Origin of the sequence: Chitinophaga oryziterrae, assembly GCF_009758125.1 — a bacterium.
Lineage (GTDB): Bacteria > Bacteroidota > Bacteroidia > Chitinophagales > Chitinophagaceae > Chitinophaga > Chitinophaga oryziterrae.
On sequence record NZ_WRXO01000005.1, the window covers coordinates 1 to 115343 of the forward strand.

A 115343-nucleotide genomic window follows, 5' to 3' on the forward strand; every position below is an offset into this window, starting at 1 on the left:
GTTTTACGGTTGTGCAATTTGGCCCAATGACCTCCGAAATAGATCGTTTAATTTTGGCCCAATGATTCCCGAAACGGGTGGCCCAGTATCACCGAAATCGATGGCCCAATGGCCTCCGTTCTAGACACAATATCCGACGGGCCATTTCCGGCGCGGTCTCTTCAATCTTTTGGAGACAATGCAGAACCATCATCGGCTTAATCATAGGTAGCGGGAAAAATCCTAAATCCGGGAAAGCATATTTTTCCAATCGGTGCAGGACTGTTTGCGCATAGCCCTCATCCCATGCCGGAGCATTTTTCCCATGCCACTCCCTAGCTACGGCTTCGAGTGTCTGAACGGCTTGGATAGATGCCAGCAAGACACGCTCTTGCTTTGCAAGAACTGGGTCAATTCCCGCTTTGATTTCTTCTTTTAGGCGGGAGCGTTCAATTCTGGCGGCTTGCAGAGTAACGGCGGGATATACCCCAATTGCAAAACGTTTCTCGGTGCCATCCCGGCGGTATTTGAGCCGCCAGTACCGCGCCCCTGTAGGCATGATTTCTAAGTAAAGACCTTCACCGTCAAAGAGCTTGTATTTTTTTGCTTTGGGTTTTGATGTTCGGCATTGCATATCGGACAGAGCCATTTCACACCTTCTCGCATATTGGAGGGGCGCAAACACAAAAGGTGGGGGAACCAAAATCGGGAACGTGGTTTTGTTCCCCCATTTGTTCCCCCACTTTTCGTTTATGTGGGTTTGCGTCGGATAAGGTAGAAATACCAGAAACGGAACTAGCTACATGAAAAAACTGGATTTTTTCATGACAAATAAAGTTTGCTAATGTTCGGTAATGATAAGATTGGCTCCTCGGGCAGAACGCCATTTTTCCCTCTTTGTATCTGAAATCGTGCGATTATTTTGTTTTGGAGGGTAATCGGTTCCCCCATTTAGTCCCCCACACCCATTAAATGCAGGATAATGACAGTATAACAAACCAGAGAGCTTTGCTCAATAGCCGAGCGAATCAAAAGAGGCAATTTCGGTTGCCTCTTTTTTTGTGTCCGTAACTCCGGGAGTACTGATAACGGAATTTTCCGACGGACTCAGTGACGACGATCCAAGCGGTCAACAAGATCGAACAAACGAAACGATGAAACGATTTTACCGATTCTTACGCAACGCATCTCGCTTACAATCCAATTCTTGCAAATGATCTTTCAACGCTAAAAATATCATCGCTGAAAATATGCACGATCAATAAAATCACGCGGTAGGCACAACTTACCATGTCAATATTAATTGTTATTAACCACACACTTTTATGTTGCATAATGATTATGTTTTGCCGTACAACGCGCCTCCCACAAGAGAGGCCGCAATCTCTCCTTACTAATTTCCTCAATCTTATTTCTAAGGAGTGCGCATGGCGCAATGAAAAGATGATGACCCATTACTTACCCGCAAAGAAGCAGCAAAATATCTAAGGAAATCGCCCGGCACATTAGCCGTGTGAGATTGTACGAAACGCTACGACCTGAAACCCCTGAAAATGGGGAAGCGCATCGTTTTGTATCGTAAATCAGCCTTAGATAACGTTTTCGAAGAAAACCTGAAATAAAAAAGGGGAAAGAGAAGTTTTACAGAACCTCTCTTTCCCTGCTGCTCAATATCGTCCCCATTACAATTTCCTATTAGGAGTTCGCAATGAATATCGAACAGGCGAAGCGTGTTCCGCTATCTGTTATCCTGAATATCTTAGGTCTGAAACAAAAACACCCGAAAAACGCCATAAAAGGCGAAAGTATTCCCTACGTCCGTAAATATCTCGCAGAGCGTGGCGAAGGCTCGGCGGAAGCAGACGCCGTGCGTTGGATCACCATCATGACCGCGCTTGCGCCAAAGATCACGCCCGTCATCGAATCGATCCGTGCCACGTCGGAAGAAAAGGCTCAATTTGTTGATGGGATCAAGCCGATCTGCAATCCCGTCCTGATTGGTCATCTAGAAAACCAGGGCATTCCGCTTAGCGTCGCTCAATCCTACATGAAGGAGATTCGTGTTTGCCAGAAGGGAACGAAACAAATCTTTTATGCTTTGGGGTTTCGCAACGAGGTCGGGGGATGGTCTTACAGCAATCCGTTCCGCAAAGGATTTATCGGCAAGTGTTACATCACCTTTATTCGCGGCACGCAAGTCAAGCCCGACGGGATTCACATCTTCAAAGACGATGCGGATTTCATGGCGGCGCTGATACGGTTGGAGAACGGGCGAATGTTCAAGGACGATGCTATCGTTCTAAACAGCATGGCCAATCTACCCAGAGCTACGCCGTATATAAAAGGCTACGGTTATAGGGTCGTCCATACCTGGATGGATAACTGCGAAACAGGTAAAGCCGCAACGCAATCCCTCGATAATTTTTTCAAAACGGAAGACCGGCTCCTACATATGCCGATGAACCGCGTGTACGCACCGTATCTCGGCGTTAGTCCGTGGCACATGAAAGAACTTGGCTTGTTTGACCCGCGTTAAGTCGCATTCGACGGCTTTGATCGGGCGGAATTCCTTTCTCTATAGGTCTTGATGGTTTTGGCACCAAGGAGAATGCCGAAAGGCGCTCCCTTGCTTCCAACAAGAATTTTCGCCGTCTCCTGCGGAGACTCCCCGCCCGCCCAAAATTCTTGCCGGACGGTCACGACCCTTCGGCGGTTTTTCTCCCTGTAACCATTAACACCTACAGAAAGAGAACCAAACATGACCGACTATTACACCGAAAACTTAGGAAAATTCGGCTTTCGAGAAATCCGTATGCTGAAAGACATTCTAACGGCTTGGGTTGAAAACGGCCTACCGGAAGAATTCAGCTTCGATAACGTGCGACCTGCCATGAACATGAATAGCGGCTATGTGTTTCTCGTAAATGATGACTACGAAGTCGCCATGATGAACGGTGAAAAATTAGAGATATTCCACACTTTGCCTTATGGCGGCGAAGAAGGGTTCTTGTCAGACCTAATTGAAGAAAACACTCCCGACGATCTGCATGACGAAGACGTGGAATACATTTTAAATGCCGCCGATATTAGCGGGTTTGATCTTCAACCGCCCTGGCTTGATCGTAAGATTGACAATATTACCGATATGGAGCCAAACTAACGTGCTATCCGCAAAACAGCGCCCGTCCTGGGCGCTGTTTTTTTATGCTTTGTATCCTTGATTTTCCCTTTCATCCGGTCATTGACGGTTCGGCACGGGAAGAATGCCGAAAGCGCTCCCTTGCTTCCAACAAGAATTTTCCCCACCCCTACGGGGATTCCTCGCGCAGCAAAATTCTTGCCGGACGGTCGCTTCCCTTTCGGCGGTTTTTCTTCCCGTAACCGCCAACACCTAACGAAAGGAAATACCGATGAAACACCTTTTCACCAACACTCAATACCAACAGCTATTGCAAAACGGCTCGAATAAAATCAAGCGCTGGGATTTACATCCGGTTGCAAAGCTCACGATGCCTGGACACGCATTTAGTTGGCTTCTAACAGACATTGATCCGCAAGACCCTAATGTCGGCTATGGTTTGTACATAGAGTTTGACGGATTTATTGCATACGGATCAGTTGACTTGAAGGAACTTCTGACCATCAAAGATGAAATGGGCTTTGGCATTGAAAACGATCCGAGTTTCAACGCTAAGTTTTCTCTTGAAGTTTATAAGTCCGCCCACTGGTGGCATGGTCACCTTGTCGAAGATGAAGAAATGCTCCAACGTTTCGTTATTGAACCGATGAGATACTCTCAACTAAGTCTATTTTAAAAACTTAATCAAATGAAAACGCCCCGTGATCCGGGGCGTTTTTTTTATTTATGCATTGGCCGTAATGTGAATTTCATTCACGATGGGCTTTCCCTTTTCGGCGTTGGCGTTGTAGCGCGGATCGGTGCAAACGATCTGTCGGGGAAGGTGCAGCATCAATTCATCGAACAGGATATGCAGGGAAAAACCTTTGAGTGTGACCGTATGTGTCGTCCAGGTGAGGGCGATAGTGTTTTCATCAGGAGTAAAATCGCAGGAAACCAGATACGCATAATTCAAGAATAGCTTTCTTCCTTCCGGCCATGCAAAACACACATTCCGCACATTACTGTAACCGGAATAGCTCTCGTCGGGTGAGTCCGATCCTTCACCGGAAACGGGATTGCCCGTTTCTCGGTTCGTCGGATTGCCCTCGCGCATCTGATCGAATTTCAATTTAAAGCCCTGGCTCATAATCGCGGTCTATGGTGTAGTTGATTGAAATTGTTTCCTTCGGTTTTTTGGTGACGGCGGTTTTTACGTCACGTTGGCGCTGGTGTTGCAGAACGTGTTCAAGGTGCTTATCATGACCGCCGACAAGCTCTAACGCCGATTGTCTATCTCCGAGGCGGGAGGCGTGATCGAGTAGGGCTTCTTTGTCGTCCGTGTAGATATGCGCGGCATCCCGGCCACGAGAGACGGAAACATAGAATTGTTTGGCATCCGTCGCGGGGAAGGTCGCCGCTGGCTGCGAAATGAATATTTCTTGTACGGTCTTGCCTTGTGAATAATGCGACGTCACGACATGGGCGTGCGCCAGATGGCCGAACTCCTTATCTAATAGATAGGTGGATTTACCGACGGGATTACGCAGGACAATACCGCCGTTTTTGCTCACGGATACCACATCCAGCAACAGGCCGTTGTCCATGCGCCGATTCTGTTCATCAAACTTTAGATGTGTCACACGCACTTTATCCCCTTTGGATAGACCGATCTCGGTTTTATTGAAAAGATCGAATGCTTTTGCTTTGTCGTGCGGCATGGTGAGGGATTGCCCTTGCGAGTTTCTCACCGTCACTTTGTTTTCTTCTGCTGAAACAACCGCCCAGGTGCTACCGCGCTTCGCGCCTTTCACATGCTGGTTGAACTGGACGAGCTGACCTTCCCGGAAATTCCGCCAATCGGATTTTTCCGCTTCCGTCAGATTTAGATTGACGAGCCGCGCGGCTTTGATTTCTTTTTTACCGATCATCCCCGCCTTACGTAGTTTTTCCCGTATGGCTTCCGTCACTTCGTCGCCCTGTTTATGCGTAGGCGATACGACCAGGGCGGTTTTACCTTTTTTCAAGGCGGCGACGTAATCATCTGTCAATCTTGCGTGCGGATTCATAGGATCGACGGTTTTAATAAACTCAATCCCGTCCAGTTTTTCAAAGGCGGTTTTAACGTCGCCTTTGGATAAATCCTCCACAGCAGCGCGGTAATGGATATTTCGTTGCCTGTATATTTTGCTTATTTCTGCCGTTTTGATGCTGCCGACCGTATTCAGGATACGCAACGCGTCGCCGCGCTCGGTGCTATTGTGCTGGCGAGTGTCACCTACATAAATAACGCGACAATCGTGTTTTTCCGCGAGTGCCAGCAGCGCCGTTGCTTTTTTCGTTCCCAATAAACCCGCTTCGTCGCAGATAAGGACTTGCCCCTTAAGCTGCGCTTGCATGTCAGGAGAGAGAAGCAGCTTATCCACCGTCTCCGCGTTCAAGAAACCTTCTTTCCTTAAATTATCGCGGGAGGCCGAAGCACTCGGCGCCACCATCGTAACATGTTTCCCTGCTTTTTCCATCAGGGCGACGGCTTCTTTCAGCATCGTGGTCTTACCCGCACCTGCAGCACCGCGCACCAGCGTGAGGCGATCCGTCGTCGTCAGCATATGCGTAATGGCGGCGGCTTGTTGCCCTTCGCTCGTAAGTTCCGGCACATCCCGATAAAGCGGAAGGAGCTTGCCTTGTCCTTTACGGGCAAGATCGACCATATGTTTTTCTTCGGCCAATACCTCGCAGGTGGTGGCAACATTGCGGCCTCTATCCTGAATGCGGATGATCCGCCCGTCAGCGTTGAAGTTCTCCGTGACAGCATCCAGCGTTACCGAAACATCACCTAACGATTGACGGTAGGCCGTTTCCAATATCCGCCGTTCGGCCATCACCGACGCACGCTCGAAGGCATGATCGACGGCGAAGTTCACGCAGCGATCCGGCGAGGTCTTTAGCGCCGTCCGGTCAGGGGCATAACGGATCGGCTGTTCACCTTCGGTTTCATCTTTGCCAAGTTCCGCGATCTGGCTGCGCCATGCTTCTTTAAGCTCGGCCATCGACAGACCTTTTTGCTTTTTGGCGCGGGTGCGCGCGCCGAGTTCCGAAAGTTTTTCGGGATCGGTGATACCTTTTTCTTTGGCGATACGCCCTATGTGGTCTGTCCGCTTCGAAAACAGGTCGATGACCTTTTGGGGGCAACCTTCAATCTCGAATGCCTTTTCCGTGCGACGGATGCCGTATCCCAAATCAATCAATTTATCCGACAGGCGTTTATGGAAGCGGCTTTGATAATAGGGCATGTCTGTTTTGATCTGGCCGAACTGTCCTGCTTTGAATTGTTTCTCCACATCGTCCCACGTGGCGTTGAACACGAAGCAATGAGCGTGCAAATGCGGATCGGGCGGGCCGTCTACAGGCCGCGCCGTAAGATGGGTGAACGACGCCCAGGCGAGTTCGCCCGTTTGACGATCTTGGTATATGCCATCTTTACGAACGCGCCCCTGAACATCAGCCTCAATGTCGTGCATCGTCTCCGCGACGCTGGCTTCAAACGCTTCCAGGATATGATCGTCTTTGGAAAGCGCATGGATCACCGAGAGTGATTTCGGGCAGTGAAAATTGATGTCGTATCCGACGCGTCGGTTTTCCTTCGTGTAAGGCGTGAGATTTTTTCCCGTGATCGGGTTTTTGTTTTCGCACATCGCAAAGAAAGCCTCTTTCGAGACTTTTTCGTTTAACCCGATTCTTGCTGCCAATTTGCCGGCGAAGCGTCCCGCCAGTTCCTGGTCGTTGATAAAATAGTCGGCTTGGGAAAGGCTATCGGCAAAGTAGGCTTTCGCTTGATCGGGAGCAGTGCTTTGTACCATCCGTATCATGAGGAAAAGTTATAAACTGCCTTATCGGTGCAGAAGGCATTAATCTGAAAAACGGCATGAAGAATAAACATGAGAGCAGTGCGGAGAATTTCCCCGAAGCTGTGCAAGGAGAGCGTGTAATGACCGTTAAACGAAAACCATCAGACGTCTCCCCTTTGCACAAGCAAAGGCATCAAATCACCTCCGCAATCCCATCAGGGAGCGCTCGAAAAATCCTTCTGCCACCTTGCGTCGTAATTCCTCATGGGTCGGTTTGCGAGCATAGAAACGTACCCCTCTTGATTGGGAGGAATCGGAACCGCCGATAAAGGCGTTCTCCATTTCCTCGTTTACGATCTGTTCGTCGATAGTGTCCATGACGAAGTGATCTCCCTTTTGATAGGCTGCCGAATAGCTCAGAGCGTAGATGATCCCACACAACATCAAGAGGCCACCGACATTTTGGCCGATTGTATAGAGGAACAATCCCAACAGAAAAGCGGCCATCGGTTCATACACGGTTTCAATGGCCCGGGTATTCGGGGTGACACCAAACAAGCGCAGATCGTAAAAGCCTGGATAAATATCGCCGGGCGTTAAGCTAAAGCGACCAAAGTCGAATACGGACGGATTGCGCTTTACCTCTTTCCAACGCTGGAAGCTGAAATACACGAAGGCAGCCAGGAACAGATACCAGGTCGTATAATGCGCCCAGAAATGGGATGCCTGCTTACCGTAGCCGCCCATAATTCCACGAAGGGCGCGAGGTAGCATGGCGGTGAACAGATCCCCCATCACCGGATAGAGTGCCAGGATCACCGTAATCATGACAGCAGCGGCGGTGGAGAAATAACGTTCGCCCATGTTCTTACGCAGGAATACTTCCAGCACCAGCCGTGGATAAGAGGACAGGGAAAGGAATAAGGTGAGAATGAACTCTTTCACCTTGTTTTGACGCTTGTAGAGCGTGCGGAAATACAGATTGCGTTGCATATGTGTTGATTTTGGTTGTTTAATCTTGTGGGAAGAAGGCTTCGATAAAGTTGAATCCGTTGTGGAACTTGTTGCCCTGGCGGTGGATAAAGCAGGAGACACGCTTGCCGTTCTGCGGCCCTCCTGTACATAAGCCTACGAATTCTTCCGGCCTGACCAGCTTTTCGAGCTTGATGGATGTACCTTGAGAGCTTTGATACTGTCCGGCCATGCCGACCGTGCGGGATTTATCTTCAACGTAACCCTGACCGATCAGGTCGGACGCATATGAATTTGTTTCTATATCAGCGTTGGCGTGGAAGATTTTCGTCGATAACGTCCCCAGAAACCCTTTGACGCGGTATTCGGATTTTGCTCCCCCTCCCATATTGGCGTGATAGTTTGGCAAATTCTGCGATAAGTACACGGTCGCAATGCCCGCACTGCGTGCTGTCGCGGAGAATTCTTGGTCGTGCTCATGAAGAAAGTGTTGGGCTTCGTCCGCCCACAGGAAAACATAATGATCATCCTCCCGTAAGCTGCGACTTTCCCATGCCCTCTGGAATATAAATTTCATCATGACCTGGATGTCGCGTCCTACCTTGTAGTACTGCTTTACAGGGAAATTCAGGAGAACGATTTTTCCTTTGCGGCAATCATCCGGGCTTAACGTAGATGGTCGCCGGCAGAACAAGGAATGCACAGGCTCTTTCAACAGGCGAAACAGAAAGCCAGAGAAAGAGAACTCAATGATCGAACGGGTTTTTTCGCTAAGGTTGCGGTAGCTCTCGACGAAGAACTGATCCACGAATTGCAGCGTGCGGGCATCGGGGATTTTTTCAAGGATCGTCGCTTCGAACAAGGCGGCGTCACGATGCAAGCGGCTTTGTTCTTCCGGTGTAAGCGTTTTCAAAAATTGTTCGACCTGGGCATCCACGCGATCCCGTGCGGCAGCGAAAGCCACCTTAAACGCGGTGGGTTTGCCTTTATCTTCCGGGCGCGGTTCTTTCTTCGGAGCCGTTACAACGATGTCGTACAGGTCTTGCACTGATACTTTCCCATAGGCCAGTAAGGACAAGTCGATGGAATTGAAGATCAGCATATTGAGTGCATCTTCCCAAAACGGATCATCGCTTTTGCCGTTGCTTTTTTCTACCCCGGCAGCGATCACGGTTTTGAGGACTTGCACGATGTTTTCCGTGAGCGATATACCCCCGTGCCGTTGGGCAGATTCATATTCAAGAAAATTAAATGCGTGCTGCCCGCCCGGTTCGACGATGATAAGATCATCCAGGCGTCCGGCCTCTTGGCAATACCGCACCCACATATCTTTTTCATCCGGCTTTGCCGTCAGGACAAGGCCGCCAAAATTTTTTTCCAAGAGTTTGCGTGCGATGGTGCAACCCGAGCCGGACGTTTTGCCCGAGCCTATGCCCCCAAATATTGCCGTGCCTTCGACGGCGTTGCGGATCGTCCAGGGCGACATGCCTTTCCCATCCGCCACCTGGAACAGGGGCGTATCAAGATCGTGTATCATAAAAAAAGGAATTAAAGTAAGAGAGAAGGAAAAGGGTGGGCCGCACCGCGCGATACGGCCCTATTACTTATTACCCTTTTTTGATCCGGTTAATCGCGTTGGGCGCGTCAGTGTATTTGATGGTATCCACCAATACGTGACCGCCGCTTGCGGAAATCTTGATCGGTTTGTTTGCCTCCTCGGCAGCTTTGATGACCTTTTCGCGGTCTGGTTTGTTGAGTGACATAGCCTTAAGCATTAGAAGTGAATAATGAAGTTTGAAGCAATTTTCTAATGCAAATATGGTTTGATATGGTTCAATTTGGAGCCAAGAGAAATTTCGATTTTGGAGCAGAAATGAGCAGAAATTTCGGAAATGACCGTAAGGTTATATTTTGCCTGAGCAGTTATTTCTCAACATTGCAAATCAAGTGGATGTCATCAATGTACCAACCGTCATCTAATAAAACACAGTGAGCATTACCAGAGAAAACAACTTTGTAAGCAATTCCATCTTCTTTAATCTCTTCCCATATATTCTCGTAATATTGATGTGGTGAAGCCATTAAGAAGGATTTTTGAAGATCATGATTGCTGAGGTCTTTGAAGTCCATGTCCAAAAAGTTCACTTGCTTCAAATCATTAACTTCGTTCAAGTTTTGTTCTAAGTTTTCTTGGTCCTTTGTTAGCGCAATTAATTCAGTGAGGGTATGCATTATCTTGTTTTTCCAAGTTGCATCTAATCGAGGGAAATTTCTTGATGGTTCTTTGTCCAGAACACTGATATTTTTCCGTAGATATTCCGAAACCAATTCATCAAAATTGAATATCCAACTTAGATATGGGGAAACTTCTGAGCTGCCATTGCCTAAATCCGCTTTTTCAATAATTTTTCTGAAATCGAGTAGCTTACCTTTTTCACGGAAGTTAAATTCAAATTTAATAGTATCCGTTTCATACGTAAAGTTTGAAATAAATAGTATATCAATACTGGCGACATTGAAAAATCCATTTTTAAATCTTTCAAAATCTCCATCCCAAAAGCTTTCCTTTTGAAAACCAGGAGAGAGCAATTTCCACGCCTCATAATATCTTTCATCGGATATTGCCGAGTAAAAATCCACCATCATTTTTTTTATTTTTCCAGTGGGAAATCTTTCTTCCTCGAATTCCGAAAATGTGAAAGGGCCATCTATCAAATAGTCACTATCTAGATCGTCCAATTCACCATGTTGTAGCATGGGTTTTTTAGCAAACTCTTGTAGCAGCGCATCGGCATGATCTTCCCATTGTTCCCGCTTACCTTGATATTGCTTTTCTTCGGGAATATTTTCGAGATATTCATAGGCACGGACAAAGGCGAAGGTTACGAATGGAACATCGTCCTCGGGGTTGTTTACCGCAACTCTGTACTTCTCATAGAAATAAAGTGGCTTTACTGAAAAATGTGCTGTTATAAAAGGGACTTCGGTAGAACGCCCTTTTTCATCTATGAGTGGTTGTTTCCAAATTTTTCCTAGCGATTCATTTTGATTTGCAAGCGGGGAAAGTTCCCGTTCATAGAGCTTGTCTCTAAAAAGCTCAAAAAACTTCTTATAAACCTTAGCCGGAATGTCCATGTTGATATATTGGATAGCCAATATATCAATTTTTCACTGCATATTTAAGGTTTGAGGTCAGATTTTTTATTAGGGAACGCTTTAGAAATCAATTTTTTAGCAGCATCAATCAATGAGAAATTTCTAAAAATTATTTTATAAGCGTCATGTTCATTATGTCCCTGAAGATGCCACTTATTAAGTTTTTCTGTTACGTCTTCAAGAGCATCAAGATAGCCTTGTGCTCTTTCTGTCCCATGTGTTTTAAGATACTTCTCAAAAGCATCTTCCTGTTGCACCGTTTCAGATGATTTCAGATTTTCATCAAAGAATTGTTTTAGTGACATGACCGTCTCCTACAGATAGGAAGGGGTGATTAACATATTCTATATCACAGGATCAACAAGAAAGTGGTTAATAGCTAATTTTACGGCTTTAAGCTGAAATATCGCCCCATTGAACGGTATCTTTCGCCGAGACGCTGGCGATCCGTGCTTCTCTCTCGGCTTTCGCCGCGAACACCTTGCGCACTTCCAGTTCTTTCAGGTGATCGAAGGTTTTCGGAGCGTAGCTGTTGGAGGGGGCGTATTTGCGGTGAATGCTCCGTATGTGTTCCTGCGCCTGGGCGGCGAATTCCGGCAAGTTCTCGGAGCGGTTCATGAAAGCGTCAATTTCAGGAGTGGCGTAGATGAGTATCATGCCAGCCCTCCGGTGACGTGGTTTAGGTCTTTCCACAATTCCGTGTAGTAATATTCCTTGTATTCCTGCGCTTCCTTTTCGCCTTTCAAATACATCTGATAGACTTCTTCGTGGAATTTTTCGTCCAGTACATCATAAAGCATATCAAGGAATTTTTGTGGAAGTTCTGGGTGCTGCATGTCGCTCCAATTCGGTAAATTTATTGAGTTAGTCTATCGAATTCACATGAAAAAATCAATAATATATGAGCATTGAAATGCCGCCGGAATTATTGGAGGCAATGCAAGACCTCGACGGCAAACATTGGGACGACATCATCGAATTGTGGCGTAAGCGTGAGGCGGACAACAAGCAGTATGAAGAACTCTATCTGAAACAAATCGACGGCCAGAATTTAGGCAATCGCACCTTTCAGGAAAGGAAGCGCTTATTAACTCCGGCGGAAAAACGGGAAGAAGCCCTCCAGGGAATTTTGCAGACGGTTCAAATAAGAAAAGAGGCCGATTTTGAAAAGCAACTGCCGCAGGAGTTGACGACGGAAGAACGGCAAGAAAAATTCGCGGAATTGAAAAGCTCCCTGTTCAAATATACAAAGCGGGAACAACGAAGTGATCCGCCGCATGGAAAAGAGGATGTTGAGCCGGATAAAGGTGGCGACCTGGATAAAGACGAATAGTTATTCCTTATCGAGATCGTTTTTATCTTTTCCCCGTTCCTGATCCTCTTTATCCAAAGAAGAAAGGCGGTCACTTTTCAACCAGGAAGGAAGTTGTTTTTCCCGTTCCAGGATATATTGATTTTTCCCGGCCTGAAATCCCTGGCCGCGTTCCGAATTCCCCATAGAGGCGGGCAGCTTGTCCGAAAGCTCGGGCATGTGCTTTATCAGTATATAACCTTCATTGAAACCTTTTATATAGTCGGGGTGTGGTTCGAATTCTTCGTTCATCTTCGTACTATTTGGGGATAACTTGATTATTATTAAGGTATTCTTTGCATTGATGCTGTTAACGCATCTATCATAGCAATACATTCATCCCTTGTAAAAACGTCATCATTAGCACCTTCTTGAACCATTTGAGAAATATCGCTGGTAGGCAATTCGTGACTTGAGGGAAGATCAAATTTTCCGCTTTCAACATCAATTACCGTTTTCCGAATACTTGAACCGTCTTCCCATGTTGACTCACCTCCCTTATTCTCGTTTGCAATATCAATAAATGCTCTCTTTTCTTTACCGCTACCAGCAGTGTAGTCATATAGAGGTATCCTTCTTGTTGATACGATCATTCTTATATGTTTTGAAGATTAAATTATTTGCGGAAACTTATCGGTTGGAAAAACGGTAAGTACCCATAACCTCTCTAAACTTCGGTTTTTTATTTCATTTCACAATAGTTTTCAGAGGAAATATCAGTCTTACACGGGGAAGGCGCTGCCGCCGCGCCATTCCCCGAACCCCATCCCGGCGGGGTTTCAAACAATGGAAAACTATAGCTATTGAATTTTTTTTGTTCGTTTCCGAACCAAGGTTCGGGAACATACGAAAAGGCGGTGTCTTGCAGGGATAAATGGTTACGAAAACCGTTGTAAATCAATCCACCTACGGAAGCGAAACAGATCGATTTTTTACGTCTTCCGTACAAAGTTAGTTCTTGGTTCGACGACATACGGAAAAGGCTGCTAACTACCTATGACACTAGCAATTGCGTATTACCGCGTTTCCACGGGAAAGCAGGGTAAAAGCGGCTTGGGCATTGAGGCGCAGCAAGAGCGCGTACGTCACTATGCCGAACGTAACGGCATGATAATCATTAAAGAACTGATCGAGATTGAAAGCGGATGGGACAAAACTCGTCCCGTCGTGAATGAAGGCATTGCCTTGTGCAAATCTTTGGGAGCGACATTGCTCATCGCAACATTAGACCGTTTGGCAAGGAACGTCGTATTTATCGCCACGTTGATGGAAAACAAAGTCCCTTTCATAACGGTGGACAGCCCCAACGATTCCGAACTGGTTATCTATATCAAAGCTGCGATTGCTCAGGACGAACGAACGAAGATCAGCGAGCGGACGAAAGCGGCACTGGCAGCGGCGAAACGGCGCGGGGTGGTCTTGGGTACGAGCTGCCATGAGCTTAACCGAAAGAACAGATTAGCCGTCGAAACGTTCGTCGTTGAAATGATGCCTATCATCACGGAACTGAAGCGACAGAAATTCGGTTCCGTTCGGGCCATCATGCATGAACTGAACCGAAGAAACGTTCTGCCATTCAGGGGAGAGCGCCGCCGCTGGCACATCACCACGGTTCATAACCTTCTTCTTCGGATCGAGGCTTTACAGCCGATAACGGCAACCCCTTGATTAATGCAGCTAAACGAACCTCAAATGAAAGCACTTGATCCCAATTATACGATCATCAAACTAACCAAAGATGACAAGAGACTGACCCCTCTGTTCGTCGTCTTGATTATTGCCGAAATTTTGCAAGCCGTGGGCATCGTCGTATTGATTTTAACGGTTCTGCTAAGACATTAAATCACCAAAACAAATAATATGAAGATTAGAATTGTACCCCATACATGGAGACGAAAGATTGTCAAACTTAGCGCTGGTCTATCTATCGTCCTTATAAGCCATTACGCACACGCCCAAACCAATTTCGGTATAAACATCATCCGCTACAACAGCGGCAACATGAGCAAGAACATCCCGTTTATCGCCCGAAATTCCAACCGCGATTATGATTTCAAGGTCGATCAATCGTCAGGCGTTGAAATGGGATTTTTCGCGGAGATCAAGAAAGGCAAACGCTTTGCGTTGCAGCCCGAACTGGCCGTAGCGGTGCAAACGATCATCCTCAACAGCAATGACGACATGGCAGGGCTTGAGTGGACGAACATATCCGTTGCCGTTCCTCTCCTGTTCAAATACCGTTACGTCGGCTTAGGCGTTCTCGTCGGCCCTGAGATCGCCTTCCTGCCGTTATCCGATAAGAAAGGCACGGGCGCGTTTCAAGACCTCGTGTTCCCAAAGAACAATACGGAGGATTTTCAAACGCTGTCTTTCGCAGGGATTATCGGCGCGGAGTACACGCTTGGTCGCCCAGGTATCGGGCTGCATATCCGCTACAAAATGGGCTTTACGTCGGTATGGAACGAGAACGAACACCCGCTCGGTGCGGCACCCTATGACTACGATAAATCCAAACAAAACAGCCTTCAGATCGGCTTACACTGGCGCTTCGGCAGAGACAAAACGCGGATCAAACGTACCGTTTAAAACAGGTCGATACCATGCGAAGTTTGTCGTTGAAATTCGGGAATGTGCACGTCGTTATTCGCGTCGAGCAAGGCGGTCGGCTTCGCGTAACAGTGAATGGAAAACATTATATGTTGGCGCGAAAAGACGAGGTGATGCAATTCACGGAACCGCCCGATGATCTTAGCGAAGAACTGCAAGGCCGCATTATGTGGGCGGTAGGACATTATTTTCCCAACAGGAAATGATAATACAATTGAAAACCTACAGCTATAAAAACGACCAACCAAACCAACCCGACTGAGGCTTGCAATGAGGACAGGGTTGCAGGGCTGCATCGATGATGCAGCCCTTTTTGTTTTATGATGTCGTAAGAAAATTTAAACCGGGAAGGCGCTGCCGCCGCGCCATTCCCCTTCCCATCCCGGCGGGGTTTCAAACAATGGTTTATTCCGGTTCCGGTTGTTCTCTCGGTTTAGTTTTCTTGTTGATAACCGCATCCAGTGCATCGTCTGCCGCCTGATGGATGAAGTTTTGTTGATATCCGATGGTTGTTTCAACCTTGCTATGCCTGTAGAGCTTTTGCAGCATTTGTATTGGGATCGTATCTCCGGCCATTCCGGCGAACGTGTGCCGGGAAATATGCATCGTCAGTTTTGAGGTTATCTCTGCGGCGGGTGCGACATGGTTACGGAGGATTTTATCAAGAGCGCTCGTCTTAAAGGCAATCGTCCGTTGCGTGTTAAACTCGTCGGCAAGATCAATGCCCCTTAATTCCGGGAAGATAAGATCGTCGCCATTTCCTTTGAACTGCTCGTAATGTTTCAGGATGGCGACGGCCTTATCCGGGATTTTCAACGAGCCGCCCTTGTCATTCTTTCCCATGGAATAATGCAGACGGTAATTTTGAAAGTCCGACCAGCGTAAGCGTAGCACATCCGACACCCGCATTCCGGCAAAATAGAAAGAGAACAACCATAATTTGCGGGCATGATCGTGTGTAGGATTGGGCAACTCGGTGTTTTCGATACATTCCACATCTTCCGGGGAAACCCCAACTTTCTTCGTATCGGGAAACTTAATCTTGATCCCGTCTTCGCCAAAAGGGGATTGATCCTTGGTGATGACATGGTTTTTGCGGGCATGGGCGAACACCGACCGGATCACGACCAGGTGGTTCATGATCGTGCGTTCACCCATCGGTTTTTTAGGCTTGGCAATGCTGGGACGCTTGCGCTGATCCGTAGAGGTTTTGGTTTTACGGGGCAGGGTGTGGCAGGACTTCAGATAGACCTTAAACTTTTCCAGCAAGCCGACCGTAATATCCGAGAAGGCAATATCCTCACCTTTCAAGAAATCCCGGAAATGTCCAATTCGTGGTTTGTCGGCGGTGTACTGATTGTATTTACCACCCTGTTTCAGACCATTCAAAAAATCGTCGGCCTGAGGGAAGAAGGTTGCGCCCGTACTCGGTTTGATCTTGTTACGGACGGCCTTCGCGCTGACATGGGTTTTCTTGGATTCAATTTCCAATGCACCATCCGTCGCCTCGGCCAATTTTTTCAGAAGTAAGTTATTCAGACGCGCGGAATTGGCGTGTGATTTTTTGACACGCTGTTTTCCTTCGTCCCAATCCTCTATTTTTACGGCGTAGCCAAGATGGATGAAACTTGTTTTACGATCTTTGGTAATGCGCAAGCAGAGCGGCAATGTGCCGTCCTTACTGAGCTTCTTGCGAAGAACAATTTTGACTGTGGCCATGTTGTACCTGAATGTTTTGGGTACAACATAGGTACAACAAATCCCGCATTAACCCGGTTTTTTCTGAATGAATGCAACACGATTAATAATTGATAATCAATCATATACGATCATATCGCACCATATGAAACCAGATTGGTTAGGACTGAAAATCCTTGTGTCGGCGGTTCGATCCCGCCTCACACCACAAGCCTGTAAGTCAGTTACTTACAGGCTTATTTTTTTTATCCAAAGTCCATCTTTTACAAAAATTCCGCACTAGTATATCCTATCTTAATCATTAGCCTCCGGGTAAGAACAGTTTCTCATTGTCTGTATGTAAAGTGCGAGGCATTCTGTCAAAATAGATTCCTTGGTTTATGATGAAACATTTGACCTTACTTCTTGTCCAATTCCTACTCCGCAAGAATTAGAAGAAAGCAGAAATAATTCATTTCACCCGAGTATTCTTCTCAGAAAAAGGGAAGTTTCTGAACAACTTGCAAAGCTTATACCGGACATGTTACTCCTTAGAATCTGACATACTGTGGCGGAGCCAATTGTTTGGTTAGTCTAATAATACCTCTTATCAAAACACCTGTTGTAAAAATCCAGTTCCTTGCAAATTTGCTAGAAATCCCTCAAAAAATTCGATAATTCTCCACCTTGTTTACTAAAAATCGCTGTAAATCATAGATTAACATTGATTTTATTGTGCGATTAGCTGTGTTATATTGAATATTACAAGATCATTATCACCTTCCTTTTGTCAGGTTTATACTACTGAAAACTTGACAGAATACTCTTTATTTAGTATATTTGAATATCATGAAAACAGTTATGGTATCTCAAAGTGTGAAAAAAGTCATTGATAAAATCCCTCCCGGAAAAATCTTTGATTATTCTTTTTTCTCTTTAAGTCCGGATAAGGAACAGGCACTTACCAAAACGTTAAGCAGGATGTATAAGAACGGCGAATTAGCCAGGGTGAGTAAAGGGAAATATTATAAACCGACAGAGACCCGATTTGGTCAATTGAGACCAAAGGAAGAAGAGTTGATTAATGCTTTAACTTCCAATAAAAAGACACAAACTGGCTATCTTACAGGGACAGCCCTTTATAACCAAATGGGATTGACATCTCAGATATCAAACGATTTACTAATTGCTCAAAATGTTGTACAGCCCAACAAAAAATTGGTTGGCTATAACATCAGATATACAAAACGTACGGTAAAAATAAAAAAGGAATATGTTCCCTTACTACAGTTGTTGGATGCGTTCAGAGATATTAAATCCATTCCTGATGCACCCATTGATCAGTCAGTAAAGATACTGGGCTCAAAGATAGCTGAGCTATCAGATAAGGATATCAAAACAATGATTAACCTAAGTCGGGACTATAACCCAGCTACCAGGGCCTTACTAGGAGCAGTGCTTAACTATTATCGTCCAATCATCAAAACTGATACTTTACTCTCCTCATTGAATCCACTCACTAAATTTAAGATTGGCATTTCTGATAAGGTGCTTGGCACTAAACAAAAGTGGAATATCGTATGATCTTGCATAAGTCACCTGATGCTTTTAGGGATGCTGTTGAAGCTACTGCTCAGTCCTTAAATCTTCGTCCTGTTTTTGTGGAAAAGGACTATTGGATTGTTTATGTGTTAAAGCAACTTGCGGCATCCGAATTTGCAGATAAAGTAATCTTCAAAGGAGGCACCTCATTATCTAAAGCATATCAATGCATTCAAAGGTTTTCGGAGGATATAGATCTGGCTATTCTTTCTCCTGGTGATTATAGTGGAAATCAACTTAGCAAACTTATTAAGTCTGTAGAAAGTTCTATTACGAAGGGAATGACTTATCAACCTGGTCATGTGCAGGAGAAAAAGTTTGGAAGGAACAGGTCTACGGTTTATGGTTATGTGCGTTTTCTTGAAGAGAACGATTTTGGAGTTGTAAAAGATTACATCCTGGTTGAAATTAATTGCCTGACGAATCCCGTACCTCATGAAATAAGATCAATCCAAACTTACATAGGGCAATATCTAAATGCGGAAGGTTACCAGGATACGACTCTCGAATACGAACTGAATCCATTTAATTTGAAGGTATTATCATTGCGTAGAACACTTTTTGAAAAGATATTATCCTTAAACCGACTTTCATATGATGGAATTACAAAACTGGTAGAGAAGGCACGGCACTTTTATGATATTCACAAGCTTTGTCAACATCCAGATCTTAAAGATGATTTGATGAATAAAAGCGATTTTGAGATTTTGACGAAAGCATTAGAGGACGACAATGTTAATGAAACTATGACAGGGGACTGGAAAGGAAAACCTTTATCTTCTTCACCTTTATTCGCTGATCTGGAATCTACATGGGCAGAAGTAGCACCTGGCTATAGGGCTAATCTCCAAGGATTAATCTGGGATGGGAATCTACCAGCACAAGATCAAATATTAACCACGCTGAAAAGGGTCCGGACATTTATTGCTAGTTATGATGAAAATCGGAAGTCAGGCCTCTAATCCTTTACTATCAAGTAATACATAATATTGTAGCTCTTTTAATATTTAAACAAATAACTAATCGGGTTGACAAACAATTGTTCCAGTAATGAAATAAACTTATTTACTTCTCTATTTAAGGGCAGAAGCGATGTATTTGCTATTCGTTGGGAAAAGGAACCTAAGAGTGGCTATATGCCTGCATATTTTTACGATCCATTCCGTTACAGAATGCATAAAATGAAGGGCGGTGCTTTTGAGAACTATTCTGAAAAGAGCTATCTGCCCTTAACAAATGAACAAATAACAAAGCACATAAATGGAACACAATTAATTGGCCTTTATCCGCTATTACAGGATAATACTTCTTGGCTTATTGCTGCGGATTTTGACGAACAGAATTGGGTAGAGGATAGCAGAAAGTTTATAGGACTCTGTATGAAAAAGGGAATTCCTGCCTATCTTGAGCGATCCCGTTCCGGTAAAGGTGGACATGTATGGATTTTCTTTCAGCAACCTTATCCTGCATTTAAAAGCAGGAAAATTGTATTGGCACTACTAACAGAAGCAGGTGTTATTTCAACATTTGACAAAAATTCCAGCTTTGACCGGCTTTTTCCCAATCAGGATAAACTTTCAGGTAAAGGATTAGGCAATCTTATAGCTTTGCCTTTGCATAAAACCTCATGGGAGCAAGGAAACAGCTGCTTTATTAACCACGACACGTTAGAAGCATTCTCAGATCAGTGGGCTTATCTTGAAGCCATTCAAAAAGTAAGTTTACAAAAATTAGACGAATGTTATCAATCTATTATATCAACTCTATCTGTCAATAGCGTATCTTCTGATAGTAAAGGGCTAACTATTTCATTAGGCAATACCATTCGGCTCAACCGTGATGCAATCCCTATTTCATTGATTAATTTTCTAAAAGATGAACTGAATTTTGCTAATACTGAATTCATCATCAGGAAGAAAGTTGGCAGAAACACATTTGGTACAGAACGGTTTTTCAAATTCATAGAAGAAACAGAGGATCATGTTATTTTGCCCAGAGGATTTACAGGTAAACTTTTACGCTTTTGTAAAGATGCCACTATCCCTTTTGAGTTTAATGATCAAAGAGCCCGAAAGGAGAATGTTCCATTTCTGTTTCAGACAGTATTGAGAGAATATCAGGATATAGCAATAACTGCATCATCCAAAAAAGATATGGGAGTGATTACTGCTCCTCCTGGTTCCGGAAAAACAATCATAGGGTTAAAGATAATTGCTGACAAACAACAGCCGGCTCTTATAGTCGTCCACAGAAAACAATTGATGGATCAGTGGATCGAACGGATAGAAACCTTCCTGGGAATACCTAAACAGGAAATTGGGAAAATAGGACAAGGGAAATCCAAAATAGGTAGACAAATTACGGTCGCCACAATACAGAGTTTAGCTAAAGAGGTAGATAATCCCGAAAGTGCAGTGCTTAAAAATGCTTTCGGAACAATTCTAATAGATGAGTGTCATCATGTTACCGCCGAAAGCTATCATAGAACTATACAACAGCTTAACAGCTATTATATATATGGTTTAACAGCTACTCCTTTCCGGAAATACAATGATGGGAAATTGATTTTCATTCATCTCGGTGAGATCATAGCAGAACTAACATCTCAACAAACAGGTAAGATCAGGCAGGCTACCATGGTATTGCGATGATAAATGGAAGGAAGTAATTTTATCATTCAAAAATGGCAGTACGCACAACTCATGATTGATCACAAGAATGCTGTAAATAATATGCTGGTGCCAGGAGAAAGACAGCACACATTTCGTATTCAAGCTAATACCATAGTGGATTTTAATAAATGGTTGATTACAGGCGCTGGGGCTGACAGGGACAGTTTAGGAATATTGGTTACAGAGCTTTTATATGAACTTTTAGAACAATGGTCTGGCAATAACCAAACTTTACATCAGTGGACACATGCTGAATGGAAGGATTTCGGGAATATTATTTTTATTCACGCATATAATGAGCCTGTAGAAGTTATGCTTCATATTGGCATGAACGGGGAGGGAATTTACTTACAAATGAACACCAGATTTCAAGAGGCGTTTGTAAATGGTTTGCCTGATAGTTTAAAAAAGCATCTTTTACAATTATCATCCCTTGGTAAATTTGAGTCATGTGAAGAGAATGATTATTTTCTAATATTGTGGCCATATGAAAACTATTCTATTATTGATATTTTTTCTAATGGCAGTATTGCATTTTCATTGATGTATCATTTATGCCTGGAACTAAACCAGCCTGACAATTTGTTATATGGCCAGAAGATTTAATGCTAACAAAAGAAGGATTGAACAGCTATTTAACAACCGTTTTGACGATATCTCCAGACGGCTTGAAAAACGCTTGTATTTTACAAATCCTACCTGGAGGCAACCTTGAAATTTCCGGTTCGCATTACTGGAATTGAAGATTTTGACTGGGAAGAGTTTTACATTTTAGGTCTGGGAGAGAAACGGGAGTATGAAATGCTAAAGAAAACCCGGCCTTCACATACCGATATATTCAATATGATCAGGATCGATCCTTATTATGATGAGGATTATGGCTTGTTTGCAAAAGTAACAAGGCTCTCCGATAAAAAGCGTTTTCAACTCCCGCTGGCAGATATGAAAGCCATAGATAAGAAATCACCGGAATATCAGTTGCTTGAAGACTATTCCGTTTGGTTTATTAATTATCAGTAGAAGTCATCTGATTTCTGGAATCTCAAAAGTGGGTCTATAGGCTAGCCTAAGCGAAGCTCCTAATCAAACGTTCAAAATCCTCCAAAAAATTCGACATCTCCCCGCTCCTCTCCACCTGATAGTAAAGGCTTTGAGAGGAAACTCTTCAAAGCCTTTTTCTTTTACTACAACATTTCAGTTGCTAATGTTCGTCGTTCAATATTAAAATCCTATTGAACTCTACTTGTGAACGTTGAATTAATTGAAAAGGTTATTTCTTTCTACTCTGCTAAGTACTACAGTATCGAGGACCTTTAGAACCTTTTCTGATTTCCAGAACTCGTTGTTCTGGAAGGCTCATTAATTCACACGCTGCTAAAAACTGATCATGGGCTTTGATAGCACTGATATTGTTGTGTTTTGAAGACCTGCACTTATAATAATTTTACCAATACCTCGGTATCTGAAATGCCGGGAACAGGTAATGTTGTAAATTCTAAATTTTCAATACCTCCGGGTTCATTTAAAACAATTGCCTTCATCATTTTCATGGATTTCATAGCTTGATGACAATCTTCCCTACATGTTTTCCTTCTTCTAATCTTCGATAAGCATCCTGCACTTGCTCCAATGGGAATACCCTGTCAATAACAGGATGTATGTCGTTAATTTCGATAGCACGGTTTAATGCTGCAAAGCTTTCCGCACTGCCTACAGCAAGTCCCTGTATTCGCAAAAAGGACATATTGATCTTATGTTCGTGAATATTCAAAGGAAGGTCTGCTCCGGAGATAAACCCGGCTGTTCCCACAAATCCGTTTTCTTTGACAGAGAGCAATGACTTTGCAATGGTATCCGCCCCTGCTACATCCAGAGTGATATCCACGCCTTGACCATCGGTCAATGATAATACGTTCTTCTGCCAATCTGGGTAATCATTATAATTGATCACCGCATCAGCCCCTAAAGCTTTCAACCTTTCCGCTTTCTCATCGGTACTGGTTGTGGCGATTACCCTCGCTCCGGCAGCCTTTGCAATTTGAAGTGCGAAAAGGGATACGCCACCCGTTCCCTGAACAAGAACAGTCTGTCCTAATCGCAGGTTAGCCTGATTGATCAAAGCATGCCATGCGGTTAGTGCGGCAATAGGGAGCGTGGCGGCTTCTTCAAAACTGAGATTTTCCGGAGCTTTGACCAGCCCATGTTCGGGGATGCAAACATATTCTGATAGCACGCCAGGCGTCTGCCATGCTACCCGTACCCGATTACTTTCCCTGTCAATATTTCCTTTCGTCCAATTTTGCACGTACTGAATGGCCACACGATCGCCAATTTCCCATTGAGTAACCTCATCTCCAATGGATGCTATAACCCCACAACCATCGGAAGCAGGAGTGTAAGGAAAAGCAAGATCTTTGTAGAAACTTCCATTTGCCAGTATCACATCCAGGTAATTTAAGGATACTGCTTTGATGTTGACCAACACCTCATATGCTTTGGGTATTGGTTTTTCCATTTCGCTGATGCGAAAGTTTTCGATTCCAAAATCGGTTAACTGAACTGCTTTCATGTCTTTGAATTTTAGACTACAAAGTTGGGAACGCAAGTATTTTAAAAGCAGTAACGTAGTCTGAAATAACAGTAATATTATTGGATTGCTTATTTTGTGATTGTAAAAATTATACTTTTGCAATATGGATTACCTGCACAATACTTTTGCCATTGAAATTGCCAGTTTCGATGAATGGCAAGGGCGTAGCCGTAAAAACAACTTTTTCGAGCTTGTTTACATTCTTGATGGAAAAGGAAGCCAAAGTGTAAATTATGTTGAGTATCCATATCAAAAAAACGGTATTTTTCTTCTACCAACAGCAAAGTGCCATCAGTATATTATTAAAGAGCCGACAAAGTTTCTGTTTGTCCGTTTCACGGGCAGTTATTTTGTTCCTGGTGCAAACGATCAGGTTGATTACAGCTCCTGGTTCAGCAGGCTGAATTACATTATAGGAAATCACAGTCATCATCCCGGCGAATTGATTGATGACCCAAACGACAGGTTGCAGGTAAAGAGATTGCTTGATGTTATCCTTTTTGAATATGAACTCAAAGAAACCTGCTTTACTTTCATCATACAAAACACGCTGGTATCAATTCTTGGCGTGATCTGCCGTAACATCCAGCGTAAGATTTTAATAGGCCGCACCTTCACTGATAGTAAATTTGCTGATCTGTTAAACTTCATAAGCTTCAATATTTTGGATGCTGATAAATTATCCGTTTCCTATTTATCTGAAAAATTCCATATCGCTGAGACCTATTTTAGTGAATATTTTAGAAGGAACGCCTCAGAACGGTTCCAGGACTATGTTATAAAATCAAGGCTCCGTATTGCCGAATCAAGAGCCCGGTATACCGAATTACCCTTACAGGATATTGCGTCTGAATTAGGCTTTACGGATAGCAGTCATCTCAACAAAATGATGAAAAAGCATTTTGGCAAAGGAATGAGAGAGATAAGAAAAGAGGAGGCTAATACTGCGATATAATCGCTTTTGTGTCTGTTATTGCCGATACACATTCTATAATTATATTGTATCGAAACATTGTCGCCTTTATACTGTATGCTTCTTTTCCCCTTTTGTTTCCTTTGATATTCAGTACTTTAGTTGGGATTTTTCTTCAAATTAATTGACGGAAATCATTTGCGCATTTCCAATTTGCAAATTTTTAGTATCTTACTCTAGAATTTAATTTTATCTCCACAAAACATTTTCCGGTGTATTTTTTTCTTTTACAGACACATTCTTATATCAGTTAATTTCCAGGAAAGCTCCTTTCCGGATTGATATAACTATTACCCAATGGACATTGTGGTATGTAACACTGTGACTAAATTCAATTACTTAGCATGCTAAATTATTAACTAGCTGGTTAATATCTATTTGGCTACCCCTCAAATAAATTTATGCAATCTAAATTATCACATTTAAGCAAAGACGAAATCGACCTGCTTATTAAGCAGTATTATAATGGAGAAAAAATAAGGCTTCTTATTGATGAATTTAAAATAGATACTAAAACAACATCTCTTCATAAATTATTTCCTCCAACTATATGTGAAACGCTTTACTGTCCTTATTGCGACAATGTAAATCTTGTTTCCTCGTATAAGTCAAGAAATGATTTTAATAGAAAATCAACTCCTTTTTGCCCAGATTGTGAACACATTCACAACTCAGATTGTGAATGTGTTAATTGCAGGAAGTATATATCTTATCTGGCAAAACTCAAAACTGATAAACAAAAAAAGCTGATAACAGAGAAATGCTCTTCCATGTTTATCGCTCCTTGCGCAGTTCGGGATTTATCATTTGAAACGGCTGTTTATTTAATGTCATTAACAAGACACTTAATAAGTGAGGATTTAAAATTTGCCTTCCCCTTTGTTAAGATTCATACAAAACTTGCACCTTCATTTGAGTTTCTCAAACAAATGCATGAGAGTCTTAGAAAACAGGGAATAATTAGCTTGAGTCCACAAAGCAAAACGGAATCATTTACTTATAATGAGGATATAACTGCTATCACTTCATATTCTGCCTTAAGAGCTCAATGGGAGCTGCTATCCTCTTTTTCTAAACAAGAAAAAAAGGCCTATATCAAAGAGTTAGAAGAAGTGATAGCCTCTGATAATTGGCCGGAGCATTGGCACATTGAATCTAATAAGCTGTGGCATTCTATTGCGCTGCACGAATGTTTGGAGTACTTAACTTATCTCTTAGAACGCCGGCAATTTCCGATAGAAGATTTTGGAGAGAAAACTATAACAACTTTTGAAACGTTGTTAAAGAGGTTTTCTATTGCTCAAATTTTCAATTTATCCTGGCAATCCATACGGGATACTGGAGATTTTTTAAGACAGAAGATGATTCCTCATAGCCAGGCTCAATCTGTATTTACTGGAATTCTGCTAAGAAAGGTGGATCGTGCATTGGCTCAAAAGTGGATAGTAAGAGACGGTGGAAGAGATTTTAACTGTGCCCAATCCGTTGTTAGTAAAACATTGTTTAATTTGTTTTTAAAATTGGGAGATGCTGTTTTAACAATGAGAGTGCCTGAATTAAATGAACGTAATACGGAAAGGCCCTCTTAAATTTATGTTTTCAGGTGAAAACGCCGCTTAAAGGCTTTGAGACGAAACTCTCAAAGCCTTTTTCTTTTGGCACAACATTGTGCAACCCATACTGATGAATGCGTGTAAACCTATATCAGGACGAGACATTCGGGGAGAGTCTATATCTTGAACATACGTTGAACATAGGTCGAACATACTTTGGTCGTTTCTGAAGCATCATCAAAGTATGTTCGACCTATGTTCAACGTATGTTCAAAGTATGTTCTACTCTCAGAGACTCCCCGAACACTCCCTTATCTCTATATCACATTTTACTTATTATATTTTCATTAAACAGTTATGTTTGGTATCATTTTAGCTGTTATAACGCAGTTTTAAACCAATACCCCCTTTAAGATGAAAAAAACCATTTTAGCGTCCGCCATTATTTTTGCTATTACCCTGGCTGCCTGTAAAGGAAAGAAAAGCACAGAAACCTCTGAACAGGCCAGTACTGAACAGTCCGATAACAAAAATGCCGCTGCTAACAATAGCCCCGCCAATGAACCTAAAAGCTACGCTGTAACATTTTCTCCTGATACTGCTTACCTGGGGAAAAATAAGGAAGCATTTATCCGATTGAAAGATGGAAAAGCTGTTCAGCTATCTGATGCAGATGGAAAAATAACAGGTACAGAACTTACCTACGAGATTGAAGTAACAAATAAGCGGAAGTTAGGAGAAAACAGCGTTTACATTAATCCTAATGATTTTCGTTTACAGTTAGATAATGGTAATAACATCACACACGATACTTACAATACAGTATCGGCAGATGCTGAAGCTACCAATTCATCTACCGGTAATAAATTCAGATTGCCAGCAGGTACAAAACCTAAATCATTAAATCTGTTTTTTGATGAAACAAGAGTTACTGTTGGTGTAGAATTGAAATAATATTTACAGCTATATTAAAAGCAAAAGGATCTCCGATAGAGATCCTTTTGCTTTTAATATACAAACGGTATCAGCAGATGAAACAGATACCCAGGTATAACATAGTTTGATTTTAAATGGCTTTTATTTCTCCATTCTCGTACGCAATGATCACTGTCGGTTGTAAGTTCAGGAACAATCCTGTTTCTACAATACCTGTGATCATTTTTAATTGCTGATGCAGTTGTACCGGATCTTTTATTACTCCGAAAGAACAATCGATAATGTAGTTACCATTATCAGTAATGTAAGGCTGATCATCTTTTGTACGAAGTGTAGGAACTCCCTGTAAAGTCTGTAACGTTTTAAATACAAGCTCCCATCCAAATGGTACTATTTCCAGTGGTAGAGGGAATTTACCCAGGGTCTTAACATATTTACGCTCATCAGCTACGATGATCCTTTTCCTGCTGGCAAGCGCGACTATCTTTTCCCGCAGCAGTGATCCACCACCGCCTTTGATTATCTGCAGGTCTTCACTGACTTCATCTGCACCATCTATATCTATATCCAGTTGTTGTATTTCACTAAAAGATGTAATAGGGATACCCAGTTCCCTGGCCTGCTTTTCTGATGCCAGGGACGTAGCTACTGCCTGGATATTCAATCCTTCCTTTACCATCTCTCCTATTTTCTTAATTGCCCAGTATGCAGTAGAGCCTGTACCAAGTCCTACCAACATTCCGGGATGAACGAGTGAAGCCGCCTTCTCTCCTGCTGCTTTCTTAGCTGTAGTAATTGCATCCATGATTATCTCTTTTATAACAGGCAATATAAGAATTAACAGATTTGCATGCGTAAGACTATGTGTCGATTTTCTTATTTTTGATCGCTACCCACAACTATGAACAAAATAAACGATACCGCCTGGCGGATAAAAGCCATTTTTACCGGCTCCATAGGTAACCTGGTAGAGTGGTACGACTGGTATGTATATGCTGCCTTCGCTCTCTATTTTGCCCCTGTCTTTTTCCCAAAAGGTAATCCTACTGCGCAATTACTGGATACCGCTGCCATTTTTGCCGTAGGCTTCCTGATGCGCCCTGTAGGTGGATGGCTCTTCGGCCGTATCGCAGACCGCTCCGGAAGGAAAACTTCCATGACCCTGTCTGTACTCCTTATGTCTATAGGTAGTATGATGATTGCGCTGGCACCTTCTTTCAAGGTTGCAGGGATAGTCTCGCCTATTATCCTATTGTCTGCCCGATTGCTGCAAGGTCTTAGTGTTGGTGGTGAATATGGGACCTCTGCCACTTATCTCAGTGAGATATCCACACCTGGCAGACGGGGATTCTATTCCAGCTTTCAGTACGTAACCCTTATCGGAGGACAACTCATCGCATTGGGCATTCAAATGCTGCTGCAAAAAGTTTTCCTGACACCGGAACAACTGGATGCATGGGGCTGGCGTATTCCTTTTGCAATAGGAGCCTGCCTCTCATTATTTGCTCTCATCATACGGCGGCATATGAAAGAGACCATACAGGTAGAAAAAGATAATACCAAACGCGGTTCTCTGGTGACACTTTTAAAAGAACATCCGCGTGCCGTGCTAACTGTTATTGGCCTCACTATGGGCGGTACACTTGCCTTTTATACCTACACCACATACATGCAGAAGTTCCTGGTAAATACCGTACACCTTAGTAAAGAACGTTCAACAGTATTGACTTTCTGGCTGATGCTGATTTATGCATGTATGCAACCGCTGTTTGGTATGCTTAGTGATAAGATTGGCCGTAAGCCTTTATTGTTAAGCTTTGGAATATCAGGTACACTGCTTACTGTTCCTATCCTTACTGCAATCAGCCATACTACAACAGAATGGTCTGCTTTCTTACTTATCTTATCTGCCCTTATTATCATCAGCGGATATACTTCTATCAATGCGGTAGTGAAAGCAGAGATGTTTCCGGCCGGGATAAGAGCTCTTGGTGTAGGCCTTCCCTATGCTCTTACTGTTGCTATCTTTGGCGGTACGGCAGAATACATTGCGCTCTATTTTAAAAAGATCGATCACGAATCGCTTTATTACTGGTATATAACTGTCTGCATTTTTATTTCACTCATTGTATATGCTGTAGTACGCGATACAAAGCATACTTCACATATTGATAAAGAACTCAAATAATGTTCCCTTACTCAAACATGCCCTACGGGTTTCCGCCATCTGTTTGTTACCCGCTAACGGAGTGCTGCATGTACCTTCTTTTTATCCTTTGCTTCTTACATGCATGGAAAAACAGTGCCGGTAGCGTTGCTTATTTATTAGGTGGTTTTGGCTTTGGCCTGCTACTGGAATATGTGAATGTTATGAGCAGTGCCGGCTATAAGTATGGTCAGTTTATGATAATGCTGGGACATGCACCTGATAATATCCCTGTATGGATTGGCGCTGGATGGGGTATTATTATTTACACATCAAGACTTATATCAGATAGCCGTGGATTAAATATCTGGGCTGCAGCCGCTTTCGATGCCCTACTGGCTCTTAGTATAGATCTGAGTATGGATGTAGTCGCTTATCGCCTGCATATGTGGCATTGGGATTGGCAGGGAATGCATAGTCCTGAATTAGCACTTACCGGGCAATGGTTCGGTATACCTTATGGTAACTTCTTCGGATGGTTATGTGTCGTGTTCCTTTATTCCCTGTTTGCACGCTTCCTCGAGAAAGTAAGTAAAACAAATATCTGGCGAGCTGTCACACCCCTATTTTCTATATTGATTTCACAGGTAGTATTATGGTTAATGCTCTTCCCTGTTTCTGATTGGCTAAAGCTTAAATTCAATATTGTCAGTAAAGAAAAACTGATCTTTTTATTAGTGCTTTTTCCAATAATGTCTATCACAGGCTTCAGAAAAAGAAGAGATGTACAATCCACAACCATTCCTTTTATTACCTGGCTGGTGCCTGCATGGTTTCATCTTTATTTTTTCTGTTGGCTATTTATAGGAGGGTTTTCAACAGAGAATAAATGGATGACATGCTGGTCTGTTGTAAATTTGTTGATTGGTATAGCTATACATTGGTGGTTACAGCTTCCTAAGCCAAAATTAATTTCCGAACTTTGAAAATATGAAACAGGAAAGCAAAAATATAAAGTACAGCCGGCTAGCTGCTAAAACAGCAATCAGAATATTTATTATTATGTTATTCTGCGGAATTGTCCCTTTTATTTCGGGTCAGCAGCCGTGGGATACCCGACTGGAAGATACTCATCTTGTTATTACCAATAAATGGACACTGATATTTCCGGTTATACTGTTTGTAGGGTTTATGACACTGCTTATTCTCTGCATGAAAAAGAAATACCAGGAACCAGATATTAACTGGCTACTGGTATTAAATACACTGATATTATTAGCCTACCTGGTAATGTTATACAGCAGGATCTTTAAAGCTATAATGGTATAATCATTTTGCCTTTAACCATTCTCCATCCAGATAAATAATATCACGGTCCAGGCATTGTTCAATGACTACCGTGATATCATTTTTTATGTCTTCTGTAACACGGTTCAGCCCTAATGTCTTTGCCACCATAGGTATTGCTGCTGCTGTTGTAATTGCCACTGCATCTGTTATCACTTTTTCCACAGCCACTATTATTTCTTCCGGCGCTATATAAGAAAGTTTACGGGATGCTGCCGGTAAATTAGCACGACTACGTAATGATGGTACTTCCATCTGCGCATCCCACAAGAAATCTTCTTTTACAATAATACTACCGGTACTTTCTGCACTTGCAATTGCCTGTTTCAATATATCCCTGATACGACTACCAACCCGGGAAACACCCGCGGCTTCTATCATTCGCCGGATCACCTCTTCTGTATGTACAGGGCTTTCCACCACAACGATTCCTTCCAGCCAGCTTTGCATTTTATCTGACGGATGTAAATGAAATTCTTTTGTACTGATTTCCACAGGTAATACTGCCAACTCGTATAAAGGCGCTGTTTCTTCTTCCGTTTCTCTGATGATCGTATAATCTTCCGCTATATTATCTTCTTCAATATCCTCTGTCCTTCGTGCATCTTCAATTGCATCCAGTAATCTTTTCAACTCTCGCGCAGGATGACGGAACCAATCTGTACTCCACACCCTGTATATTTCCCAGCCCATGTCTTCCAGTACCTGCTGGCGTAAACGGTCTCTGTCGCGGGCAGAACGTGCAGTATGATAAGATGCTCCATCACATTCTATTCCCAGCAAGTACTTCCCGGGATTTTCCGGGTCCATCACAGCAAGGTCTATATAAAATCCTTTACTTCCAATCTGTTTATGTACCATGTAACCTGCTGCTGTAATCTGTGCTGCAACCATCTCTTCAAATGGCGCCTGCGGGGACGTGCCGTCTGAAAAAGCAGACGGTAATTTTCCATGTTGTGCAAAGTAGAGGAAGTTTTTTAACGCATGTACGCCTTCACTTTCCGTTTTGCTAAGATCAATATCATCGGAAGTAAGATTAGTAAATACTTCACAACGTTGTTTCGCTCTTGTTATCAACACATTCAATCTGCGTTCTCCACCTTCATTATTCAAAGGACCGAAAGAAAGATTTACATTTCCCTCCGGCGTACGTCCATAACCAATACTAATAAAAATTACATCTCTTTCATCTCCCTGTACATTCTCCAGGTTCTTTACAAAAAATGGCTCATGCGGATGTGCTTTGAAAAACGCTTCTACGTCGGGTGTAGTCTTGCGTGCTGTTTCCAGCGACTGCTGTATCGCCTGCATCTGTGCCGTACTGAAAGCTACAACTCCTAAACTCATTTCGGGATGTTTGCGTACATGTGCTATCACAGCAGCTGTTATGGCATCCGCTTCTTTTTGATTGGTACGTGTCTTACCACGATCATAGGTTGCATCCTTCAACAAATGATATACTAATCCCATTCGCTGATCTGCACCCGGACTAGGAAATATCACCAGTTTATTTTCGTAGAATTCATGATTCGAAAACGTGATCAATGATTCATGACGACTACGATAATGCCAACGCAACATTCTTTGGGGAGCGCCTTGTGCATCGCACATCCCTAATATGCTTGGCATATCCGCTGTTACATTTTCTTCATCATCTACTTCTTTCAAAAGAGAATCAAAAAAACTGCTGGGGGGTAACTGTTTACTATCTCCTACTACCACTAATTGTTTTCCCCGCAACAAAGCACCCAATGCATCCACTGGTCTTACCTGACTGGCTTCATCAAATATTACCAGATCAAACTGTAATGAACCAGGTGGTAAAAAATTAGCGATAGATAAAGGGCTCATCATAAATACCGGTTTGATGGCCTGTATGGCCAATCCCGCTGCCTGCATCAATTTGCGGATAGGCATGTGCCTTGCCTTTTTATTAAACTCTGTGCGTAATACGTTTACCTGTCCGCCTGCTTCTAAAGGAGGTACACCATCCCAATGTTTTAACGCTGCCCGCGCCCTGTTATATTGCAGATTGAGTGTATCCAGTTTCACAAATTGTTTCACTGCCGACTCATGACTGGAACGTTCGAATTTACGCAGAGACGCATGTTCTGTTAATGCCTGCTCCCACAGATATTCATACCATGTTCTTTGTAATGCTGCTTTTAATCCTTTATATCCTTCCTTCCAACGGGTCACTATATCTATCAATGGCTGAAAGCCTTCAGCGGTAGCGGTTGCAGCCAGATTGTTCCATGAAATTATCTGATGTATTTCAGGTAATCCCTTCATCCATGATTGCAATAAAACAATCTGCTCTTCGTATGCCCGTTGTAGTAAGGGGGTTACATTTCTGAAACGCAATAGTTCATTAAGGGCAAGTGCAGTTACTATATTTTCTATTGCAGCACCATGTTGCTGCATTGTTCTCAACAATGTATCATAATAGCCTTTTGCTTTTTCAGCGGGTTCATTTTTCTCCAGGTAATCAAGTATCACCGTTGTACATGATCCTATACTAATCTGCTTGTGTACTTCTGTCAAATAATTAGTGACAGCTTCCAATGCATCCCAATTAGTCTGCCCTTTTTGCCAGCGTATTCCAAACAGTTCTTTTGCCAATATTTCCTGTTCCTGGATCAGTTTATCCAGGCGGCGTGCTTCGAGAATAGCATCTACACAAGACAATTTACCGGCTACATCTTTTGGTAACCCTGCTTTACACAAAGCAGCCAACTGACGTTTACTCCGGTTATAATCCCCGATCACAAATTTGTACCACTTATCCCCATAGGCCAGCAGGTTCTGACGGATCTCAAGTACCTGTTGTTCCCATGCTTCAGGAATCAATATCTCATCGTATGCTTTATGGATTTGCGACAAACGTCTTCCTGTTTGCAACAACTCTTTGATATCTTCTTTTTGCTGCAGCCATGCCGGATGTTTTATCCGGATATTACTGATGTCAGGAGATACTGATGCCAGCTGCGTAACAAAGGATAAGTCCATACTATGTTTGCGGCTCAGCGGCATAGGCAGTCCTATATGCCCGGCAATAATAGCACTCTCGTGTTGCAACGCTGTTGTTGTTGTTTCTCCCAATTGTAATATGGGTAACAATTTTTCTTCTGCTGCTGGTGTTAGTACTGTTAACTGACTACCCCAGAATAATAGTGAAGAAGGTACTCCTGTCTCTGCCAGACGGGCCTCTATACGTCCGGCTATTGCTTCGGCCCGTTGCATAAGACCTGCATCCCAGGCAGACAAAGATTGTATAGGGATACGGGGCAGGTCCATATTTCCGAACTGCTCTCTTAACTGTAAGAGATAGCCCATTATTTTTTGCGGTGTAAGTCCGCTTCGCCCCACTGGTGTATTCACAGAGATGCAATAATCATTCAGCTCACTCCTGTAATCATTCAATAAGGTTACTTCCTGTTGCAGTTGTTGTATAGCAGGCTTACCCAGTTCCAGTGTTCTTCTCAGTTCCTGATGAAGTTCTTTTTTGTTTGCTTTATGACTATGCAATTCAAGACAGGCATCTCCCAGCTGAATACTGTCCAGCCTGCGTTTCACCACTTCGAGTGCTGCCATTTTTTCCGCTACGAACAACACTTTTTTACCTTCCCCGATGGCATTGGCAATAAGGTTGGTAATAGTCTGTGATTTACCGGTACCCGGCGGGCCCTGTATTACAAGGTTACGTCCTTCCTGCACTGCCAGCATGGCCAGGAGTTGTGAACCGTCTGCATCTACTACCTGATGCATTTCATGTGCGGCCGTTTCTGTATCAATAAAGGCATCTTCCGAAACTCCCGGTTTTCCTTCATTAAACCCTTCTCCAAAAAGACTTTGCAAGATGGGATGGTTACCTGGCTTTTCATCTTCGGGCCATAAGTCACTATCCAGATCATGATACAACATCAGCTTCCCGAAAGAGAAAAATCCCAATTCTACTGCATCCGGCACTACCAGCCAGCCGGGCATGCCGTTGATAACTTCTGCTAATTCCTGAATATATTCTGCCACAGCTATCTCATCTGCTTCAGGCATATCAGGTAACAGGATGCCATACTCTGTTTTTATTTTTGCCTGCAGACTCAGGTTCATTTCTACTTCACCACCGGTATAGCGTAAACGAAAACGCTCCCTTGCACTGGATCTTTCCAGTGACACAGGAATTAGTACCAGCGGGGCTTGCCGCATTTCTTTGCTATTATCTTTATCATACCATTGAAGCATTCCCAATGTGATAAACAGGATATTCACACCCTGTTCTTCCAGACTGGTACGTGCGGCATAATAAGTATTGAGTAATCTGTTCTGGAGACTGCTTACTGTTTCCAGTGTTTGCAGACGGGTATCATACACTACTTCTTCCTGTTCCAATAAAACAGGTGCTTCCGTTTCTATAATTTCCTTGTTACCGGACTTAGGCAAAAAGGTCATCGCTTTCCCCTGCTTTACCAATACTTCGTAAATATTAACCGCCTTCTCTTCTTCAATATGCACTCCTCGGCTGGCTGGTAAATGATAATTGAGTAAGGGGTTACGCAGTCCCAGGTCCAGGAGTTCCCTGCGGGATGCTTCAAGTTTTGTTAGGATTGATTCCTGCATGTACAGCTCATTGTAACAACAAAAAAAATGATAATTTATCTTAAGAACGATTTATGGGGATAATTTATTCTCGTTAATTTTTTAAGTTCACAACATTAACATGAAATTCAACAAGATAAATTACAAAACAAAGAAAGTACCTTTATCCACATAACCATATAAGCAACATTGTGTATCAGATATTTTACTTGCTCTGGGGAACAGACTGGCACATTGCATTAAAAATTTCCGGCTATGTATTACTTACGCTTTCCTTTATAGGGGTGGTAAGTACAATATTGCTGGAAAACAGGAATCCGGTAAAAGCACTCGCTTATATCATGTTACTGATATTTGTTCCGGTACTGGGATTGATTGTTTATTACTATCTGGGCCGGGACTTACGCAAGCGCCGCCGCTTTACTTTAAAAGGTAGTAAGGATGCTACCCTGATGTTACGTTATTTTGAATCTCAGCGCAAAGAAATAGAACATTTACAGTTAAAATTACGCCACGAAGTAGCAAGTAAGCAGGAGATTTCTGCTATGTTATTGAATACCAGGCACTCTGTACTTTCTCAGAATAACCGCATAAAGATTCTATTGAACGGAGAAGAAAAGTTTCCAGCAGTAATGGAAGCACTTCGTGCGGCTAAACACCATATTCACATAGAGTATTACATTTTTGCAGCAGACGACGTGGGAAATGCGGTTGCAGAAATTCTGGTTGAGAAATTAAAAGAAGGTATTGAGGTCCGTTTTATCTATGATGATCTTGGTTCAGATAAAATAGGTGGTATTCCTGATCTGCTGGAAGATAACGGAGCAGAGGTTTATTCATTTTCTCCCGTCCTGATTAATTTCTACCTGAATGCAAATTATCGTAATCACCGTAAAATTATCGTGATTGACGGAGAGGTAGGTTTTACCGGTGGTATTAATATGGACGACCGGTACCTGAATAATGGGAAGCATGAGGTTTTCTGGAGAGACACTCATTTACAACTGGAAGGCGATGTAGTAAATCTGTTGCAATTACAGTTTCAAATGAGTTATCGCTATTGCAGTAAAAAGACTTTCAATTTTGGCCCTCCCTATTTTCATCGTTCAGACATACAGGATAATTGTTTTGCAGACGTTGTAGCCAGCGGACCTGATTCGGATTTTCCGATGACTATGCAAACTATCCTGATGGCATTGAATGTTGGCCGCCGGAGTATCCGGATCAGCAATCCATATTTTATTCCAAACGATCAGATTCTGACAGCTTTGCAAATGGCAGCACAAGCTGGTAAAAATGTAGAGTTATTACTTCCTTCCCAGGGAGATTCCTATTTTGTGCAACATGCTGCACAATCTTATATTAAGCCAATGCTGGATGCAGGGGTGAAAGTATATTTTTATCAGAAGGGATTTATACATGCCAAGACAATTGTAATCGATGATAACCTGGCAATTGTTGGTACAGTAAATTTAGATAACCGTAGTTTTTACCTGAACAGTGAAATAGCTGTTGTGATATACGACAGGCCTACTATTCAAAAATTGCAAAACTCTTTCAAACAGGATTTACAGGATGCGGTGTTGATTGAACGCCGCTCCTGGAAAAACCGTTCGATCTGGCAACGTTTTATTGACGCTGTTTGCAGATTGTTGACTCCTTTATTATGAGGTACTATCAATCTTCGTTATCATTTGCCTCTTCCAGATCTTCATGCCTGTCTCCACCCAGACTGTAGAAATTATTTTCCTCATCTTCTTCTCCCAATGCTTCTTCGTCATCATCCAGTTCTGCTCCGGGGATATCGAGGCTTTCATCAAAGTCTGCCGGGTCTACTCCTCTCTCTCTTGCAATTTCATTATTAAGTCTGGAAGAACCAGTCACTTTTTCTACATCCAGATCTTCCTGTTCTTCCTGGTTCATGATATCTTCACTTGCCGGATAAATAGGGTAACCAGGAAAATCTTCTTCTTTACTTTCTTCTTTCCCTTTTGCTTTGGAAAGATCCTTGTCTGTTTTAACGTCTTTGTTTTTCATGCTAATCTTTGTGTTGATAGTGAAAAGTTATATCTGTAGAATTTCCACAATTACCGTACCCTAATTACTTCCGATCATTTTAAGACATACCGGTGCGGGTACTTTAATTTCCTGCTTAGTTAATTTTAACAGGCCGGTAATTTTATCTCTTTTAAAAACTACTACATTATCCGTTTGCTGATTTGCTGCCAGCAGAAAATTGCCTGAAGGATCTATCATAAAATTCCTTGGCGTTTTACCTCCGGAAGATTGTTGTCCTTTTTTTATAAGATGCCCATTTTTCTGATCTATACTATATATGACTATATTATTTAAACTTCCACGATTAGATGCGTACAAAAATTTACCATCCGGGGAAGTGTGAATATCTGCTCCTGAGATTTGTCCCTTAAATTGTTCTGGTATTGTGGATATCTCCTGGAAACCGACAAGTGCTCCTTTTTTATAATTGAAAGCGGTAATCTTTCCATCCAACTCATGGATCACGTAAACCCACTTTCCATTTGGATGGAACACGAGATGTCTTGGTCCGGCCCCCGGAGCTAATGGAGCAAAGCCTGGCGTTGCCGGGACAAGGGGTTGAACATCCCCCTGCTGATAATTATAAATGGCTACCTGGTCAATTCCCAAATCTGAGACATACAGAAATTGGTGATCAGGACTAAATACTACACAATGCACATGTGGTTTTTCCTGGCGTTCCTTATTTGCTCCCGAACCGGTATGTTCAATTGTTTGAACAGGTCCTTCCAATCTTCCATCTTCTTTTACCGGAAGAACAGAAAAACTTCCTCCTCCGTAATTTCCCACTATTACATATTTACCGTCCTGGTCGGTATTGACATAACAGGGTGTTTCTCCCCCGGAAGGTTGTTTGTTTAAAAAATTCAGTTGTCCCGTAGTGGTATCCCATTCAAAAGCACTCACCCCTCCTTCTTTATTTTCATTCACGGCATACACATGTTTCTTGTCCGGAGCTATCACCAGATAAGATGGGTTATCCACATCTTTGGCAATACTAACAAAACGTAGCGTACCGGTTACATTATTGAAAGAATAAACATTGATTCCCTGGTCAGCATTTTTAGTGTAGGTACCGATCAGTAAAAAACTTTCATTGCCCGTTGTATCAGTTTTTGGTTGCGGGATGGAAGCGAGTAGTAAGCTGGTGTAGGCAAGTAATGTATTAAGCATGTTGGAAAGCTTATTTAGGTAAGAGTAATTTACGAAATAAGGAATAAATCCGGAAAACGTATTTTAAGGCACCAATTTTCAAATTACCCCCTTTTTGATCCAATTATATTACTCCTATCACGATCGTTTAAATTTAAGGAGATAATGAGGTCGTTATTATAATTCTTATACCATTGATTATCAACTAATTATATCTTTTTTAATAAAAAACCCAGCCCGAAGAAACGGACCGGGTGTTTTTATACTTCTAATTTAACCTTCACTTTAATTGATATCTTTTTACAACATTATAAGCTGCAAATAGAAATATATTGATACCCATTGTTTATGGGAAAATTTCTTACGCCAGGTATTACTTGTTTTATTGATTTACAAAATTACCTGAGACAGATAATTAGGTGATGAGTTTTTCAAAGCAGAAGTTTTTCTATCAAAATTTAGAAGTAGCTATATATTGATATACTTTTCCCAGGTTATTTATTTTGGTTAGTGTCTATAAAGCTGCTCATTTTTGGAATCAGTTGTAAACTCAGTTGTTTTCATAGTGCCATTTTTTATAAATCTTGAGGGACAATTTCGATATAAGACGAATATAAACAAAAAAAATACATGCTTGTAGAAAAGCATGTATTTTTATTTTGGACAAATAAGTGTCTTTTTATCTTCCCATATACACCATCAAAATCTGAACATCACTTGGATTTACACCACTAATCCTACTAGCCTGACCAAGAGTACGAGGGCGAATTCTATTAAATTTTTGTCTTGCTTCTGTACTTAATGAAACCAGTTTAGCATAATCAAAGCTATCTGGAATTACTAAGTCTTCCAACTGACTCATTTTTTTCACCAGTTCATTTTCTTTTTCTATATATACTTCATACTTCACCTGAATTTCTGCCTGCTCTAATGTTTCATTACTGAACCCTGCGAGAGCACTTTTCATTTTTGCTACATGCTCTTTCATGATGAAAATATCCATAGAAGGACGGAGTAATATCTGATAAGCACGAATTCTCTGGGTTAAGGGAGCAGTATTTTTTTCTATTAACAGTTGATTGATATCTTCAGGATCTATCGGTAACTCTTTCAGTATTGCTTTTATCTTCTCTACTCCTTCCTGTTTTTCTTTCACTTTATCCATTCTTTCCTGACTAGCCAATCCCATACGGTAACTTTTTTCTGTAAGACGGAGGTCTGCATTGTCCTGTCTTAACAGTGTACGGAATTCTGCACGTGAAGTAAACATGCGATAAGGTTCATCAGTTCCCTTATTAATAAGATCGTCTATCAACACCCCAATATATGCTTCACTCCTTTTCAACACAAATGCAGGTTGACCGGTTGCTTTCAGGTGAGCATTTATTCCGGCCATCAATCCCTGACAAGCTGCCTCTTCATATCCTGTTGTTCCATTTATTTGCCCTGCGAAGAACAGATTTTGTACCTGTTTTGTTTCCAGGGAGAACTGTAATTGTGTTGGTGGAAAGTAGTCGTACTCTATCGCATACCCTGGGCGGAACATCTTTACATTCTCAAAACCGGGTATTAATTGTAATGCTTTGTATTGAACATCCTCAGGAAGGGAGGTAGAAAATCCATTCACATAAATTTCTACGGTGTTCCAACCTTCAGGTTCTACAAATAACTGGTGTCTTTCTCTCTCAGCAAACCTATTGATTTTATCTTCGATACTTGGGCAATACCGTGGACCAATACCTTGAATTCTTCCCTGAAACATTGGGGAGCGATCAAACCCGGTACGTAACATTTCATGTACTGCTTCACTTGTATAAGTGATATAGCAACTTTTCTGTTGTTCCGGTTTTATCTTTTCAACATCCAGATAAGAGAATCCTGTAATTACCTCATCCCCTTTTTGTTCTTCCATCTTGGAATAATCAAGACTTCTGGAGTCTACTCTTGGAGGAGTTCCTGTTTTCAGACGGTCGCTTTCGAACCCAAGTTCTACCAGTTGTTCGGTAATTCCGGTAGCTGCTCTTTCTGCCACGCGACCTCCACCGAACTGTTTATCTCCAATATGCATTACTCCATTCAGGAAAGTTCCATTGGTAAGTACTACAGATTTTGCTTTTATCTCGTGCCCCAACCCCGTTACTACTCCATAACACTGACCATCTTTTACTAATAAACCCTTTACCATATCCTGGTAAAAGTCCACATTAGGTGTTTGCTCTAAAGCTTCTCTCCACTTTGTAGCAAACAACATTCTATCGTTCTGTGTTCTTGGGCTCCACATAGCAGGTCCCTTCGAACGGTTCAACATACGAAATTGGATCATGGACTGATCGGTAACAATACCAGAGTATCCACCCAGTGCATCAATCTCTCTTACTATTTGTCCTTTAGCTATACCACCCATTGCTGGGTTGCAACTCATTTGGGCAATAGTCTGCATGTTCATTGTAATCAATAAAACCTTGGACCCCATATTTGCTGCTGCAGCTGCTGCTTCACAACCGGCGTGTCCTGCGCCTACCACTATAACATCGTAAGATGGAAACATAAGTTAGTTTGAATAGGAGGCAAAATTACATAGAAGGAAGGACATTATAAGATGTTCCACGTGGAACATCTTAATTAGTTTTGAGTACCCTTCCCCCAGATATGAATCATTATGTTCCACGTGGAACATACACAAATTACTTATCACCAAAGTAAAGGGAGAGGTATTCATTTTCCTTATTTCTCATGGTAGCTGCATGAACCTTTCCTTTGTCTTTATATCCACATAAATGTAAAGCTCCATGGAAAATTACCCGATGCAACTCCTGTTCCTCACTTACCTGGAACTTAAAAGCATTCTCTTTTACCCTGTCTACACTAATATAAATCTCCCCTTCTGTTACCTTTGGATCTGTTCCCAACTCAAAGGTTACTATATCAGTAAGGGTATCATGCTGTAAAAACTGCTGATTTATCTCTAAAAGATACTCATCTGAACAGAAAACATACTGTAAACTCTTCAATCCTTGTCCTTCCCTTGCAAAACTCTCCTTTAAAAAGGCCTTTAGTTTTGTCTTATTCTTAAGATTTAACTTCACCTCATGAGGTGTAAAGTTGATAGCCATATGTCATTATTAATTACGAATGTAAAAGTATAGTGAAATTTCTAATTAGCAGTATATCAGTCTTTGCTGAATTGGTTCCTACCCCCTACCTTTACATCATCATAACAAACACAGGGTATCCAAACATAGTATCACAGCAAAAGGAATTATATACTAAGTAGGGAAGCATCTGAATCAAAAGATCAAATAATTAAGATGAAAAAAGGCGCCATTAAATTGTCTTCTCTTGCTTTAGGAAAAAGTGCAGTGATTACATCCTTTGAGAAAGATGATCTCTACATTAAGCTGATGGAGATGGGTTGTGTTCCCGGAGAAACAGTAAAGATTGAAAAGATTGCTCCTCTGGGAGATCCTATCTCTATCATGGTTGCAGGATATAATCTTTCTCTCCGTAAAACTGAAGCTGACTTTATCTGGGTAGAAGAGCTCATTTAGTTCTTCCCCTCCTCTTCAAATGATCAATTATAGCAGTTATGATTGATCATTTTTAATTTAACAGCGTATGAAAACATCTGCACATACCATACCCACTTACCAATTAGACCCTTCCCATAAGGAACATCACCGGGATACCAGTATCAATATTTCCTTCGGATATCATCAACTTCCATCACATCTACATATCCCTGGTTTTGAAATATACTCCACAGAGGGAATGAAAAGTAGTTATGGTCCTGCTAAATCTAACTTCTACAGAGTAGGTATTATGTTGCAGGGATCATTGGACATGCAGATTGGTTTAGAACAATTTCATGTAAAACCAGGAAGTCTTAACTTTTCCATACCCGGGCAGGTACATTCAAAATGGAATATTAGTCCTGATACCTTTGGGTACTATATACTTTTTGATGACTCCTTCTTAGAAACATTAATTCCTCCCGGGCAAATAAGTCAGGAGTTTCCATTTTATAGTTATACAGGTACACAACTTTTATGCTGCAACACTGCAGAAATAGAAGAATTGACCGCTATCTTCCTACAAATAAATAAGGAAGTACAACAGGAAAAGTCTGGAAGAATTACTGCAGTGAGAATGTATTTATATCTTCTCTTACTAACAGCCAAACGTAGTTATGAAAAACAAGGATTAGAAAAGGCAGGCGTTGACGCCGGCACAAACCTGGTAACCTCCTTTCATAAGCTAGTCAGCCAGCACTTTTTAGAACTCAGGCAAGTAGCTGATTATGCCAGTCTCCTTCACGTAACACCTAATCATCTAAACAGAATTATAAAAAACAAAACAGGAAAAACTGCTTCGGAGGCTATTGATGAAATGTTAGTGCAGGAAGCAAAAGTTTTATTGAGGAACACTACCCTCTCCGCAGCAGAAATTGCATATCAACTTGACTTTAGTGAACCCGCTGCCTTTAGTCATTTCTTTAAAAAACTTACAGATCAAACACCTCTATCTTACCGGAACCAATAGTTTCTGCATAATGCAATCAATACATTGCATAGCTCAAACAATTTATAGCCCACCAATCTTTGCAACTTTGATCTGTTAAAAAACAGATCATGAATTTGCAAAATCAGAAAGTAGTTATTGCCGGTGGTTCATCCGGAATAGGACTGGCAACTGCCCAATTGCTCTCTTCACAAAATGCCCTGGTTACAATTACCGGTCGGGATACCAGCAAACTTGAAAAAGTAAAGACCGAATTCCCAAACATCAACACCGTTTTACTTGATAGTGGAAATAGCCAGGCACTTCAGGAATTCTTCTCAACAAATGGTAAGTTTCATCATCTCGTAATTACAGTTAGTGGTGCAAAAGGTGGTGGTATGTTTTCCTCTCTCTCATTAGCTGATTTAAGAGAAGGATTTGAAGCTAAGTTCTGGCCACATGTTCAGACCATGCAGGCAGCTCTACCCTATCTTGAAAAAGGAGGAAGTATCACCATCATCACAGCTGCTTCAACTGATGCACGTTTACCAGGTACTTCCGGACTTGCAGCAATTAACGGCGCATTGGAAATGATGATCCCTATTCTTGCAAAGGAATTACAACCACTTCGTGTAAATGCAGTTTCTCCCGGAGTAATAGATACGAGCTGGTGGAACTTTTTAAATGAGCAGGATAAGAAAGCAACCTTTGAACAATTCTCTAAACAAGTTTGTGTAGGCAGGGTTGGTCAGCCGGAAGAAGTCGCTTCTGCCATTTTGAGTGTCATTTCAAATGGGTATATCAATGGATCAATTCTCTCCTGTAATGGCGGACTTGGATAAGGTCATTTGTGCACTCTATGTGGATAACTGTCTAATAACCTCAAATCAGGGAAGGCGCTGAGAATTAGTTATTCCGTAGTATTCCCCGGATATTTTATTTTATCTCATCTATAAAGCCTTCTTTTTTGAAGGCTCCGAGAATCAAATTACCGGTAGATTGGTAAGGATACCTATCATTTATTTCATCTATAAAGCCTTCCTGAGCATAAAAAAACACCCTGTTATACAAATAACAGGGTGTTTATGTTATATTAAATAAAATAATAACTATATACTATTATAAATCAATTAATTAACTACAATCCGTAGCGAGCACTTATCTCCAGCATTCTTTCAATAGGCTTCTTAGCAGCTATGCGCAGTGTTTCGTTCATTGTGATCTCAGGTTCCTCATATTCCATGCACAGATACAGCTTTTCCAATGTGTTCAGTTTCATATGCGGACAGTCGTTACATGCACAGGCATTGTTCGGTGGCGCTGGTATGAAAGTCTTACCAGGGTTCTCTTTTTGCATCTGATGCAGGATACCTGTTTCGGTTACCACGATGTATTCCTGTGCATCATCCTTCAGGGTATATTTGAGCAGGCCCGTAGTGGAGCCAATGTAATCAGCAATGGCAAGTACAGCTGCTTCACATTCCGGATGCGCTATCACCTTGGCTTTCGGATGTCTGATCTTCAGTTTTGTGATCTTTTCCAGGGAGAAAATCTCATGCACCATGCAGGCTCCATTCCAGAGTAACATGTCTCTTCCCGTTTTACGGGCCAAATAAGCCCCTAAATTCCTGTCGGGGGCAAAAATGATCGGTTGGTCCTTGGGGACGCTTTCGATGATCTTTTCGGCATTAGAAGACGTGCAAATGATATCGCTGAGAGCTTTGACACCTGCAGAACAGTTTATGTAGGAAATCACGAGATGATCAGGATGTTTCTCTTTGAAGCGTCTGAATAACTCAGGAGGAGCGCTGTCAGCAAGGGAACAACCCGCTTTCAGGTCTGGTAAAAGTACCTTTTTCTGTGGACTCAGGATCTTTGCTGTTTCCGCCATGAAGTGCACTCCGGCGAAAACGATAATATCAGCATCGGTCTTGGCAGCCTGTTGACTCAGGCCCAGGCTGTCACCGATGTAATCTGCCACGTCCTGGATATCCGGTTCCTGGTAGTAGTGTGCAAGGACAATTGCGTTTTTCTCTTTTTTCAATCTTTCTATTTCCGCAAAAAGATCCAGGCGCACATCAATGGGCAAATCCAGGAAACCTTTTCGTTGCAATTCATTTTTTGCAATGTTCAGCTCCTTCATCATAATTATATATCTAGTTTATTATTTAAATAAAGAAAGAACCCACTACTATTAGGGGTGTGAATATGTGAAAAGTTAATTTTTGCTTCTGATACAAATGTAGTTGTTATTCTTTTCGTATCAGCTATCCACACGAAATTAACAATGCAGATGAGCCATAGTATTGAATTTACCTACTTTCATCCACACCCGTGGATATCCTTGTTCGTGTATATTTTTATAGTGCCAGGTGTATTAAGAAAGTGTTAACAGAGACTAATAACAATTCACAAAAAGGCACTTTTATACCTCAAACTACCCCGCCTGGAAATAACAAAATTAGTTTTACGGTCCTGAACTCATGGTTTTTCCCACTATGTTGGACCTTTTTCCCTGAGTTTTTAACAACCCATGTGGATAAAGAGAATTAAAAATTTTAAAGATGGTGATTTTGCTTTTTTAGTTTTACATTCACTTTTATACACATTTTTATGTGGATGAAGATACCGGCATCTGAAAAATGTGAATAATGAAACCTATACTTTTCCGATATGTCAAATCATCAAATTAATGCCTGTGGCTGTCTTAATTATGTTCCATGTTATGCACAACCTGGGAGAAAAATCGTAACAAATGTGGATAACCTGTGAATGAACCCTTAATTACACTTCTTGTATTTTACTTGAAACCCTTTACTGTATTGGGTTTGAGCTAAAAAAAACTGTTTTGTAGTTACAGTAATTTTATTCTATTTTTGCTTTCCTTAAAAATTAGACTATATAATATATGTCAGTTATTCAGAAGATCCGGGATAAGTATGCTGTGGTAATCGTCGTAGTGATTTGCCTGGCTATTGTTAGTTTCCTGTTGCAGGATGCCTTTTTTGGCAAGAGTTCTATGATGCGCCGTTCTACCAGTGTTGGTAAAGTAAACGGAGAAGAACTGGATATCAGTGAGTATCAACAACGCATCGAAGAAGCTGTAAACAGGTATCGCCAGCAGGCTCCTAACGGAAACGTTAATGAACAGACCCGTCAGTATGCACGTGAGCAGGTATGGAATGATTTCTTAAATGAGCAGATTATGAATGCTCAGTATGACAAACTGGGAATTCAGGTAACTGAAGCTGAGGTTGTTGACCAGTTTAATGGTAAAAATCCAAACCCGGTTGTTGTTCAGCAATTCACTGATCCTAAGACCGGTCAGTTCGATCGCGCACAAATGCAGCAGGCTTTACAGAGCATCGGTCAGGACCAGACAGGAAGAATGCGTACTGCATTACAGCAACTGGAACAATATATTCTGAAATCAAGACTGCAGGAAAAATATACTTCCCTTATCAAGCAGGCTGTTTATTATCCAAAATGGCTGGCTGAACAGCAGACCAAGGATAATGCACAATTTGCTTCCTTATCATATGTATCTGTTCCTTATGCTTCTATAGCTGACTCCACTATTAAAGTGGGCGACGATGAATTGCAGAAATATATTGATAATCATAAGGCGCTTTTCAAAACTCAGGAAGCCCGTAAAGTAGAATACATTTCTTTCGACGCATTACCTTCTTCCGCAGATACTGCAGTTGCACTGAAATCACTTTTCGAAGCTAAAGCTGAACTGGATACTACCAGCGCTGCCGATATTGAAAACTTTATCAAGCGTAATTCAGACATCGCTTACTTTGACGGTTACGTTTCAAAGAAAGCACTGATGGTGCCGCAGAAAGATACTATTGCAAATTTACCGGTAGGAACCGTGTTCGGTCCTTATTATGATAACAACCTGATCGTATTTGCGAAAATGATTGATCGCAAAACAATGCCGGACAGTGTGAAAGTGCGTCATATATTAATAGCCACTAAAAATCAGCAAGGCGCCGGCTTACCGGATTCAATTGCCAAGAACCGTATAGACAGTATCGAAAGAGCTGTAAAAGGCGGTGCTGATTTCAAAGCACTGGTTGAACAATATTCTGATGATCCAGGTAGTAAAGCTACCGGTGGAGAATATGACATCACTCCTGCTACTCCATTTGTAAAAGAATTCAAAGATTTCGCAATGGAAAGCCCTAAAGGTAAAATCGGTGTTGTTAAAACACAGTTCGGTTATCACCTGATTGAAATTCTGGATCAGAAAAATATCGGTCCTGCTATTAAAGTGGCTTACCTCGGTAAACCGGTTGACGCCAGCAAGGAAACAGACAGCAGAGCTTATGCGGCTGCCAACGAATTCGCTTCTCAGAATCACGATCAGAAAGCATTCGAAAAAACTATCCAGGAAAAAGGCCTTAACAAACGTATCGCAGATAACCTGCGTCCGATGGATTTCGTAATTCCTGGTGTTGGTCAGGCTCGTGAACTGGTACGTTGGGCATATGATGCTAAACAAGGGGATGTTAGTAACGTATTTACTTTTGAAGATAAATATGTAGTAGCCGTACTGAATGGTATCCGCAAAGAAGGTACTGCTTCAATTGATGAAGTAAGACCTCAGGTAGAAGCTGAAGTAAGAAAAGCTAAAAAAGCAGACCAGATTATAGAAAAACTGAAATCACCTGCTTCCCTGGAAGCTGCCGCGAAAGCAGTTAGCCAGCCGGAAATGAAAGCAGATGGTATCAACTTTGGTACTCCTTTCATCGCATCTATGGGTTTTGAACCTCGTGTAGTAGGTGCTGCTTTCAACAAAGCATGGGGCCCTGCTAAAGTATCTGCTCCTATCGAAGGTAATGGTGGTGTATATATTATAAGAGTAGATGCTTACCAGCCAAATACACAGCCTCAGGATCCGGCAGGTACTGCCAGGGCGTATGAGCAAGGTATCAAATCTATGCTTGATGGTCAGAGCGGTCAGTTGTTTGAAGTGCTGAAGAAACTGAATAAAGTAGAAGACAACAGGGCTAAGTTCTTTTAAGGAAATTATATAACTGATTATATGCAAAAGCCTCCCGACAGGGAGGCTTTTTGTATTTGTACACTACCCATACATTTTTAGTAATTTTGTATAAACGTGGATTATGGAAGAGATTGTTAATAAAGTAGCGCAGAGCGGTCTTATTACATTGGACCTGGAAGATTACTATCCGCAGGAAGAGATTGTTGAGTTTGATATGAAGGAACATCTGTTCATGGAGATGATATTGAAAGAGAAAGACTTCCGTGCAAAATTACAGTCGTGGGACTGGGAACAATACCGTAATAAAATTGTAGCCATCACCTGTTCAGCAGATGCAGTAATACCCTTCTGGGGATATATGTTAGTAATGACTTACCTGGAACCAGTAGCCACTTTTGCCGGTTTTGGAACCAAAGCAGCGTTACACCATACGCAGTTTATGAAAAAACTGGGTGAGATTGATGTAAATGAATATGCTGATCAACGGATCGTGATTAAAGGTTGTGGGGATAAAGGTGCAGGAGAAGCAGCCTATGTAGAGATTACCCGCCTGCTTCGCCCGGTGGCAAAAAGCATTATGTACGGGGAACCTTGTTCAACAGTACCTATCTACAAGAAAAAGTAAAAGGCTAGAACCAGCCACGCTTACGGAAAAAGATGATCATTCCTATCAGCATTACCAGCATAGCTGCCAACACAAAGAAATAGCCATTCTGTGTGTGTATCTCTGGCATATTGTCGAAGTTCATACCATAAATACCCACTACAAATGTAAGAGGGGCCATTAGTGTGGTAACAACCGCCAGTACTTTCATAATCTCATTCATCTTGATATTGATCTGGGTATGATATTGTTCCTGGAGCGTAAGGATCATTTCCCGGTAGTTCTCCGTCAGCTCATTCGCCTGGATAATATGGTCGTAAACGTCTTTGAAATATTTAATAGTACGCTCGTCCAGCAAATCACTTTCACTTTTGAGGAAACCATTGATCAGTTCCCGTACCGGCGCAATGGCTCGTCTTAACAGCAATAGTTCCCGGCGCAGGAAATTTATCCGGGCAAGTGTACGGGTATTGGGCTGATGCTGGATCCACTCTTCCATCTGCTCTATACGTTCTCCCAATTTCTCTATCACTGTGAAGTAGCTGTCTACAATAATATCCAGCAGGGAATAACAAAGATAATCCGTCCCGGCACTGCGTATGCGGGAATGCCTGATGCGCAGTTTGCCTCGTACATTATCAAATACATCGCGGGCAGCATCTTCCTGAAAAGAGATCAGGAAATGTTTTCCCAGTACAATGCTTACCTGCTCTTGTTCTATCGTAGAAGTTTCCTCGTTGAAATACACCATGGGTAATAAACAAAACAGGTAGTCCCCTATTTCATCCATTTTGGCCCGCTGGCCAATACTCATAATATCTTCTTCCAGTAGTGTGTGGATATTATAACGGGTGGAGATCCTATGCACCATCTCCTTATTGATACCATCTATATTGATCCAGGTAACTTTTGAATTATCAAGATATTGGAATACAGCGGAGTCATCCTGAGTAGTGATCTCTTCACAAGTATCTGCGTCATAATCAAATACGCTGATTTTTTCGCAGTAAGCGGGTCTGCGGGTAGAAGGACCCGTCACCGGATTATAATTCATGATCCGCTGTTTCTTTTTTTCCTTAAAAGGATTTAAGGTTCCCAGCACTCCCTGTATCGGTAAAATAATATTCTGTTTCTGCATCCTGAGTAGTAATTCCGCTAAGATAAAAATAACTTAAAATTGCCGTAACAGGGAGTTAACATGTAAAGGTTATTTTAGTAGAACCTGCAACTGTTACCGACATCTCACCATGATGAGGATACAGAGCCTTGATATTTACTGACTTATAAAAAGTATACTATGCGACTGTCCGTTATCGTTGTGAGCCTGCTCTTATTGATAATTTGTGCCTACAGTATTTTTGAATTGAAAAGCAACGATACACTTGCTGTAAACAGCACCCGGCAGTGGTATCATCAGTCTGTGGATAACCTTGATAAAAAAGTGGACCTGCTTTGTAAGGCGCTGTCGGAACACCAGTCTGCAGAAGCTGTGCAGCATGCTTTTAAAGAAACGAGACTCGCATATAAAAAGATAGAACTGGTAATAGAATTCTACCATCCTTATACAGCACAGTTTATGAATGGTGCGGGCAAAGAGACACAGAATTTCCAGGCATTGGAAACAACGATATTTCCTGTACTGCAACCAGACAGGGCTTATACAGAAGTCCGTAAACTGAAATCGGTTATGGGAAGATTGGAAAAAGAGAGTGAAGTGATCCAACCCACTGATGCACAATTATTTGATGCGATGAGACTGGAGTTAGTACGCATTATGTCACTTGGATTAAGCGGATTTGATTCACCACAGGCCGGGAATAGTTTACCAGAGGCCATTGCTTCACTGGATGGGATTAATGAGATCTGGAAATTTTATGTACCTAAGGTAAGTATCTATAATCCTGCTCTTGTAAAATATATGGATGAGCTAATGCTGGCTTCAAAGGCCCGCTTACAGACAGAAAAGGATTTTAACAGGGACCAGTTTGTTACAGAATATGTGAATAACCTGGCTATAAATCTGAAGATGGCAAGAGAGGCCTTACGTATCCCCTATGATAATCAACAATATATATTAGACCCTGCTGCTTCTAATATTTTTGCCCGCAATGCTATCCTCCCTTTATATTCTTCACCTGATACTACTACAGTAACGAATGATCCTGTGTATAATGTTAATGGTCAACGTTATACAGCCAGGTATCTGCATTCCCTTTTACGCCAGAACAGCGCCTTGAACAGTTATGTTCGTGGAAAATAAAGAAAATAAAACTGCCGATGAAGAGTATCACCGGCAGCGGACTTGGTTATGTAAGATAGGATATGGAAACATATTAATTACCGGACGTTCAATTACATTCCTCATTAGGCATAGCCGTTATACGAAACGGGTATATACTCGTAAATAAATTATACGGAAAAAGAACTGGTAAAAAGGGACTTATAGAGATAGGATAATAGCAACGAGGTCAGTTAGTATTCACATGATAACATTTATCCTGCTTCTTCAAACACGCACATACCAGACAATGCGGAGTATGTGCATTTTTCATGGAATATGGTAACTGATTTCGGCGCAAATAACAATACTGTCAGAGAATTTCCAAAAAAAATAGAATAATTACTACAAAAATGTGAGATAAATGAGTAATAAGGGAAGCAACGGGTAAAGGCCCGTACAGTCGCATTTCCCTTGTATTGCTTTGTGGTAGGGGATTTAAGGCTTTTTACCAATGGTAATCGTTTTTCTTGTCAGATACCTATAAAAACGAGGCTATTTCTTCTTTTTATAAGTGACCTCTACCACAGCAACTCCCGTACTTAACATACCAATCTTTTTAGCTGCTTTTTTAGATAAGTCTATTACTCTGCCTTCGGCAGAAGGACCTCTGTCAGTAATTCTCACTTTTACGGAACGACCATTGGCTATATTCGTGACCTTAACTTTTGTACCGAAAGGTAAAGTACGATGTGCCGCAGTCAGACTATTCTGATGAAATATTGACCCACTGGCCGTACGATGTCCTTCAAACTTATCAGCATAATAAGATGCCTTTCCATTTTCCGTAATCTTCCTGCTACAGGAAGTCAGAAACATGAGAGTGCATAATAGTACAATCAGACTGCGCGAATATTGTATAGTTCTCATAGGCATAAATTATAGCGGGGGATATGCCCCCAAGATAAAATAGTTTTTTAAAACGGATATCCTATCGCTATGTTCAATATTAGATTTTCCTTACGCCAGTCGGGATCGCCAAATTTTACATCTTTAATTACCCATCGCTCATCCTGTGGTAACCAGGGCTTACGAAGAGGGAATGCAATATCCAGTCGTACTACGATAATAGAAGCATCTACACGTAAACCGGCACCGGCATCCACCGCTATCTGTGAACCAAAGGAGCCTGCGTTAAATTGACTTCCGGGTTTTTCTGGTACGATGCCTTTGAGCCAGATATTACCGGCATCCAGAAATAAAGCGGCATTAAATATGCCAGTCAGATGCGCACGTAATTCAGAGTTATATTCCAGTTTGATATCACCTGCTTCATTGGCCAGGTACTGGCTGGAAGTATCTCTGTAAGATCCGGGACCCAGTGTTCTGGCCCTGAAACCACGCAAACTACTACTACCTCCTATAAAGTATTGTTTTACAAAGGGTAATGTACTGGAATTGCCATAGGGCAGACCATAACCCGCATAAATACGGTTTACCCATGTAAGCTTCCTGTTTAATTTCCAGTAATGTCTTGCGTCTACAGTCAAACGAACAAACTGCGCAAAAGGAATGCCCAGAATATTTTTCGTACTGTCTCCTTTGGGAACAATCAAACCGGCAATGTTACCGGAATAGTCCAGATCCCCATTGATATAAAAACTATGGATGCGGTTGGCAGATTGATTGTTGAAAGTAACATTGTAATTACCTCCCAGGATAAATTGCTTTTCAATTGCAGTACGTTGACTGGGATCGTATTTCAGGATGCTGTCATATCCGGGTGTTGTTTTAGTAGGTAATACATAAGTGATAGAGAATGGCGACCACTTATGTTCCAGGAATTCTGTCTTACGCCAGATGTACTGGAAATTGAAAGAATAGGCGTTCAGATTATATAACTGGCTGCGGCTATACAATTCATAACTCAGGCTGATACGGGTGCGGGGTACATAGGGTGTGCGCACGTTCAATCCTTTGAATATCGGTTGCCAGAAACGGGGAATGGTTACCGCTGCTTCCGTCTTGAAGTTATAGGAATTACCTCCCGTTTGTACGGAAGAGGCCTTCCCTCCTACCTGCCATTCCAATCCACCGGAGACAGAGAGTTCCAGCAGATTGGCGCCATGCAGCCAGTTACGGTTACGGGCTGTGACTTTTACTTCTGATCCTACAAAGTTGTTGGATTTTGAAGTGCCTCTCAACTCAGCCTGCAGGCTGCGCCTGGGATAAGGCGTGAGAAAGAAACTGGCATTTAAAAGAGAGCTATCCCCTCTTACCGGCCGGAATGTTCCTTTTACAAATTTGAATGTTCCAAGGTCTGTTAAACGATGCAGTGTAATATTATGAGAACTCAGGCGGTAAAGACTATCCGGTTTCAGGAATATAGAACGGTCAAACACGCCGGGCCTGAATTTATTAGTAGTATCTATGATACGCAGGCGGTTATAAATAATCGGAGTACCAGATCTGGAAAGGGAATCATTATCCAGGGAATAATTAGGGTACACCGTAATGTTTTTCATGTGGTATTTCTTCTTTGCCGGAGCAGGTGTTTCGGGTTTGACAGTTACAAACAGATCAACCATTCCGTTATTGGTACTGTCTACTTCTACCAGCAGATAGTCCGGTGTGAAATAATAGTACCCCTGTTCCTTCAGGATATTATGAATGCGGTTACGTTCTGCTTTGATACTATCCAGTCTGTACGGACGGTTCAGTTTCAGGGAAGATCCTGTTTGGGCAGCAGCGATAGCCTTACCAAGTATACTACTATCAGTTACGTACGTCACACTTTTTATGCGGTAACGAAGATTAGGAGTAGCGGTGTAAAGGATGGAAGCTTTTTTCCTGCCCCTGTTTTTTATTTCTGAAGTAACCTGGGCCTGGAAGAACCCATTGTCTACCAGGTATTGTTCCAGGACGTTGGCCGTATAATCTGGTTTGGCCTGACTTAATAAAACAGGTGCCTGTCCCCATTTATGTCTTAACAGGTAGTTAAGTCCTTTCCCTTTAGGTTCTTTTCCAAGATTATAAAACCACAGGCGGAAAGGCAATCCCGCAAACTTCTTATTGGGTTTGGGTCTGGCGCTATTCTCCATTTGTTCACTAAGGGTACTGTAATCCCGGGGCTTTTTACCCTCCCATTTAATATTGGTACCGGTAAAAAGACGATCACCCTCGGGGACAGTCTTAGTAGTACTACAGGCACTGATGCAGACAATTGCAAGCAGGGGTAGCAACCGGGGTATAATATGCCAGTTTCCTCTAACCATTTTATTTCTTACTGTCGGGTTTTTTAGTTCGCAGCTTAGTCTGTGTTTTTTCTTTTTTCGCGCGTTGGAATATCTCACGGAAATTCTCATAATCCATGATCAGGGCAAATGCAACACCTGTTTCAACTACCTGACCTTCAATCACGGTGCTGTTATCATTACGCTGATATACTCTTACACGGTACCTGCCATCTCTGGTCAGTTTGTATTCTACAGAAATATCTCCTACCAGTGTACTTGGGTTTGCCTGATTTTCTCCCTGCAGCATCACATTGGAACCAACAGAAACAGAAAGGCGATCATTGAACAGTTTTTTTGAAGCACCTACTTTCAGGTTGGTCGTTTCCTGCTGAGAACCGGTAGAGTAATCATCTTTGGATTCTACATCGAAGTTGAGATCGATACCCTTTATCAGGTTGCCGGCCAGGTTATTCATCTGCTGGGAGAGAATTTTACTTACACTCTGTCTTGCCATGTTGCTTACACCAAAGTCTCCGCTGCCCTCTCCCGCCAGGGGATCTTCCGGAATGAAACTACCCATTATCAGTAATCCCATTACCTGTTTATTCAGTTCGGAAGGGATCTGGTTGATTTGTTTCAGGCGATTATACACGCTTCCGCTAAAGGCGTTCTGATCCGCTTCCGGCATATCCAGTTCAAAGGAGATTTCCGGTTTCAGCAGAGAACCTTTGATTTTCAGGTATACATAGAAAGGCAGGCGCTGTTTATATTTATTACGTTCTGTTTCAGGGAGTGAGGATAACTGGTCCTGTACCAGATCGGCTGCCGGAGCATTCACGGTATATTTGGCTGTGATGTCAAGATCGGCGCTGGTAGCATCTCCGCTGAAAATAATAGCACTTCCTTTTTCTATAGAGAAACTGCGTTTGATCAGCTGGTTCAGCGACATTACATATTTACCTTCTGCTATTTCATAACGGCCGGTAAGGCTCAATTTACTGCTGGGGTCCAGCGTAGCATTGAGGGTAGCCGTTCCTTTCGCTTCAACATAGTCGCCATTGATAGGATCAATGATAATCCTGATAGTAGATTCCGGGGTGATTTCCGCGGTACCAGAGAGGTTGAATCCTTTTAAACGGGGATTCTGGAATTTGGTGCTGTCTACTGCTTTAAGGAGAGAAGAGTCGATAGGATTCGATTTATCCACAAAAACGATCACTCCTTCCCTGTTGGCAACGCCAGGTTCTTCACTTGGCAGCGTTACAGTGATACTGGATTTATCTTTGAGTTTTACATAAGCATCTACACGGGGCAGATCAAGATTGCCACGTATTTTGATACGGGTGTCAACAAAAGCAGGTCCGTAATATAATTGATCGGGATTTTGTTGTTCTCCCAGCACCATGAAGTTATCGGAATTGATATCCAGGTTGAAGTTAAAATTGGTGTAGTCTTTTGTATTAATGCGTCCATCGAGTATCAGCTCATTTTCCAGGCTGTCTGCAATTACGAACTTATTGAATTGCAGGCCTTTCTCGTCCAGCACAATGTTCTCATCCGGGAAAGTAAGCGGGGTCCCTATTTGTGTGATGGTACCGCCGGCATCATCAAAATGGAGATTACCCAGCACTTTTGGTTTGTCGGTAGTACCGGTGATGGTGAACTTACCATCTGCCGTACCATGCATACGGTTGACGCTACCAAACGTAAATGCTTCCATGGAAGACATATTAATACGGTTGATATCCACATTGGCATTGATAGTCGTATCGTAAGTACCGGCTACTTTCAGGTCATTGTCTTCTCCCGTAAGAGAGGCGGTTAATTTATACTGATTCGCAACGGGCGTTTCCACTTCAGCATTCAGGGTACCTAATTTAGAACCTCTGAAAACCAGACTGTCTACTTTTATAGTACTTCTGATGAGAGGCGATTTATCAAGGTTGCTTACCAGCGCCTGTGCATTCATGTTACCATTTGCCAGTAAAGTGTCTGCTGCCAGTAAAGCCGTGATAGTAGACAGTTTAAAGTCTTTGATATTTGTCTGTATGGCAGGCAGTGTACTATTACTACTATCTGGCCGGGTCTGTAATTCTATAGATTGTTCCTGGTAAGATATTTTAAGAGTGGCACTATCCGGAGAACCATTGTGGATATGTATGTGATTATCCTCTGCTACTTTCCATTGTTGCCTGTTCAGCATCAGATCTGGTTTCAGGGAAAGAGAAATGGCGTTGTCCGGCAGGAACTGCACGTAACCTCCCACCCTATATTTGGGTTTCCGTTTGATATCATCCAGGAAAAGGTCCCAGTCTACTTTGCCGCCGGAAGCCAGGGCATTCAACTGTGTATGGTACAGGGGAACTACTTTATGATGCAACTGTGCTAAAGAGAGGGTCGCTTTCAGGGCCGTATCCACGACACTGGCATTCATGGTAAGACTATCCAGTTGCAGGGAGTCGTATGTTAATTTGGGTAAGGCGGCATTCAGTACCAGCAAACTGCTGTCTGTGTTAATGCGGCCGTCCATAATAAGCGGTTTTTCCATCCGCAGACCGGGCATCATGCCTTTAAGGCTGCGAGGCCAGATTAATTCAGCGTTCCATTGGAGTATTTGTCCTGATGGAAGTCGTACCAGTTTCGCACTATCATAAGGTTGCAGCGGTCTGTTGATCAACTGGGCGAAGGCAGCACCGACTTTCGTATAATCTATTGAACCATTTGCATTTATAAAACCAAAAGGACCGGTCAATGAGAGGTATTGTTTATCCTGATAATGTGCTGTCAGGGCAACAGTATCTATCGTGTAAACCTGGTCCAATGTGGCTATCTGCCAGCCATCGAGGAAAGCATTCCCTTCTAAGCGGCGGGGCTCCAGGCTGCTGAAGTCCGCATCCAGGTTACCTTTCAGTTGCAAAGGCTGGGAGTACATATGTATGGCGAACAGGTCTGCTTTATCCAGTTGCAGCTTAGCCTGTAAAGATTGCAGGGAGGTATCGTTGAGTGTTCCATCTACATTAAATACCATTGTAATACTGGTATCCTTACTTTCTCCTTCTGCGTGTAGTTGTTGTTTATCGATATTTGCTTTTGCAGCTATATCGTGATAGGTATATCCTTTGTAAGTAGCATCACTTAAATGTACAGAGGCATTAGCGATCATACCAGGGAAAGAATACCCCTGCCCGCTGGCAGACATGTTTCCACTTACCCATCCAAAGGTGGTATCATACAATAATATGCCGGGGTGTATGTGGAAGGAAGACAGATTTATATCATAACGGCTGCGGATACTGTCTGTAATATTTACAAGATGAGCGGTGAGGTTTGCATTGGCAGAACTGCTTTTCAGCTGTAGAGCTGTTGTCATATCCTGCATGCCCCCCAGGAAACTACCGGTAATCAGTAATGATTCCGGCAAGCGGGGTGTATCCGGTAAAGTATTGGCAGGTAACCAGGAACGCAGTGCTTTGTTGCCTGATAAAATATAGATATCGGACAGGTTGGCGTAGAGATGATCTGCATCTGTTACGTGTTGTACTTCTCCATGTGCCTGAATGCGGTTTCCTTTGTTATCAGCAATACGCAGTGTTTCGATGATCAGTTTGCCAAGAGAGCCTTTCAGTACAGCAGTTAACTGGATTTCTTTGTCCCAGAGAGGCTTCATGAATTTGTTCTGACGGGCATCCGGCACAAAGGGTAGCCATTCTGCCAGGGTAATGTAGGAAGAGTCCATGTTGGCACGGAGCTGCAACAGTTCCATGTTGTAGGACAAAGTAGACCATGAAGGAACATTCACTGCAATCTGTTTCCTGAGCAGGCTTTTGTTTGTTTGCAGCAAAAGGTTTTGTAAGGAAAGGTATTGAGGTGTGAATATTACATTAAAATGGGCCTGTTTGATAGCAAATCCGGAACGGTCTGTCATTGACAGTTTATGCAGGATAGCGCTGATCGTATCGGGTTTGTAAAGAATATTGCTGATATGTGTATTGAAGTCGCTGAGTAAAAGGTGGTTATAATCAGGATCACTGCCAGCGCCCCGTTTGGCAGGAGCGGTATTATTATCGAATTTAACGTTTACATGTTCCAGTTCCGCTTTGGTCGCCAGTACCTGCCAGGTATCAGGTGTACTATCTGTTGGAACCGGTTTGGAGGTATCGCGGGCTGTGGATAGAGAGAATATCCCGGTGGTGTTGCTGATCTGTAACCCTCCTATCAGTACACGGGTAGAATCCTGATCTATGCTGGAATTAAGGAGTTCCAGTTTTCCTATTCTCCAGGCGGTGGAGATGCCGTTTCCTTCATCGGCATACAGGAAAGAGCTATTCCGGATATCTAATTTCTTAAGGAGAAGATGAAATGCAGTGCTGCCGGTATCTATTGGTGGTGGCGCAGCGCTGGTCAATTGTTTAGGTCTGTATTCCTGTTTGAAGAAGCCTTTTAGTCCGTCTAATTTTATACCGCGGAAAGCATAGAGCCCATCATCGAGTAATAATTCATCCGGATCTACGTGGAGTTCCTGCCAGGTGATTACGGCGTTCATTCCATCCCGGGCATCTATATATCTTACACGTACCTGTTTAAGTGTAACGTCTTTAATATCAAACTGAATGGTAGTGCCGGTTTTGGTAGAAACAGTATCCGGAATACTGTCTTTACTTACAAATGCATCGATTATAAACTGGTAATTGAAAACTGAATCCTGGGGATGGCGATATACATTTACAAGTAAGGTATCCCATTGCAGGTGGTTGATCTGTAGCTCATTGTTGAGAATTGCCAACAAGTTGTACCGTACTTTCAGGGACCCGGAATATAAAAGAGCCTGAGAACTGGTATCTGCGACGAATACATTCCGTAATTCCAGGTATTGCCAGCCTCTTATGCGCAGATAGCCGATCTTCACACGGGTGTGTAGTTTCTTTTGCAGGTAAGACTCCCCTTGTCTGCGTATATAATCCTGAACAGATTCCAGCTGTAAAAGCAATACAGCCATAACTGGTAATAATAACAGGACCAAAACTGTCCATAAAACCCATCGCCACCAGGGGCGTCGGTGATGCTGTTGCTCTTGAGTTGATGGTACCGTCACTATGAAATAGTTACTTACAGTAATTTACTGGATTAAAACATATCAGGGTGTTCGTTGTTCGAACTCTGTAAGTAAACAAAATTTGTACCCGCAAACGGGAATCAGTAAAAAAGAGGGTGTAAATGCGCAATTATATTACCAGACAGGGTTATTTCTTTGGTTGAATTTCTCGATGTAATAAATCAACTTTTCCTTGTTCTTCGGGTCTTCGTTAAATTCTCTTAACAGGGCAGTATCCTGGGGAAGGATGTACCTGCGGAGATTGAAAAACGTGAGATCGTAGACATCTCCCGTAACTATATTCAATACCTTCCTGCTAATGGTGGCCGGAGGGGTATTATTAAAGATGATCCCTTCTGTGGCACGGTTTGCCGGGGCAGAAGTAATAGCGTGTACCTGGTACAGGCAGTAATATCCTATTTCATCGAATTTATTAAGACCATTATCCCGGATATATGCAGCAGTTCCATCACTATATCCCCAGAAATTTTTCACTTTATGTTCATGACCGGCGGAATCCAGTAGCATTAACTGGTTGCGGGAAGCCAGCAGGTAGATCTGGGCAGCCGGGGTTTTATCCTTTACTACCAGTTTACCATTTTCTGATGGCTGATTGGAGCGGAATTCCCTGAAGCTTTTGTAGATACCCTTTTTTAATTGATGAGTATCATATATAGAAGTATCCTGTGCAAAAGATGACAGGAAAAGTCCGGAGAACAGCGCTGTAGAAAGTAAAAACCGCATCATAAGGATGCAAAAGTAAGATATGTTTATTTAGCGGGAATGATAAAAGCAAAAGGCCGGGTAAAGACCCGGCCCGGCTGAAGGTTACAACAAAATCTAAACCTGCTTATGAGAAATTTTAATCAAAGCATTCAAATTAATTTATACAGCGAGCGCCTGTAAAGAATGATCTTTACTTTCCAGCTGTGAGCTACCCATCAGGAACTCATCAACTTTTCTTGCACATTCTCTTCCCTCGCTGATTGCCCATACTACCAGGGATTGTCCCCGACGCATATCGCCGGCAGCAAACACCTTGGGTATAGAAGTCTGGAACGCTTTTTCTCCTGCCTTCACATTTCCTCTTTCATCTTTCTCTACACCCAACTCATCCAGCATGCCGGTGTGTTGAGGGTGTACAAAGCCCATCGCCAGGAAAGCAAGTTCACAGGGTAATTCCTGTTCCGTTCCGGGAACCTCTTTGAAACCGCCTGGACGACCATCTGGTCCCAGTGTCCATTCGAGATTCACTATTTTTAATCCTTTCAGATTACCATTTTCATCTCCTGTAAATTCCTTGGTACCAATAGCCCAATGACGAGCAGCGCCTTCTTCGTGGGAAGAAGATGTTTTCAACACCATAGGATAAGTTGGCCATGGCATATAAGGAGTACGTTCTCCCGGTGGTTTTGGCAACAATTCCAGTTGTGAAATACTTATTGCACCATGACGGTTGGAAGTACCTACACAGTCTGAACCCGTATCACCACCTCCAATTACTACCACATTCTTACCGGTGGCCAATATGTCTGATCCGGAAACAGGACGGCCGCTCACGCGTTTGTTCTGTTGTTTCAGGAAGTCCATCGCATAATGTACACCTTTGAAATGACGGCCGGGAATATCCAGATCGCGTGGGATGGTAGAACCACCAGCCAGCACGATGGCATTGTATTCACGCAGAAGGTCGTTCACACTTACATTCACGCCAACGTTCGCATTACACTGGAATACCACACCTTCATCTTCCATCAGTTTCACGCGACGGTCGATTACCCATTTTTCCAGTTTGAAATCCGGGATACCATAGCGAAGTAATCCGCCCGGAGCATCATCCCTTTCAAACACGGTTACCTGGTGTCCGGCATAATTCAGTTGTGCAGCGGCTGCCATTCCCGCAGGACCAGAGCCGATCACTGCTACTTTTTTACCGGAACGTACGCGTGGCGATTTAGGCTGTACCAGCCCTTTATCGAAAGCGATCTCAATAATATGACGTTCAATTTCTTCGATAGCAACAGGAGGCTGATTGATACCCAGTACACAGGCACTTTCACATGGAGCCGGACAGATACGACCGGTAAACTCCGGGAAGTTATTGGTACTGCTTAATATATTATACGCTTCCTGCCAGTCTTTATGATATACCGCGTCATTAAATTCCGGGATCACATTACCCAGCGGGCAACCGCTATGGCAAAATGGAACGCCACAATTCATACAGCGCGCAGACTGCTGATTCAGTTTAGTATCTGAATATTTTTCGATGAACTCATTATAATTCTGGACTCTTTCCTGAGGAGCCACTTTAGATGGCAGCTCTCTTGTAAATTCCAGGAATCCTGTTGGTTTGCCCATTTCTCTTTTCGTTAGAATGTTAGTACTACTTCCCTACTTTCTGAGCCTGTGTTTTTGACGCACCTAATACGGCTTTGTATTCTTTCGGGAACACTTTCACAAAATGACGCAGCTGATTTTCCCAGTCCTTTAATATGAACTTAGCCACTGTACTGTTTGTGTATGCATGGTGTTTGGTAATCAGGTCCTGCAGGATAGCAGCATCTTCCTGGTCCAGCGGGTCCAGATCGATCATATCCTTATTACAGCGACTTTCGAAAGTCCCTTTCACATCATATACATAAGCAATACCTCCACTCATACCAGCACCGAAGTTGCGGCCTGTTTCTCCCAGTATCACTGCTTTACCGCCGGTCATATATTCACAACCGTGATCGCCAACACCTTCTGTTACGATGGTAGCTCCCGAGTTACGTACGCAGAAACGTTCTCCTGCTTTACCGCGGATGTAGGCTTCTCCGGAAGTTGCTCCATAGAATGCCACGTTACCGGCAATGATATTTTCTTCTGCTTTGAAACCAGCTTCCGCATGTGGGAAGAGGATCAGTTTTGCGCCGGAAAGACCTTTACCAAAATAGTCGTTTGCTTCCCCTTCCAGTTCCAGGGTAACACCTTTGGTATTAAAGGCACCGAAACTCTGGCCGGCGGAACCTACAAACTTGTAGTGGATAGTATCTTCCGGTAAACCATCACCCTTGTAACGTTTGGATATTTCATTACTGAGGATAGTTCCTGTAGCACGATCTGTATTCTTTACTGTAAACTGCTGATATACACGTGATTTCTTTTCGAGCGCCGGCTGTGCTGCTTTCAGCAACTGCCAGTCGATCACTTCACTGATACCATGGTCCTGTTCTTCCTGTTTGTACAGGCCTACTTCAGGACCAGCAGGTTCTTTATACAATACCTGGGAAAGATCGAGGTGTTTGTATTTCCAGTGGGTGATGTTTTCACGTACCTGTAAGTTATCTACCTGGCCAACCATTTCAACAACGGTACGGAAACCAAGGTCCGCCATTATCTCACGGAATTCTTCTACCAGGAAGTTGAAGAGGTTCACTACGTTTTCAGCATCCCCGTTAAAGCGTTTGCGCAGTTCAGGGTCCTGAGTAGCTACACCCACAGGGCAGGTATTCAGATGGCATTTACGCATCATGATACAACCTTCTGCAACCAGTGCAGCAGTAGCCACACCCCATTCTTCAGCACCTAACAAAGTAGCGATAGCGATATCGCGGCCTGTTTTCAGCTGACCATCTGTCTGTACCACCACGCGGCTGCGCAGTTTGTTCTTTACCAGTGTCTGATGTGTTTCTGCCAGACCCAATTCCCATGGTAAGCCGGCATGTTTTACAGAACTGATTGGAGAAGCACCGGTACCACCATCATGACCAGCGATCAGTACCACATCTGCCTTGGCTTTTGCCACCCCGGCAGCGATCGTACCAACCCCGGCTTTGGATACCAGTTTAACACTGATACGTGCAGCACGGTTAGCATTCTTCAGGTCAAATATTAACTGTGCAAGATCTTCGATAGAGTAAATGTCGTGATGCGGTGGAGGGGAGATCAATCCTACTCCTGGTGTAGAGTGGCGCACTTTCGCGATCCATTCGTCTACCTTATGGCCGGGCAACTGGCCACCCTCTCCGGGTTTTGCACCCTGTGCCATTTTGATCTGGAGCTCGTCCGCATTGGTGAGGTAGTTGCTGGTAACACCGAAACGGGCACTGGCAACCTGTTTGATAGAAGAGCGCATGCTATCACCGTTAGGTAATTTCTCATAGCGCATTTCATCTTCCCCACCTTCTCCTGTATTGCTCTTGGCTCCGATACGGTTCATTGCAATGGCCAGGGTAGAGTGAGCCTCGTGAGAGATAGAACCGAAGCTCATCGCACCGGTAGCGAAACGCTTCAGGATGCTTTGTGCAGATTCTACTTCTTCAATAGGAACAGAAGGACGGGTACGTTTGAAAGCAAAGAGGCTGCGCAGGGTGGCTGCTTTCTCGCTCTGATCGTTTACCGACTTCGAATATTTCTTGAATATGCTGTAATCGCCCATACGGGTAGCATATTGCAAAAGGTGAATAGTAGTTGGATTAAAGAGATGGAATTCGCCTTTACGTTTCCACTGATATACACCACCTGTAGTGAGGCGTTGTACCGGTGTTTCTTTACGGCCATATCCCATCCAGTGTTTTGCCAGTGTTTCGCGGGCAATTTCATCCAGGCCCATACCCTGTAAGCGGGAAACGGCACCGGTGAAGTATTTATCTACTACCAGGCGGTTGATACCCAGTATTTCAAAGATCTGTGCACCCTGGTAAGATTGCAGGGTAGAAATTCCCATTTTAGAGAATACTTTCAGCAAACCTTCGCATACTGCCTTGATGTAATTCTTTTTCAGTTTGTCTACGTCCTGGTCTGTTTCCAGCTTTCCGTTGATCTTCATATCACGAATGGTGCTGAGAGCCAGGTAAGGGTTGATGGCGGTAACGCCAAAGCCCAGCAGACAAGCGTAGTGATGTACTTCCCATACGTCACCGGCTTCTACGATGAGGCCTACCTGGCCGCGGTATCCTTTGCGGATCAGGTGGTGATGTACTGCGGAAGCAGCCAGGATGGAAGGGATGGCAGCATGTTCGGAGTCGATCGCCCTGTCAGACAGGATGATTACTTCAAAACCATCTTCTACAGCATCCACTGCGTAACGGCAGAGGCGTTGTAATCCTTTCTCCATGGAACCGGGCTTTTCATCTGCACGGAAATAAGTGTGCAATGTTTTAGCCTGGAACAGGCCGGTATCTATACTACGTATTTTTTCCAGTTCGAAGTTGTTCAGGATGGGATGACGCAATGCCAGTCCGTGGCAGTGCAGCGGATCTTCATCCAGCAGGTTACCGTTGTTACCTACGAAAGTAGCGAGAGACATTACCAGTCTTTCACGGATCGGATCGATAGGCGGATTGGTTACCTGTGCGAACAACTGTTTGAAATAGCTGGTGAGGTGCTGTGGCTGATCGCTCAGTACGGCCAGGGGAACATCTGTTCCCATAGAACCGATCGGCTCTTTACCATCCAGCGCCATTGGAGCAATGATCGTATCCAGGTCTTCGGTAGAGTAACCGAAGGCTTGTTGGTATTTAAAGATCTGATCGTGTTCCAGGTGACTGAAAGTTACCCTTGGTTCGGACAGTTCTTCGAGACGGATCTTATATTTATTCAGCCATTCGCCGTAAGGTTGCTGGGAACAGATGGTCTGTTTCAGTTCCTCATCGCCGATGATGCGGCCCTGTTCCATGTCCACTACGAACATTCTTCCAGGTTGCAGGCGGCCTTTTTCTTTTACGTTCTTAGGATCGATAGGCAATACACCGGCTTCAGAAGCCATGATTACGCGATCGTCTTTAGTGATCACAAAACGGGCAGGTCTCAGACCGTTACGGTCCAGAGTACCACCGATGATCTTACCATCAGTAAAGGAGATACAGGCAGGACCATCCCATGGTTCCATCATGGAAGCGTGGTACTCGTAGAAGGATTTCTTCACAGGGTCCATTGCAGCGTTACCATCCCATGCTTCAGGGATCAGCATCATCATTACATGCGGAAGGGAGCGGCCGGAGAGCAACAGCAGTTCTACTACGTTGTCCAGGCTGGCAGAATCGGACTGGCCTTCTTCCACAATAGGAAGGATCATATCCATTTCTTCCTGGGAGAAGAATTTAGAGATAAAGTCTTTCTCACCGGCACGTAACCAGTTGAGGTTCCCTTTCAGCGTATTGATCTCACCATTGTGCGCAATATAGCGGTAAGGGTGGGCCAGGCGCCAGCTGGGGAAAGTATTGGTAGCAAAGCGGGAGTGGATGAGCGCAAAAGCGGACACCATTTTCTCATCGCTGAGATCTGCATAATAATGACGTACCTGGTAAGTGGTCAGTTGCCCTTTATATACAATCGTTTTTGTAGAAAGAGATGGTATATAAAACAGTGCTTTTTCTTTAGGAACGGTGTTGCGGACTGTTTTGGAAACATAATTACGCAAAACAAAAAGCTTGCGTTCAAATGTATCGTTATCAGTAATATGATAAGGACAGGCGATGAACACCTGTTCGATTTCAGGTTCTACAGAAAGCGCACCTTCACCAATGCCGTCCGGACGAACAGGCACTTTACGGTAACCAAGAATATCAAGGCCTAATTTTTCCGCCGCTCGGTTGATAATCTCACGACATTCTTCTCTCCATCGGGGTTCCTTTGGAAAGAAAATCATTCCTACACCATATTTACCAAATTCGGGGAGACTAATGCCTATTTTAAGACATTCGTCATACAGAAATTCATGTGGCAACTGAATCAGGATCCCCGCCCCATCACCAGTGTTTTGTTCACAGCCACATGCACCGCGATGTTCCATGTTTTCCAACATGGTCAGCGCATCCCGGATGATCTGATGCGATTTACGGCCCTTGATATGGGCAGTAAAGCCTGTTCCGCAAGCATCATGTTCATAATCCGGGTGGTACAGTCCTTGCAATTGCTTCACTTCTTGCATTCGTTTAGATTTTTTGACCTTGGCATACTTCTCCTGGCATAATTCGGGAGAGGGTACCGTAATTTTTGTATCGGGAATGCTATAAAGATACTAAAGGAATACGGTATTTTTTACCAAAACTTTCGTATAAGGGTTAAAATTTAGAAAAGATTAAAAAAGTATAGGCTTTTGTTAGAATTATATAAGAAGTGTAGGCTTAACTGGTCTGATTTTACCCTTTGGGGCATTTGTTGAGTATTAAAAAGGCGTAATGTATTGGGGGTGAAGGAAGAGCTGCAGGGGTAAGAGAAATACAAGGTTTACCCGATGCAGATATAACTATTTCCTGCCATAGTAATTTTCCGTATATTTTAATGTATTGATAATCAGTAGTAAAAAAGCATTTAAATATTAATGGATACTGATAAGCTACTGAGAATCTGTGTATTAGGATATATAACCCGTATATAAGCCCTATATAACCCCTATGTAAGCTATATATAAGCTATACTTATAAAGATATGGCTTATATACAGGTTATATAGAAGTGTGTTACCAGTTATAAAATGTTTACAGGAGCCTTTATGCCCTTTCTGTGTTTTATTTAAGACGTATGGTTAACGGGCCTTTTACGAAGAACAGCTATAGCCATGATACAGTTATGAACAGGAACAAAACAGGTTTATCCTCCGTTTATCCTCCGTCTTTTAACGGAGGATAAACGGAGGATAAACCTGTTCAAAAGTCTTTTAGAGCCTTATAAAGTCTTAGACAATACGGACGTTCACGCCCAGTTCTTCCAATGCTTTTACAATATGTGGGGAAATACCGCTGTCTGTTATGATCTCATCAATATCCTCAATGCCGCAGATTTTACCAAAACCACGGCGTCCGAATTTAGAAGAATCAGCCAGTACGATCGTTTTCTGTGCCGCATTCACCATCCGCTGGTTCAGTTGCGCTTCCAGTATATTAGTAGTGGTTAATCCGAATTCGATATCGATACCATCTAAACCCAGGAATAGTTTGCTGCAGGAAAAATCGGCCAGGATCCTTTCCGCATAAGTACCGGTTACAGAAGATGAACTATTACGGACAATACCGCCTAGCTGTAATACTTCTATTTCAGGATGGCGGAGCAGTTCCTGTGCTACATTCAGCGCAGGTGTAATGACAGTAAGATGTCCTTTTGGGTGGATATTCCTGGAAAGGGCCAGTGCCGTGGTACCGGAAGAGATAATAATAGCATCGTTGGGGGCAATTAAGCTGGCCGCAGCGATGGCGATATTATTCTTTTCGTCCCTGCGGATCTTCTCCTTTTCATTAACAGGTTTATCGTTGATATACGGGTTGTGTATAGTAGCACCTCCATGAGAGCGGAATAACAAAGCCTTGTCTTCCAGTAATTTGAGATCTTTTCTAATGGTTACACCGGATACGTCCAGCTCTTTGCAGAGATCTACCACATTTACATATCCTTTCTCGGACAACCTGTCGAGGATATATTTATGCCGTTCTGCAATATTTATCATTGACATATGCGTAAGAATTAATGAGTATTGAAATATGCCTGTAGTTTGGGATGAAACGCTATGCCATCTTCCAAATAGTTACAAAAGTACTTTCATGTTGTTGAATTAAATGCATAACGACAGAAAAAAATATGAAGGAAATTTGTAGTCTTTAGCGTATAAACGAAAGGATATGCAATAAATTATCCCTATTCAGGCAGGGTTGAAATGACCTAATTCATTTATGATCATATCTTTTTATCATTTATCAATTGTTTTTTCAGTTTTTTATTGGTTGTTTCAATTTATTAGATTTCCTTTTTTCTGGAGATCTTAGTGAGATATAAATGAAAGCAATCATTTTATAAAGTAAGTGGCCTGACTTAACACCGCTAAAGAAGCTTATCCTGCTATTTATCCACTGGTAAATTAATATTTTGCGGGAAAGGATAATTTAGCAACATTGAACCCTTTGTATGTGTTTGATACGCAGACCAATGGAATGTTGAAAATTATCAATTATGACCAAAAAACTATCAGCTTTTGCCCTGGCATGTGCCATGGGCTTTTCTGTTATGGCGCAGCAGGCCGTACCACGACCTAAACTCGTTGTAGGGATTGTGGTAGACCAGATGCGCTGGGATTATCTCTATCGTTATGCCGACCGCTACGAGGCCGGTGGATTTAAACGAATGATGGGCGAAGGATTCTCCTGCGAGAACACTTACATCACACATCTCCCCTCTTTTACAGCGGTGGGGCATAGTACTATCTATACCGGATCTGTACCGGCTATTCATGGTATTACCGGGAATGAGTGGACAGACCAGGTGACCGGCCGCAAATGGTATTGTACTGAAGATACTACCGTACAATCTGTTGGTACTACTTCTGCTGCCGGTAAGATGTCCCCGCGTAATTTACTGGCAACGACGATTACAGATGAATTGAAACTGGCAACGAATTTCCGTTCTAAAGTGGTGGGTGTTTCCCTGAAAGACAGGGCCTCTATCCTGCCGGCAGGTCATACGCCTGATGGCGCTTTCTGGCTGGATGACAGTAACGGTAGTTTCGTGACCAGCTCTTATTATATGAATGAACTACCTGAATGGGTAACGAAGTTCAATAACTCCAAAGAACCGGCGGCACTGATGTCTAAGCCCTGGGAGACTTTATATCCTATAAAGACCTATGTGCAGAGCACTGCTGATGCTGAGAGTTGGGAAGGGACTTTTAAAGGAGAGACCACCACTACTTTCCCACATAATATGCCGGTGATTTATTCACAGGACCGGGAAAGCTTGCGGGCTACTCCTTCCGGGAATACACTGACACTGGATTTTGCCAAAGCGGCGGTTGCCGGATATAATCTTGGGGGTGGCACTGTGACGGACTTCTTAACGATTAACTGTGCTTCTACGGATTATGTGGGTCATCAGTATGGGCCTAATTCTATAGAAATAGAAGATACTTATCTGCGGCTGGATAAAGACCTGTCGGCATTTTTCAGTTATCTGGACCAGCGTTTGGGTAAAGGGAATTACCTGGTGTTTTTATCAGCAGATCATGGTGTGGCGCATTCTGTTGGTTTTATGCAGGAGCATAAGATCCCGGCGGGGCTTGTTCCCGGTGGAAAACTGCTGGCAGGTGTGAACAGCGCTTTACTGGCCCGGTTTGGTGTGGATAAACTGGCTGTTTCCGGAGAGAATTACCATCTGAACTTTGACAGGAATAAAATAAAAGAGCAGAAGCTGGATTATGATGCAGTGAAGAAAGAAGCGGTGATGTATCTGCAACAGCAACCAGGTGTTGAGTTTGCGGTTGATATTGATAATATCGGGAATAGCCCTGTACCGGAGCCTATTAAATCGATGATCATTAACGGGTATAATCCTAAACGCAGCGGGGCCGTGATGATTATTCAGGAGCCAGGCTGGTTCCAGGGATCAGATAAGGGGACTACCCATGGCAGCTGGAATACGTTCGACACACATTTGCCATTGTTGTTCATGGGCTGGCATGTAAAACATGGGGCTACAAATGCGATGACCAGTATGACAGATATTGCGCCTACTATTGCGGCGATGTTACATATACAGATGCCAAGTGGTTGTGTAGGGAAACCAGTAATGGAGGTATATAAATAGCTATGTTACACAATAGGCTCCTGATGGAGCCTATTGTGTAATCTATTCAGTATCAAACAGGAACTTTGTTTTACCCCGTATTATTTTCATATATAAAGGATCGCTGGCGTGGCTTTCTTCCTGTAACCTGTTCAGCGCAGTCACTACATAAGTATAGATCTTTCCTTTTACATAAGTAGCATCTACATACTGAGGGTCGGCCATCTGAGGCAGGATAGTTAAAATTTTAGAAGGATCGTTCAGGTTAATCACCTCTTCCGCATTAAAGCGATACAGCACGTACTGGTTGGTACGGCCGGAAGTATCACTATCTGCCCAATATAAATTTAACCCATCAGGCTTTTCTATCGCATCAACAAAGTAAGGAGAGAAAGGCGATTTGCCATTCAGCCAGGGCATAATGGGCCTTAAAGCCGGATAACGATAAAAGTGATTCCTCAAAGTATCTTCAATCCCCCGGGGATTACCGGTAAAAGACTTGCTACTATAGAAGAAACTGCCCTGAATCGTGTTCAGGGTGCGTACTTCTGTGAGTTGTATGGGCAATTCATTGGGGTTGCTCCAGGCAGCATTGCTGTTTATTCTATATACACCGTGACCAATATACACATGACGGCCATATCCATGCTGGGCCCACCAGTTCAGCAATACTTCGTAATCAGCAGAACGATGCCCGCGTTCCCAGTAGAGCTGTGGAGCAGCATAATCTATCCAGCCTTTCTTCAGCCATTTCAATACATCTGCATAAAGATCGTCGTAATTGGTGAGGCCGCCTCTTGTGTAAGAACCTTCAGGGTCACGGTCCCTGCTGCGCCACACACCGAAAGGACTGATACCAAATTTCACCCAGGGCTTCTCTTCCTTAATCATCCTGCCCACCATCTGGATAATGGTATCCACATTCCAGCGGCGCCAGTCGTCTTTCGCCATACCATGGCCATACTGCCGGTAAGAGCTATAATCAGGGAATTCCTTGCCCGGTACCGGGTAGGGATAGAAATAATCGTCGAAATGAACGGCATCGATATCATAGCGGCGAACAACATCGCGGATGATCTGGGTCACATATTCCCGTACTTCAGGAACTCCGGGATCAAAGTATTTCCGGCCGTCGAAGGTCAGAAACCATTGAGGCCGCTGTTTGGTGATATGTGTAGGAGCAACACTGCTGCGGCTTACATTGAATACCGCGCGATAAGGATTGAACCAGGCGTGAAACTCCATACCCCGCTTGTGGGCTTCCGCTATCATGAACAGAAGGGGATCATAATAAGGATCAGGCGCCTGCCCCTGCCGGCCGGTAAGATATTCGGACCAGGGTTCGAAGGGAGAAGCATAAAATGCATCTGCCACAGGACGCACCTGCACCACCACCGCGTTCATGCCGTTTTGCTGCTGGTGATCAAGTATGTTTATGAATTCCTGTTTCTGCTGTTCTACGGGTAATCCTCTTTTCGACGGCCAATCGATGTTTTCCACCGTTGCTATCCATACAGCACGTAATTCCCGTTTTGGCGGTAACTGTGCAAAACCCTGCCTGCAAAAGAGGCCGGTGAGCAGCAAGATTACCGCTAATAAATGCTTCCCCATTCTACAATACGTTAAGACCTGAAAATTGCGAAAGTAACAAATCGATCAACAATAGCCATAATATGCTGTTTATCTATATGTCTATTGGAAAATTCGATAGTTAAATGGTCGATTCAATCCCGAGTTTCTGCCCGAAAGTTGCTACCTTTGCATTATCAAAAGAATAGAATACCATGATTAAAACTGGAAATCCAATTATCAGTATATATACGGAGATGACGCCTAACCCGGAAACAATGAAGTTTGTAGCCAACAAGCTGTTGTATCCAGGCAAGCACATCGATTTTCCGGATGAAGCCAGTGCAAAACCCTCTCCTTTAGCGTCAGAGCTGTTCAGCTTTCCGTTTATCAGAGGCGTTTTTATTATGGCGAATTTCATCACCCTTACCAAAACATCTGAAACAGACTGGAACGATATCATACCTACTATCAAAGCATTCCTGAAAGAATACCTGGAAGATAACAACAGGCCTATCGTGAATGAGGATGAGATAGTAATAACCAAAGAATCTGCCAGTAATGAGGTGAGTGCGGATGATACTGATGTAGTGAAACGTATTAAGGAATTACTTGAAAATTACGTGAAGCCTGCAGTAGAAATGGACGGAGGAGCAATACAATTTAAAGATTACAACGAAGGTACGGTGACGTTAATGCTGCAGGGATCCTGTTCAGGCTGCCCATCTTCTATGATTACGCTGAAGGCCGGTATCGAAGGCATGATGAAGCGGATGATCCCGGAAGTGAGAGAAGTAGTGGCAGAAGCAGAATAAGCCATAGTTGAGAGAATGATAGTGTTAAAAATGGAGCACAGTCTTATGACTGTGCTTTTTTATTGCCGGTAGCGGTCTGTACGTATATTTGCGACATGAATTTTGAGGTTATTTACCAGAGTTTTCAGGAGGGGGTTCACGCCATGAGCTGGCTGGAGATTATTGCAGCCCTGTTTGGCGCCGTGAGTGTTATCTGTAGTATGAAGAACAGCATCTGGTTATACCCTACCGGTCTGGTCAGTACCGGTATCTATGTATACCTGCTTTCCCGCGACCAGTTCAAGCTATACGCAGAAGCCACAATGAACGTGTATTACTTTGTCATGAGCGTATACGGCTGGTATCACTGGGCGAAAAAGAATGATGAGGAAGTAGTGTCTGTTGAATGGACGACCCGCCGGGAATGGGTCATCGCTTCTTTAATTACATTAATTGGCTGGGGAACATTTTATTATCTGCTTAAAAACTTTTCCAACTCAGATGTACCATTGGTCGATGGATTTGTGTCAGCAACTGCCTGTAGCGGCATGTGGTTACTGGCCAAAAGGAAAATAGAGAACTGGCTGGTACTGAATGTTTCCAACCTGGTAGCTATTCCTCTTTTATTTCATAAAAAGCTGGTTCCTACCGCTATGTTAACAATCTTCCTGTTTATTGTTGCGGTGTTTGGTTATTTTAGCTGGCAGAGGATCTATAAGAAAGCGGTATGAAGAAAGTAGTTGTCATAGGGCCGGAATCTACCGGTAAGAGTACCCTCAGTGAACAGCTGGCGGCGTACTACAATACCATATGGGTACCTGAATATGCGCGTCAATATATAGAGGAGCTGGGCCGGCCATATGAGCAGCACGATCTTTTGCAGATAGCCGAAGGGCAACTGGACCTGGAAGATGAAAGGGCTGCGCTGGCGGATAAGTTATTGATTTGCGATACAGACCTGCATGTGATCAAAGTGTGGAGTGAGCATAAGTATAATGGATGTGACCCTTTGATACAGGCTTATGTTGCTTCCAGGAAATACGATCTGTATTTACTTACCTATATAGATATTCCCTGGCAGGAAGATCCCCAGCGGGAATATCCTGATCCTAAAATGAGGGAGTACTTTTATAATGTGTATAAAACGATCGTTGCTGATTCCGGCGTACCCTGGGTAGAGATCAGGGGGAGTTCGGAAGACCGGCAGCAGGCCGCTATTCATGCTATAGACGGACTGCTGAAAGAAGTATAGCTGAAACGGGCTGGCTTGTAAGTTACCGGATGTTGGTATGATCACTTACCACTTACCAGCGCTGAAATGTCCGGGTCTCCTGCAAGGAAACGCATTTGCTGCAGGATTCTGCGCTGACGCCAGGCCGTAATACGAGCTGGCGGACTCACGGTATACTTTACAGGATTCGGCAGACAGGCTGCTATCATGGCTGCCTGTTCCCTGTTCAGAGAGGCGGCGCTCTTCTGGTAATATTGTTGCGAGGCGGCTTCTATTCCGTAAATACCATCACCCATCTGGGCAACGTTCAGGTACATCTCAAGGATGCGTTGCTTTCCCCACAGTTTTTCAATCATAAAAGTAAAATATACTTCCAGCCCTTTGCGCAACCAGCTTCTGCCCTGCCAGAGGAACACGTTTTTGGCTACCTGCTGACTGATAGTGCTTGCACCACGGATCTTTTTACTTTTCTGATTATGTTTCATCGCCTTCTCGATAGACTTGAAATCGAATCCGTTATGATCAGGAAATAACTGGTCCTCACTGGCCAGTACGGCCAGTTTGCTATGTTGGGAGATTTCGTCATAATCGGCCCAGGTTTTATGGAACTTTTTATCAGTACCTAAAAGACCGAACCAGTTGGAAATCATTGTAATCGTAATCGGAGGATTAACCCAGCGTAACAGGATGAGATAAAGTAAATGAGCAATAAACATCACTAACAGCACCCGCTTCAGCCTTCTCCATGTTCTCGGAACAATTCCTTTTGTGTTCATCCAGATAGGTTTAGAAAATCGGCCGGAAAGATAATAAGATTATTTAATGTGCGAATGTGTAAATGTAGAATCGTCAGGGATCGTTGCAGTTTCCGTAAATTAGCAGTATGATTTTGACTTTACATCCGGATAATCCGAATCCCCGTCAACTAAAGATGATCGTTGAGTGTTTGAAAGACGGAGGTGTGATCATCTACCCTACTGATACTGTATATGGTATGGGGTGTGACATATCACAACATAAGGCAGTAGAGCGAATCTGCCGCATTAAAGATATCAATCCTGCCAAGGCACAATTCTCGTTTATATGTTCAGACCTCAGTCATTTATCTGATTACGCAAAGAGTGTGGACACTCCTGTTTTCAGAATGCTGAAGAAAGCCTTGCCGGGTCCTTACACATTTATTTTACCAGCCAGTAAAATGGTGCCGAAAATCCTGAAGGCCAAAAAGGATACAGTGGGTATTCGTGTACCCGACAATAATATCTGCCGGGCTATCGTAAGCGAATTAGGGAATCCTATTATGAGTACTTCTCTTCCTATTGAGAAATACGTGGAAGAATACACGGACCCTGAAATTATTCATGAGAAATTTGGAAAGATTGTGGATATAGTGGTGGATGGTGGTATAGGAGGAATGACTTTCTCTACCGTTGTGGATTGTACCGACAGTGAACCGGTACTGATCAGAGAAGGCGCAGGAAGCTGGGAAGAACTGTTCTAAACTTTTAAAACAATGTTTATGAAAAAGGTGATCCTGTTTGTGCTGATTGTTATCTCTATGCCTGGATTGTTAAAGGCCCAGCAGAAAAAAGTTGCTGCGGGTCAACTATCTGTAGCCCCTCTTTATCCTTTGGTAATTAAGAATAAGTTGACTTTGTCAAGTCCTGTTTTTGCATCTGTTTTTTCTTCAGCTCCATTACCGGTAACCCCAACGGCAATTTCTCCGGTAGGCCCCCGGGATTATTATCAACAACATTTTGGGTATTTCTGTAAGAGAGAATGGAACTGGGAGAAACAAACGAAGGTTCCTGTGAAATTCAGACTGGGAAGCTACCAGGAAGCACAACGAATTGAAGGAAAACAATAGTAGTAGCGGAGTTTCCTTAAACTAGTTGATTTAGACAAATATATTATTTGACCTTGTCAACCAATTGATTAGCGTTTAAACAGGCTAATTTTGATATAATCAGCAATAGAAAAGTGCATGGTTAATACGCGTGATCCGTGCTTCAGGTATGCTTCATCTATGCTTCAGACATGAAGGAGGTATGAAGGAGACATGGGCGAGAGTAGGATGAACGTATTATTTAATTTAGCTCCGTAGACTCTGTGTCCATAATAAAACATAATTAGCTCCGACAGGAGCGGCGTGTTTGTAGAAAATACCTTAAACAACAAAACAAAGACTCCGTCAGGATTCCCCTGAGTCATAAAGAAGGGGACTCCTGACGGAGTCAATTAAAAAGAATATCAATGTTTGCTACAAGCACGGGGCTCCTAAGGGAACCTACTATGTTTTGCCACAAACAACAGCGCGTTTAATTTATTATAAAAGAAGAGGATAACCCCTCAACTATTGTTTAATACCTAATTTCTTAGCGATAGCAGCAGGCAATGCTTTTTTGTTCAGCATGATGCAGGTGGTTTTGTAAGCAAAGAAAGGTTCGGAGGCATAGAAGTAACCTTTATCAGGATTTAAAGTTCCCCATGAATTCTTTACACGGAAGAATACTTTACCGGTTTGATCTTTCGCCATACCTACTATATGCATACCATGATCATCCTGTGTTTCGAAGTTGTCGAATGCCAGTTGTCGAACTTCAGGAGTGATGGTCTTTTCTTTGATAGGCTCTTCGAATGCCTTCTTTTTATCTTCCGGAGTCATATCATCCCAGTCAGTATCAGGAACGACCGCCAGACCATCCCGGAAACTAAAGCCTTTTTCGCTTACATCAGAAGCCCATGCAATGGTGTAACCTGTCTGGATAGCATTTTCTGCGATAGCTGTGAGATCGGTTAAAGGGACGTTGTATACTCTTTCCCAGTTCCAGTTATCAGGAACTTCCAGCACAAACTGTTCGTAGTAAGGATGATGAGTGAAGGATGATACCAGTACATAATCATCTGCGTTCAGGCCCAGTTCTTTTGCGAAGGTCTGGGGAGTGTAGCTTTTGCCATTATAATCAAACTGTTTTGGCGCATCACCCATGTATGCATTCAGTATACCATCAACCGCAGTTTTCCAGTTAGGGTTGATGATGCCTTCATTGTTGCCAATGCTCTTGGTCATGTTTTCCAGGAGGCCGGTCATTTCTGCATGGTTGTAAGTCTTTACGCGGTTACCATCGTAGATACTCTGGGGAACCATCCCGTATTCGCGGAGACATAGCAGGTCGTCCGGGAAGCCGCCACCTTCTCCGAAGTTGGCTTTACCATGCATACGTACATAGTTAACAGCCTTCAGGGGGTACATTCTTCTTACCACGTACATTTCGCTCAGGTTTACATCTTTACCCTTGCCCATGCGCAGTGCTTCGGCCTGGAAAAAGGATAAACCGGAGAAGGACCAGCAGGTACCGGTACGGCCCTGGTTCTCCACGTCACCTGCATCCAGATTTTTGATTACGGTAAACTGGTATTTGCTACCTTCTTTGTTGGTGTTTTGTGCCATTGCCGCGCTGGAGCATAATACGGCAAGACAAACGATCCATTTCTTCATTGTTATGGTGATTTGATTTTTGTAAAAACAAGCTGCCAAATGTAAGGGAAAGCTATGATTGCTGCGGTGGAAAGTATGACGAACGGACGGTAGGTAGGATACGACAGGGGAATTAATCTGCCGGCCAGTCGTATTGGTTGCGGGTTATCTCCCAGCGCCATAACTGATCATCCGGTTCCTCACCGGCAAAGTGCATCCCGGATTTTTGGAGGACTTTGACATAAGCGGTGTATTCGACTTCGGTATGGGCAATCACTTTCTGTACATAAGAGTGATTGAAGGCGAAGCGGATAAGACCTTGTGTGAATTCGGTACCGTAGCCTTTATCGCGGTATGTAGGGCTGATCTCATATACAATTTCTACGGTGCCGTTACTGTCCGGGCGACCTTTAAAACCTCCGGCGCCGATCAGGCGCTTGTCTTCTTTGTGGATAACCAGGTAAAAGAACCAACCAAGTAGAGAGGGGTCGTTGCGTAGTTTGTCGTATGCTACCAGGATTATTTCAGGGTATTCTGTCCAGGATTCGGGGATGTCTATATCCAGCAGTTCACCCAATACGTCCTCACCCTGCAACAGCGCTTCGAAATGCTGCAGAGAACAAGACAATAATTGTAACCGGGAGGTCAGGATCATGGCCGAAAGCTAGTAAACGAATTTGTAAAACACAAGAGGGTAAGACGGGTAATTATGAACAGGGTGAAGTGTGGATACAGTGGAAAATTTTATATAAAGAAGCGTGGTGCATAGTTAAACCCTGGATGACAGGAAGTTTTATAATTAAGCAGGGGAAACAGGATCCATAAAGATGACAACAAATATATAAGGTAGCCGGGCATTACCCGGCTACCGGTAAAATTAGTGAGCTTCCAGCCAGTTGATACCTGAGCCGATTTCCACTTCTACAGGAACGGCCAGTGGAAGCGCATTCCGCATACCTTCCAGGATAAGAGGTTTGATGATGTCCACTTCATCTTTGCGGGCATCAAATACCAGCTCATCATGTACCTGTAAGATCATCTTAGAGCGAAGGTTATGCTGCTGCAATGTTTTGTGGATATTGATCATGGCCAGTTTGATCATGTCTGCAGCAGTGCCCTGTATAGGCATGTTGATGGCATTCCTTTCTGCGTAACCGCGTACTACCGCGTTGGAGGAGTTAATGTCCTTTAACCAGCGTTTACGGCCCAGCAAGGTTTCCACATAACCGGTTTGCTGTGCAAACCTGATTTGTGAGTCCATGTATTCCTTAATAGCAGGGTATTGCGCAAAGTAATTATCGATCAGTGTTTTTGCTTCACTGCGGGCAATGCCCAGGTTTTCAGATAACCCGAAAGCGCTTACACCGTAAATGATCCCGAAGTTCACGCTCTTGGCATTGCGGCGCATTTCGGAAGTCACCTCGGAGAGGTCTATACCGTATACCTTCGCTGCCGTGGCCGTGTGGATATCCAGTTTATCATGAAACGCGGCCATCATCTGTTCGTCTTTACTGATGGCAGCAATGATGCGGAGTTCTATCTGTGAATAGTCGGCAGATAATAATACATGGTCTTTATCGCGGGCAACAAAAGCCTTACGTACTTCACGTCCCCTGTCTGTGCGGATGGGGATATTCTGTAAGTTGGGATTGTTGGAGCTTAAGCGACCGGTTACAGCTACTGCCTGGTTATAGGAAGTATGTACGCGGTTTGTGCGGGGGTTCAGCATTAAAGGCAGCGCATCTACGTAGGTAGATTTCAGCTTGCTCAGTTCGCGGAACACCAGGATATCTTCTACGATCTGGTGTTTATTGGAGAGCTTCTGTAAAACGTCTTCTCCTGTAGCATACTGGCCGGTACGTGTTTTCTTTGCCTTAGGGTCGAGCTGCAGCTTTTCAAATAATACCTCGCCCAGTTGTTTGGGAGAAGCCAGGTTGAAGCGGACACCAGCCTGTGCGTACACACTTTCTTCAGCTCTTTTTATTTCTGTATCCAGTTCCCGGGAGTAATCTGCCAATGCTTGTCTGTCGATGGCAATACCTTCGTATTCCATATCAGTTAAGACTTTCACCAGTGGATTCTCTATCTCGTAAAATACTTTTTCCACACTCTTGAGTGGTAATAAAGGGGCGAACTTTTCTTTCAGCTGCAGGGTAATATCTGCATCTTCAGCCGCATATTCCTTTATTTTATCCAGTTCCACATCGCGCATGTTTCCCTGGTTCTTGCCTTTTTTACCTATAAGTGTTTCTATGGAAACCGGCTCGTATTGCAGGTATTGAGCGCTTAACAGGTCCATGCTGCGGCGGCCTTCCGGCTCTATGAGGTAGTGTGCCAGCATGGTATCGAACACGGGGCCTTTTATTTCTATCCCGTACCATTTCAGTACGATCATATCGTACTTGATATTCTGACCTACAAAGAGAATGTGGGTAGCATCGAACAGGGGGCGGAATTCTTCTATAATCGCTTTAGCCGCCTGCTGGTCTGCCGGTACGGGTACGTACCATGCTTCACCGGCAGCAAAGGCGAAACTCATGCCCACCATTTCCACGTTATTGGCATCTGTACCGGTCGTTTCTGTATCGAAAGAGATTTCCTGGCGCTGTAACAGGTTTGCCAGTAAGCTGGCCCTTTCTTCCGGTGTAGCCGCCAGGTGATAGTGATGTGCGGTATTGTTGATGTTGAATTCTGCGGTGAGGATGCTGGGAGCCGCCTCTGATTCTTCCCGGGCAGGCTGCAGATTTGTTTCTGCCACGATGTTGCCGAAGAGGTCCAGTTGGGCGTTGCCGGAGTCTGTGGTGCTGCCGGCAGCGAAAGTTTCTCCCAGGATACGTCTGCCCAGAGTTTTAAATTCAAGTTCTGTGAATACTTCTGCCAGTAGATCTTTGTTGGATTCTCTAATGCAGAAGTCTTCTTCGTGGAAAGTTACCGGAACGTTGGTAATGATGGTGGCCAGTTGTTTGGATAAGATCGCGCTTTCAGCACCAGCTTTGATCTTCTCTCCCATTTTACCGGCTATCTTATCTGCGTTTTCCAGTACGCCTTCAAGCGTACCATACTGAGAGAGCAGCTTCATGGCTGTTTTCTCTCCTACGCCGGGGATACCGGGGATATTATCTACCGCATCTCCCATTAATCCCAGGATATCTATTACCTGGTTAACGTTCTGGATCTGCCATTTGTCGCAAACTTCCTTTACGCCCATGATCTCTTCCTTGCTGCCCATGTATGGCGGCTTATAGATGAAGATATTGTCTCTTACCAGTTGGCCGTAGTCTTTATCCGGGGTCACCATGTATACGGTGTATCCGGCATCTGCGGCTTCCCAGGCGAGGGTACCTATCACGTCATCTGCTTCATAACCGTCCAGTTCTATACAGGGAATGTTAAACCCGGCGATGATCCTTTTGATATCGGGGATAGCATCTGTGAGGTCTTCGGGAGCGTCTTCACGGTGTGCTTTATAATCGACGAAGGTGGTATGTCTTTCTGTAGGAGCGCTTGTATCAAACGCAACGGCCATGTGAGTTGGCTTCTCTTTATTGATCAGATCAAGTAAGGTAGTTGTGAAACCAAACTGCGCATTGGTGTTGCGGCCGGCGGTGGTCAGACGTGGGTTCCGGATCAATCCGTAATAGGCACGATAGATCAGTGCCATGGCATCCAGTAAAAACAGTTTCTTTTCTTGCATTTGCCAAAAATAGGTATCAATTATGAAATAAATGATCTTTGTGTACAAAGAAAAAGGGATGAAGAAAATATATCATTTGTCTAGTTGTAGTACCTGTAAACGCATTCTGGACGCGATCGATGCAAGCGGGAACGGGTTTGTTTTACAGGATATCAAAACAGAAAAGATTACCCCTGCGCAGTTGGAAGAGATGCATAAGCTGAGCGGGAGTTATGAAGCGCTTTTTAGTCGCCGGTCTATGAAGTACCGGCCTATGGGTTTGCATGAAAAAGAATTAACGGAGAAAGATTATCATGATCTGATTTTACAGGAATATTCTTTTTTGAAGCGTCCGGTAGCGATAGTGGGAAAACAGATTTTTATAGGAAGTGATAAGAAGACGGTAGAAGGGTTGGAAGCAGTAGCGCCGAAATAGGTGATAATATCCTGAAATAACTAAAAAGGAGCCTCGTGGCTCCTTTTTTTATAATGATTTTACGAAATTCTGTACGATAGGTTTGTACTGCTCCATATCTTCTTCATGTTCAAAAGATTTGAAGGGGAAGGAAGCGGCGGCTAACAGGGCATCGCTAAGATTGAATTTATCCTGGGGAATATTATAGAAATAGCCCTTTTCCATCAGGAATTTACCCAGGTATTCCTGTTCAGACTGGCCAGGAGTAGGGATCAGGATGGCTTTCTTGTTTAGTTTTACCAGATCCATAAGAGTGGTATACCCCGAGCGGCTCAATACCATTCCCGAAGCCAGCATAGCTTCATTCAGTTCGTTCGCGTTCAGGTGGTTTATCTGCTGGATATGCGGAGTGATCTGTTGTTTTTCCGGAGTACCGGGTTTTCCGCTCACAATTAAAGCACTGATAGGCAATGATTTAACCTGTTCCAATACCATTTTCTCCAGGTTAGAACGCTGAGGTTCCGGGCCGGAGATCAGTACCAGCAGATCATATTGTTTCTGTACGCCGGTACGGTTCACAAACCGGCTGAGGCAACCAAGGTAGGTAGTATTCGGTGGTAATACTTTGGGATGTGCCAGTATCCCGGAAAGGTTATTGCTGCCCGCATAATCGGGAATCCAGCAGGCACTATAGCGGCGGATGTACTTGTAATTAAGTTGTTGCAGGCATTTTTCGATGATCCCTCCAAACGGTGTTTTTATCAATAACTGATGGGAAATGAACACAGTAGGGATCTGGCTATGGTATAACCCAAAGCGGTTATCAGAAATCACTGCATCTATATGATGTTCTTTTACAACACCTTGCAGCCATTTTTGCTCGTATTTTATGCTCTTAACGATCTTAGGGATCTGCTGAATGATTTTGATACCGAAAAACCAGCCTTTCTGGGCATATTGGATACGGTAACCAGGCAGGGGAAGGATGGTAATCTGAGGGAATTCCTGCTGCAAAAGAGCGGCATGTTTCCCTTCTGCTGCAATAACTACTTCGCAGCCAGCGTTTAGTATTTCATGGATAAGCGGGATGTCGCGTGTGGCGTGTCCCAGCCCCCAGTCAAGCGGAACTACCAGTATTTTTTTGCGCGTAGAAATTGTGGACAAATATTTGAAATTTTTACGAAATTAGCTTAATTTAGAAATGCGCACTGTTAAGAAAAGGTAAACTCTCAGGCAGACTGGCATTATATTTTAGCAGAGAACACAACTAAGAGTATGATAACTAGAAAATGGCTGACTATCTTTTTACTGTGCGGCACTTTAAGCATGATCGGACAGGGCTGTAAGGTATTTAAAAAGAACGACTGCGGGTGCCCTACCATGAATAAGAAGCGCATGCATTGATTTGTAAATGCTTTAGAAACAAGAATATCACATCCAGTTAATCGAATATGCCGAGCCACGCTAATTATGAAAACCTTGGGAATTGAAGAACAATTTCGAAGTGGAACTGTCAAATTATTTCAGATGAAACAGGTAGAGAGGGATTTATTGATCTTACTGCATGAGGATCGGTATAATGAACAACAAATCCAGTATGCAGTTAAACAAATAAGCGATATGCTGACCGTGGTAGAGACCATGGACTACCTATGCAATGTGATGGAAGTTGCTGATTGTAATAGAAACCGAGTTACCAGTAAACGGACAATACTTAAGAAAGTATTTGCAAGGAGAGAACACAAGCCTTTTGAATTCATTATTCATAAGAACTAGTCAGCGCTTTAGAGTTACGTGTAGTGTACACGATCTCCATATCCTCGTTACAAAAACAATAGTCAGTTATCTCGTTAGCTTACTAGACAGCGCAAGCATGTCTTTTTTTCGTAGGTTTGCCGCCAAACCAAATAACAGTTGTGATGGCAGACTTCTCGCTCCTGCATGATTATTTACTTCCCATTTCCAAAGCAACCCTGAATGACGATCAGGAATATGATGAATACCAGATAGGTGGTATCGTTGATCTGTATGAAGAAGGGCATACGCCCGACCTTGATGCAGCAGACATCGTATTGCTGGGCGTTGGGGAAGATCGTGGTTATGGTCCTGGTAAAAAAGGAGGTGATGCGGCAGATATCATCCGCCGTGAATTTTACAATTTATATTACTGGCATAAAGACGTACAGGTAGCCGATCTGGGAAACCTCAGAAGAGGCTCTTCGCTGAAAGATACTTATGCAGCACTGAGAACTGTTTTAGCAGAGATGATCAATGCCGGCAAAACGGTGATCATTTTGGGTGGGTCCCATGATCTTACTTATGCGCAATACAAAGCGTACAGCTCTCAGAAATATGTGATTGAAGCGACTGTAGCAGATGCGCTGATAGACCTTAAAGAAGAATCGCCCATACCGGCAGATAGCTTTTTAATGGAGATGCTGACAGAGCAGCCCAACTACATCCGTCATTATAACCACATCGGATTCCAGAGTTATTATGTACATCCGCGTATGCTGGAGACGCTGGACAAGCTGCGGTTCGACTGCTATCGCCTGGGTAAGGTACGTGAAAACCTGGAGGAGATTGAGCCGGTGCTGCGTAATACGGACCTGTTCAGCCTTGATATCAATATCATCAAACATAATGATGCTCCAGCCAATATCCTTTCTCCGAATGGTCTTGGTGGAGATGAAGCCTGTGCCCTCTCCCGCTATGCCGGAATGAGTAGTCGACTGAGTACTTATGGTATTTATGGCTATCGCCCGGAAAGAGACAGGGATAATCTTACAGCCAGGCAGATATCCCAGATGTTATGGTACTTTATGGACGGATATGCCGTGAAGAATAAAGAGGCGCTGCTGGAAAACCGGGATGCTTTCTGGGAGTTCAGTATCGTGAGTGAAGATATCAATACGGTATTCCTGAAGAGTAAGAAAACGCATCGTTGGTGGATGCAGTTGCCGGGTAAAGAATTTGTACCCTGCTCTTACACTGATTATGTAATGGCCAGTAATAATGAAATGCCGGAAAGGTGGCTGAGACACCAGGAAAGACTATAAAAACGAAACGCGGAATCCTTTACAGGAATTCCGCGTTTTACATTATGGCAAGTTCTTAGGAATGCATACTCGCTAATAATTCTATTACCCTGTTTTTGAGATATTCTGCTTTGTTATCAGTTACGATCATATCGTCATTAAGGCCCGGTAATGTCAACGGTCTTTTCTTCTCTGCACGAACTTCTATATTTTTAAAATAAGCTTCTTTCTTCTCTACCCATAATTGCTGTGATACCTGTAAAGATTCCCGGCGATTATTATCCAGCTTAGTGTATAACTGACGGTATACAGTATTCAGCAGGCTGTCCATTTCTGTGTAATACAGCAAGGCGCAATTGTACACATTATTCCCTTCACTAAGGCAATGCTGATAACGTAATTCGAGAGAGTCTACAGTGGTTTTACTGGCTTGAGAGAAAACATTCAGGCATATGCACAATGGCAGGCATAGTAATAGTAACTTCATAGGATAGCAAATATTAGGACCGCAAATATAGCAAAATAACGCAATATCGTAAATGAAGTATATATGAAAAATGCCGGTCAAAAGCACCCCTGAGGGCAGCTGACCGGCATTTAAGCGTATCCTTTTAATTATATCACTACCAGCTCGTAGAAGTCTTCCGGTGTAAAGTATTGCTGTGCAAGTTGTTGCAATTCTCCCGCCGTAATCGTCTTAATGGTACGGATATTATTGTAGAAATAATTTTCGTCCAGATCGTTGAGGATCAGGTTTTTCCAGCGTTGGATGATCTGGAAAGCACCATCGAGGTCGCCCAGGATGGAACCGATCATGAAGTTCCTTACAAGATGCAGTTCCTCTTCCGGTACTTCTTCCTGCTGTAAGGTGTGCAGTTCTTTGTAAATCTCTTTGATCGTCGCCTCACAAACATCGCGTCCGGCCTCTGTGTGGATGTTAATCGCACTGCTTTGGCGGAAGTTATAGATCTGTGAAGAGATACCATAGGTGTATCCTTTTTCTTCCCTGATGTTGCTCATCAGGCGGGAGCCAAAATAGCCACCGAAGATGGTATTCAGTACCAGCATCTTAGGGAAATCCGGATGATAGCGGTTAGGGAAATGACGTGCAACACGTACTGCGCCCTGTACCCCGTTCTCATCATTAAAAATGCGGAACTTCTTTTCTTCTGCCGGTAAGATAGGCATCTGTGGCCTTATGATGGTCGTTTCCCCGTTCCATTTGGTAGTACCAAAGTACTGATTGAGGAGCGGGATCATATTTGCAGGCAGGTTTCCGGCTACAAATATTTTGCAGTTATTGTAAGTATAGTGCTGTTTGTAAAAAGCGTGTAAGGTTTGCGTCTGCAAAGCGTCATATGCTTCCATGCTGCTCACCCTGCCATAAGGATGAAACTCTCCGAACAGGTATTTATCAATATGTCTGTTCGCTACGAAATCACATTTCTGCAGGTTTACCGCCAGGCGTTGCTTCATGTTCTGCTGGAAAGTAGCCAGTTCCTCTTCAGAAAAAGAGGGGTCCAGGATCACTTCCTGCATTACAGGCAACAGTTGTGTCAGGTGTTTGGTGAGGCAATGCAGGGTATATGTTGCCGTCTCATGGTGGCTGTTACGGTTCAGGTAAGCACCATGATAATCAATGCTTTCGTTTATTTCCAGGGCAGAATGTTTACTACTTCCGTTCTTCATGAGGAAATTGGCAGCAGATGCTACCAGGTTCTCTGTTTCGAACCAGCTACCGCCGGGAAAAACCATTTCAAGCTGTAGCGTATCCTGTTCATCGGACTTCACTACATAAACAGGAATACCGTTATCCAGGGTGAATTTCTCACAAGGTTTCAGCGTAATGTCGAAATCGACGGCATCCTTTATCTCAGGGGCAATTTTCCGATTTATCATTAATCTATTTGAATAGTTATTTATCCGGATTATTTATCCGCGTAATAGTAAATAGTATTGGAATTCTTCTCGTCGAACAGTTCCTGAGCTTCCCTGTGCAGGTCTTCTGTAGTGATAGCTTCGTAGTTGCTGAACTCTTTATTCATGAGTTCTGCATCTCCCATCAGTTCATAAAAAGCGAGGTTGTTGGCGCGGTTCAGCAGTTCCATATCTTCAAAGGCCAGCATGCTTTCCACGCGGTTCTTTACCTTTTGCAGTTCTCTTTCCGGAATAATTTCCTGTTGTATTTTATCGATCTCTATCTGCACCGCTTTTTCTGCATCCTTCATCTTTACACCTTTCACCAGCTTGCCTTCTATGGTCAGCAGACCGGCGTCCAGGGTACCAAAGTGATAACAGTCGATGTTGCTGAATAGTTTCTTTTCTTTTACCAGCACCTGGTTCAGACGGGAAGAAGCGCCACCGCCCAGTATGTCTGATATCAGATCTACTGCATAGTATTGTTTTTCCACACGGCCGGGCATGTGATAACATTTGTACAGCGCATCCAGCGGTACACTGGCTTTTACTTCCAGTTTATGAGCGGCGGTCTGTTTGGGTTCTACGGGCAATTTGCGCGGGACCTTTTCTCCGGATGGAATATCCCCGAACCATTTTTCTGTCAGTGTTTTTACCTGTTCCAGTGTTACATGTCCTCCTACTACGAGGATAGCATTTACCGGGCGGTAATATTTGAAGAAAAATGCTTTCACATCTTCCAGTTTGGCATCTTCAATATGCGACAGCTCTTTACCGATAGTCATCCATTTGTAGGGATGGGTAGAGTATGCCAGGTCGCGCATTTTATGCCATACATCGCCGTAGGGCTTGTTGATGTAATGTTCCTTGAATTCTTCACTTACCACTTTACGCTGTACGTCCAGGCTTTTTTCATCAAAAGCAAGCGACAGCATGCGGTCGCTTTCCAGCCAGAAGGCCGTTTCAATATTTTCTGCCGGAAGAGTTATGTAATAGTTGGTAAGATCGCTGGTAGTAAAGGCATTGTTTTCGCCACCTGCCATCTGTAGCGGCTCATCGTAGTCCGGGATGTTAATGGAACCACCAAACATCAGGTGTTCGAACAAATGCGCAAATCCGGTCTTTTTAGGGTCTTCATCCCTTGCTCCCACATCATACATCACGTTTAGCACAGCCATTGGAGTGGTGTGATCTTCATGCACAATTACGCGAAGGCCGTTTGCCAGGGTGAATTTATTGTAATGAATCATATTCCTCTTTTCCTGTTTATGAGAATTGCAAGTTATTAAAACTAAGGGAGAATGGGCGAAAAGGAAATAGAAGGATAATTATGAGACTATTATTTTTCGAGGAAGATCTCTTTTTCGTTGTAATTGATCGTGATGGTACGGAACTGTTTCCATACAAAATAACCGATGGAACCGGCCACTTCATACATGGAACCGGCATCGTTCACATCCTTGGAATAGCTTGCCGGTACTTGTTCTACACGGTATGCACCCATTGCCAGGAAAGGAACGGTGACGTTTGTATAGGTAAGTATTTTAAAGAGGTCCTGTACCTTGTCCGTATTCAAAACAGGTAAGGCGGTATTGAGGTGGTATTTCTCTACGTAGGGATAGTTGAAGAGGATACCGTATTCTCCACCGGAAATAAAGTGGAAGCGGCTGCCCAGCGTAGTGCCATCGGGCAGAGAGATCATGGCTTCTATGGCCGGGGTCTTGAAATTAAGGGCCATTGGCATGCGTTTACCTTTTACCTCTGCCGGTGTTTTGCCTGCACGGTATAAGAGTAACTGCTGATGTTCGTAATCGATGGTTACCACAAAAGCCTTTAACAGGTCCACGCCTAAGATCCCGTCTATAGGAACAGGACTATCGCGGAACTGTAGCTTTTCCAGGTAAACCTTTACAAAAGGGATCCTGGTTTTGGAGAGGTATAATAAGCTGATGGTAGAGGTAGGGACCCTGATCACCACATCGTCCGTACCGCTCATGCCCGATGTTTCCGTACTTTCCAGTTTCAGTGTTTTGGCTGTTTCCTGGCTAAGGGTGGTAATTTCTGCACCGGTATCAAAAATAAAGTGAAGGGTATCTATAGAGGAGGTGACGGTTGCGGGAATGATCAAATACCTGTCGTATATACGAAAAGGCAGTGTTGCCACCACTTTTGAGTTGGTGACTTCCTGTGCAGATACGAGTGCCGGCAGGCAGATTAATATAAAAGCAAGGTATTTTTTCACATTACAGATCAAACGAAAGAAAGTGCAATGTATTATTTCACCCGGCTATAATATGCTTTTGATCTGTATTTTTTTTAAGAGCAGTTCTTTATCGCGCATTATCAATATGGTAGGCCGCGTGCCTATATTTTTAAGCAGATCACGATAAAGCTGCAGGTTAGAGCTGATATTATTGTTGATGGCGATGATCTTATCCCCCTTTTTGAACCCTGCTTTTTCAGCCGGAGAACCTTTGATGATATCAGTTATTTCAACCTGTCCGTCTATCAGATAAATAATCAGTCCGGTATAAGAATAATCGAACGGGTCCCGGTAATGGGTGTTCGGCATCATGTAAATTTCCTTTTTACCATAGTTGATAATCAGGTTAAAACGACGCAGGAGATCATTTCCCACCATTCCTCCCAGGAAAGGGTAAGCGGTAATATTGCTGACATCATCAAACAGGTAAACGGGCACATTACGGAAGGCGAAGTTGCCTAGTTTGAACTCCTGTATAGTGGTGATATCCATGTTCATCTTCCCTCCCAGCCCCTGGGCTTCCGTCTGGATCACTTTCCGCTGCTTTTTACGGGAAGATAATATAGCGCTGTCCTGTACAAACTGTTTGGAGAGCAGCAGGCACATACCGGCCCCGGTATCAAAATAATAGCGGTTGTTCCCCTGGGCTTTGCCGTTGCGGAGTTCCGCGCTGACAATAGGGATTAAAGTAAGGGAAGGGTGCAGCAACTGGCCGCCTTTGGGATAGTTGAAGTTGCCCCTGGTATAGATAGCGATTGTTTCTGTATCGTAATCTATCTGTACAATATAGCGGCTCAGGATACTGTAACCCATGATGCCGTCTACCTGAAGGCCGTATACCTGGCTAATCAGCTCGTAGTCGTTGATGTGGAAGTTGAGACTGTCTACTTCCAGTCCGGGCATTTGCAGGGTATGGTTCATGGCAAAGGCCACCTTCTTGGAGCCGCCGACCCCGCGAACGATCTTATCCGTGGGGATCAGCGGGATGCCCAGGCGTAAACAGGTATTGGTATCCAGGGATATACCGGCGCTGCCGGTATCCAGGATAAACTGGAGAGTATCAGGATATCCTTTTAACTGAGCCTGGATAACCACAACCCCACCGTAATACTGGTGAAAAGGGAAGCGTGTAATTAACACACCTTCGGTAGTGGCTGCTTTTGAATGTAAGGCTTGTGCAGTTGCTACGTGGAATGAGGCGATGGCCAATAAGAATAACCAACAGTGCTTTAACAGTGTTGCTTTTTGCATACGTGTAAATAGGTCGATCTAAAATTAACATTAAAAATGCAGGGTATAGTGGATTTTGTTTTTTGCTACCTTTGTTTATCATGGAACTGAAAGAACTATATAGCAAAGCACTGAACTTTGAGTGGCTATCACCGGAAGAAGGGATATATCTGTTTGAAAAAGCTCCACTTACAGAGCTGATGCATATTGCAGATGAGTTGCGCAAGCAGCAGGTGCCACATGGAAAAGTTACCTGGCAGATAGACCGTAACGTGAATACCACGAACGTCTGTACGGCCAATTGTAAATTCTGCAACTTCTACCGTGTCCCGGGACATGGAGAAGCATACATTACCACTATTGACGAATACAAGCGGAAAATAGATGAGACGCTGAAGTTCGGAGGAGACCAGTTGTTGTTACAGGGAGGTCATCATCCGGACCTTGGTCTTAAATTTTATGTGGACACTTTCAGGACACTGAAAGAACTGTACCCAACTCTTAAACTGCATACGCTGGGGCCCCCGGAAGTAGCGCATATCACCAAACTGGAAAAGAGTACCCATATTGAAGTGCTGCAGGCGCTGAAGGATGCCGGTATGAACAGCTTGCCCGGCGCCGGTGCGGAAATACTGAACGACCGTGTACGCCGGCTGATCTCCAAAGGTAAGTGTGGCGCACAGGAATGGCTGGATGTAATGCGGGCGGCACATAAGCTGAATATCGCCTCTTCTGCCACCATGATGTTTGGTCACGTGGAAACCCTGATGGAGCGTTTTGAACACTTCGCTGCCATCCGCCAGGTGCAGAGCGAGAAACCGGAAGGTCATTACGGGTTCACTGCCTTTATCCCCTGGACGTTCCAGGATGTGGATACATTGCTGTCCCGTATCCGTGGGGTGCATAACATGACTACTTCAGAAGAATATATCCGTATGATCGCGATGAGCCGTATCATGCTGCCTAATATCAAGAATATCCAGGCATCCTGGTTAACAGTGGGTAAACAGGTAGCGCAGATCTGTCTCCGTGCAGGTGCGAATGACTTTGGATCTATCATGATCGAGGAGAATGTGGTAAGTGCGGCAGGTGCCCCTCACCGTTTCACCTATCGCTCTATGCAGGAAGCAATCAGAGAAGCTGGTTTTGAACCACAATTGCGCACACAGTTGTACGAATTCCGTGAGATTCCGGCAGGCATACAGGAACAGGTAATTGACTATTGATATCATAACTTTCCGGCGGGCTGCAGCACAACGTTGCAGCCCGTTTTTTATTGTATACCATTGATCCTCAAAGAAATGTTAATTCCTCCCCCGCTCATGTAACTCTTCCCGGTTTTCTTCGTCTAAAGAATAGTTAAACGGAGGGTATATGAAAAAGTCAGGGTTATTTATAATGGCAATCTGCCTGCTATCAATGGCTGCGTGTAAAAGCACCAGGCTCACTTCATCCTGGAAAACACCGAACGCCAAATTACAGCCGGATAAAAAGATTATGGTGGTTGCGCTGGTGCCTAAGCAGGAGCGTAAACTACGTATTTTAATGGAAGACAATCTCGTATCCGAACTAAAGAAAGAGGGGTATAATGCAGTATCTGCCTTTGCCACTTATGGTCCGGACAATGCGATGAGTGGAAAGGACGATGAAAAGGCCGCACTGCAGAAATACCGGAACAGCGATGTTGCCCAGGTAATGACAGTAGCGATGGTGGATAAATCCCGGCAGAGAAATTATGTGCCGGGCTATGGTTATCCATATTATGGAATGCCTTATTACAGAGGATGGTATGGAGGAATGTATGGTCCGGGTTACTACCAGGTAAATATAAGATACCAGTGGGAAGCCAATCTGTACGATCTGAATGAAAAGAAATTGCTGTACAATGCGGAGAGCGATTCTGTTGATCCGCCAACAGCTTACAGACAGGCATACCTGTATGCCCGTCAGATCGTAAAGGACCTGCAGAAGCAACAGCTGATCGCAAAGAGTTAGTATTTTGTTATTTTTGAGGTTTGATGTTTGCTGAAAGGCGGCATCAAACCTTTTTTTATGCTGAACCTACCCGTTAATGATTCGATTTCCCTCAGGCAGTTACAACCTGAAGATGCGCCTGCTCTCTACGCGCAGATTGATCTGTCCCGCAAAACATTGCGGCGCTTTCTGCCATGGGTAGATTATAACACCAACGAAGAACATTCTCTCCGCTTTATAGAAATGATGCTGCGTAAGGCAGAAGATCAGGATGCCATTGCCATGGGGATGTGGTATGAAGAGCAGTTATGCGGGGTAATAGACCTGCACAGCTGGGACCATATGTTACAGAAAGTAGAAGTGGGCTACTGGATAGCGGAGAAGTTTCAGGGGAAAGGGATTGCAGTGGCCTGTTGCCGGGAGCTGATCAACTTTGCCTTTGAATCATTAAAACTGAATAAGGTAGAGATCCATTTTGCTTTGCAGAATGAGCGCAGCGCCAGGATCCCTATCAAACTGGGATTTGCGAAGGAAGGCGTGTTACGCCACCATGCCAAATTGCACGGGCAATATGTTGACATGGTGGTAATGGGTGTGTTGAGAGAGGACTGGAAATATTAAATATCACAGATTTCCACGCCTTGTTTCAGGGAAGCCAGCTTGTCTGCACGTTTAGGTACAAACTCCTGTGCCACAAAACCTTTGAAGCCGGTTTCATGGATGGCCTTCATGATAGCCGGATAATATAATTCCTGTGTTTCGTCTATTTCATTACGGCCAGGTACGCCACCAGTGTGATAGTGAGCGAAATACTGGTGATTGTTACGGATGGTACGGATTACATCTCCTTCCATGATCTGCATGTGGTAAATGTCGTACAGCAGCTTAAATCTGTCGGAATCAATCGCTTTGCATAAATCTACCCCCCAGGAAGTATGATCACATTGGTAATCAGGGTGATTCACCTTGCTGTTCAGCAGTTCCATTACAATGGTCACATTCTTCTTCTCTGCATAATCCATGATGCGTTTCAGGCCTCTGGCGCTGTTCTTAAGCCCCAGTTCATCATCTAATCCGTCCCGGTTACCGGAAAAGCAGATCAGGTGCGGGAATCCGGCTTTAGACGTTTCATCTATCAGATATTGATAATAAGTTACCAACTGATCATGATGCTCTACGCGGTTCCACCCTTTGGTAATACCCCAGTCTTTGTTGATGGACGCTACCATAGCGCAGGTAAGGTCGTACTTTTTGGCGGTGGCAAAGTCTTTTGGATCAAGAAGGTCTATAGACTGAAGGCCGATACGGTTGGCCGCTTTGCAGAGATCTTCCAGGGGAATATCGTTGTAGCACCAGGCGCAGACAGAATGGTTAATCTGTCCTTTCAGCTTTTCTTCTACGGCCGTTTCATGGGCCATAACGCGGTTAGTGAGAGAGGCCAGTGACGTGGAAGCAAATGCCATAGCAGCGGCTTTCTTAATCATATCGCGGCGGGAATTTTCGTTAGACATGTTAATTGATTTAATACTCTATACGTGAAACTACGCATTTTAATTTTCCGTACATCCGTCTTCTTAAATACTACGTAACTTTATTATACACTACAACGTTCAATAATTATAGGATTTACGAATACACGGAAAAAAGTCAGCATTTTTTAACAGCCTGTAGTACAGATAATTACTTTAAGAGTAAGCGCCAACATCTCTTCGTAAGCCCCCGGTCATTGAATTTGGTAAGCTATTTGATTATATTATACTATAACATTTAAAGCGGAGGTTGAAAATGGAAAGAAAATTTACTCCAGCCTTGTGGGCATGTGTTTTAATGGACCTGCTGGGATGTGCCAGCTACGCAGTACCGGTTTTAGGGGAAGCCAGCGATGTAATATGGGCACCTATATCAGCCATCATATTTTACAGGATGTTTGGAGGAAGTATAGGAGCTTTCGGAGGAGTGTTCAACTTTATAGAGGAACTGTTTCCCGGCCTGGATTTTATTCCCACATTTACTATCAGCTGGGTAGTGAGAAGGGTCACACAAAGCATCCGGGATGGTAAAACAGCGAAACAAAAAGTTCAGCGTTATAAAGTAGCCGGACTATAAAAATACCAAGATTGTAAGGTTTCAAAGCTGAAGGTAAGATGGAGGAGGTGCGCCTGCTCCTTTGTTATCCTTTCAATCTTTCAAGAAAATTAAAGGGGCTGTATCAGATCTGATACAGCCCCTTTTTATTGGGTTCTTTTATGTGGAGAAAGACCTTTAATTATTAGCCTCCTGGCATACCACCACCCGGGAATCCACCACCTCTCATACCCGGGAACCCGCGCATTCCCGGAGGCCCATCGCGACGTTGCCTGTCATTGCCACTGGTCCCAAATTTTTTCAGGAAGTAAGTAAAGCTCAACATAAAGTATTGTTGCAATACCATGTTGTTCGTGTCCTGGATGTAGTTCTCTCCGGTGCTGCGACTGATACTCACATTGCGTTTGAGGATATCATATCCGTATAATTTTATCAACCCCTGTTTCTGTTTAAATACGCTTTTTGAAATGAAGGCATTGAGCATGGTTACATCTACGTTGTATCCTGCTGCTCTTCCGGCATTCAATGTGTACGTAAGATCACTGCCAATAATAAAACCTGCAGGAAGATTTACGTTAAAATCAACCATGAACGAGTAGTTGAAATAGTTGGTGTTTGCAGCCGGTTGGATATCATATCTCGCGGCGCTGTACTGCGCACTGGCAGTAGTAGATACATCGAAGAGTTCCTTATAAAAATAGTTGAAACCGAGTCCCTGTGTAATACTATAGGATTTATTAAAAGTTTTGACAGCAGAACTGAAGTCTGTACCCGTTGTACTGAAGCTCACATCCCGGCCATAACTCAGTGAAGTGTTAAAGTTTATAGTACTGTTATTCTTTTTATTGACCGGAATAGTGTTTACCATAAAACCATCAATAGTATATGCACCATTCGCATTCATTGGTTTCGTATACTGCTTACCGGAAGTATCCGTACGGTTTGCATTTACAATTTTATTTTCGGAAAAATTCGTTCTGATATTTGTAAAGAAACCACGGAAAGTACTCCTGTTGAAAGCATTGTACCCTACGTTGAAGCTATGTGTGAAAGTCGGCTTCAGATCAGGGTTTCCCTGCTGTACATAGAGTGAACTTGTAAGGTCGGGCAGTGGTTGTAACTGTTGTACTGTTGGTTGTGTGGTACTACCGCTGTAACGTATACGAAAACGTCTGCCCTGTTCAAAGTTATAGTTGAATGATGCAGAAGGATAGTAGTTGATGGTATGCTGAGTGATATGTGTAGATCTGCTTACATTGATGTTATCTAAATTACTGAATTGAACGTTTACCCCTACTGTATAATCGTACTTGAACTTTTGGGTATGGATGTTAATACCGGCCTGTTGCGTTTGAAAAGTGTTCTCAAAAATATTACTCAGACTGTCATTCAGTTTATCATACTTCTCTGTTGTGGCATCATGGTCGTACGTAAGATTATTTGAAGAACTGTAATTGTGATTCCAGGCGTACGTCAGTTCAAGAAAACGGGTTTTAGTAATGGGTTCAGTATATGTTAAACTTACGCCGAAATTTCTACCCAGGTTATCTGCATCCGTCAGGCGATCGTATCCGCTGGTATAAGCAGCGGAGGTATCAGTAGCCAGATGGGAGTCGGATGTTTTATAAAAATTCTGCCGGGTAGTCGTGTTATAACCAAAGCTGAAATTGGCGCTGACGGTACGGCCAACTTTATTGAATTTTTTTCTGAACAATGCCGTTGTTGAGAAATTTGGTGAAGTAGCATTGCTGGTGTTAACGGATGAGCCCTCAATCGTTTTTACCTTATTGATATCCAGCGACTGGTAGCTATTACCCGAAAAATTGTTCCCGTCCGTATAAGTAAAAACAGGCGTAACAATGAGGGAATGCATAGAGTCTATCTGGTATTCCATCCGCATGTTGATACGGTTGTTGGTAGTATTGGCAACAGAACCGGAATTATTATTATAATAATAAGAGGTATCAGCAAGGAAAGTTTGTTTGGCGCTCAGTGTTTGCGTTTGTACACGGGTATCGCTTACGAGATAGCTGGCATTTACTTTTAGTTTGGTGCCATAATCCTGGTTAAAATTCAGACCTGCATTCCAGTTACGTGTGATACCGGTATTATTATTCCCGCCAAGACTGCTGATCGTGCTGCTGGACGCTCCACGTCCGCCACCACCGCTGCGTCCGCCGCCATTGCCTCCTCCCCCGCCGCCGGTGTTGCCGCTGTTGAAGTTGAAGACATCCTGTTGGGTATATCCCAGGTTATTGACGTTATTTCCACTACCTAAAAAAGACAATTGACGGGAATCCGTGAAGTTGTTAACGCTTGCGTTTGTTGCAAAGTGTTCATCGGTCCCATAACCGGCAGAAGCTCTTCCGAACACCCCATGTTTTTTGTCTTTTTTGATGGTGATGTTGATCGCTTTTTCCGTATTGCCGTCATCTATGCCTGTAAACTGTGCCTGATCAGACTTACGGTCTATCAGCTGTATTTTATCGATGATATCTGCCGGCAGGTTTTTAGTAGCGAGCTTGGGATCATCACCGAAAAACGGTTTCCCATCTACCAGGACTCTCTTTACTGTTTCACCCTGTGCGGTGATGACACCGTCTTTGTCTACTGATACACCAGGTAGTTTTTTCAACAGATCTTCCACCACTGCATTCTCCCTTGTTTTAAAAGATCCTGCGTTAAACTCCAGCGTATCTATTTTCACTACCACCGGCGGCACTTCCTGCACAATTTCCACTTCATTTAATGTAATCCCTTTTCCTTTCAGCTGAACATTTCCCATGTTTACAACCGGATTGGCAGGAGAGACGGTGATACTTTTAAAAATGGGTTTATAACCCAGGTAGGTAATATATACACGATAATTACCCATGGCAACACCGGGTATTGAAAACGCCCCTTTTTTATCTGTAAATACGGTAGCGGCAAGAGAAGAGTCGCTGCCATACAATAATGCAACCGTTGCATCCGCTAAGGGATTGGAAGCAGTTGAGTCGGTAAGTAGCCCTTTGATCTGTCCCTGCTGTGCTTTTGTTATCAGCACAAACAGGAACAGAAATGCAGTTATAAGGGTTATTCTTTTCATGTAAATAAGGAATTAATAGCGGGAGTAGTTGCGAATTTACGGGTAATTAATTCCTGTTGTTCTGACGGTCACGGAACTTCTGCATCTGTTCACGACGCATATCACGTAACTGGTCCTGGGAGATTTTTTCTGCGTTGGCAGGGATCGCTGTTTCTGTAGCTGCTACAGGTTTCAGATCTATCTTTTTAGCAGAGAAAGAACGTCTGTCGCTTTCTGCGGATAATACTACCCCATTGGCTTCGGGTAACAGTCCGTTGATAGGGCTGTAGCTGAAAGGGAGGTCCTGCGTGTACCATACGGTGTATGTTTCATCGCGTAAGGTAACAGTTGCTTTTTTGCAATTGTAGCCGGCTACTTTTTTCGTTTTATCTGTCAGCTTTACATCTTTTGGCGTTGCAAAATCTTCTTCTGCGTAGTAAGTTTTCGTGCTATCGTCTGGTTTTGTGAAAACCTGGATATATTTTTTACCGGCAAGGTCTACATATGCAGGACCGCCAAAGCCACCGCGCATGCCACGGCCCTGACCGCGACCCGGGCCACCGCCATTTTCTCCCGGAGGAGGGCCTTGTGGGGGAGCCTGGCCATTACGACCGCCAAAATCAGGGCGTTCTGTAGCCAGTTTACCTTTACCAGCAGTAAAGAAAAAATGCTGTGAGAAAGTGATCACTTGTTCTTCTGCGTCTCCACCGTCTGTATTACCGCCGCGGGGGCCCATCTTTGCACTTACCTCGTAATCTATAACACCTGCGTTTTTGTCCTGTGCCATAGCGGTGATGCCGGAGAAGGCCACCAGGGCTGCACTAAGGAGCGTCTTTGATAAATGGTTCATGTGTTTGAGTTTTTTCTGATACAAAAGTCACTAATCGCACGGCATAAGATGGTTAAATAGCATTATTTACTGTTAATTACTGTTAAGGGTATGCTGTGTGTAAGCCCGGAAACCGATAGCTTTGTATGATTATAAGTTAATCGGGCAAACAAATGCGTCAACGAATCCGCAACATACTGATACTAATGTGTGTCTGTATACTCAGCATATACCTCTTCCAGGGTTACTGGTTATATAATTCCTATCATATTCAACTGGACCAGTTTGGGAAAGATATAAACGAGTCACTGCGAACCGCCATTTTTAACAAGCAGTTTGCGGACGTGCGACGGTATTTCCGGCGCTATGGCCGGGAGCGTGATTCCCTGCATGATGTGCCGCCACCACCACCCGGAGAAGACTGGCACCGTTTCACAGATACGGGTACACGGAATGGAGACGCTCCTAATAGAAAATATGCGGATACGCTTGCCCGGCAGATTTCTGATCTCATCTTACTGAATAACATGTACGGAGATAGTATCAAGCTGGTAAAGCTGGATTCGGTATACAGTTCCGAGCTGCATAACAGGCAAATTACAACGGACTTTGAGCTGGATACTTTTCATATCAGCTTTAACGGGCTCGCCCGTGACGGATTCCGGGACAGCCTGCGCAGACGCAGTCCGTTAAAAACAAGTAAGATCCCTTTTAATCCGGCCAGTAATCTCTTTGTACAGGCCGTATTTAAATCGCCTTTACAATATATTCTGGCAAAGATGATCTGGACGCTGGTCGGTACTTTACTATTGCTGGTGCTGGTGACCATCTGTTTTATCTACATGTTGCGGACTATCTTAAAGCAGAAAAAACTATCTGAAATAAAGAACGACTTTATCAATAACATGACGCATGAGCTGAAAACACCTATTGCTACGGTATACGCAGCAGTAGAGGCTATGCAGAACTTCAATGCGCTGAACGACCAGAAGAAAACACAGAACTACCTGGATATTTCCAAGCAGGAATTGCAGCGATTATCGGACCTGGTAGAAAAGGTGCTGCATATTGCTTCAGAAGAGAATGAAGAGATAGAAATCTACAGGGAAGAAACAGATCTGAATGATGTGATAGATACTATCATCACCAATCATCAGCTAAAAACAAACAGGCCGGTACAGTTCAGATATGACAATCTTTTAGGGGACAGGCTGGTGTTTGTAGACAAGACGCATATCTCCAATGCTATCAGTAACCTGGTAGATAATGCGATTAAATATTCGGGGGAACATCCGGCTGTAAGTATCCGTTGTTCCATAGAAAACGGTACCTTAACTATCCGGGTAAAGGATAACGGAATAGGGATACCCAAAATGTACCAGGAAAATATCTTTGATGCGTTTTTCCGTGTACCTACAGGGAATCTGCATAATGTGAAAGGTTTTGGCCTTGGGCTGAGTTATGTGAAGAAGATCATCATGCTGCATGGTGGTACAATTACTGTAACCAGTGAACAGGAAAAAGGAAGCGAATTTATCATCCATCTCCCGCTTTAAAATTCAGCGCTATGTCTAAAGTATTGCTTATAGAAGATGAAACACAGTTAGGCCAGATCGTAAAAGACAGCCTGGAGATGAGAGGGTTTGAAATGTTATACGCCGAGGATGGGAAAGAAGGGCTGAGATTGTACAAGGAACATCATCCCGATGTGGTGGTCCTGGATATCATGATGCCTAATATGGATGGATTTGCTGTAACTACAGAGATCCGTAAAGACGATAAACTTACCCCCATTATCTTTTTGACGGCTAAATCACAAACAGCCGATGTGGTAAAAGGGTTTGAACTGGGAGGGAATGACTATCTGAAGAAGCCTTTTAGCATGGATGAGCTGATCGTACGTATCAAATCGTTGCTGATGCGGTATAACGAGCAGCAGGGATCTGCGGATTCCGGTGCAGACGTTGTGCAGATTGGCCAGTATACGTTTAACTATACGAAACAGACACTTACCAGGAATAACAATACCGAGTTCCTGTCTCACCGGGAAGCAGAAATACTGCGGCGGCTGTCTGATAACCGCAACCAGGTGATGGAAAGGAAAACGATCCTGCTGGACCTGTGGGGAGATGACAGCTTTTTTAATGCCCGCAGCATGGACGTATTTATCACCAAATTACGGCGTTATCTGAAGGAAGACCCCAGGATACAGATCGTGAACATACGGGGGGTTGGCTATAAGCTGATCTTTTAATTATCTTTGCTCCCTATGGAGCAGATAGAACAGCAAATAGCTGCATACAAACAGGAAATACTGGCATTTGAACCAGCCACAGCGGCGGATCTTGAAACATACCGTATCAAATTCCTCGGAACCAAGGGGATTGTGAAGGCAATGTTCGGCGAAATGAAACAGGTGCCGAACGACCGCAAGAAAGAATTCGGACAGGTGCTGAACAGCTTTAAGCAGCTGGCAGAAGAAAGATATGCGCAGTTTGAAAATCTGAAAGACGATGCGGGCAGTACTACCGCAGATACCGACTTTACCTTGCCGGCTGAACCTCACCGCCTGGGTACCCGTCACCCGATCAGCATTGTAAGGAATAATATCATCAGCATATTTGAGCGCCTGGGATTTGCTATTGCAGAAGGGCCTGAAATAGAAGACGACTGGCATAACTTTACCGCATTGAACCTGCCGGAGAATCACCCGGCGCGTGATATGCAGGATACTTTTTACATCAGTCAGAACCCCGACTGGTTATTACGTACGCATACGTCTTCCGTACAGGTAAGGACCATGGAGCTGGGTAAGCTGCCTATCCGCATTATCTGCCCGGGTCGTGTATACCGTAACGAGACGATCTCTGCCCGTGCGCATTGCTTCTTCCACCAGGTAGAAGGACTTTACATAGACGAAAACGTTTCTTTTGCCGACCTGAAACAAACGCTTTACCACTTTGTTAAAGAATTGTTCGGAGAAGATATCAGTATCCGTTTCCGGCCTTCATATTTCCCTTTTACAGAGCCTAGTGCAGAAATGGATATTACCTGTATTATCTGCGGTGGTAAAGGATGTAATGTATGTAAACATACCGGCTGGGTAGAGATCCTGGGTTGTGGTATGGTGCATCCGAAAGTGCTGGAGAATTGTGGTATTGACCCTGAGAAATATACCGGTTTTGCATTTGGTATGGGTATAGAACGTATTACGATGTTGAAATACCAGATTAAGGACCTTCGCCTGTTTTCAGAGAACGATACGAGGTTCCTGGAGCAGTTTGAAGGAGCGATCTAAACATATTTTTACAAAGAAAAGGAGAAGGGCGAAGGTGTTTATATCAGCGTCTTTCTCCTTTTGCTATTTATAAGCATTATGAAAATACATACCATTGCTGTTTGTGGGGCCGGCACCATGGGGGCCGGTATTGCGCAGGTAGCCGCTACAGCAGGTTACCGTACGGTGCTGTTTGATCTGCAACAGACGGTGCTGGACAATGCACAGCAGCAGATATCCCGGCAGCTGGAAACAGCGGTTTCTAAAGGGAAGCTGGTGGCGGAGCAGAAGGCGCTTATTTTATCTCAGATAAAGTTTACGAATGCGGTGAATGAGTGTGTAGCGGACCTGGTAATAGAAGCTATTGTAGAGAAATTATCCGCTAAAACCGGATTGTTCAATCAGCTCGCAGCCATTAATGATCACGCTACGATATTTGCTACCAATACCTCTTCGCTGGCTGTTTCAGCAATTGCCTCAGAGGTAGAGAATCCGTCCAGGGTAGCGGGCATGCATTTCTTTAACCCCGCGCCTGTTATGAAACTGGTAGAGATTGTGCAGGGACAGCAAACATCACAGGCTGTAGTGGATCTGCTGTACGATTTATCGCTGAAACTGGGTAAAACGCCGGTACATGTGAAGGATACTCCCGGATTTATTGTGAACCGTATAGCAAGGCATTATTACCTGGAAGCAATGGAGATCGCAGCCGAAGGTATCGTTGATTTTAAAGCAGCGGACAGGTTGCTGGAGAGTGCGGGGTTTCGTATGGGACCCTTTGCCCTCATGGACCTTATAGGAAATGATGTGAACCTGGCAGTGACGCAATCCTTGTATGATGCGTTTGAAAAAGCGCCGAGATTTGCGCCTAATAAGTTGCAGATAGAAAGGGTGCAGCAAGGCGCATTAGGAAAGAAAAGCGGGAAAGGATTTTATAATTACGGTTGAGGTATATCATTTCAGCCGCACATTGTTATCTTTGGATTCTTGTATAAAACGGGACTTAGGACATGATTTTAGTTACGGGAGGAACAGGTTTTTTAGGGAGTAATTTATTACGGAAACTGGTGGATGTCGGGGAGCCGGTACGGGCATTGTATCGTACAAAAATTCCTTATCAGCTGAAAGATATAGAGGATAAGATAGAGTGGGTAACCGGTGATATACTGGATGTATGCACGCTGGAAGACGTGATGGAAGGAGTGGACAAGGTATATCACTGTGCGGCAGTTGTATCTTTCCATCCCAAAAATCATAGAGAGATGATGAAGGTGAATGTGGAAGGTACCGCTAATGTGGTGAACCTGGCTATAGATGCAGGTGTGAAGAAGCTGGTACATGTGAGTTCTGTGGCGGCATTGGGCCGTGCCAAGGCAAATGGTGTGATAGATGAGGAGAATGAATGGCAGGAAAGTAAGAACAACTCGCAGTATGCTGTAAGTAAATATCTGGCGGAAATGGAAGTATGGAGAGCAAATGCGGAGGGTCTTGCCACTGCGATCGTAAATCCAAGTATTATACTGGGAAGTGGTTTCTGGGATGATCCTTCCAGTATGCTTGTGCGGAATGCCTGGAAAGAATTTCCTTTTTATACGGATGGCGTGACGGGTTTTACCGATGTGAATGACGTAACAGATGTGATGATGCGCCTGATGGAAAGTGACATAAAAGGGCAGCGGTTTATTTTGTCTGCTGAGAACTATGGTTACCGTGAGTTATTCACGGAAATGGCCACAAGACTGGGTAAGAAGCCTCCTCATATTGCGGTGAGACCCTGGCTGGCAGAGATAGTATGGCGGGTTGAAGGTATCAAGGCAAAACTGACCGGAAAGAAAGCTCTCCTGACGAAAGAGACGGCGCGTACTGCCCAGATGAAAGTATATTATAACAATAGTAAGATCCAGACGGCATTACCCGGCTTTACATTTACGCCATTGAAGACAACGATTGCCAGGATGTGCGGTGCTTTCAAGGAGCATCAGATATTATCTCAGAAGTAATGCTCCGATAGCTGCAGCTATAACAGGTTGCAGTTCTGCGGGGATATCCGCGCTCATCCATACACGGGGTTTTTCTCCCGGAATTACTGCCGCTATATCCTTACGGCGGTAGTGAAATTCATAACAGATATTCTCGTAGGAATTCTTTGTTCCGAAGTTATTATGAGCCGTTATACGGATCTCATCCTTATCTGAGCGCAGTATACCTGCCGGTTTATTGTCATTCAGCTCCAGGTAGGTCACTTCTTTTAGAATAAGTTCCCAGCGTTTTAAAGGGTCGTTTTTGGTCCCGTTGATCTGAACATAGGTATAAGGGGCCGTTGAGGGCATATTGTCCAGAAAAGAGGGCAAAGACCGGCCTGAGAAGGCAATGTGCAGGGCCCTGAGTTCCTGTATGCGGATACTTTCATCCTGCCCGGTCATTACGAAGTTAAAGGGGTTTTGCGGGTCTTTGATGAAACTGATACTTGCAGCATCTGAAATACCGTTTTTACGGGAGGATGTGTTGTATGGCCCGTAGGTGATGGTTTTAGAGGTGAACCAGCCATCGCTGATCTTTACCGGCCATTCCTGTGGAGGGATGTATAATCCCTTCTGGGAGTATCCGTATCTAAAGCCGGCAAGCAGTAAGAAGACAGTGAACAGGGTACGAACCATACTGAATATTTAAAAAGACAAATTAAAAGCGCTGTGTTTGCAGGAAATAACAAAAACTGACCCGGCAGGAGCCCCCTGTTTTGGAGGCTCTTACCGAGTCGATAAAGGAAGAGAGGTCTCTTTGTTACAAACAAGCAGCTTCTGCGTTCTACAGATAAACAGCTTCTGAGCGGTGTTGACTTCTATAATCACGCGCTCTTATGGCACTTGAACCTATCTACTTATTGCCGTTGTTTCCATAGAGCTTCTCCCACATTTCAGGGATGCGTTTGATCCAGGCCAGTTCTTTCTTCTTCACCCTGGCATCTTCCACCGGCGATCCAAAGTATACTTTACCCGCTTCCAGGTCTCCGCCTACGCCACTTTGTGCAAGTACTACCACCCCTTTGTGTATGGTAAGATCTTTTGATACACCAACCTGACCCCACAGAATTACGTTGTCTTCTATCTTTGCTTTTCCGCCGACACCTACCTGACCGGCAAATAGACAATTGCGGCCGATCACTGTACCATGACCGATATGGATCATGTTGTCAAACTTAGTACCACGGCCGATAATGGTGTCTCCGCTAACGCCTTTATCGATGGCACAGCCGGCGCCTATTTCCACATCATCTTCAATGATCACGCGTCCGCAGCTTTCCAGTTTATCATACATTACTTCCCTGTCTGCCCTCTTCTTAAAGTAGAAAGCATCAGCACCAATTACGGTACCGGCATGAATGATTACATTGTTGCCGATGATAGTATTGTCGTAAATAGTTACGTTAGGATGTATAATACAATTACTGCCTATGCGCACGTGGTTACCAATGAATACATTAGGCTGTATGATGGTGTCTTCCCCTATCACAGCGGAATCGCTGATGGGTTTGGTGGCTGGTTCGAATGGACGGAACCGTTTAACAAGTTTCACATAAGCGCTGAACGGATCAGGTAAAACAAGTAATGCCTTGCCGGGAGGGCAGTCAACTTTTTTATTAATGATGATGATGGTTGCTGCAGATCGCAGAGAGGCATCATAATACTTTTCAAAGTCGACGAAAGAGATATCTCCCGGTTCGACTTTATGAATCTCATTAATACCGGTTGCTTCCAGCTGGTCGTTGCCAACCAGCTCTGCGCCTATGAATGCTGCTATTTCCGTTACCGCTAGCGGTGCGTTCAACTTCATGTGTTGTGCTGTTTAGTGAAGCAAAGGTAGTAGAGAAATAGGAATAATTAATTGCATGTTCCGGAATGATGAAGAGAGGAAATAAAGTTATCTCACTAAGTACTAACTGTTGTTATCCACACTTTTTTTACTGGTGTGAATAAAAAAGTTTGCATTTTTTTTCTTTTGTGATGAAATTCTTTTTAATATTGTGTAGGGAATTTATGTTTCCTGTACTTACTAACCCATTCACATAACAAGAAAGTCTGATTGTAAACACGGTCAGACTTTTTTTATGCCCGTTAAGATCCTCTCCCCACAAGCATTTCAGCTAATTCGTTTTTTTATCTGCTATTCACATTGTACTGATGTCAATACATTTTTATCTCCTTTTGGAATGGAGCGCAAAAATCAGGAAGGCATCATTTTTCTCTTTTTGAAGTCCATTTTCTGGAAAAAGTTTTTCATTTTGAAAAGATTGTAACATAAAACCGTAAGAATGAAGTGAATATACTAGATCGCATTACTGAAGAGTTGTGATTGTGGTAATTGCTGCCATAAACGGGCATCAAAAGCCATACAGATGTTCCGTATAAACGGACGTCCTTTCATTGTAACAGTAACCTTCTTTGGATGTACGATCACCAGTCCGTCTTTTTCCGGTTCCTGCAAGCGTTGCAGCCCCTCAATGATAGCGTCACACTGCGTATCAGCCTTGTTCCATGTTGTTTCAAAGGTACACATAAGTGCATGTATATGGCGCCGGAGTAACAGGTCTTCCCTGCTTAGTATATGACCACGAACTACGGGGAACTGTCCGTTATTCACCAACCTTTGCCAGGCATTGATCTCTTTTTCATTTTGGGCGTATGCATACCAGCTGTCTCCGATGGAAGAAGCGCCTAATCCTATCATCAGAGAAGTATGATGATCTGTATAACCCATAAAATTGCGGTGTAATGTTCCATTGGTAAAGGCATTGTAAAGAGGATCGTCCTTCAGGGCAAAATGGTCCATCCCAATTTCTGTGTAGTTGTTTTCTGCGAACATTGTTTTGCCAAGATCATACAGTGCCCGCTTCTCTTCGTCTTTGGGCAGATCGGCTTCAGAATAACGCCTTTGTCCTACTCCTTTCACCCAGGGAACATGTGCGTAGCTGTAAAAAGAGATCCTGTCCGGTTGCAGCTGCATCACCTGATTAATGGTATCTTTTACACTGGCTGCTGTTTGCAGTGGCAATCCGTAGACAAGGTCGAAGTTGATGGACGTATATCCGATCGCTCTTGCCTCTTGCATGACACGTGCTACGGTTTCGTAAGGCTGTATGCGGTTGATGATCTCCTGCACGCGGATATCAAAGTCCTGTATGCCCAGGCTCATACGCCGGAATCCCAGGTCGTACAGCGTTTGCATATGTGCTTCAGTGGTGTTGTTCGGGTGGCCTTCGAAGCTGAGGGACGCATCTTTCAGCACATCGGCCCCTTTGAAAATACCCGTTACCAGCTGATGCAGATTTTCCGGTGTGAAGAAGGTCGGCGTCCCTCCTCCCAGATGTAGTTCACGGATGCGCGGGCGTTTCCCGAACAATCCCAGGTATAACTGCCACTCTTTTAACAGCGTGCTGATATAAGGTTCTTCCACACCGTGATTCACCGTAATGTATTTATTGCAGCCACAATAGGTACAGAGCTTTTCACAGTAAGGAAGGTGGATGTAAATACTGATGCCTTCCGTATTGTTGGTGGCATGGAATGACTGCTGTACCAATGCCTGCCAGCTGGCGATATCAAAACCGGCATTGTTCCAGTAGGGAACGGTTGGGTAACTTGTATAACGGGGAGCGGCAACATTGTATTTCTGAATGAGGCTCATACTATGATGGTTTATAACAGTGTTCAATAATTTTTCCTTTGGAGATAGCAGGACTGATGTATGGAATGCCGAGGTTCATGCCACGCAGGATCAATAGGACTGCCATCAATGCTACTGCGTATGGTACACACTGGCGCAGTTTGTTGCGCATGTGGACGGTGATGATCTGGCTGCACCAGCTAATGGTAACCATCGCTGGCAATGTGCCGGTACCAAAGGCGCACATGAACAGCGCGCCCTGTGTGATGCTACCGGTGGCCACAGCCCCCGCTACGGCGAAGTAAACAAGCCCGCAGGGCAGTAAGCCATTGAAGAAACCGATTGCATAGAGGGTGTGTAGCTTCTGTTGACGCAATAGATTGCCCAGGATCTTTTTAATGCGGGCGCCGTAGATGCCTGTGCTGAAATGGAAACGGTTATTGCGGAAGATAACAGCCAGCAATAACCCGCAACCAATTGTAATGGATAACCATTGTTGTAACCCTCCGATATAGAATTGTCTGCCCAGCCAGCCGGATGCAATGCCTATGCCGCTGTATGCGGTAATACGCCCTGCGTTGTATAACAGTATGCCGGCCATTTTCCTGGTACCGTCCAGGTGTTGTACCGGTAATGTCAGCGCTATCGGGCCGCACATTCCGATACAATGAAAGGAGCCTATGAATCCGAGTGAAAGAGCATAAAGAAATGTCAGGAACATAATCAACTTAGTTAACCATTACTGCGTTTTCCTGGAAGTACTTTTTTCCGTTTGCCTCCCAGTGCATCTGTACCCTGTAACTACCTCTGTGCAGACGATCCTTGCTGAGAATGAGCAGTCCGGATTTTACGGGCACTGTTACATCCTGTCCCGAATCTGAAGCCCGGTAAAACAACACATTTCCTGTAAGGGGAATGTCCTGCATCTCTTTGGGAAAAGCCAGTGTGATCGTATGTTCTTCCTGACTTATCACTACAGGAGAAGACAGGTTCATGGCTTGTTTACGGCCATCTATCACCTGTTGATATTTCAGTTCTTCCCCATAGTAATCAGGCGTTACCAGGTCTATCCGGGTACGCATACTTTTAGTGACCATGGTAAGAATTCCGGCCGCGAAAAGCACAAAGACGATGATGATTTTATGTCCCCAGTTCATAGTGATGTGTTTTATTGTACAGGGCCCAGGAAAGTGGTTTTGATGGACCCGGTTTTTTTATTGCCTGTATATAACGCTATATGCAGGTTTGTTTTACGGTTTTTAATACTCGTACGGGGCAGTACAACGAAGAAAGTTCCCTCTCCCTGGTCTTCTGCCTTTACACGGATAACCGGTTGTCCTAACAGCTCTATAGAGCCGGGAGCATCCTCCAGTTTCAAGGTAAGCAGGATATCCGCAGCCGTTTTATTCACCAGTTTGATGCGATAGAGGTTAGTAATGCTATCCAGCCCTCTTTCCTGGTACAGCATACCTGCTGTGCGCATTACGGCCCCGCTCACCGGCTGCCTGCTGAGCAGCATCCAGGAGATAGCAGAGAGAATGATCAGTAAGAAAGCACTGTAGACCCTTATACGGGGGGTAAAATGTAATGGCTTGTTAGCTGCAATACCGTTCTCTGAAGCATACCGGATAAGATCCGGCGGGCGGCCCGTTTTTTCCATCATGAAATTGCAGGCATCTATACAGGCCGTGCAATTCACACATTCCAGCTGGGTCCCGTTGCGGATATCTATCCCCGTGGGGCATACCTTTACACATTGTAAGCAGTCTATACAATCTCCGCCGCTCTGTTCTTTTTTAAAATGTCCTCTGGGCTCTCCTCTTACATAATCATATGCCACCACTACAGTATCCTTATCTAACAATACTCCCTGCAAACGACCATAAGGGCAAACCACGGTACATACCTGTTCTCTGAAGAAAGCAAATACGCCATAGAAAACGCCGGAAAAAATAAACATGGTGGCGGTATGTGCAGACACGGGGCTTTCAATCACCTTCAACAGGCTATCAACCCCTATGATATATGCCAGGAAAGTATTGGCGATGAGAAAAGACAGGACAAAAAACAGGATATGTTTGCTTGTCTTTTTCAGGACTTTTTCTGCGCTCCATGGCGCTTTGTTCAACACTTTCTGTGCCGCCGCGGTCCCCTCTATCCAGTACTCTATTTTCCTGAACAGCATTTCCATAAAGATGGTCTGAGGGCATGCCCATCCGCAGAACAATCTGCCGAAAGCCATTGTAAACAATACAATGAACAGGATAAAGGCAACCATTGCCAGGCCGAAAATGAAGAAATCCTGCGGCCAGAAAATGGCGCCAAACAAAATGAACTTTCCTTCTACCACATTTAGTAAAAACAAGGGCCGGCCATTTATTTTAATAAATGGACCGGCGAAGAATACAATAAAATACAGGTAACTTAAAATACTTCTGGCAGTATAATACTTACCAGCAGGCTTTTGAGCATATATCCAATTGCGTTTTCCCTGTTTATCAACAGTGGCTAAGCTATCTCTGAACGTTTCAGTCTCTTCCATAACACTATTGTTCTAGTATACCTTGTTTCTCTTTTGGATTAGGAGGATTGGAGCCATGGATACTTTTGATATAACTGGCCAGCTGGGCCAGTTGTCTCGGAGAAAAATCATCTTTCCATGACTTCATACCTTTATCTGCTACCCCGTATTTAATCGTGCTAAATACGTCATTGATCTTTCCGCCATGCAGCCAGTAATCGTCTGTCAGGTTAGGACCTACGACTCCCTGTCCCTGTGGGCCATGACAAGGCGCACAATTAGTGGAGAACAGCTTCTGGGCAGCTGCAAGGTCTGCCGGATCAGTAAGCTGCTTCACGCTTTTCTCATCGATATTATTAGCAGCCAGTTTCAGGTACTCGGCTTTTTCTTCTGCGGCTGCCGCTTCTGCGGAGGCTAATTCCTCTGCCTGTGTAGGGGCCGACTGGAAACGCCAGAGATACACGACAGCGAACAGTATACTGCAATAGAATCCATATCTCCACCAGGGAGGAGTTGGATTATTCAGTTCATGGATACCGTCATAGTCGTGTCCCATATCTACGTCTGCTTCAGAATCGGCATCCAGGCTTTTTGTATCGTTCAGTTTATCCAGCCAGGAGATCTTCGGCTTGCCGGGAACGGCTTCCTTAACAGGTTTGATCCTTCTTTTGCGTTCAATACCTACCAGAATACGTAACGTAAACAACAGGCTGATGATCACAGCTATTTCCAGGACGATCACAGATACCAGCAGGTAAAAGGACGTCTGTGACAGGCCGTTGATGAGCGTTGTTTTCGCTGCAGGAGTATCCTGTGCCATAGCCTGACCAGCTACCAGTAGTAACAGTATAGTTAGTACTGTTCCGGACTTCTTTATTCTATCCTTGTAAATATCCATGGCACTTATTACCACGCTGCCAAGGATGCCGATCGCGATAAGTAAGCCGATGATCACGGTCAGCAATACGATTGCCACCGGATTGCTTAATTCTGAAGGAGGTTCAGGTCTGTCCTGCGCCGCAGCCGTAAGGCTGAGTAATAAAAGTGCAGATATATTGACTAGTTTCTTGTTCATGTCTGTAACAGTTAAAATTATTTGCTCGTCATGTTATCATCCAGCGGGATATGGCTGATATGATCTATCATGCCCTTATCTGCTTTAAGTGCCCAGAAACTGGCCAGCGCAAAGAAGATGGTGAAAATGAACAATGAGGCCAGCGGATATACACTTACACCGGTGATTGATTCCAGATAGTTGATGAACTTCATTGTAGTATGATTTTAATGTGTGGCTTTAATATCTTTTCCTAAGCGTTGCAGATAAGCAATCAGGGCAACGATTTCACGGTCTGGCTGTATAGGCAGCTTATCCTTTTGCAGGGAAGCTGTTATTTCCTGTGCCTGTTTCTCCATGTCTGCATTTGCCTGTTTCTCATAACCCAGGGCATAAGGCACGCCCAGTTTTCGCATCACATTGATCATCGGAGGAGTGAGTGTTTTATCTACTTTATCTTCGAACAGCCACGGATATTGCGGCATGATAGAACCAGGAGACATAGATGTAGGGTCCATCATGTGATTGTAATGCCATGAGTTCGGATACTTACCTCCTATCCTGGCTAAATCCGGACCTGTACGTTTAGATCCCCACTGGAAAGGATGATCATAGATAAATTCCCCGGCCTTGGAGTATTCCCCGTAACGCGCCACTTCGTCCCGGAATGGGCGGATCATCTGGGAGTGACAGGTATAACAGCCTTCGCGGATGTATATATCACGTCCATGCAGTTCCAGCGGCGTGTATGGTTTTACGCTGGTGATAGTAGGAATGTTACTCTTTATCAGGAATGTAGGGATCAGTTCAAGAATGCCCCCGATACCTACCACAATAAGGCTGAATACGACCAGCTGTATGGGTCTGCGTTCTATCCAGCTATGCCAGTGCGCTTTCCCGTGAGTAACGATCACTTTTGGTAAAGGCGCAGCTTCTGCAGGTTCATTGGCTACGAATGTACCACGGAGTATAGTTTTGGTCAGGTTCACTATCATCAGGATCACACCGGAGAGATATAATGTACCACCGAATGCGCGTAATGCATACATCGGTACAATTGTGTTCACTGTTTCAAGGAACTGGAATTTTAACTGACCTTCCGGTGTAAACTGTTTCCACATCATGCTTTGTGTAAAGGCCGCCCAGTAAAGCGGAATAACATAAAAGATGATGCCCAGCGTACCTATCCAGAAATGTGTATTCGCCCATTTCTTAGAGTATAGGTTTGTGCTGAAAATACGTGGTAATAACCAGTAAAGGATACCGAAAGTGAGGAAACCGTTCCATCCCAAAGCGCCTACGTGTACGTGTGCGATGGTCCAGTCAGTATAATGACTGATCGCATTCACATTTTTAAGCGATAACATAGGGCCTTCGAAAGTCGCCATACCATAACAGGTAAGTGCTACGACGAAGAATTTCAGAATGGCATCTTCTCTGACACGGTCCCATGCGCCACGTAATGTAAGCAAGCCATTGAGCATACCACCCCAGGAAGGAGCGATGAGCATAATGGAAAATACGGTACCTAAGGATTGAGCCCATTCAGGCAATGCGGTGTATAACAGGTGATGTGGTCCTGCCCAGATATAAATAAAGATGAGCGCCCAGAAGTGGATGATAGACCAGCGGTAAGAATATACCGGCCTGTTGGCCGCCTTCGGAACAAAGTAGTACATGAGTCCCAGGTAAGGAGTTGTGAGGAAGAATGCAACTGCATTATGTCCGTACCACCATTGTACCAGCGCATCCTGTACACCTGCATAAGCAGAATAACTTTTCAGGAAAGATAAGGGCAGCTCGAAGGAGTTTACGATATGCAGCATGGCAATCGCTACCCAGGTACCAATGTAGAACCAGATAGCTACGTACAGATGTGCTTCACGACGACGTAAAATAGTGCCCAGCATATTAGCGCCGAACACCAGCCATATCAGGGTGATTGCGATGTCGAAAGGCCATTCCAGCTCCGCATATTCTTTACCGGTAGTACATCCCATAAAGAGGGTAAGAGCACCGCCGGCAATGATGGCCTGCCATCCCCAGAAATGAATTTTACTCAGAATATCACTGAACATACGCGCTTTACAAAGGCGTTGCAGTGAGTAATACACACCCATGAAAATACCATTGCCTACAAAGGCGAATATTACAGCATTGGTGTGTACGGGCCTGAGTCGTCCAAAGGTAGTAGGAGCAAATCCAAGGCTCAAATCCGGCAACACAAGTGCAAGTGCGGCCCAGAGGCCTGCCAGCATGCCTATCAGCCCCCAGCCGATACATGCATATGCAAACCATTTAACGGTACGGTTGTCGTACGAGAATTTTTCAAGAGGCATATATATTCTATTACTAGTTGATGGCTAATTTTTACAGATAGCAGATTTGCAATTCTTATTATCGCATGACTTTTTGCAGATGTGTACGGCTGGTTTGTCTTCAAAAAGCACGCGGTGCGCGGGAGAAAAACTATCTTCGAATTGTCCGTTCTTCACAGACCAGATGAATGCTGCAAGGAAAAACAATGCCACCAGCAGACTGGCTCCCAGGAGAATAATGATCACGCTCATAGTGTAATAGTTTATTACAAAGCTAGGCCATGTCATGTGCGGGGTTTATGATGTAGCTCAATAGTGCCGCTGATTTATATCAGTGTCTGTCGGCCCATTCACTTAATCCATAAGTAATCAGTACAATGCTGATAGAGCTTGCAGGCATGAGTATAGCAGCAGTAAGCGGGGATAAAATACCTTGTACGGCAAAAAACAGCCCGGTAATATTATAGATAAGGGAGATGATAAAGCTGATAATGATAATGCGTTTGTTGGCCTTGCATATTTTTATAAAATGCGGTAGTTGTGGTAGTTGAGCAGCTTCCAGGATACCGTCACTTGCAGGTGTAAAGTTGTTGCTGTTTTCTGCGATAGAGATACCTACATCGCTTTGTTTTAATGCACCGGCATCGTTTAATCCATCGCCTATCATGAGCACCCTGTTACCTTGCTGTTGCAACTGGATGATGTAGTTTAATTTGTCTTGCGGCTGCTGCGTGAAAAGCAATGTGGATGAAGGTCCTAGGAGTGTGCGCAGGTAAGGCATTTCCCTGTTGTTATCCCCGGATAAAAGAGAAAGGGCGTATTTTTTTTGTAATTGTTTTAATAACACCGGCATACCTTCGCGGAATTGATTTCCGATACTGTAATATCCTGTCACCTGTCCGTCAATAGCAACGAACACAGTACTTCCATCAGTAGTTACAAGTTTAGGTGCGTCTACGAATGCAGCACTGCCCATCTCTATAAAATGTTCCTGTACCCAGCCACTGATACCCTGTGAGGTAACGGATTTAAAGCCTCTTACGGGCAGGCGGTCGTTATTCCCGTAATTTGCAGCTATAGATTGACTTAACGGATGTGAAGACTGTGCGGCAAGAGATGCGACAGCAGCGGTTTGATCAGGCGTAAGAGGGAGACCAATATAATTAGCCGTGCTGATTGTTTTGCTTGTAAGCGTGCCCGTTTTATCAAAAACAATATGATTTATACGCGCCAAACGCTCTATAGCTGCCGCATTACGCAGGTATAAGCGATGGCGGCTCAGTATTCTTAAAATATGTCCGTTTGTGAAAGAAGCCGCCAGCAGCAGCGCACAGGGACAGGCGATAATTAAAACAGCAGTAACGGCAGGCCATATACGTGCAGGTTCATACACCCACCAGTAAGTAGCGGTGATCACAGCAATCCATAATACTACCCAGGTAAAATACCTGGATAATAAATGAATAAAGGAGGCTTCTTTTGCAACCGGATTTTTTATTTCCTCGCGGTTCCAGAGACTGGTAAGATAACTTTGAGCCACTTCCTTAATGGTCATTATCTCGATGTTTCCTTCCAGTTGTTTTCCTCCTGCATACACGATTTCACCTACGGATTTCCTTACAGGTAAAGATTCTCCGGTTACAAAGCTGTAATCAACCACTGCGTGGCCTTTAATCAGAATGCCATCTGCCGGAATCAGTTCATCATTATGGATTAGTAAGGAGTCATTTATTTTGATATCAGGTAAGGCCGTTGGGATTTCTTTTCCTGCTTTTATAACGGAAACCGCTATGGGAAAGTAGGCGGTGTAATCTCTGTCGAAAGAAAGCCCCTGGTAAGTTTTCTCCTGTAAAATCCGTCCTGCCAGCATGAAGAAAACAATGCCGGTCATAGAATCAAAATACCCTGCGCCGTGGCCGGAAAATACGTCTGAAAGACTGCGGACAAAAGTGACGATAATGGCCAGTACTATAGGCACGTCTATATTCAGAAAACCCGCTTTAAGACTGCTCCATGCAGAGCGGAAGAATACCTGTGCACTGTAGAAGAATACGGGTAAAGAAAGTAATAAATTGAGATAACGGAAGAGGAGATTGAGTTTGGGATCAGAGTAACTATGCCCGGAAAAGTATTCAGGAAAACTGAGAAGCATAATATTCCCGAAGCAACAGCCGGCCACACCTATGCGGTAGATGAGATCGCGTTGTACGCGCGGCTTTTTCTGTTGCAGGTCTTCCAGGCTGATGTAAGGCTCATATCCTATACTGGTAAGTGTTTCCACTACTTTTCGCAGAGATGTTTGAGACTGCCGGAAAACGACCTGTGCCTCTTTTCGTGTAAAGTTGACTGTTACTTTCTGTACGCCGGGGTCCAGCCGGTGCAGGTTCTCGAGGAGCCAGAGGCAGGAGCTGCAATGAATGTAAGGAATATAAAAGGTGACGTGTGTTTGCTGATCATCCCGGAATTGCAGCAGTTGTTGCTGAATCTTTTCATCATCGAGGAAGGCAAATTTATCTTTTCTGACAGGAATGCGTTGCGCCACTCCGGGTTTATTATTCAGAGAGTAATATTCACAGAGATCATTCTCGTTCAGTATTTCATATACCAGTTTACAACCCTGGCAGCAGAAATATTTATCGCCATTAGTAATGCTGTTGTCCGTACAGGTTTCTCCGCAGTGATCGCATAGTAGTTGTACATCGGATAACGTTGCCATATCGAAGATTTGGAGCAAAGCTAGTCGTATGGCCGGGGAGGCACAATGATGAGGATCAAGTTAAAATGTGATGCAGATCAGTCCTGGAGATTAGCAGTGCGTGTAATCTCTTCTGTATTAAGCAGGCGGATCTTTTTGCCTTGTAGTTCTATGAGGCCGTCCTTTTTGAATTCGGAGAGCAGGCGAATAGCGGATTCTGTAGCAGTACCAACCAGGTTGGCTATTTCTTCGCGGGAGAGACGAACATTGAGGGTGAAGCCGTCGGTTTCCACGCCATAGGTTTCTTTAATAAAGAGAAGGGTTTCTGCCAGTCGTTCACGCACGGGTTTCTGAGACAGGTGGGTGATCTTCACTTCTGCTTTACGCAGTTCGCTGGCAATAATGCGCATCATTTCGAAAGACAGGCTGGCGTCTTTCTGTAATATGCTCATGAAAAGATCTTTGGGAATGAAACATACAGAGGCGTCGTCGAGGGCGATAGCAGAGGCGGTATAACGTTCAGCGCTCAGTAATGCTTTATAGCCTATAATATCACCTGGTTTGGCGAGGCGTACGATCTGTTCGCGGCCATCGTCTCCACAGTGAGATAATTTAATCTTACCTGTATTCACACAATAGATGCCAAAAGGATAAGCTCCTTCCTGGAATACTACCTGCCCTTTTTTGTAAACAGAGCATACCTTGGCTGCTTCAATTTCTTCCAGATT

General features: G+C 43.7%; 98 protein-coding genes (1 of these 98 running past the window's edge). 43 read left to right on the forward strand and 55 right to left on the reverse strand.

All coding sequences use genetic code 11. The annotated features are described in order from the left end of the window. Positions 1-88: 88 nt before the first annotated feature. On the reverse strand, positions 89-628 hold the full coding sequence (locus GO495_RS17595; protein WP_157301043.1) for a tyrosine-type recombinase/integrase: 540 nt from the start codon (positions 626-628) through the stop codon (positions 89-91). Between the two features lie 1059 nt (positions 629-1687). Here GO495_RS17595 and GO495_RS17600 point away from each other — a divergent pair. The 3 genes from GO495_RS17600 (at position 1688) to GO495_RS17610 (ending at position 3794) form a co-directional block, all read left to right on the forward strand. After that, the gene (locus tag GO495_RS17600) at positions 1688-2515 is read left to right on the forward strand and encodes a hypothetical protein (protein ID WP_157301044.1); all 828 of its coding nucleotides are present in this window, start codon (positions 1688-1690) and stop codon (positions 2513-2515) included. A 222-nt stretch (positions 2516-2737) separates the two neighbouring features. Next, positions 2738-3139, forward strand: coding sequence for a hypothetical protein (locus GO495_RS17605; protein ID WP_157301045.1), 402 nt, complete (start codon positions 2738-2740; stop codon positions 3137-3139). A 250-nt stretch (positions 3140-3389) separates the two neighbouring features. Beyond that, the gene (locus GO495_RS17610; protein WP_157301046.1) at positions 3390-3794 is read left to right on the forward strand and encodes a DUF2958 domain-containing protein; all 405 of its coding nucleotides are present in this window, start codon (positions 3390-3392) and stop codon (positions 3792-3794) included. 48 nt (positions 3795-3842) lie between these two features. Here the strand turns inward: GO495_RS17610 and GO495_RS17615 are convergent, their stop codons facing one another. The 9 genes from GO495_RS17615 to GO495_RS17655 form a co-directional block, all read right to left on the reverse strand. Continuing rightward, positions 3843-4247 (reverse strand): hypothetical protein, encoded by a 405-nt coding sequence (locus tag GO495_RS17615; protein WP_157301047.1) that lies wholly within the window; start codon positions 4245-4247, stop codon positions 3843-3845. Continuing rightward, complete coding sequence (gene mobF / locus GO495_RS17620) at positions 4231-6966, reverse strand: MobF family relaxase (RefSeq protein ID WP_157301048.1); 2736 nt, start codon at positions 6964-6966, stop codon at positions 4231-4233. The genes GO495_RS17615 and mobF overlap by 17 nt, the downstream gene beginning before the upstream one ends. Before the next feature lie 177 nt (positions 6967-7143). Next, a complete protein-coding gene (locus GO495_RS17625) occupies positions 7144-7938 on the reverse strand; it encodes a hypothetical protein (RefSeq protein ID WP_157301049.1) in 795 nt (264 codons plus the stop codon). Positions 7939-7957: 19 nt separating this feature from the next. After that, positions 7958-9454 (reverse strand): type IV secretory system conjugative DNA transfer family protein, encoded by a 1497-nt coding sequence (locus tag GO495_RS17630; RefSeq protein ID WP_157301050.1) that lies wholly within the window; start codon positions 9452-9454, stop codon positions 7958-7960. 70 nt (positions 9455-9524) lie between these two features. Continuing rightward, complete coding sequence (locus tag GO495_RS17635; protein ID WP_157301051.1) at positions 9525-9680, reverse strand: hypothetical protein; 156 nt, start codon at positions 9678-9680, stop codon at positions 9525-9527. 160 nt (positions 9681-9840) lie between these two features. Beyond that, complete coding sequence (locus GO495_RS17640; RefSeq protein WP_157301052.1) at positions 9841-11052, reverse strand: hypothetical protein; 1212 nt, start codon at positions 11050-11052, stop codon at positions 9841-9843. A 44-nt stretch (positions 11053-11096) separates the two neighbouring features. Continuing rightward, the gene (locus GO495_RS17645) at positions 11097-11378 is read right to left on the reverse strand and encodes a hypothetical protein (RefSeq protein WP_157301053.1); all 282 of its coding nucleotides are present in this window, start codon (positions 11376-11378) and stop codon (positions 11097-11099) included. An 88-nt stretch (positions 11379-11466) separates the two neighbouring features. Beyond that, positions 11467-11730 (reverse strand): hypothetical protein, encoded by a 264-nt coding sequence (locus GO495_RS17650; protein ID WP_157301054.1) that lies wholly within the window; start codon positions 11728-11730, stop codon positions 11467-11469. Then, on the reverse strand, positions 11727-11909 hold the full coding sequence (locus GO495_RS17655; protein ID WP_157301055.1) for a hypothetical protein: 183 nt from the start codon (positions 11907-11909) through the stop codon (positions 11727-11729). The genes GO495_RS17650 and GO495_RS17655 overlap by 4 nt, the downstream gene beginning before the upstream one ends. A gap of 65 nt (positions 11910-11974) precedes the next feature. On the opposite strand from GO495_RS17655, the gene GO495_RS17660 reads away from it, so the two are divergent. Then, positions 11975-12406 carry a hypothetical protein gene (locus GO495_RS17660; RefSeq protein WP_157301056.1) on the forward strand — a complete coding sequence of 144 codons (432 nt, stop codon included), beginning with the start codon at positions 11975-11977 and terminating at the stop codon, positions 12404-12406. On the opposite strand, the gene GO495_RS17665 is transcribed toward GO495_RS17660, so the two are convergent. Beyond that, on the reverse strand, positions 12407-12676 hold the full coding sequence (locus GO495_RS17665) for a hypothetical protein (protein WP_157301057.1): 270 nt from the start codon (positions 12674-12676) through the stop codon (positions 12407-12409). A gap of 32 nt (positions 12677-12708) precedes the next feature. Continuing rightward, a complete protein-coding gene (locus GO495_RS17670) occupies positions 12709-13017 on the reverse strand; it encodes a hypothetical protein (protein WP_157301058.1) in 309 nt (102 codons plus the stop codon). Between the two features lie 403 nt (positions 13018-13420). Between GO495_RS17670 and GO495_RS17675 the strand changes: the two genes are divergently transcribed. The 3 genes from GO495_RS17675 to GO495_RS17685 are packed head-to-tail and all read left to right on the forward strand — an operon-like array spanning position 13421 to position 15010. Then, positions 13421-14092 carry a recombinase family protein gene (locus GO495_RS17675; protein WP_157301059.1) on the forward strand — a complete coding sequence of 224 codons (672 nt, stop codon included), beginning with the start codon at positions 13421-13423 and terminating at the stop codon, positions 14090-14092. Positions 14093-14116: 24 nt separating this feature from the next. Then, a complete protein-coding gene (locus GO495_RS17680; RefSeq protein ID WP_157301060.1) occupies positions 14117-14266 on the forward strand; it encodes a hypothetical protein in 150 nt (49 codons plus the stop codon). Between the two features lie 18 nt (positions 14267-14284). Further along, the gene (locus tag GO495_RS17685; protein WP_157301061.1) at positions 14285-15010 is read left to right on the forward strand and encodes an outer membrane beta-barrel protein; all 726 of its coding nucleotides are present in this window, start codon (positions 14285-14287) and stop codon (positions 15008-15010) included. Positions 15011-15436: 426 nt separating this feature from the next. Here the strand turns inward: GO495_RS17685 and GO495_RS17690 are convergent, their stop codons facing one another. Continuing rightward, positions 15437-16750 carry a site-specific integrase gene (locus GO495_RS17690; protein ID WP_157301062.1) on the reverse strand — a complete coding sequence of 438 codons (1314 nt, stop codon included), beginning with the start codon at positions 16748-16750 and terminating at the stop codon, positions 15437-15439. A gap of 807 nt (positions 16751-17557) precedes the next feature. On the opposite strand from GO495_RS17690, the gene GO495_RS17695 reads away from it, so the two are divergent. From GO495_RS17695 to GO495_RS17715, 5 genes are all read left to right on the forward strand, one after another. Beyond that, positions 17558-18292: a DUF6088 family protein gene (locus GO495_RS17695; RefSeq protein WP_157301063.1), complete on the forward strand. Its 735-nt coding sequence runs from the start codon at positions 17558-17560 to the stop codon at positions 18290-18292. Next, positions 18289-19272 carry a nucleotidyl transferase AbiEii/AbiGii toxin family protein gene (locus GO495_RS17700; protein WP_157301064.1) on the forward strand — a complete coding sequence of 328 codons (984 nt, stop codon included), beginning with the start codon at positions 18289-18291 and terminating at the stop codon, positions 19270-19272. The genes GO495_RS17695 and GO495_RS17700 overlap by 4 nt, the downstream gene beginning before the upstream one ends. A 66-nt stretch (positions 19273-19338) precedes the next feature. Beyond that, positions 19339-20961 (forward strand): TOTE conflict system archaeo-eukaryotic primase domain-containing protein, encoded by a 1623-nt coding sequence (locus tag GO495_RS17705; RefSeq protein ID WP_205691286.1) that lies wholly within the window; start codon positions 19339-19341, stop codon positions 20959-20961. A gap of 3 nt (positions 20962-20964) precedes the next feature. After that, positions 20965-21588: a hypothetical protein gene (locus tag GO495_RS17710; RefSeq protein WP_157301065.1), complete on the forward strand. Its 624-nt coding sequence runs from the start codon at positions 20965-20967 to the stop codon at positions 21586-21588. A gap of 105 nt (positions 21589-21693) precedes the next feature. Further along, positions 21694-22002 (forward strand): hypothetical protein, encoded by a 309-nt coding sequence (locus GO495_RS17715; protein WP_157301066.1) that lies wholly within the window; start codon positions 21694-21696, stop codon positions 22000-22002. Positions 22003-22537: 535 nt separating this feature from the next. On the opposite strand, the gene GO495_RS17720 is transcribed toward GO495_RS17715, so the two are convergent. After that, on the reverse strand, positions 22538-23497 hold the full coding sequence (locus GO495_RS17720) for a zinc-dependent alcohol dehydrogenase family protein (RefSeq protein WP_170302690.1): 960 nt from the start codon (positions 23495-23497) through the stop codon (positions 22538-22540). Between the two features lie 178 nt (positions 23498-23675). Here GO495_RS17720 and GO495_RS17725 point away from each other — a divergent pair, with 178 nt between their 5' ends. From GO495_RS17725 to GO495_RS17735, 3 genes are all read left to right on the forward strand, one after another. Then, a complete protein-coding gene (locus GO495_RS17725; protein ID WP_157301068.1) occupies positions 23676-24527 on the forward strand; it encodes an AraC family transcriptional regulator in 852 nt (283 codons plus the stop codon). Positions 24528-24946: 419 nt separating this feature from the next. After that, positions 24947-26134 carry a hypothetical protein gene (locus tag GO495_RS17730; protein ID WP_157301069.1) on the forward strand — a complete coding sequence of 396 codons (1188 nt, stop codon included), beginning with the start codon at positions 24947-24949 and terminating at the stop codon, positions 26132-26134. A 378-nt stretch (positions 26135-26512) separates the two neighbouring features. Next, on the forward strand, positions 26513-27052 hold the full coding sequence (locus GO495_RS17735) for a hypothetical protein (RefSeq protein WP_157301070.1): 540 nt from the start codon (positions 26513-26515) through the stop codon (positions 27050-27052). Positions 27053-27164: 112 nt separating this feature from the next. On the opposite strand, the gene rpiA is transcribed toward GO495_RS17735, so the two are convergent. Then, positions 27165-27839, reverse strand: coding sequence for a ribose-5-phosphate isomerase RpiA (gene rpiA / locus GO495_RS17740; protein ID WP_157301071.1), 675 nt, complete (start codon positions 27837-27839; stop codon positions 27165-27167). A gap of 96 nt (positions 27840-27935) precedes the next feature. On the opposite strand from rpiA, the gene GO495_RS17745 reads away from it, so the two are divergent. From GO495_RS17745 to GO495_RS17755, 3 genes are all read left to right on the forward strand, one after another. After that, positions 27936-29222, forward strand: a complete 1287-nt coding sequence (locus GO495_RS17745; protein ID WP_157301072.1) for an MFS transporter — start codon at positions 27936-27938, stop codon at positions 29220-29222. Between the two features lie 68 nt (positions 29223-29290). Further along, a complete protein-coding gene (locus GO495_RS17750) occupies positions 29291-30166 on the forward strand; it encodes a carotenoid biosynthesis protein (protein ID WP_157301073.1) in 876 nt (291 codons plus the stop codon). Between the two features lie 76 nt (positions 30167-30242). Further along, positions 30243-30509, forward strand: a complete 267-nt coding sequence (locus tag GO495_RS17755; RefSeq protein WP_157301074.1) for a hypothetical protein — start codon at positions 30243-30245, stop codon at positions 30507-30509. Here the strand turns inward: GO495_RS17755 and GO495_RS17760 are convergent, their stop codons facing one another. Continuing rightward, complete coding sequence (locus GO495_RS17760) at positions 30510-35144, reverse strand: DUF3320 domain-containing protein (protein ID WP_157301075.1); 4635 nt, start codon at positions 35142-35144, stop codon at positions 30510-30512. A 170-nt stretch (positions 35145-35314) separates the two neighbouring features. Here GO495_RS17760 and cls point away from each other — a divergent pair, with 170 nt between their 5' ends. Further along, positions 35315-36793 carry a cardiolipin synthase gene (cls, locus tag GO495_RS17765; RefSeq protein WP_157301076.1) on the forward strand — a complete coding sequence of 493 codons (1479 nt, stop codon included), beginning with the start codon at positions 35315-35317 and terminating at the stop codon, positions 36791-36793. 7 nt (positions 36794-36800) lie between these two features. On the opposite strand, the gene GO495_RS17770 is transcribed toward cls, so the two are convergent. The 4 genes from GO495_RS17770 to ybeY all read right to left on the reverse strand — a co-directional run bounded on the left by GO495_RS17770 (position 36801) and on the right by ybeY (position 41446). Continuing rightward, complete coding sequence (locus tag GO495_RS17770; protein ID WP_157301077.1) at positions 36801-37160, reverse strand: hypothetical protein; 360 nt, start codon at positions 37158-37160, stop codon at positions 36801-36803. Between the two features lie 60 nt (positions 37161-37220). Beyond that, the gene (locus tag GO495_RS17775) at positions 37221-38354 is read right to left on the reverse strand and encodes a lactonase family protein (protein ID WP_157301078.1); all 1134 of its coding nucleotides are present in this window, start codon (positions 38352-38354) and stop codon (positions 37221-37223) included. Positions 38355-39012: 658 nt separating this feature from the next. After that, positions 39013-40881 carry a tRNA uridine-5-carboxymethylaminomethyl(34) synthesis enzyme MnmG gene (mnmG, locus tag GO495_RS17780; RefSeq protein ID WP_157301079.1) on the reverse strand — a complete coding sequence of 623 codons (1869 nt, stop codon included), beginning with the start codon at positions 40879-40881 and terminating at the stop codon, positions 39013-39015. Between the two features lie 136 nt (positions 40882-41017). After that, positions 41018-41446: an rRNA maturation RNase YbeY gene (ybeY, locus tag GO495_RS17785; protein WP_157301080.1), complete on the reverse strand. Its 429-nt coding sequence runs from the start codon at positions 41444-41446 to the stop codon at positions 41018-41020. A gap of 195 nt (positions 41447-41641) precedes the next feature. On the opposite strand from ybeY, the gene GO495_RS17790 reads away from it, so the two are divergent. The 3 genes from GO495_RS17790 to GO495_RS17800 all read left to right on the forward strand — a co-directional run bounded on the left by GO495_RS17790 (position 41642) and on the right by GO495_RS17800 (position 43672). Further along, positions 41642-41881, forward strand: a complete 240-nt coding sequence (locus GO495_RS17790) for a FeoA family protein (RefSeq protein ID WP_157301081.1) — start codon at positions 41642-41644, stop codon at positions 41879-41881. Positions 41882-41948: 67 nt separating this feature from the next. Then, positions 41949-42872 (forward strand): AraC family transcriptional regulator, encoded by a 924-nt coding sequence (locus GO495_RS17795; protein WP_157301082.1) that lies wholly within the window; start codon positions 41949-41951, stop codon positions 42870-42872. Between the two features lie 89 nt (positions 42873-42961). Further along, a complete protein-coding gene (locus tag GO495_RS17800) occupies positions 42962-43672 on the forward strand; it encodes an SDR family oxidoreductase (protein WP_157301083.1) in 711 nt (236 codons plus the stop codon). 296 nt (positions 43673-43968) lie between these two features. Here the strand turns inward: GO495_RS17800 and nadA are convergent, their stop codons facing one another. Next, positions 43969-44976, reverse strand: coding sequence for a quinolinate synthase NadA (gene nadA / locus GO495_RS17805; RefSeq protein WP_240915255.1), 1008 nt, complete (start codon positions 44974-44976; stop codon positions 43969-43971). Positions 44977-45738: 762 nt separating this feature from the next. On the opposite strand from nadA, the gene GO495_RS17810 reads away from it, so the two are divergent. Next, the gene (locus tag GO495_RS17810; RefSeq protein ID WP_157301084.1) at positions 45739-47862 is read left to right on the forward strand and encodes a peptidylprolyl isomerase; all 2124 of its coding nucleotides are present in this window, start codon (positions 45739-45741) and stop codon (positions 47860-47862) included. Positions 47863-47965: 103 nt separating this feature from the next. Continuing rightward, on the forward strand, positions 47966-48469 hold the full coding sequence (locus tag GO495_RS17815) for a DUF2480 family protein (protein ID WP_157301085.1): 504 nt from the start codon (positions 47966-47968) through the stop codon (positions 48467-48469). 4 nt (positions 48470-48473) lie between these two features. On the opposite strand, the gene corA is transcribed toward GO495_RS17815, so the two are convergent. Continuing rightward, a complete protein-coding gene (gene corA / locus GO495_RS17820; RefSeq protein WP_157301086.1) occupies positions 48474-49586 on the reverse strand; it encodes a magnesium/cobalt transporter CorA in 1113 nt (370 codons plus the stop codon). Positions 49587-49745: 159 nt separating this feature from the next. Here corA and GO495_RS17825 point away from each other — a divergent pair, with 159 nt between their 5' ends. Continuing rightward, the gene (locus GO495_RS17825; RefSeq protein WP_157301087.1) at positions 49746-50708 is read left to right on the forward strand and encodes a hypothetical protein; all 963 of its coding nucleotides are present in this window, start codon (positions 49746-49748) and stop codon (positions 50706-50708) included. Between the two features lie 513 nt (positions 50709-51221). On the opposite strand, the gene GO495_RS17830 is transcribed toward GO495_RS17825, so the two are convergent. The 7 genes from GO495_RS17830 to GO495_RS17860 all read right to left on the reverse strand — a co-directional run bounded on the left by GO495_RS17830 (position 51222) and on the right by GO495_RS17860 (position 67427). Further along, positions 51222-51596, reverse strand: coding sequence for a septal ring lytic transglycosylase RlpA family protein (locus tag GO495_RS17830; RefSeq protein ID WP_157301088.1), 375 nt, complete (start codon positions 51594-51596; stop codon positions 51222-51224). 47 nt (positions 51597-51643) lie between these two features. Next, the gene (gene tamL / locus GO495_RS17835; protein WP_157301089.1) at positions 51644-53941 is read right to left on the reverse strand and encodes a translocation and assembly module lipoprotein TamL; all 2298 of its coding nucleotides are present in this window, start codon (positions 53939-53941) and stop codon (positions 51644-51646) included. Between the two features lies 1 nt (position 53942). Next, positions 53943-58898 carry a translocation/assembly module TamB domain-containing protein gene (locus GO495_RS17840; protein ID WP_157301090.1) on the reverse strand — a complete coding sequence of 1652 codons (4956 nt, stop codon included), beginning with the start codon at positions 58896-58898 and terminating at the stop codon, positions 53943-53945. 231 nt (positions 58899-59129) lie between these two features. After that, the gene (locus GO495_RS17845) at positions 59130-59741 is read right to left on the reverse strand and encodes a hypothetical protein (RefSeq protein ID WP_157301091.1); all 612 of its coding nucleotides are present in this window, start codon (positions 59739-59741) and stop codon (positions 59130-59132) included. Between the two features lie 138 nt (positions 59742-59879). After that, positions 59880-61355, reverse strand: coding sequence for a glutamate synthase subunit beta (locus GO495_RS17850; RefSeq protein WP_157301092.1), 1476 nt, complete (start codon positions 61353-61355; stop codon positions 59880-59882). 25 nt (positions 61356-61380) lie between these two features. After that, a complete protein-coding gene (gene gltB / locus GO495_RS17855; protein WP_157301093.1) occupies positions 61381-65910 on the reverse strand; it encodes a glutamate synthase large subunit in 4530 nt (1509 codons plus the stop codon). Between the two features lie 746 nt (positions 65911-66656). Next, positions 66657-67427, reverse strand: coding sequence for a DeoR/GlpR family DNA-binding transcription regulator (locus tag GO495_RS17860; RefSeq protein ID WP_157301094.1), 771 nt, complete (start codon positions 67425-67427; stop codon positions 66657-66659). Between the two features lie 494 nt (positions 67428-67921). Between GO495_RS17860 and pafA the strand changes: the two genes are divergently transcribed. Then, complete coding sequence (pafA, locus tag GO495_RS17865) at positions 67922-69547, forward strand: alkaline phosphatase PafA (RefSeq protein WP_157301095.1); 1626 nt, start codon at positions 67922-67924, stop codon at positions 69545-69547. Between the two features lie 42 nt (positions 69548-69589). On the opposite strand, the gene GO495_RS17870 is transcribed toward pafA, so the two are convergent. Continuing rightward, the gene (locus GO495_RS17870) at positions 69590-71137 is read right to left on the reverse strand and encodes a glycoside hydrolase family 10-like protein (RefSeq protein ID WP_157301096.1); all 1548 of its coding nucleotides are present in this window, start codon (positions 71135-71137) and stop codon (positions 69590-69592) included. Between the two features lie 173 nt (positions 71138-71310). On the opposite strand from GO495_RS17870, the gene GO495_RS17875 reads away from it, so the two are divergent. The 3 genes from GO495_RS17875 to GO495_RS17885 all read left to right on the forward strand — a co-directional run bounded on the left by GO495_RS17875 (position 71311) and on the right by GO495_RS17885 (position 73141). Then, a complete protein-coding gene (locus GO495_RS17875) occupies positions 71311-71910 on the forward strand; it encodes a NifU family protein (RefSeq protein ID WP_089781568.1) in 600 nt (199 codons plus the stop codon). Positions 71911-72005: 95 nt separating this feature from the next. Further along, complete coding sequence (pnuC, locus tag GO495_RS17880; RefSeq protein ID WP_157301097.1) at positions 72006-72620, forward strand: nicotinamide riboside transporter PnuC; 615 nt, start codon at positions 72006-72008, stop codon at positions 72618-72620. Continuing rightward, entirely contained in the window at positions 72617-73141 is a 525-nt protein-coding gene (locus GO495_RS17885; RefSeq protein WP_157301098.1) for an AAA family ATPase, read from the forward strand. Before pnuC ends, GO495_RS17885 begins: the two co-directional genes overlap by 4 nt. Before the next feature lie 41 nt (positions 73142-73182). Here the strand turns inward: GO495_RS17885 and mtgA are convergent, their stop codons facing one another. Next, a complete protein-coding gene (gene mtgA / locus GO495_RS17890; protein WP_157301099.1) occupies positions 73183-73896 on the reverse strand; it encodes a monofunctional biosynthetic peptidoglycan transglycosylase in 714 nt (237 codons plus the stop codon). A gap of 107 nt (positions 73897-74003) precedes the next feature. On the opposite strand from mtgA, the gene GO495_RS17895 reads away from it, so the two are divergent. Together GO495_RS17895 and GO495_RS17900 are read left to right on the forward strand one after the other, a co-directional pair. Beyond that, positions 74004-74621: an L-threonylcarbamoyladenylate synthase gene (locus GO495_RS17895; RefSeq protein WP_089781560.1), complete on the forward strand. Its 618-nt coding sequence runs from the start codon at positions 74004-74006 to the stop codon at positions 74619-74621. A gap of 18 nt (positions 74622-74639) precedes the next feature. Further along, positions 74640-74987 carry a hypothetical protein gene (locus GO495_RS17900; RefSeq protein ID WP_157301100.1) on the forward strand — a complete coding sequence of 116 codons (348 nt, stop codon included), beginning with the start codon at positions 74640-74642 and terminating at the stop codon, positions 74985-74987. A gap of 486 nt (positions 74988-75473) precedes the next feature. On the opposite strand, the gene GO495_RS17905 is transcribed toward GO495_RS17900, so the two are convergent. From GO495_RS17905 to polA, 3 genes are all read right to left on the reverse strand, one after another. Continuing rightward, on the reverse strand, positions 75474-76619 hold the full coding sequence (locus tag GO495_RS17905; RefSeq protein WP_157301101.1) for a C1 family peptidase: 1146 nt from the start codon (positions 76617-76619) through the stop codon (positions 75474-75476). 112 nt (positions 76620-76731) lie between these two features. Further along, positions 76732-77253 (reverse strand): GNAT family N-acetyltransferase, encoded by a 522-nt coding sequence (locus GO495_RS17910; RefSeq protein ID WP_205691287.1) that lies wholly within the window; start codon positions 77251-77253, stop codon positions 76732-76734. Positions 77254-77475: 222 nt separating this feature from the next. Next, positions 77476-80292, reverse strand: coding sequence for a DNA polymerase I (gene polA, locus GO495_RS17915; RefSeq protein WP_157301102.1), 2817 nt, complete (start codon positions 80290-80292; stop codon positions 77476-77478). A 58-nt stretch (positions 80293-80350) separates the two neighbouring features. On the opposite strand from polA, the gene GO495_RS17920 reads away from it, so the two are divergent. After that, positions 80351-80707: an arsenate reductase family protein gene (locus GO495_RS17920; RefSeq protein WP_157301103.1), complete on the forward strand. Its 357-nt coding sequence runs from the start codon at positions 80351-80353 to the stop codon at positions 80705-80707. Between the two features lie 48 nt (positions 80708-80755). On the opposite strand, the gene GO495_RS17925 is transcribed toward GO495_RS17920, so the two are convergent. Further along, the gene (locus tag GO495_RS17925) at positions 80756-81850 is read right to left on the reverse strand and encodes a glycosyltransferase (protein WP_157301104.1); all 1095 of its coding nucleotides are present in this window, start codon (positions 81848-81850) and stop codon (positions 80756-80758) included. 363 nt (positions 81851-82213) lie between these two features. On the opposite strand from GO495_RS17925, the gene GO495_RS17930 reads away from it, so the two are divergent. Then, on the forward strand, positions 82214-82462 hold the full coding sequence (locus tag GO495_RS17930) for a hypothetical protein (RefSeq protein WP_157301105.1): 249 nt from the start codon (positions 82214-82216) through the stop codon (positions 82460-82462). A 143-nt stretch (positions 82463-82605) separates the two neighbouring features. Further along, the gene (locus GO495_RS17935) at positions 82606-83745 is read left to right on the forward strand and encodes a formimidoylglutamase (RefSeq protein WP_157301106.1); all 1140 of its coding nucleotides are present in this window, start codon (positions 82606-82608) and stop codon (positions 83743-83745) included. Positions 83746-83800: 55 nt separating this feature from the next. Here GO495_RS17935 and GO495_RS17940 read toward each other — a convergent pair whose 3' ends face one another. The 5 genes from GO495_RS17940 to GO495_RS17960 form a co-directional block, all read right to left on the reverse strand. After that, entirely contained in the window at positions 83801-84211 is a 411-nt protein-coding gene (locus tag GO495_RS17940; RefSeq protein ID WP_157301107.1) for a lysozyme inhibitor LprI family protein, read from the reverse strand. A gap of 128 nt (positions 84212-84339) precedes the next feature. Further along, complete coding sequence (locus GO495_RS17945; RefSeq protein ID WP_157301108.1) at positions 84340-85623, reverse strand: M16 family metallopeptidase; 1284 nt, start codon at positions 85621-85623, stop codon at positions 84340-84342. 29 nt (positions 85624-85652) lie between these two features. Continuing rightward, a complete protein-coding gene (locus GO495_RS17950) occupies positions 85653-86891 on the reverse strand; it encodes a M16 family metallopeptidase (RefSeq protein ID WP_157301109.1) in 1239 nt (412 codons plus the stop codon). An 89-nt stretch (positions 86892-86980) separates the two neighbouring features. Continuing rightward, positions 86981-87883, reverse strand: coding sequence for an aspartyl protease family protein (locus tag GO495_RS17955; protein ID WP_157301110.1), 903 nt, complete (start codon positions 87881-87883; stop codon positions 86981-86983). A 45-nt stretch (positions 87884-87928) separates the two neighbouring features. Then, positions 87929-89155 (reverse strand): aspartyl protease family protein, encoded by a 1227-nt coding sequence (locus GO495_RS17960; protein ID WP_157301111.1) that lies wholly within the window; start codon positions 89153-89155, stop codon positions 87929-87931. An 80-nt stretch (positions 89156-89235) separates the two neighbouring features. Between GO495_RS17960 and mqnC the strand changes: the two genes are divergently transcribed. The 3 genes from mqnC to GO495_RS17975 all read left to right on the forward strand — a co-directional run bounded on the left by mqnC (position 89236) and on the right by GO495_RS17975 (position 91729). After that, positions 89236-90360 (forward strand): cyclic dehypoxanthinyl futalosine synthase, encoded by a 1125-nt coding sequence (gene mqnC, locus GO495_RS17965; RefSeq protein WP_157301112.1) that lies wholly within the window; start codon positions 89236-89238, stop codon positions 90358-90360. A 148-nt stretch (positions 90361-90508) separates the two neighbouring features. Beyond that, a complete protein-coding gene (locus GO495_RS17970; protein WP_157301113.1) occupies positions 90509-91129 on the forward strand; it encodes a hypothetical protein in 621 nt (206 codons plus the stop codon). A gap of 57 nt (positions 91130-91186) precedes the next feature. Beyond that, positions 91187-91729, forward strand: a complete 543-nt coding sequence (locus GO495_RS17975) for a GNAT family N-acetyltransferase (RefSeq protein WP_157301114.1) — start codon at positions 91187-91189, stop codon at positions 91727-91729. Here GO495_RS17975 and GO495_RS17980 read toward each other — a convergent pair. Then, positions 91726-92619 carry a hydroxypyruvate isomerase family protein gene (locus GO495_RS17980; RefSeq protein ID WP_157301115.1) on the reverse strand — a complete coding sequence of 298 codons (894 nt, stop codon included), beginning with the start codon at positions 92617-92619 and terminating at the stop codon, positions 91726-91728. The genes GO495_RS17975 and GO495_RS17980 overlap by 4 nt on opposite strands. A gap of 274 nt (positions 92620-92893) precedes the next feature. Here GO495_RS17980 and GO495_RS17985 point away from each other — a divergent pair, with 274 nt between their 5' ends. Next, positions 92894-93214: a hypothetical protein gene (locus GO495_RS17985; RefSeq protein WP_157301116.1), complete on the forward strand. Its 321-nt coding sequence runs from the start codon at positions 92894-92896 to the stop codon at positions 93212-93214. Positions 93215-93377: 163 nt separating this feature from the next. Here GO495_RS17985 and GO495_RS17990 read toward each other — a convergent pair whose 3' ends face one another. Both GO495_RS17990 and GO495_RS17995 read right to left on the reverse strand, forming a co-directional pair. Next, the gene (locus GO495_RS17990) at positions 93378-96281 is read right to left on the reverse strand and encodes a TonB-dependent receptor (RefSeq protein WP_157301117.1); all 2904 of its coding nucleotides are present in this window, start codon (positions 96279-96281) and stop codon (positions 93378-93380) included. 46 nt (positions 96282-96327) lie between these two features. Next, entirely contained in the window at positions 96328-97110 is a 783-nt protein-coding gene (locus GO495_RS17995) for a GLPGLI family protein (protein WP_157301118.1), read from the reverse strand. 152 nt (positions 97111-97262) lie between these two features. Between GO495_RS17995 and GO495_RS18000 the strand changes: the two genes are divergently transcribed. The 5 genes from GO495_RS18000 (at position 97263) to GO495_RS18020 (ending at position 102366) form a co-directional block, all read left to right on the forward strand. Continuing rightward, positions 97263-98645: a sensor histidine kinase gene (locus GO495_RS18000; RefSeq protein WP_157301119.1), complete on the forward strand. Its 1383-nt coding sequence runs from the start codon at positions 97263-97265 to the stop codon at positions 98643-98645. A gap of 11 nt (positions 98646-98656) precedes the next feature. Beyond that, positions 98657-99343, forward strand: a complete 687-nt coding sequence (locus GO495_RS18005; protein ID WP_157301120.1) for a response regulator transcription factor — start codon at positions 98657-98659, stop codon at positions 99341-99343. Between the two features lie 15 nt (positions 99344-99358). Next, positions 99359-100387, forward strand: a complete 1029-nt coding sequence (gene pheS, locus GO495_RS18010; protein ID WP_089781525.1) for a phenylalanine--tRNA ligase subunit alpha — start codon at positions 99359-99361, stop codon at positions 100385-100387. A gap of 78 nt (positions 100388-100465) precedes the next feature. Continuing rightward, positions 100466-101314 (forward strand): 3-hydroxyacyl-CoA dehydrogenase NAD-binding domain-containing protein, encoded by an 849-nt coding sequence (locus tag GO495_RS18015; protein WP_157301121.1) that lies wholly within the window; start codon positions 100466-100468, stop codon positions 101312-101314. A 62-nt stretch (positions 101315-101376) separates the two neighbouring features. Next, entirely contained in the window at positions 101377-102366 is a 990-nt protein-coding gene (locus GO495_RS18020) for an NAD-dependent epimerase/dehydratase family protein (RefSeq protein WP_157301122.1), read from the forward strand. Here GO495_RS18020 and GO495_RS18025 read toward each other — a convergent pair. From GO495_RS18025 to GO495_RS18080, 12 genes are all read right to left on the reverse strand, one after another. Next, complete coding sequence (locus GO495_RS18025; RefSeq protein ID WP_157301123.1) at positions 102352-103023, reverse strand: hypothetical protein; 672 nt, start codon at positions 103021-103023, stop codon at positions 102352-102354. The two genes, GO495_RS18020 and GO495_RS18025, sit on opposite strands and share 15 nt — an antisense overlap. A gap of 217 nt (positions 103024-103240) precedes the next feature. Further along, entirely contained in the window at positions 103241-104197 is a 957-nt protein-coding gene (locus tag GO495_RS18030) for a UDP-3-O-(3-hydroxymyristoyl)glucosamine N-acyltransferase (RefSeq protein ID WP_157301124.1), read from the reverse strand. A gap of 492 nt (positions 104198-104689) precedes the next feature. After that, positions 104690-106048 carry an oxygen-independent coproporphyrinogen III oxidase gene (gene hemN / locus GO495_RS18035; RefSeq protein WP_157301125.1) on the reverse strand — a complete coding sequence of 453 codons (1359 nt, stop codon included), beginning with the start codon at positions 106046-106048 and terminating at the stop codon, positions 104690-104692. A gap of 1 nt (position 106049) precedes the next feature. After that, positions 106050-106748 (reverse strand): sulfite exporter TauE/SafE family protein, encoded by a 699-nt coding sequence (locus GO495_RS18040; protein WP_157301126.1) that lies wholly within the window; start codon positions 106746-106748, stop codon positions 106050-106052. Positions 106749-106755: 7 nt separating this feature from the next. Then, a complete protein-coding gene (locus tag GO495_RS18045) occupies positions 106756-107184 on the reverse strand; it encodes a FixH family protein (RefSeq protein WP_157301127.1) in 429 nt (142 codons plus the stop codon). Positions 107185-107195: 11 nt separating this feature from the next. Continuing rightward, entirely contained in the window at positions 107196-108569 is a 1374-nt protein-coding gene (ccoG, locus tag GO495_RS18050; protein ID WP_157301128.1) for a cytochrome c oxidase accessory protein CcoG, read from the reverse strand. A 4-nt stretch (positions 108570-108573) separates the two neighbouring features. Further along, positions 108574-109623 carry a cbb3-type cytochrome c oxidase N-terminal domain-containing protein gene (locus tag GO495_RS18055; RefSeq protein WP_157301129.1) on the reverse strand — a complete coding sequence of 350 codons (1050 nt, stop codon included), beginning with the start codon at positions 109621-109623 and terminating at the stop codon, positions 108574-108576. A gap of 17 nt (positions 109624-109640) precedes the next feature. Beyond that, entirely contained in the window at positions 109641-109817 is a 177-nt protein-coding gene (locus GO495_RS18060) for a CcoQ/FixQ family Cbb3-type cytochrome c oxidase assembly chaperone (RefSeq protein WP_157301130.1), read from the reverse strand. A 12-nt stretch (positions 109818-109829) separates the two neighbouring features. Next, positions 109830-111941 carry a cytochrome-c oxidase, cbb3-type subunit I gene (gene ccoN / locus GO495_RS18065; protein WP_157301131.1) on the reverse strand — a complete coding sequence of 704 codons (2112 nt, stop codon included), beginning with the start codon at positions 111939-111941 and terminating at the stop codon, positions 109830-109832. Positions 111942-111965: 24 nt separating this feature from the next. Beyond that, the gene (ccoS, locus tag GO495_RS18070; protein ID WP_157301132.1) at positions 111966-112172 is read right to left on the reverse strand and encodes a cbb3-type cytochrome oxidase assembly protein CcoS; all 207 of its coding nucleotides are present in this window, start codon (positions 112170-112172) and stop codon (positions 111966-111968) included. A 79-nt stretch (positions 112173-112251) separates the two neighbouring features. Beyond that, complete coding sequence (locus GO495_RS18075; protein ID WP_157301133.1) at positions 112252-114636, reverse strand: heavy metal translocating P-type ATPase; 2385 nt, start codon at positions 114634-114636, stop codon at positions 112252-112254. A 77-nt stretch (positions 114637-114713) separates the two neighbouring features. Further along, positions 114714-115343, reverse strand: the 3' portion of a protein-coding gene (locus tag GO495_RS18080) for a Crp/Fnr family transcriptional regulator (RefSeq protein ID WP_157301134.1). It continues 81 nt past the right edge of the window; 630 of the gene's 711 nt are visible here — the last part of the coding sequence; its start codon lies off the right edge, out of view; its stop codon occupies positions 114714-114716.

Coding starts and splice junctions, on each gene's coding strand:
- GO495_RS17595 (WP_157301043.1), bottom strand. CDS start 628: ATGGCTCTGTCCGATATGCAATGCCGAACATCAAAACCCAAAGCAAAA.
- GO495_RS17600 (WP_157301044.1), top strand. CDS start 1,688: ATGAATATCGAACAGGCGAAGCGTGTTCCGCTATCTGTTATCCTGAAT.
- GO495_RS17605 (WP_157301045.1), top strand. CDS start 2,738: ATGACCGACTATTACACCGAAAACTTAGGAAAATTCGGCTTTCGAGAA.
- GO495_RS17610 (WP_157301046.1), top strand. CDS start 3,390: ATGAAACACCTTTTCACCAACACTCAATACCAACAGCTATTGCAAAAC.
- GO495_RS17615 (WP_157301047.1), bottom strand. CDS start 4,247: ATGAGCCAGGGCTTTAAATTGAAATTCGATCAGATGCGCGAGGGCAAT.
- mobF (WP_157301048.1), bottom strand. CDS start 6,966: ATGATACGGATGGTACAAAGCACTGCTCCCGATCAAGCGAAAGCCTAC.
- GO495_RS17625 (WP_157301049.1), bottom strand. CDS start 7,938: ATGCAACGCAATCTGTATTTCCGCACGCTCTACAAGCGTCAAAACAAG.
- GO495_RS17630 (WP_157301050.1), bottom strand. CDS start 9,454: ATGATACACGATCTTGATACGCCCCTGTTCCAGGTGGCGGATGGGAAA.
- GO495_RS17635 (WP_157301051.1), bottom strand. CDS start 9,680: ATGTCACTCAACAAACCAGACCGCGAAAAGGTCATCAAAGCTGCCGAG.
- GO495_RS17640 (WP_157301052.1), bottom strand. CDS start 11,052: ATGGACATTCCGGCTAAGGTTTATAAGAAGTTTTTTGAGCTTTTTAGA.
- GO495_RS17645 (WP_157301053.1), bottom strand. CDS start 11,378: ATGTCACTAAAACAATTCTTTGATGAAAATCTGAAATCATCTGAAACG.
- GO495_RS17650 (WP_157301054.1), bottom strand. CDS start 11,730: ATGATACTCATCTACGCCACTCCTGAAATTGACGCTTTCATGAACCGC.
- GO495_RS17655 (WP_157301055.1), bottom strand. CDS start 11,909: ATGCAGCACCCAGAACTTCCACAAAAATTCCTTGATATGCTTTATGAT.
- GO495_RS17660 (WP_157301056.1), top strand. CDS start 11,975: ATGAGCATTGAAATGCCGCCGGAATTATTGGAGGCAATGCAAGACCTC.
- GO495_RS17665 (WP_157301057.1), bottom strand. CDS start 12,676: ATGAACGAAGAATTCGAACCACACCCCGACTATATAAAAGGTTTCAAT.
- GO495_RS17670 (WP_157301058.1), bottom strand. CDS start 13,017: ATGATCGTATCAACAAGAAGGATACCTCTATATGACTACACTGCTGGT.
- GO495_RS17675 (WP_157301059.1), top strand. CDS start 13,421: ATGACACTAGCAATTGCGTATTACCGCGTTTCCACGGGAAAGCAGGGT.
- GO495_RS17680 (WP_157301060.1), top strand. CDS start 14,117: ATGAAAGCACTTGATCCCAATTATACGATCATCAAACTAACCAAAGAT.
- GO495_RS17685 (WP_157301061.1), top strand. CDS start 14,285: ATGAAGATTAGAATTGTACCCCATACATGGAGACGAAAGATTGTCAAA.
- GO495_RS17690 (WP_157301062.1), bottom strand. CDS start 16,750: ATGGCCACAGTCAAAATTGTTCTTCGCAAGAAGCTCAGTAAGGACGGC.
- GO495_RS17695 (WP_157301063.1), top strand. CDS start 17,558: ATGAAAACAGTTATGGTATCTCAAAGTGTGAAAAAAGTCATTGATAAA.
- GO495_RS17700 (WP_157301064.1), top strand. CDS start 18,289: ATGATCTTGCATAAGTCACCTGATGCTTTTAGGGATGCTGTTGAAGCT.
- GO495_RS17710 (WP_157301065.1), top strand. CDS start 20,965: ATGGAAGGAAGTAATTTTATCATTCAAAAATGGCAGTACGCACAACTC.
- GO495_RS17720 (WP_170302690.1), bottom strand. CDS start 23,497: ATGGAAAAACCAATACCCAAAGCATATGAGGTGTTGGTCAACATCAAA.
- GO495_RS17725 (WP_157301068.1), top strand. CDS start 23,676: ATGGATTACCTGCACAATACTTTTGCCATTGAAATTGCCAGTTTCGAT.
- GO495_RS17730 (WP_157301069.1), top strand. CDS start 24,947: ATGCAATCTAAATTATCACATTTAAGCAAAGACGAAATCGACCTGCTT.
- GO495_RS17735 (WP_157301070.1), top strand. CDS start 26,513: ATGAAAAAAACCATTTTAGCGTCCGCCATTATTTTTGCTATTACCCTG.
- rpiA (WP_157301071.1), bottom strand. CDS start 27,839: ATGGATGCAATTACTACAGCTAAGAAAGCAGCAGGAGAGAAGGCGGCT.
- GO495_RS17745 (WP_157301072.1), top strand. CDS start 27,936: ATGAACAAAATAAACGATACCGCCTGGCGGATAAAAGCCATTTTTACC.
- GO495_RS17750 (WP_157301073.1), top strand. CDS start 29,291: ATGTACCTTCTTTTTATCCTTTGCTTCTTACATGCATGGAAAAACAGT.
- GO495_RS17755 (WP_157301074.1), top strand. CDS start 30,243: ATGTTATTCTGCGGAATTGTCCCTTTTATTTCGGGTCAGCAGCCGTGG.
- GO495_RS17760 (WP_157301075.1), bottom strand. CDS start 35,144: ATGCAGGAATCAATCCTAACAAAACTTGAAGCATCCCGCAGGGAACTC.
- GO495_RS17770 (WP_157301077.1), bottom strand. CDS start 37,160: ATGAAAAACAAAGACGTTAAAACAGACAAGGATCTTTCCAAAGCAAAA.
- GO495_RS17775 (WP_157301078.1), bottom strand. CDS start 38,354: ATGCTTAATACATTACTTGCCTACACCAGCTTACTACTCGCTTCCATC.
- mnmG (WP_157301079.1), bottom strand. CDS start 40,881: ATGTTTCCATCTTACGATGTTATAGTGGTAGGCGCAGGACACGCCGGT.
- ybeY (WP_157301080.1), bottom strand. CDS start 41,446: ATGGCTATCAACTTTACACCTCATGAGGTGAAGTTAAATCTTAAGAAT.
- GO495_RS17790 (WP_157301081.1), top strand. CDS start 41,642: ATGAAAAAAGGCGCCATTAAATTGTCTTCTCTTGCTTTAGGAAAAAGT.
- GO495_RS17795 (WP_157301082.1), top strand. CDS start 41,949: ATGAAAACATCTGCACATACCATACCCACTTACCAATTAGACCCTTCC.
- GO495_RS17800 (WP_157301083.1), top strand. CDS start 42,962: ATGAATTTGCAAAATCAGAAAGTAGTTATTGCCGGTGGTTCATCCGGA.
- nadA (WP_240915255.1), bottom strand. CDS start 44,976: ATGATGAAGGAGCTGAACATTGCAAAAAATGAATTGCAACGAAAAGGT.
- GO495_RS17810 (WP_157301084.1), top strand. CDS start 45,739: ATGTCAGTTATTCAGAAGATCCGGGATAAGTATGCTGTGGTAATCGTC.
- GO495_RS17815 (WP_157301085.1), top strand. CDS start 47,966: ATGGAAGAGATTGTTAATAAAGTAGCGCAGAGCGGTCTTATTACATTG.
- corA (WP_157301086.1), bottom strand. CDS start 49,586: ATGCAGAAACAGAATATTATTTTACCGATACAGGGAGTGCTGGGAACC.
- GO495_RS17825 (WP_157301087.1), top strand. CDS start 49,746: ATGCGACTGTCCGTTATCGTTGTGAGCCTGCTCTTATTGATAATTTGT.
- GO495_RS17830 (WP_157301088.1), bottom strand. CDS start 51,596: ATGAGAACTATACAATATTCGCGCAGTCTGATTGTACTATTATGCACT.
- tamL (WP_157301089.1), bottom strand. CDS start 53,941: ATGGTTAGAGGAAACTGGCATATTATACCCCGGTTGCTACCCCTGCTT.
- GO495_RS17840 (WP_157301090.1), bottom strand. CDS start 58,898: ATGGCTGTATTGCTTTTACAGCTGGAATCTGTTCAGGATTATATACGC.
- GO495_RS17845 (WP_157301091.1), bottom strand. CDS start 59,741: ATGATGCGGTTTTTACTTTCTACAGCGCTGTTCTCCGGACTTTTCCTG.
- GO495_RS17850 (WP_157301092.1), bottom strand. CDS start 61,355: ATGGGCAAACCAACAGGATTCCTGGAATTTACAAGAGAGCTGCCATCT.
- gltB (WP_157301093.1), bottom strand. CDS start 65,910: ATGCAAGAAGTGAAGCAATTGCAAGGACTGTACCACCCGGATTATGAA.
- GO495_RS17860 (WP_157301094.1), bottom strand. CDS start 67,427: ATGTCAATGATAAATATTGCAGAACGGCATAAATATATCCTCGACAGG.
- pafA (WP_157301095.1), top strand. CDS start 67,922: ATGACCAAAAAACTATCAGCTTTTGCCCTGGCATGTGCCATGGGCTTT.
- GO495_RS17870 (WP_157301096.1), bottom strand. CDS start 71,137: ATGGGGAAGCATTTATTAGCGGTAATCTTGCTGCTCACCGGCCTCTTT.
- GO495_RS17875 (WP_089781568.1), top strand. CDS start 71,311: ATGATTAAAACTGGAAATCCAATTATCAGTATATATACGGAGATGACG.
- pnuC (WP_157301097.1), top strand. CDS start 72,006: ATGAATTTTGAGGTTATTTACCAGAGTTTTCAGGAGGGGGTTCACGCC.
- GO495_RS17885 (WP_157301098.1), top strand. CDS start 72,617: ATGAAGAAAGTAGTTGTCATAGGGCCGGAATCTACCGGTAAGAGTACC.
- mtgA (WP_157301099.1), bottom strand. CDS start 73,896: ATGAACACAAAAGGAATTGTTCCGAGAACATGGAGAAGGCTGAAGCGG.
- GO495_RS17895 (WP_089781560.1), top strand. CDS start 74,004: ATGATTTTGACTTTACATCCGGATAATCCGAATCCCCGTCAACTAAAG.
- GO495_RS17900 (WP_157301100.1), top strand. CDS start 74,640: ATGAAAAAGGTGATCCTGTTTGTGCTGATTGTTATCTCTATGCCTGGA.
- GO495_RS17905 (WP_157301101.1), bottom strand. CDS start 76,619: ATGAAGAAATGGATCGTTTGTCTTGCCGTATTATGCTCCAGCGCGGCA.
- GO495_RS17910 (WP_205691287.1), bottom strand. CDS start 77,253: ATGATCCTGACCTCCCGGTTACAATTATTGTCTTGTTCTCTGCAGCAT.
- polA (WP_157301102.1), bottom strand. CDS start 80,292: ATGCAAGAAAAGAAACTGTTTTTACTGGATGCCATGGCACTGATCTAT.
- GO495_RS17920 (WP_157301103.1), top strand. CDS start 80,351: ATGAAGAAAATATATCATTTGTCTAGTTGTAGTACCTGTAAACGCATT.
- GO495_RS17930 (WP_157301105.1), top strand. CDS start 82,214: ATGAAACAGGTAGAGAGGGATTTATTGATCTTACTGCATGAGGATCGG.
- GO495_RS17935 (WP_157301106.1), top strand. CDS start 82,606: ATGGCAGACTTCTCGCTCCTGCATGATTATTTACTTCCCATTTCCAAA.
- GO495_RS17940 (WP_157301107.1), bottom strand. CDS start 84,211: ATGAAGTTACTATTACTATGCCTGCCATTGTGCATATGCCTGAATGTT.
- GO495_RS17945 (WP_157301108.1), bottom strand. CDS start 85,623: ATGATAAATCGGAAAATTGCCCCTGAGATAAAGGATGCCGTCGATTTC.
- GO495_RS17950 (WP_157301109.1), bottom strand. CDS start 86,891: ATGATTCATTACAATAAATTCACCCTGGCAAACGGCCTTCGCGTAATT.
- GO495_RS17960 (WP_157301111.1), bottom strand. CDS start 89,155: ATGCAAAAAGCAACACTGTTAAAGCACTGTTGGTTATTCTTATTGGCC.
- mqnC (WP_157301112.1), top strand. CDS start 89,236: ATGGAACTGAAAGAACTATATAGCAAAGCACTGAACTTTGAGTGGCTA.
- GO495_RS17970 (WP_157301113.1), top strand. CDS start 90,509: ATGAAAAAGTCAGGGTTATTTATAATGGCAATCTGCCTGCTATCAATG.
- GO495_RS17975 (WP_157301114.1), top strand. CDS start 91,187: ATGCTGAACCTACCCGTTAATGATTCGATTTCCCTCAGGCAGTTACAA.
- GO495_RS17980 (WP_157301115.1), bottom strand. CDS start 92,619: ATGTCTAACGAAAATTCCCGCCGCGATATGATTAAGAAAGCCGCTGCT.
- GO495_RS17985 (WP_157301116.1), top strand. CDS start 92,894: ATGGAAAGAAAATTTACTCCAGCCTTGTGGGCATGTGTTTTAATGGAC.
- GO495_RS17990 (WP_157301117.1), bottom strand. CDS start 96,281: ATGAAAAGAATAACCCTTATAACTGCATTTCTGTTCCTGTTTGTGCTG.
- GO495_RS17995 (WP_157301118.1), bottom strand. CDS start 97,110: ATGAACCATTTATCAAAGACGCTCCTTAGTGCAGCCCTGGTGGCCTTC.
- GO495_RS18000 (WP_157301119.1), top strand. CDS start 97,263: ATGCGTCAACGAATCCGCAACATACTGATACTAATGTGTGTCTGTATA.
- GO495_RS18005 (WP_157301120.1), top strand. CDS start 98,657: ATGTCTAAAGTATTGCTTATAGAAGATGAAACACAGTTAGGCCAGATC.
- pheS (WP_089781525.1), top strand. CDS start 99,359: ATGGAGCAGATAGAACAGCAAATAGCTGCATACAAACAGGAAATACTG.
- GO495_RS18015 (WP_157301121.1), top strand. CDS start 100,466: ATGAAAATACATACCATTGCTGTTTGTGGGGCCGGCACCATGGGGGCC.
- GO495_RS18020 (WP_157301122.1), top strand. CDS start 101,377: ATGATTTTAGTTACGGGAGGAACAGGTTTTTTAGGGAGTAATTTATTA.
- GO495_RS18025 (WP_157301123.1), bottom strand. CDS start 103,023: ATGGTTCGTACCCTGTTCACTGTCTTCTTACTGCTTGCCGGCTTTAGA.
- GO495_RS18030 (WP_157301124.1), bottom strand. CDS start 104,197: ATGAAGTTGAACGCACCGCTAGCGGTAACGGAAATAGCAGCATTCATA.
- hemN (WP_157301125.1), bottom strand. CDS start 106,048: ATGAGCCTCATTCAGAAATACAATGTTGCCGCTCCCCGTTATACAAGT.
- GO495_RS18040 (WP_157301126.1), bottom strand. CDS start 106,748: ATGTTCCTGACATTTCTTTATGCTCTTTCACTCGGATTCATAGGCTCC.
- GO495_RS18045 (WP_157301127.1), bottom strand. CDS start 107,184: ATGAACTGGGGACATAAAATCATCATCGTCTTTGTGCTTTTCGCGGCC.
- ccoG (WP_157301128.1), bottom strand. CDS start 108,569: ATGGAAGAGACTGAAACGTTCAGAGATAGCTTAGCCACTGTTGATAAA.
- GO495_RS18055 (WP_157301129.1), bottom strand. CDS start 109,623: ATGAACAAGAAACTAGTCAATATATCTGCACTTTTATTACTCAGCCTT.
- GO495_RS18060 (WP_157301130.1), bottom strand. CDS start 109,817: ATGAAGTTCATCAACTATCTGGAATCAATCACCGGTGTAAGTGTATAT.
- ccoN (WP_157301131.1), bottom strand. CDS start 111,941: ATGCCTCTTGAAAAATTCTCGTACGACAACCGTACCGTTAAATGGTTT.
- ccoS (WP_157301132.1), bottom strand. CDS start 112,172: ATGAGCGTGATCATTATTCTCCTGGGAGCCAGTCTGCTGGTGGCATTG.
- GO495_RS18075 (WP_157301133.1), bottom strand. CDS start 114,636: ATGGCAACGTTATCCGATGTACAACTACTATGCGATCACTGCGGAGAA.